Source organism: Arthrobacter sp. 'calajunan' (assembly GCF_046940185.1).
Lineage (GTDB): Bacteria > Actinomycetota > Actinomycetes > Actinomycetales > Micrococcaceae > Glutamicibacter > Glutamicibacter soli.
The window spans coordinates 1-113,415 of sequence record NZ_JBKZDY010000010.1 but is presented as its reverse complement, the minus strand read 5'-3'; the positions used below and the strand labels follow the sequence as shown (position 1 = coordinate 113,415).

Annotated in this window: 102 protein-coding genes, 5 pseudogenes and 1 riboswitch; of the genes and pseudogenes, 55 read left to right on the top strand and 52 right to left on the bottom strand. The window is 63.6% G+C overall.

From position 1 onward, the window contains the following. The 7 genes from glyA to RF641_RS14945 form a co-directional block, all read left to right on the top strand. A partial coding sequence (gene glyA / locus RF641_RS14975; RefSeq protein ID WP_424573524.1) for a serine hydroxymethyltransferase occupies positions 1–989 on the top strand: 989 nt, incomplete at its 5' end. 2 nt (positions 990–991) lie between these two features. Further along, positions 992–2,209, top strand: a complete 1,218-nt coding sequence (locus RF641_RS14970; protein ID WP_047120392.1) for a sarcosine oxidase subunit beta family protein — start codon at positions 992–994, stop codon at positions 2,207–2,209. Positions 2,210–2,220: 11 nt separating this feature from the next. After that, positions 2,221–2,517, top strand: a complete 297-nt coding sequence (locus tag RF641_RS14965; RefSeq protein WP_047120391.1) for a sarcosine oxidase subunit delta — start codon at positions 2,221–2,223, stop codon at positions 2,515–2,517. Further along, on the top strand, positions 2,514–5,417 hold the full coding sequence (locus tag RF641_RS14960) for a sarcosine oxidase subunit alpha (protein WP_424573523.1): 2,904 nt from the start codon (positions 2,514–2,516) through the stop codon (positions 5,415–5,417). Before RF641_RS14965 ends, RF641_RS14960 begins: the two co-directional genes overlap by 4 nt. Continuing rightward, a complete protein-coding gene (locus RF641_RS14955; RefSeq protein ID WP_047120389.1) occupies positions 5,410–6,021 on the top strand; it encodes a sarcosine oxidase subunit gamma in 612 nt (203 codons plus the stop codon). Before RF641_RS14960 ends, RF641_RS14955 begins: the two co-directional genes overlap by 8 nt. A 339-nt stretch (positions 6,022–6,360) precedes the next feature. Beyond that, on the top strand, positions 6,361–7,221 hold the full coding sequence (gene purU, locus RF641_RS14950; RefSeq protein WP_047120388.1) for a formyltetrahydrofolate deformylase: 861 nt from the start codon (positions 6,361–6,363) through the stop codon (positions 7,219–7,221). A gap of 73 nt (positions 7,222–7,294) precedes the next feature. Beyond that, entirely contained in the window at positions 7,295–8,404 is a 1,110-nt protein-coding gene (locus RF641_RS14945) for a hypothetical protein (RefSeq protein ID WP_424573522.1), read from the top strand. Here RF641_RS14945 and RF641_RS14940 read toward each other — a convergent pair. After that, entirely contained in the window at positions 8,401–8,817 is a 417-nt protein-coding gene (locus tag RF641_RS14940) for a DUF1801 domain-containing protein (RefSeq protein WP_113608117.1), read from the bottom strand. The two genes, RF641_RS14945 and RF641_RS14940, sit on opposite strands and share 4 nt — an antisense overlap. Before the next feature lie 15 nt (positions 8,818–8,832). Further along, positions 8,833–10,221, bottom strand: a complete 1,389-nt coding sequence (locus RF641_RS14935; RefSeq protein WP_424573521.1) for an MFS transporter — start codon at positions 10,219–10,221, stop codon at positions 8,833–8,835. 294 nt (positions 10,222–10,515) lie between these two features. Between RF641_RS14935 and RF641_RS14930 the strand changes: the two genes are divergently transcribed. The 4 genes from RF641_RS14930 (at position 10,516) to RF641_RS14915 (ending at position 14,403) form a co-directional block, all read left to right on the top strand. Beyond that, on the top strand, positions 10,516–10,857 hold the full coding sequence (locus RF641_RS14930; RefSeq protein ID WP_231735877.1) for a DUF1801 domain-containing protein: 342 nt from the start codon (positions 10,516–10,518) through the stop codon (positions 10,855–10,857). Positions 10,858–11,008: 151 nt separating this feature from the next. Then, a complete protein-coding gene (locus RF641_RS14925; protein WP_424573520.1) occupies positions 11,009–12,625 on the top strand; it encodes an AMP-binding protein in 1,617 nt (538 codons plus the stop codon). Between the two features lie 147 nt (positions 12,626–12,772). Beyond that, positions 12,773–14,179, top strand: a complete 1,407-nt coding sequence (locus tag RF641_RS14920; RefSeq protein ID WP_424573519.1) for a glycosyltransferase family 2 protein — start codon at positions 12,773–12,775, stop codon at positions 14,177–14,179. A 2-nt stretch (positions 14,180–14,181) separates the two neighbouring features. After that, positions 14,182–14,403, top strand: coding sequence for a hypothetical protein (locus RF641_RS14915; RefSeq protein WP_231735878.1), 222 nt, complete (start codon positions 14,182–14,184; stop codon positions 14,401–14,403). Here RF641_RS14915 and RF641_RS14910 read toward each other — a convergent pair. Further along, the gene (locus RF641_RS14910; RefSeq protein WP_047120382.1) at positions 14,365–15,060 is read right to left on the bottom strand and encodes an EAL domain-containing protein; all 696 of its coding nucleotides are present in this window, start codon (positions 15,058–15,060) and stop codon (positions 14,365–14,367) included. The two genes, RF641_RS14915 and RF641_RS14910, sit on opposite strands and share 39 nt — an antisense overlap. A 239-nt stretch (positions 15,061–15,299) precedes the next feature. Here RF641_RS14910 and RF641_RS14905 point away from each other — a divergent pair, with 239 nt between their 5' ends. Then, positions 15,300–16,223: a GGDEF domain-containing protein gene (locus RF641_RS14905; RefSeq protein WP_424573518.1), complete on the top strand. Its 924-nt coding sequence runs from the start codon at positions 15,300–15,302 to the stop codon at positions 16,221–16,223. Here the strand turns inward: RF641_RS14905 and RF641_RS14900 are convergent. Next, positions 16,220–17,704, bottom strand: a complete 1,485-nt coding sequence (locus RF641_RS14900; protein ID WP_053799046.1) for a SulP family inorganic anion transporter — start codon at positions 17,702–17,704, stop codon at positions 16,220–16,222. The genes RF641_RS14905 and RF641_RS14900 overlap by 4 nt on opposite strands. Positions 17,705–17,798: 94 nt before the next feature. Between RF641_RS14900 and RF641_RS14895 the strand changes: the two genes are divergently transcribed. The 9 genes from RF641_RS14895 (at position 17,799) to RF641_RS14855 (ending at position 27,551) form a co-directional block, all read left to right on the top strand. Beyond that, a complete protein-coding gene (locus RF641_RS14895; RefSeq protein WP_047120380.1) occupies positions 17,799–17,987 on the top strand; it encodes a hypothetical protein in 189 nt (62 codons plus the stop codon). 640 nt (positions 17,988–18,627) lie between these two features. Beyond that, a complete protein-coding gene (locus RF641_RS14890; protein ID WP_424573517.1) occupies positions 18,628–19,704 on the top strand; it encodes a sugar diacid recognition domain-containing protein in 1,077 nt (358 codons plus the stop codon). A 9-nt stretch (positions 19,705–19,713) separates the two neighbouring features. Next, a complete protein-coding gene (locus tag RF641_RS14885) occupies positions 19,714–20,880 on the top strand; it encodes a glycerate kinase (protein WP_047120378.1) in 1,167 nt (388 codons plus the stop codon). A 108-nt stretch (positions 20,881–20,988) separates the two neighbouring features. Then, positions 20,989–21,822 (top strand): alpha/beta fold hydrolase, encoded by an 834-nt coding sequence (locus tag RF641_RS14880; RefSeq protein ID WP_047120377.1) that lies wholly within the window; start codon positions 20,989–20,991, stop codon positions 21,820–21,822. 192 nt (positions 21,823–22,014) lie between these two features. Next, positions 22,015–22,105: riboswitch (SAM riboswitch) on the top strand. Positions 22,106–22,156: 51 nt separating this feature from the next. Beyond that, entirely contained in the window at positions 22,157–23,362 is a 1,206-nt protein-coding gene (locus tag RF641_RS14875) for an acyl-CoA dehydrogenase family protein (protein ID WP_424573516.1), read from the top strand. A gap of 49 nt (positions 23,363–23,411) precedes the next feature. Next, positions 23,412–24,629: an acyl-CoA dehydrogenase family protein gene (locus tag RF641_RS14870; RefSeq protein ID WP_424573515.1), complete on the top strand. Its 1,218-nt coding sequence runs from the start codon at positions 23,412–23,414 to the stop codon at positions 24,627–24,629. Between the two features lie 57 nt (positions 24,630–24,686). After that, positions 24,687–26,417, top strand: a complete 1,731-nt coding sequence (locus RF641_RS14865) for an HNH endonuclease (RefSeq protein WP_424573514.1) — start codon at positions 24,687–24,689, stop codon at positions 26,415–26,417. Positions 26,418–26,534: 117 nt separating this feature from the next. Then, positions 26,535–26,963: a DUF6069 family protein gene (locus tag RF641_RS14860; RefSeq protein ID WP_047120374.1), complete on the top strand. Its 429-nt coding sequence runs from the start codon at positions 26,535–26,537 to the stop codon at positions 26,961–26,963. Between the two features lie 150 nt (positions 26,964–27,113). Then, positions 27,114–27,551, top strand: coding sequence for a DUF6069 family protein (locus RF641_RS14855; RefSeq protein ID WP_113608108.1), 438 nt, complete (start codon positions 27,114–27,116; stop codon positions 27,549–27,551). A gap of 63 nt (positions 27,552–27,614) precedes the next feature. Here RF641_RS14855 and RF641_RS14850 read toward each other — a convergent pair whose 3' ends face one another. From RF641_RS14850 to RF641_RS14825, 6 genes are all read right to left on the bottom strand, one after another. Beyond that, entirely contained in the window at positions 27,615–27,770 is a 156-nt protein-coding gene (locus RF641_RS14850) for a hypothetical protein (RefSeq protein WP_424573513.1), read from the bottom strand. 249 nt (positions 27,771–28,019) lie between these two features. Next, complete coding sequence (locus tag RF641_RS14845) at positions 28,020–28,817, bottom strand: HpcH/HpaI aldolase/citrate lyase family protein (protein WP_113608107.1); 798 nt, start codon at positions 28,815–28,817, stop codon at positions 28,020–28,022. Then, positions 28,814–29,314, bottom strand: coding sequence for a MaoC family dehydratase (locus tag RF641_RS14840; RefSeq protein ID WP_424573512.1), 501 nt, complete (start codon positions 29,312–29,314; stop codon positions 28,814–28,816). The genes RF641_RS14845 and RF641_RS14840 overlap by 4 nt, the downstream gene beginning before the upstream one ends. Next, on the bottom strand, positions 29,307–31,280 hold the full coding sequence (locus tag RF641_RS14835; protein WP_424573511.1) for an ATP-binding protein: 1,974 nt from the start codon (positions 31,278–31,280) through the stop codon (positions 29,307–29,309). The genes RF641_RS14840 and RF641_RS14835 overlap by 8 nt, the downstream gene beginning before the upstream one ends. A 2-nt stretch (positions 31,281–31,282) precedes the next feature. Further along, positions 31,283–32,878, bottom strand: coding sequence for a carboxyl transferase domain-containing protein (locus RF641_RS14830; protein ID WP_424573510.1), 1,596 nt, complete (start codon positions 32,876–32,878; stop codon positions 31,283–31,285). Beyond that, positions 32,875–33,507, bottom strand: coding sequence for a TetR/AcrR family transcriptional regulator (locus RF641_RS14825; protein ID WP_113608103.1), 633 nt, complete (start codon positions 33,505–33,507; stop codon positions 32,875–32,877). Before RF641_RS14825 ends, RF641_RS14830 begins: the two co-directional genes overlap by 4 nt. A gap of 272 nt (positions 33,508–33,779) precedes the next feature. Here RF641_RS14825 and RF641_RS14820 point away from each other — a divergent pair, with 272 nt between their 5' ends. Beyond that, positions 33,780–34,229: a hypothetical protein gene (locus RF641_RS14820; RefSeq protein WP_424573509.1), complete on the top strand. Its 450-nt coding sequence runs from the start codon at positions 33,780–33,782 to the stop codon at positions 34,227–34,229. A 47-nt stretch (positions 34,230–34,276) separates the two neighbouring features. Here RF641_RS14820 and RF641_RS14815 read toward each other — a convergent pair whose 3' ends face one another. Genes RF641_RS14815 through RF641_RS14800 form a run of 4 tightly spaced genes read right to left on the bottom strand, consistent with a single transcriptional unit; the run spans position 34,277 to position 38,986 of the window. Continuing rightward, positions 34,277–35,923: an alpha-amylase family glycosyl hydrolase gene (locus tag RF641_RS14815; protein WP_424573508.1), complete on the bottom strand. Its 1,647-nt coding sequence runs from the start codon at positions 35,921–35,923 to the stop codon at positions 34,277–34,279. A gap of 10 nt (positions 35,924–35,933) precedes the next feature. Beyond that, a complete protein-coding gene (locus RF641_RS14810; protein ID WP_237562396.1) occupies positions 35,934–36,794 on the bottom strand; it encodes a carbohydrate ABC transporter permease in 861 nt (286 codons plus the stop codon). A gap of 5 nt (positions 36,795–36,799) precedes the next feature. Continuing rightward, positions 36,800–37,714 carry a carbohydrate ABC transporter permease gene (locus RF641_RS14805; RefSeq protein ID WP_417374046.1) on the bottom strand — a complete coding sequence of 305 codons (915 nt, stop codon included), beginning with the start codon at positions 37,712–37,714 and terminating at the stop codon, positions 36,800–36,802. A 9-nt stretch (positions 37,715–37,723) separates the two neighbouring features. Then, positions 37,724–38,986, bottom strand: coding sequence for an ABC transporter substrate-binding protein (locus tag RF641_RS14800; RefSeq protein WP_047120361.1), 1,263 nt, complete (start codon positions 38,984–38,986; stop codon positions 37,724–37,726). 87 nt (positions 38,987–39,073) lie between these two features. Between RF641_RS14800 and RF641_RS14795 the strand changes: the two genes are divergently transcribed. The 3 genes from RF641_RS14795 (at position 39,074) to RF641_RS14785 (ending at position 42,909) form a co-directional block, all read left to right on the top strand. Next, positions 39,074–40,252: an ROK family transcriptional regulator gene (locus tag RF641_RS14795; protein WP_113608099.1), complete on the top strand. Its 1,179-nt coding sequence runs from the start codon at positions 39,074–39,076 to the stop codon at positions 40,250–40,252. After that, positions 40,249–41,451 (top strand): MFS transporter, encoded by a 1,203-nt coding sequence (locus RF641_RS14790; RefSeq protein WP_244910937.1) that lies wholly within the window; start codon positions 40,249–40,251, stop codon positions 41,449–41,451. The genes RF641_RS14795 and RF641_RS14790 overlap by 4 nt, the downstream gene beginning before the upstream one ends. 273 nt (positions 41,452–41,724) lie before the next feature. Continuing rightward, positions 41,725–42,909 carry an ATP-binding protein gene (locus tag RF641_RS14785; protein ID WP_231735879.1) on the top strand — a complete coding sequence of 395 codons (1,185 nt, stop codon included), beginning with the start codon at positions 41,725–41,727 and terminating at the stop codon, positions 42,907–42,909. A 3-nt stretch (positions 42,910–42,912) separates the two neighbouring features. On the opposite strand, the gene RF641_RS14780 is transcribed toward RF641_RS14785, so the two are convergent. The 4 genes from RF641_RS14780 to RF641_RS14765 all read right to left on the bottom strand — a co-directional run bounded on the left by RF641_RS14780 (position 42,913) and on the right by RF641_RS14765 (position 46,758). Beyond that, on the bottom strand, positions 42,913–43,668 hold the full coding sequence (locus RF641_RS14780; protein WP_113608098.1) for an iron ABC transporter ATP-binding protein: 756 nt from the start codon (positions 43,666–43,668) through the stop codon (positions 42,913–42,915). Beyond that, complete coding sequence (locus tag RF641_RS14775; protein ID WP_152666941.1) at positions 43,665–44,648, bottom strand: iron chelate uptake ABC transporter family permease subunit; 984 nt, start codon at positions 44,646–44,648, stop codon at positions 43,665–43,667. Before RF641_RS14775 ends, RF641_RS14780 begins: the two co-directional genes overlap by 4 nt. A 55-nt stretch (positions 44,649–44,703) precedes the next feature. Beyond that, the gene (locus tag RF641_RS14770; protein ID WP_424573507.1) at positions 44,704–45,684 is read right to left on the bottom strand and encodes an ABC transporter permease; all 981 of its coding nucleotides are present in this window, start codon (positions 45,682–45,684) and stop codon (positions 44,704–44,706) included. An 87-nt stretch (positions 45,685–45,771) separates the two neighbouring features. Beyond that, positions 45,772–46,758, bottom strand: coding sequence for a siderophore ABC transporter substrate-binding protein (locus RF641_RS14765; protein WP_424573506.1), 987 nt, complete (start codon positions 46,756–46,758; stop codon positions 45,772–45,774). Between the two features lie 301 nt (positions 46,759–47,059). Between RF641_RS14765 and RF641_RS14760 the strand changes: the two genes are divergently transcribed. Next, positions 47,060–47,656 (top strand): GNAT family N-acetyltransferase, encoded by a 597-nt coding sequence (locus tag RF641_RS14760; protein WP_424573505.1) that lies wholly within the window; start codon positions 47,060–47,062, stop codon positions 47,654–47,656. Here the strand turns inward: RF641_RS14760 and RF641_RS14755 are convergent. Further along, a complete protein-coding gene (locus RF641_RS14755) occupies positions 47,646–48,176 on the bottom strand; it encodes a DUF488 domain-containing protein (RefSeq protein ID WP_053799028.1) in 531 nt (176 codons plus the stop codon). The genes RF641_RS14760 and RF641_RS14755 overlap by 11 nt on opposite strands. Before the next feature lie 3 nt (positions 48,177–48,179). Further along, complete coding sequence (locus tag RF641_RS14750) at positions 48,180–48,395, bottom strand: DUF2945 domain-containing protein (protein WP_047120975.1); 216 nt, start codon at positions 48,393–48,395, stop codon at positions 48,180–48,182. Positions 48,396–48,591: 196 nt separating this feature from the next. Between RF641_RS14750 and RF641_RS14745 the strand changes: the two genes are divergently transcribed. After that, complete coding sequence (locus RF641_RS14745; RefSeq protein WP_424573504.1) at positions 48,592–49,272, top strand: NAD(P)H-binding protein; 681 nt, start codon at positions 48,592–48,594, stop codon at positions 49,270–49,272. 232 nt (positions 49,273–49,504) lie between these two features. Here RF641_RS14745 and RF641_RS14740 read toward each other — a convergent pair whose 3' ends face one another. The 3 genes from RF641_RS14740 to RF641_RS14730 all read right to left on the bottom strand — a co-directional run bounded on the left by RF641_RS14740 (position 49,505) and on the right by RF641_RS14730 (position 52,051). Beyond that, positions 49,505–50,254, bottom strand: a complete 750-nt coding sequence (locus RF641_RS14740) for an aspartate/glutamate racemase family protein (protein ID WP_424573503.1) — start codon at positions 50,252–50,254, stop codon at positions 49,505–49,507. Between the two features lie 10 nt (positions 50,255–50,264). After that, complete coding sequence (locus RF641_RS14735) at positions 50,265–51,794, bottom strand: NCS1 family nucleobase:cation symporter-1 (RefSeq protein WP_424573502.1); 1,530 nt, start codon at positions 51,792–51,794, stop codon at positions 50,265–50,267. A gap of 131 nt (positions 51,795–51,925) precedes the next feature. Beyond that, positions 51,926–52,051 carry a hypothetical protein gene (locus tag RF641_RS14730; protein WP_272926293.1) on the bottom strand — a complete coding sequence of 42 codons (126 nt, stop codon included), beginning with the start codon at positions 52,049–52,051 and terminating at the stop codon, positions 51,926–51,928. A gap of 480 nt (positions 52,052–52,531) precedes the next feature. On the opposite strand from RF641_RS14730, the gene RF641_RS14725 reads away from it, so the two are divergent. The 9 genes and pseudogenes from RF641_RS14725 (at position 52,532) to RF641_RS14685 (ending at position 62,615) form a co-directional block, all read left to right on the top strand. Further along, positions 52,532–53,329: a hydroxypyruvate isomerase family protein gene (locus tag RF641_RS14725; protein ID WP_424573501.1), complete on the top strand. Its 798-nt coding sequence runs from the start codon at positions 52,532–52,534 to the stop codon at positions 53,327–53,329. 39 nt (positions 53,330–53,368) lie between these two features. Then, the gene (locus RF641_RS14720; RefSeq protein WP_424573500.1) at positions 53,369–54,268 is read left to right on the top strand and encodes a 2-hydroxy-3-oxopropionate reductase; all 900 of its coding nucleotides are present in this window, start codon (positions 53,369–53,371) and stop codon (positions 54,266–54,268) included. Between the two features lie 325 nt (positions 54,269–54,593). Then, positions 54,594–56,387, top strand: coding sequence for a glyoxylate carboligase (gcl, locus tag RF641_RS14715; RefSeq protein WP_424573499.1), 1,794 nt, complete (start codon positions 54,594–54,596; stop codon positions 56,385–56,387). 143 nt (positions 56,388–56,530) lie between these two features. Continuing rightward, complete coding sequence (gene allB, locus RF641_RS14710; protein ID WP_424573498.1) at positions 56,531–57,913, top strand: allantoinase AllB; 1,383 nt, start codon at positions 56,531–56,533, stop codon at positions 57,911–57,913. 149 nt (positions 57,914–58,062) lie between these two features. Next, positions 58,063–59,004: a zeta toxin family protein gene (locus tag RF641_RS14705; RefSeq protein ID WP_424573497.1), complete on the top strand. Its 942-nt coding sequence runs from the start codon at positions 58,063–58,065 to the stop codon at positions 59,002–59,004. Positions 59,005–59,169: 165 nt separating this feature from the next. Then, positions 59,170–60,294, top strand: coding sequence for a YihY/virulence factor BrkB family protein (locus RF641_RS14700; protein WP_244910864.1), 1,125 nt, complete (start codon positions 59,170–59,172; stop codon positions 60,292–60,294). Positions 60,295–60,300: 6 nt separating this feature from the next. Continuing rightward, positions 60,301–60,762: pseudogene (locus RF641_RS14695) on the top strand (DUF2243 domain-containing protein). Beyond that, positions 60,759–61,559 carry a cytochrome c oxidase assembly protein gene (locus RF641_RS14690; protein ID WP_424573496.1) on the top strand — a complete coding sequence of 267 codons (801 nt, stop codon included), beginning with the start codon at positions 60,759–60,761 and terminating at the stop codon, positions 61,557–61,559. The pseudogene RF641_RS14695 and the gene RF641_RS14690 overlap by 4 nt, the downstream one beginning before the upstream one ends. A 363-nt stretch (positions 61,560–61,922) precedes the next feature. After that, entirely contained in the window at positions 61,923–62,615 is a 693-nt protein-coding gene (locus tag RF641_RS14685) for an ASCH domain-containing protein (protein ID WP_424573495.1), read from the top strand. Positions 62,616–62,625: 10 nt separating this feature from the next. Here the strand turns inward: RF641_RS14685 and RF641_RS14680 are convergent, their stop codons facing one another. The 6 genes from RF641_RS14680 to RF641_RS14655 form a co-directional block, all read right to left on the bottom strand. Beyond that, positions 62,626–63,615 (bottom strand): YeiH family protein, encoded by a 990-nt coding sequence (locus RF641_RS14680; protein ID WP_424573494.1) that lies wholly within the window; start codon positions 63,613–63,615, stop codon positions 62,626–62,628. 287 nt (positions 63,616–63,902) lie between these two features. After that, positions 63,903–64,115: a hypothetical protein gene (locus RF641_RS14675; RefSeq protein ID WP_424573493.1), complete on the bottom strand. Its 213-nt coding sequence runs from the start codon at positions 64,113–64,115 to the stop codon at positions 63,903–63,905. 188 nt (positions 64,116–64,303) lie between these two features. Beyond that, the gene (locus tag RF641_RS14670) at positions 64,304–64,957 is read right to left on the bottom strand and encodes a hypothetical protein (protein WP_424573492.1); all 654 of its coding nucleotides are present in this window, start codon (positions 64,955–64,957) and stop codon (positions 64,304–64,306) included. A 302-nt stretch (positions 64,958–65,259) separates the two neighbouring features. After that, positions 65,260–66,528, bottom strand: coding sequence for a sensor histidine kinase (locus tag RF641_RS14665; protein ID WP_047120341.1), 1,269 nt, complete (start codon positions 66,526–66,528; stop codon positions 65,260–65,262). Then, a complete protein-coding gene (locus RF641_RS14660) occupies positions 66,525–67,235 on the bottom strand; it encodes a response regulator transcription factor (RefSeq protein WP_424573491.1) in 711 nt (236 codons plus the stop codon). Before RF641_RS14660 ends, RF641_RS14665 begins: the two co-directional genes overlap by 4 nt. Further along, positions 67,232–67,855, bottom strand: coding sequence for a hypothetical protein (locus tag RF641_RS14655; RefSeq protein ID WP_424573490.1), 624 nt, complete (start codon positions 67,853–67,855; stop codon positions 67,232–67,234). Before RF641_RS14655 ends, RF641_RS14660 begins: the two co-directional genes overlap by 4 nt. A 188-nt stretch (positions 67,856–68,043) precedes the next feature. Here RF641_RS14655 and RF641_RS14650 point away from each other — a divergent pair, with 188 nt between their 5' ends. From RF641_RS14650 to RF641_RS14625, 6 genes are all read left to right on the top strand, one after another. Further along, positions 68,044–69,945, top strand: a complete 1,902-nt coding sequence (locus tag RF641_RS14650; RefSeq protein WP_424573489.1) for an acyltransferase family protein — start codon at positions 68,044–68,046, stop codon at positions 69,943–69,945. Between the two features lie 117 nt (positions 69,946–70,062). Continuing rightward, a complete protein-coding gene (locus RF641_RS14645) occupies positions 70,063–70,359 on the top strand; it encodes an antibiotic biosynthesis monooxygenase family protein (protein ID WP_053799012.1) in 297 nt (98 codons plus the stop codon). A gap of 202 nt (positions 70,360–70,561) precedes the next feature. Next, positions 70,562–71,743, top strand: a complete 1,182-nt coding sequence (locus tag RF641_RS14640) for an NAD(P)/FAD-dependent oxidoreductase (protein ID WP_424573488.1) — start codon at positions 70,562–70,564, stop codon at positions 71,741–71,743. A 290-nt stretch (positions 71,744–72,033) separates the two neighbouring features. Next, positions 72,034–73,380 carry a hemolysin family protein gene (locus tag RF641_RS14635; protein WP_053799010.1) on the top strand — a complete coding sequence of 449 codons (1,347 nt, stop codon included), beginning with the start codon at positions 72,034–72,036 and terminating at the stop codon, positions 73,378–73,380. Beyond that, positions 73,377–74,426, top strand: coding sequence for a hemolysin family protein (locus tag RF641_RS14630; RefSeq protein ID WP_053799009.1), 1,050 nt, complete (start codon positions 73,377–73,379; stop codon positions 74,424–74,426). The genes RF641_RS14635 and RF641_RS14630 overlap by 4 nt, the downstream gene beginning before the upstream one ends. Before the next feature lie 390 nt (positions 74,427–74,816). Then, a complete protein-coding gene (locus tag RF641_RS14625; RefSeq protein WP_047120335.1) occupies positions 74,817–75,212 on the top strand; it encodes a hypothetical protein in 396 nt (131 codons plus the stop codon). 104 nt (positions 75,213–75,316) lie between these two features. On the opposite strand, the gene RF641_RS14620 is transcribed toward RF641_RS14625, so the two are convergent. The 12 genes from RF641_RS14620 to RF641_RS14565 form a co-directional block, all read right to left on the bottom strand. Further along, positions 75,317–75,859 carry an HNH endonuclease family protein gene (locus tag RF641_RS14620; RefSeq protein ID WP_424573487.1) on the bottom strand — a complete coding sequence of 181 codons (543 nt, stop codon included), beginning with the start codon at positions 75,857–75,859 and terminating at the stop codon, positions 75,317–75,319. 269 nt (positions 75,860–76,128) lie between these two features. Beyond that, positions 76,129–76,995: an excalibur calcium-binding domain-containing protein gene (locus tag RF641_RS14615; protein ID WP_424573486.1), complete on the bottom strand. Its 867-nt coding sequence runs from the start codon at positions 76,993–76,995 to the stop codon at positions 76,129–76,131. 250 nt (positions 76,996–77,245) lie between these two features. Further along, positions 77,246–78,478: a glutaminase gene (locus tag RF641_RS14610; protein WP_424573485.1), complete on the bottom strand. Its 1,233-nt coding sequence runs from the start codon at positions 78,476–78,478 to the stop codon at positions 77,246–77,248. 175 nt (positions 78,479–78,653) lie between these two features. Continuing rightward, positions 78,654–80,156 carry an aldehyde dehydrogenase family protein gene (locus RF641_RS14605; RefSeq protein ID WP_424573484.1) on the bottom strand — a complete coding sequence of 501 codons (1,503 nt, stop codon included), beginning with the start codon at positions 80,154–80,156 and terminating at the stop codon, positions 78,654–78,656. Continuing rightward, the gene (locus RF641_RS14600; RefSeq protein ID WP_424573483.1) at positions 80,153–80,821 is read right to left on the bottom strand and encodes an HD domain-containing protein; all 669 of its coding nucleotides are present in this window, start codon (positions 80,819–80,821) and stop codon (positions 80,153–80,155) included. Before RF641_RS14600 ends, RF641_RS14605 begins: the two co-directional genes overlap by 4 nt. A 55-nt stretch (positions 80,822–80,876) precedes the next feature. Continuing rightward, positions 80,877–82,169, bottom strand: coding sequence for an NAD(P)/FAD-dependent oxidoreductase (locus RF641_RS14595; RefSeq protein WP_424573482.1), 1,293 nt, complete (start codon positions 82,167–82,169; stop codon positions 80,877–80,879). A gap of 2 nt (positions 82,170–82,171) precedes the next feature. Beyond that, complete coding sequence (locus tag RF641_RS14590) at positions 82,172–82,492, bottom strand: 2Fe-2S iron-sulfur cluster-binding protein (RefSeq protein ID WP_424573481.1); 321 nt, start codon at positions 82,490–82,492, stop codon at positions 82,172–82,174. 36 nt (positions 82,493–82,528) lie between these two features. Continuing rightward, the gene (locus tag RF641_RS14585) at positions 82,529–83,275 is read right to left on the bottom strand and encodes an SDR family NAD(P)-dependent oxidoreductase (protein ID WP_424573480.1); all 747 of its coding nucleotides are present in this window, start codon (positions 83,273–83,275) and stop codon (positions 82,529–82,531) included. Between the two features lie 137 nt (positions 83,276–83,412). After that, positions 83,413–85,278, bottom strand: coding sequence for a PEP-utilizing enzyme (locus tag RF641_RS14580; RefSeq protein ID WP_424573479.1), 1,866 nt, complete (start codon positions 85,276–85,278; stop codon positions 83,413–83,415). Positions 85,279–85,364: 86 nt separating this feature from the next. Then, on the bottom strand, positions 85,365–86,453 hold the full coding sequence (locus RF641_RS14575) for a PEP/pyruvate-binding domain-containing protein (RefSeq protein WP_424573478.1): 1,089 nt from the start codon (positions 86,451–86,453) through the stop codon (positions 85,365–85,367). A gap of 2 nt (positions 86,454–86,455) precedes the next feature. Then, positions 86,456–87,757 carry a cytochrome P450 gene (locus RF641_RS14570; protein WP_424573477.1) on the bottom strand — a complete coding sequence of 434 codons (1,302 nt, stop codon included), beginning with the start codon at positions 87,755–87,757 and terminating at the stop codon, positions 86,456–86,458. A gap of 136 nt (positions 87,758–87,893) precedes the next feature. After that, positions 87,894–88,709 (bottom strand): IclR family transcriptional regulator, encoded by an 816-nt coding sequence (locus tag RF641_RS14565; RefSeq protein ID WP_424573476.1) that lies wholly within the window; start codon positions 88,707–88,709, stop codon positions 87,894–87,896. A 606-nt stretch (positions 88,710–89,315) separates the two neighbouring features. Between RF641_RS14565 and RF641_RS14560 the strand changes: the two genes are divergently transcribed. After that, on the top strand, positions 89,316–89,897 hold the full coding sequence (locus tag RF641_RS14560; RefSeq protein ID WP_424573475.1) for an HdeD family acid-resistance protein: 582 nt from the start codon (positions 89,316–89,318) through the stop codon (positions 89,895–89,897). Positions 89,898–90,087: 190 nt separating this feature from the next. Beyond that, a complete protein-coding gene (locus RF641_RS14555; protein ID WP_424573474.1) occupies positions 90,088–90,555 on the top strand; it encodes a hypothetical protein in 468 nt (155 codons plus the stop codon). 10 nt (positions 90,556–90,565) lie between these two features. On the opposite strand, the gene RF641_RS14550 is transcribed toward RF641_RS14555, so the two are convergent. Together RF641_RS14550 and RF641_RS14545 are read right to left on the bottom strand one after the other, a co-directional pair. After that, positions 90,566–91,246, bottom strand: coding sequence for an HD domain-containing protein (locus tag RF641_RS14550; RefSeq protein ID WP_350536352.1), 681 nt, complete (start codon positions 91,244–91,246; stop codon positions 90,566–90,568). 179 nt (positions 91,247–91,425) lie between these two features. Beyond that, complete coding sequence (locus tag RF641_RS14545) at positions 91,426–92,343, bottom strand: LLM class flavin-dependent oxidoreductase (protein ID WP_424573473.1); 918 nt, start codon at positions 92,341–92,343, stop codon at positions 91,426–91,428. 268 nt (positions 92,344–92,611) lie between these two features. On the opposite strand from RF641_RS14545, the gene RF641_RS14540 reads away from it, so the two are divergent. Further along, positions 92,612–94,297 carry a formate--tetrahydrofolate ligase gene (locus RF641_RS14540; protein WP_424573472.1) on the top strand — a complete coding sequence of 562 codons (1,686 nt, stop codon included), beginning with the start codon at positions 92,612–92,614 and terminating at the stop codon, positions 94,295–94,297. A 604-nt stretch (positions 94,298–94,901) separates the two neighbouring features. On the opposite strand, the gene RF641_RS14535 is transcribed toward RF641_RS14540, so the two are convergent. Beyond that, positions 94,902–95,765 (bottom strand): FHA domain-containing protein, encoded by an 864-nt coding sequence (locus RF641_RS14535; RefSeq protein ID WP_424573471.1) that lies wholly within the window; start codon positions 95,763–95,765, stop codon positions 94,902–94,904. Positions 95,766–95,777: 12 nt separating this feature from the next. After that, entirely contained in the window at positions 95,778–96,035 is a 258-nt protein-coding gene (locus RF641_RS14530; protein ID WP_047120321.1) for a hypothetical protein, read from the bottom strand. A 1,011-nt stretch (positions 96,036–97,046) separates the two neighbouring features. Here RF641_RS14530 and RF641_RS14525 point away from each other — a divergent pair. The 4 genes from RF641_RS14525 (at position 97,047) to RF641_RS14510 (ending at position 101,202) form a co-directional block, all read left to right on the top strand. Beyond that, positions 97,047–98,105, top strand: a complete 1,059-nt coding sequence (locus RF641_RS14525) for a nucleoside hydrolase (protein ID WP_424573470.1) — start codon at positions 97,047–97,049, stop codon at positions 98,103–98,105. Between the two features lie 133 nt (positions 98,106–98,238). Beyond that, on the top strand, positions 98,239–99,051 hold the full coding sequence (locus RF641_RS14520; protein ID WP_424573469.1) for an ECF transporter S component: 813 nt from the start codon (positions 98,239–98,241) through the stop codon (positions 99,049–99,051). Between the two features lie 4 nt (positions 99,052–99,055). Next, complete coding sequence (locus RF641_RS14515) at positions 99,056–99,787, top strand: energy-coupling factor transporter transmembrane component T family protein (protein ID WP_424573468.1); 732 nt, start codon at positions 99,056–99,058, stop codon at positions 99,785–99,787. Further along, positions 99,784–101,202: an ABC transporter ATP-binding protein gene (locus RF641_RS14510; protein ID WP_424573467.1), complete on the top strand. Its 1,419-nt coding sequence runs from the start codon at positions 99,784–99,786 to the stop codon at positions 101,200–101,202. Before RF641_RS14515 ends, RF641_RS14510 begins: the two co-directional genes overlap by 4 nt. Positions 101,203–101,307: 105 nt before the next feature. On the opposite strand, the gene RF641_RS14505 is transcribed toward RF641_RS14510, so the two are convergent. Then, positions 101,308–102,540, bottom strand: a complete 1,233-nt coding sequence (locus RF641_RS14505) for a CynX/NimT family MFS transporter (RefSeq protein ID WP_424573466.1) — start codon at positions 102,538–102,540, stop codon at positions 101,308–101,310. A gap of 411 nt (positions 102,541–102,951) precedes the next feature. On the opposite strand from RF641_RS14505, the gene RF641_RS14500 reads away from it, so the two are divergent. Next, complete coding sequence (locus RF641_RS14500; RefSeq protein WP_424573465.1) at positions 102,952–103,872, top strand: restriction endonuclease; 921 nt, start codon at positions 102,952–102,954, stop codon at positions 103,870–103,872. Positions 103,873–104,018: 146 nt separating this feature from the next. After that, the gene (locus RF641_RS14495) at positions 104,019–105,770 is read left to right on the top strand and encodes a DUF6119 family protein (RefSeq protein WP_424573463.1); all 1,752 of its coding nucleotides are present in this window, start codon (positions 104,019–104,021) and stop codon (positions 105,768–105,770) included. A 47-nt stretch (positions 105,771–105,817) separates the two neighbouring features. Here RF641_RS14495 and RF641_RS17650 read toward each other — a convergent pair. Further along, positions 105,818–106,024, bottom strand: a pseudogene (locus RF641_RS17650) (IS3 family transposase); the annotation flags it as partial. 319 nt (positions 106,025–106,343) lie between these two features. On the opposite strand from RF641_RS17650, the gene RF641_RS14485 reads away from it, so the two are divergent. Further along, positions 106,344–107,345 carry an IS1595 family transposase gene (locus RF641_RS14485; protein WP_424573462.1) on the top strand — a complete coding sequence of 334 codons (1,002 nt, stop codon included), beginning with the start codon at positions 106,344–106,346 and terminating at the stop codon, positions 107,343–107,345. 115 nt (positions 107,346–107,460) lie between these two features. Here the strand turns inward: RF641_RS14485 and RF641_RS14480 are convergent. The 4 genes and pseudogenes from RF641_RS14480 to RF641_RS14465 all read right to left on the bottom strand — a co-directional run. Further along, a pseudogene (locus tag RF641_RS14480) lies at positions 107,461–107,688 on the bottom strand (IS481-like element ISAar28 family transposase); the annotation flags it as partial. A 30-nt stretch (positions 107,689–107,718) separates the two neighbouring features. After that, positions 107,719–108,657 (bottom strand): IS3 family transposase, encoded by a 939-nt coding sequence (locus tag RF641_RS14475; protein ID WP_424573461.1) that lies wholly within the window; start codon positions 108,655–108,657, stop codon positions 107,719–107,721. Positions 108,658–108,661: 4 nt separating this feature from the next. Further along, positions 108,662–108,952, bottom strand: coding sequence for a transposase (locus tag RF641_RS14470; RefSeq protein WP_424573460.1), 291 nt, complete (start codon positions 108,950–108,952; stop codon positions 108,662–108,664). Between the two features lie 108 nt (positions 108,953–109,060). Next, a pseudogene (locus RF641_RS14465) lies at positions 109,061–109,321 on the bottom strand (transposase); the annotation flags it as partial. A gap of 317 nt (positions 109,322–109,638) precedes the next feature. Here RF641_RS14465 and RF641_RS14460 point away from each other — a divergent pair. The 3 genes and pseudogenes from RF641_RS14460 (at position 109,639) to RF641_RS14450 (ending at position 112,619) form a co-directional block, all read left to right on the top strand. Then, positions 109,639–110,683, top strand: a pseudogene (locus tag RF641_RS14460) (IS110 family transposase). A 133-nt stretch (positions 110,684–110,816) separates the two neighbouring features. Next, positions 110,817–111,248 carry a tyrosine-type recombinase/integrase gene (locus RF641_RS14455; protein WP_424573459.1) on the top strand — a complete coding sequence of 144 codons (432 nt, stop codon included), beginning with the start codon at positions 110,817–110,819 and terminating at the stop codon, positions 111,246–111,248. A gap of 111 nt (positions 111,249–111,359) precedes the next feature. Next, entirely contained in the window at positions 111,360–112,619 is a 1,260-nt protein-coding gene (locus RF641_RS14450; protein WP_424573458.1) for a restriction endonuclease subunit S, read from the top strand. A gap of 570 nt (positions 112,620–113,189) precedes the next feature. Here RF641_RS14450 and RF641_RS14445 read toward each other — a convergent pair. Further along, positions 113,190–113,415: hypothetical protein (locus RF641_RS14445; RefSeq protein WP_424573457.1), on the bottom strand; the 226-nt coding region annotated here is incomplete at its 5' end.

Genomic DNA, 113,415 nt, shown 5'->3' with positions numbered 1-113,415 from the left:
ACGCGTCGGTTTACCACGCGCTGGTGCGTCCGGGCGATACCGTGCTGGGCTTGAACCTGGCCCACGGCGGGCATTTGACCCACGGCATGAAGATCAACTTCTCCGGCCGCCTGTTCAACATCGTCCCATACGGCGTGGACGAGGAGACGAACCTGGTGGACATGGACGAGGTCGAGCGCCTGGCCATCGAGCACCAGCCGAAGATGATCGTGGCCGGCTGGTCGGCCTACCCTCGCCAGCTGGACTTCGTCCGCTTCCGCGAAATCGCGGACAAGGTCGGTGCGTACCTGTTCGTGGACATGGCGCACTTCGCCGGCCTGGTCGCGACCGGGCTGCACCCGTCGCCGGTGCCGCATGCGCATGTGGTCACCTCGACCACGCACAAGACCCTGGCAGGCCCTCGCGGCGGCATCATCCTGTCGAACGATGCGGAGATCGCCAAGAAGCTGAACTCGGCGGTGTTCCCTGGCCAGCAGGGCGGCCCGCTGGAGCATGTGATCGCGGGCAAGGCGGTGGCGTTCAAGATCGCCGCGTCGCCGGAGTTCAAGGAGCGCCAGCAGCGCACCCTGGCCGGTTCGCGGATTTTGGCGCAGCGGTTGACCCAGGCCGATGTGGCCGCCAAGGGCATCAGCGTGTTGACCGGCGGCACGGATGTGCACCTGGTGCTGGTGGACCTGCGCCACAGCGAGCTGGATGGGCAGCAGGCCGAGGATCTGCTGGCGCAGGTGGAGATCACGGTGAACCGCAATGCGGTGCCGTTTGACCCGCGTCCGCCGATGACTACCAGCGGGTTGCGGATCGGCACCCCGGCGTTGGCGACCCGCGGGTTCTCCGAGGAGGCGTTTGCCGAGGTCGCGGAGATCATCGCGCAGACCCTGATTGCCGGGGCCGAAGGCAACACCGGGGTGTTGCCGGAGTTGAAGGCCCGGGTTCTGGAGCTGGCCGCAGCCCACCCACTGTACCCAAACCTGAAAAAGATCGGAGAATAGCCATGGCTGATTTGCTGCCTGAGCACCCGGAATTCCTCTGGGCCAACCCGGAGCCGAAGAAGTCCTATGATGTCGTCATCGTTGGCGGCGGCGGCCACGGCCTGGCCACCGCCTACTACCTGGCCAAGAACCACGGCATCACCAACGTCGCCGTCCTGGAAAAGGGCTGGCTGGCCGGCGGGAACATGGCCCGCAATACCACCATCATCCGCTCGAACTACCTTTGGGACGAATCGGCGGGCATCTACGAGAAGTCGCTGAAGCTGTGGGAGCAGCTGCCCGAGGAGCTGGACTACGACTTCCTGTTCTCCCAGCGCGGCGTGCTGAACCTCGCCCACACCCTGGGCGACGTGCGCGAATCGGTGCGACGCGTGGAAGCCAACAAGTTCAACGGAGTCGACGCCGAATGGCTCACCCCGGAGCAGGTCAAGGAAGTCTGCCCGATCATCAACATCGGTGACGACATCCGCTACCCGGTCATGGGCGCCACCTACCAGCCGCGCGCCGGCATCGCCAAGCACGACCACGTGGCCTGGGCCTTCGCCCGCAAGGCCAACGAAATGGGCGTGGACATCATCCAGAACTGCGAAGTCACCGGCTTCCTGAAGGACGGCGAGAAGGTCACCGGCGTGAAGACCACGCGCGGCACCATCCACGCCGGCAAGGTCGCCCTGGCCGGTGCCGGGCACTCCTCGGTGCTGGCGGAACTGGCGGGCTTCGAACTGCCCATCCAGTCCCACCCGCTGCAGGCCCTGGTCTCCGAGCTGTTCGAACCGGTCCACCCGACGGTGGTCATGTCCAACCACATCCACGTCTACGTCTCCCAGGCCCACAAGGGCGAACTGGTCATGGGCGCGGGCATCGACAGCTACAACGGCTACGGCCAGCGCGGCGCGTTCCACGTGATCGAGGAACAGATGGCCGCCGCGGTGGAGCTGTTCCCGATCTTCGCCCGGGCGCACGTGCTGCGCACCTGGGGCGGCATCGTGGACACCACCATGGACGCCTCGCCAATCATTTCCAAGACGCCGATCCAGAACCTCTACGTCAACTGCGGCTGGGGTACCGGCGGCTTCAAGGGAACCCCGGGCGCCGGTTTCACCCTGGCGCACACCATTGCCAACGACGAGGCCCACGCGTTGAACGCACCGTTCAGCCTGGAACGTTTTGAAACCGGCCACCTGATCGACGAACACGGCGCAGCAGCCGTGGCCCACTAGGAGCAGCCACCATGATGCTGATTGAATGCCCGAACTGCGGGCCGCGCAACGAAACCGAATTCTCCTACGGCGGCCAGGCCCATGTGGCCTACCCCGAGGACCCGAACGCCCTGAGCGACAAGGAATGGTCCCGCTACCTGTTCTACCGCGAGAACTCCAAGGGGATCTTCGCCGAACGCTGGGTCCACTCCGGCGGGTGCCGCAAGTGGTTCAACGCCCTGCGAGATACCGCAACCTATGAATTCAAGGCCGTCTACCGGGCCGGGGAACCGCGTCCGGAACTGAACACCCAGGGAGGATCCCGATGAGCCAGAACACGTCCTACCGGCTGCCGGCCGAGCAGTCCCCGGCCGCCCGGATCGACCGCGGAGAAGCCCTGGTCCTGACGGTCGACGGAAAGCAGCTGGAAGCCTTCCGTGGCGACACCGTAGCCAGCGCCATGCTCGCCAACGGCCAGCGCGCCTGCGGCAACTCGATGTACCTGGACCGCCCGCGCGGTATCTTCTCCGCCGGCGTCGAGGAGCCCAACGCCCTGGTGACCGTGGAGGCCCGCCACGAGCAGGACATCAACGAGTCGATGCTCGCCGCCACCACCGTTCCGGTGACCGCCAACCTGAGCGCCACGCTGCTGCGCGGCCTGGGCGTGCTGGACCCGAGCACCGATCCGGCCTACTACGACCACGTGCACGTGCACACCGATGTGCTGGTGGTAGGCGCCGGCCCTGCCGGCCTGGCCGCCGCCCGCGAGGCGTCCCGCTCCGGGGCCCGTGTGCTGCTGCTGGATGAGCGCGCCGAAGCCGGAGGCTCGCTGCGCGATGCCGCCGGCGAGCAGATCGACGGCCAGGATGCCGCAGCGTGGATCGATGCGACCGTCGCCGAGCTGGCAGCGGCCGAGGAAACCACCCACCTGCAGCGCACCACAGTGCTCGGCTCCTACGACGCGAACTACGTGGTCGCCGTGCAGCGTCGCACCGTGCACCTGGATAGGCCTTCCGGCGCCGGCGTCTCGCGTGAACGCATCTGGCACATCCGCGCCAACCAGGTGGTGCTGGCCACCGGCGCCCACGAGCGCCCGATCGTGTTCGAGAACAACGACCGCCCGGGCATCATGCTCGCCGGCGCCGTGCGCAGCTACCTGAACCGCTACGGCGTGCGCGCCGGGGCGCAGATCGTCGTGGCTACCACCAACGACTCCGCCTACCCGCTGGTTGCGGACCTCGCCGCCAGCGGTGGAGTAGTCGCCGTCATCGATGCCCGTACCACGGTGTCCGCCGCGGCGGCGGAAGCAGTGGGCGCCGGGGTTCGTGTCATCACTGGCTCCGTCGTCGTGGACACCGAAGCCAACGAGTCAGGCGAACTGTCGGCAGTGATCGTCGCCGAGCTGGGCGAGGACCGCGACCTGGGCGAGCCGCAGCGCTTCGAGGCCGACGTGCTGGCAGTGGCCGGCGGCTTCAACCCGGTGGTGCACCTGCACTCACAGCGCCAGGGCAAGCTGGTGTGGGACACCTCGATCCACGCCTTCGTCCCTGACGCGGCAGTGGCCAACCAGCACCTGGCCGGCGCGCTGACCGGCCTGTTCGACACCGCCAGCGCGCTGTCCACCGGCGCCGCGGTGGGGGCCGCGGCGGCCACCGCCGCGGGCTTCGAGCGCATCGCCCAGGTGCCGCAGGCGCTGCCGGTGCCGGCCGGGGAAACCCGCCCGGTTTGGCTGGTGCCCTCGCTGAACGGCGACCAGGCAACGAACTACACCACCCACTTCGTCGACCTGCAGCGCGACCAGACCGTCTCCGACGTGCTGCGTGCCACCGGCGCAGGCCTGGAATCGGTGGAGCATATCAAGCGGTACACCTCGATCTCCACCGCCAATGACCAAGGCAAGACCTCTGGCGTCGCGGCCATCGGCGTGATCGCCGCGGTGCTGGGCATCGAGAACCCGGCCGAGATCGGCACCACCACCTTCCGCGCCCCGTACACCCCGGTCGCCTTCGCCGCCCTGGCCGGCCGGACCCGCGGTGAGCTGCTGGACCCGGCGCGCATCACCCCGATGCACTCCTGGCACCTGGCGCAGGGCGCGAAGTTCGAGGACGTGGGCCAGTGGAAGCGCGCCTGGTACTTCCCGCAGGACGGGGAAGACATGGACGCGGCGGTCTACCGCGAATGCGCAGCGGTGCGCGAGTCGGTGGGCATGCTCGACGCCACCACTCTGGGCAAGATCGAGATCCGCGGCGCGGATGCAGCCGAGTTCCTGAACCGCATCTACACCAACGGCTACACCAAGCTGAAGGTCGGCATGGCCCGCTACGGCGTGATGTGCAAGGCCGACGGCATGGTCTTCGACGACGGCGTGACCCTGCGCCTGGCCGAGGACCGCTTCCTGATGCACACCACCACCGGCGGCGCCGCCGGCGTGCTGGACTGGCTGGAGGAATGGCTGCAGACCGAATGGCCGGAGCTGGATGTCACCTGCACCTCGGTGACCGAGCAGCTGGCCACCGTGGCGGTGGTCGGTCCGCGGTCGCGCGATGTGGTGGCCAAGCTGGTGACCGGGCTGGACGTCTCCAACGACGCGTTCAAGTTCATGTCCTTCCAGGACGTGACCCTGGATTCGGGCATCGAGGCGCGCATCAGCCGCATCTCCTTCTCCGGCGAACTGGCCTACGAGATCGCGATCCCGTCCTGGCACGGCCTGCGCGTCTGGGAAGACGTGTACGCCGCCGGGCAGGAATTCAACATCACGCCGTACGGCACCGAAACCATGCACGTGCTGCGCGCCGAAAAGGGATTCATCATCGTCGGCCAGGACACCGACGGCACGGTGACCCCGCAGGACGCCGGCATGGAATGGGTGGTCTCCAAGTTCAAGGACTTCGTGGGCAAGCGCTCCTTCTCGCGGGAAGACAATCTGCGCGAGGATCGCAAGCACCTGGTCTCCGTGCTGCCGGTGGACACCGCGCTGCGGCTGGCCGAGGGCGCCGCTCTGGTCGCCGACGGCGCGGTGGAAACCGAGGGCTGCACCCCGATGGAAGGCTGGGTCACCAGCTCCTACAACTCGCCGGCGCTGGGCCGCACCTTCGGCCTGGCACTGATTAAGAACGGGCGCAGCCGCATCGGCGAAGTGCTCAAGACCCCGGTCAACGGCCAGCTGGTCGATGTCCTCGTCTCCGATCTCGTACTTTTCGACCCGGAAGGGAGCCGCCGCGATGGCTAGCAACACCCTGATTGAATCAACCTCCGTGCGCCGTTCCCCGGCCGAGCACCTGGCCGAAGCCATGGCCCAGGGCTCCACCGCCGGCACGGTCCAGCTGCGGGAAATCGCCTTCGCCACCCAGGTCGGCGTGCGCGCGGTGCCTGGCAGCGGCGGATTCGCCGCGCTGGCAGAAGCCGTCGGCACCGGGCTGCCTCAGCAGGTCGGGGAGGTCGCAGGCTCCGTGGAGGGCACCGCGGTGCTCTGGCTCGGACCGGACGAGTTCCTGGCCATCGCGCCGGAAGGCGCGGAACTTGCCGCAGAGCTGGTTGCGGCGCTGGGGGACGAGCCCGGCCAGGTGGTCGACCTGTCGGCCAACCGCAGTGTGCTTGAACTGTCCGGACCGGCCGCGCCGCTGGTGCTGCGCAAGAGCTGCCCGGCGGACCTGCACCCGCGCGCCTTCGGCGTCAACCGCGCCATCACCACCACGCTGGCGAACATCCCGGTGCTGCTGTGGCGCACCGGCGAGCAGTCCTGGTACATCCTGCCGCGCGCCTCGTTCACCGAGCACACCGTGCACTGGCTGATCGACGCGATGAGCGAATTCGCCTCGGAGCCGGTCGCCTAGCGCGGCGTAGTCCTCCATTCCGGGCGCTGGCTGGTTTGCGGCCCGACCGGTTCCCGCCACGTCCAGTGCCGGGAACCGGTCGGTGGCGACCGGCGCCGGCGTTGCTCAGCCGGGATGGGCTGCGCCTCGCCGCCGCATTGGGAGGTCCGGCGGCGGAGCGTTGAGCGGTCCCTGCCCGGCGGGTTGATGGTTCCCGCCGGGCACCGGGGCTTCACCGGTTCAGCCCGCCGAGGGGGAGTAGCCTGGGAGCACCCCGGGCGAAGAAACCAGACACAAACTTTTTCGCGGAGCACGCCCCGAGTGCGTGTTCCGCCCCAGACACCTGAATGGAAGTGGATCATGAGCGAACAGGTTCGGCACGTCTTGACCCTTCAGTGCCCTGAAGGCATCGGCATCGTGCACGCGGTGACCGGTTTCCTGGTCCGGCACCAGCGCACCATCGTGGAGCTCAAGCAGTACGACGACATGAGCGCCGGACGCCTGTTCCTGCGCGTGGATTTCGCCGGCGACTCCGCCCCGGATCTGTTGGACGCCCTGCGCAGCGAGTTCTCCGAGGTCGCCGCGAAATTCGACATGGACTGGCAGCTGCGCGAGCGCGGCCAGAAGACCAAGGTGCTGATCATGGTCTCCAAGTTCGAGCACTGCCTGCAGGACCTGCTTTTCCGCATGCACTCGGGGGACCTGCCCATCGAGGTGGTCGGGGTTGCTTCCAACCACCCGGACCACCGCTCGCTGGTGGAATGGTACGGAATCGGCTTCCACCACATCCCGATCAGCAAGGACACCAAGCCGCGGGCCGAGGCCGCGCTGCTTGAACTGATCGATCAGACCGGCGCCGAGCTGGTGGTGCTGGCCCGCTACATGCAGGTGCTCTCCGACCACTTGGCCAGCGAGCTGACCGGAAAGACCATCAACATCCACCATTCGTTCCTGCCATCCTTCAAGGGCGCCAAGCCTTACCACCAGGCGTGGGAACGCGGCGTGAAAACGGTGGGCGCCACCGCGCACTACGTGAATTCGGAACTCGACGAGGGCCCGATCATCGCCCAGCAGGTGGTGGAGGTGGACCACACCTACGGCCCGCAGGACCTGGTGGCCGCCGGCCGCGACTCGGAATGCAAGGCGCTGTCCAACGCGGTGCGCTGGCACTGCGAAGGGCGCGTGTTCCTCTACGGCAACCGCACCGTGGTGCTGCGCTAGCATCCGGGTCGCAGGAGGCCAGCCGTTGCCCGTAGGCTTAATGGCAAACCTCCACATAAGCGAAGGACGGCTCATGGCCAGCAAGAAGCGTCAAGGCAAAAAGAACTCCGGCGCAGGAAACCCTGCCAAGGCGGCCCAGCGCGGCCGCAGCGTGCACAAGATCCAGGCCGAGCTGTCGGTTGACGCGCTGCGCGGCCAGTACGTCGCCTGGGTCGCCGCCCAGGTTCCTGCCTTCTCCCCGGCGGACGCAGCCCAGGCCGCGGAGATCCAGTTGGACGTCATCCGCACCATCGGCGGGGAGTACGCCGAAACCGCGCGCAGCTCCAACCTGTTCGACCTGGACCCGGAGCTCTTCGGCCAGGCCCTGGCCGACTTCCTGGTCAACCTGCCGGACAACGTGGCGCCCGAGCCGATCTTCTCCACCTGGCTGGACTTCTTCAGCTTCGCCGAGGACACCAGCCTGTGGCAGGGCGGCGCGGAGAATCTCGAGGAAGTGCGCGAGATGCTGGAAGACGCCCTGGACGGCTTCGCTGAAGGCGATGCGGAAATCTGCGCCCTGCTGCGCGCCACCCCGCTCTTCGACGCCGTGAAGAACTTCGCGGTGGCCATCGGCGACGGCATCGCGACCAACGACTTCACCGATTCCGCCAGCTCCTCGCGGGCCCAGGTCTTCGAGGCCATGGGCATCGACGCGCAGTCCGTGGAAGCCGACGCCCCGGCCCCGCTGCGCTTCAACTACATCTGGAACGCGGCGATGATGTCCGTGGTGACCACCACCGAAACCAGCATCGTGCGCGACGAGGAAGCCTTCGCCGAATTCCTGGACGGCGAGCAGGCCGACAGCGCCCAGCTGCTCTTCGAGATGGCCGTCGCCTGCGTGCAGGCGCACCTGAACCCGACCATGGACACCAGCCTGCGCGACGAAGCCCACTACCTGGTGGTGCGCAACCTGCTGGTCACCGCGTCCACCGGACGCGACGGGGACCTGGAAGGCCTGCGCCGCAATGTCGGCGCGAAGATCTACGACTCGGTGCTGCCAGAGGCCACCGAGGCAATGGCCTCGCTGGCAGGTTTCGGCCTGCTGCAGCGCGACGGGGAAACCTACAGCATCGACGAACGCCTGGTCCCGGTGGTCTCCGCCGGCATCAGCGAGGTGGAAGCCTTCTTCGAGGAAGCCGTCTAGTCATCCCCGCGTGAAAACGCAATCGCGATGAGCCTGCGCAGCACCGACTCGTCGACGTCATCCAGCTTCTTCACGTAGACGCAGCCTGCTCCCTCGGTATACGTGCCGAGTTCCGGGAGCAGCGCTGCGCCTGCGGGCAGGTCCTTGAGCCCGTAGATGGACAGCGCCGTTTTGCGCGGCGAGAATCCGGTTTTGGGCCAGATGCCGGTGGTGCGCGCATTGGCGGGGGAGACATACCGGTACTGGCCGTAGCCCACGATCGACGGCCCCCACATCACCGGGTCGGCCCCGGTGGTTTCGGCGAAGATCCGGGCCAGCTGCTCGCCGTCGGTCCGGCGTTTGGCCGGGGTGGCGGCGGCGAGGAACTCCTCGACGCTGGCATCGGTGGGCTGGGTCTTGGGTGCACTGGCCATGGCGGGCTCCTGGTTCTAGCTGGCTTCGGCGGCCGGCGTCGGCTCGTCCGAAAGGAAGATGGCGGACAGCTTGCGGTACTGCCCGGTGGTCATGGCCAGCAGCGCGGCCAGGATCATGACCAGGCCGCCGACCAGGAAGATCAGCGCGATCCCGCGCGCCTGCCCCTGCCCGACCAGCCAGCCGAAGGCGGCGTCGCCCTCGGCGCTTTTCATGAACGGGATGATCAGGTACTGGGCCAGCGGGGCGACCAGGAATGCGGTGATCGGGGCCGCGGAAGCCTCCATCATCTGGGCGAAGCCGAACACGCGGCCCTGCCGCCGGAACGGCACGACCTTCTGGATCACTGTCTGCTCGGCCGCCTCGCAGGCAGGAATCAGGCACATGTACAGCCAGATGCCCGCGATATACAGCCATACCCATTCGCGCACCGTGAAGACCGCGCCCAGGAAGCCCATGCAGGCGACCAGGATCAGCAGCGTGCGGATCGGATTCCTGCCCAAGCCGAACTTCGCCACCAGCGCGCCGCCGACGATGAAGCCGGTCGAGGCCAGACCGAAGGTGATGCCCCAGGCCTCCACCGACATCACGGTCAGCCCGTAGGGATCCATCAGCGCCATGTAGATGCCGCCGATCAGGTTGTTGAACATCGAGAAGATGATCAGCGCCAGTAGCCCCGGGATCGCCATCACCGTGGTGAAGCCCAGCCGCAGGTGCGCGGTCTTCCCGCCCGAAACCTCGGGGTCGGCCTGCGGCTTGTCCTCAGGGATGGAGATGGTGACCAGATGCAGCATCGTCAGCACCACCAGCGCGATGGAGATGACCAGCGTCCAGCCCATGCCCAGCAGGCCGATCGACAGCCCGGAGAACACGCTGGTGACGATGAACGCCAGCCCCTGCACGGTGCCGACCAGGCCGTTGGCGTTCGCGTGCCGTTCCACCGGGATCAGCAGCGTCACCGTGGTGGACAACGCGATGCCCCGCATCTGCTCCACGATGGCGCCGAGCAGGATCACGATGCAGAACAGCCAGAATTCCCAGCCGCCGATGTCCAGGATTCGCTCGGTGGGCAGCCACAGGTAGAGCAGCCCCGCCAGCGTGAACATCACCGCGGTCACGGCGGCGGAAAAGACGAATACGATTTTCTTGCGGTGCTGGTCCACGATGGTGCCGAAAACCATGGAGAACAGCGCAATCAGCAGCATGAAGGCGCCGCCGATGATGCCGGTGGCCATGACGTTCTCGGTTTCCAGGTACACCCAGAAGGTCAGCGCGAACCACAGGTAGCTCGTGGTCAGGTTGGCCACGGCGGTATTGATCAGGATATGCAGGAATGAGCGCATTCCATGCTCCGGAACCTGCGGGTTCGAATCATGAACATCGCTTCCCTGCGGGATCTCGCTCATGTCGATTCCTCGGGTCGGTGCAGCGTATATCGGTAGTGAAAAGGATACGGACACCCACCCACAGAGTCAGCAGGCGCTGCGCGAATCCCTGCCTGCTCCAACGGTTGCCGCAACCTGTCTGATCCTGTGCTGACCTGTACGGCAGGAAGCGGCAGTTGGCCGCTGTCGGCGAATTCAGACGCGAAAAAAATTCTTCTGCATGCCGCCGGAGGCAGGACCTAGAATTGCAGGCGGGGCGTGGCGCATCTAAGCCTGCCCCGTGGACATCCACCGGCCACCTGAAGGAGCCAGCCAATGATTTTCGGTAAAAAGGGCGACGACGCGGTCCTCGCCAAGCTCGCCTCGGCACCGGAACCCTACCGCGGGATCGCCGAACGCCTTCACGCCATCATCCGCGAGACCGCGCCCGGCCTGGAGCCCGTCGTCCGCTGGGGCCTGCCGTTCTATGTCAAGGACGGCAAGGACGTCTGCTACATCAAGCCGGACAAGGACTACCTGGTCTTCGGCTTCGGCGAGGTAGCGAACCCCGCCTTCGAACAGGGCGCACACATGCACCCAGTAGCCTGGACGCTCACCTCGCTGGACGATGCCACGGAGCAGCGCATCCGGGAGTTGGTGGCCAAGGCGGCCGGCTAGCTCCGACCCCGATGGCGGGAAGCGTCGGTGGACAGGCACAGGGTCCGCCGCTGCTTGGCTGGACACGGGCCGCGCGTTAGGGTGTGGAATGTGACGCCGGACACCACGGCGCCGCTGCCGCCCATCCGCTGAAGACCCAGGGAGTACACGCATGAAGGCCTATGCCAAGGGCGAGAACGAACCAGCGCTGCTCGATAAGAGCATCGGCGCGACGCTTCAGGACACCGCTTCCCGCATCGGGGCGCGCGAGGCGCTTGTCGACGCCGCCGCCGGCCGGCGCTGGACCTGGGCGGAACTGGACGCCGACGTCAACCGCCTGGCCAAGGGGCTGCTCGCCGCCGGGCTGCACGCGGGGGACCGGCTGGGCATCTGGGCGCCGAACTGCGCCGAATGGGTGCTCACCCAGTTCGCCACCGCCAAGCTCGGCGTCATCCTGGTCAACGTCAACCCGGCCTACCGCACCCACGAATACGCCTATGCCGTGAACCACAGCCGGATGCGCATGCTCATCACGCTCACTCAGTTCAAGACCAGCGACTACCGGGGCATGGTGCAGGCCACCGCGGCCGACACCCCGAGCCTCGAGCGCGTGGTCTACCTGGACACCGGGGACTGGGACGAGCTGCTGGCGCAGGGAGAATCCGTAACGGACCAGGCGCTCGCCGAGCGGCTGGCAGCCACCTCACCGGGGGACGCCATCAACATCCAGTACACCTCCGGCACCACCGGCTACCCCAAGGGTGCGGTGCTCAGCCACCACAACATCCTGAACAACGGCTACCAGGTCACGGGCATGATCGACCTGACCGAAGAAGACCGGCTGTGCATTCCGGTGCCCTTCTACCACTGCTTCGGCATGGTCATGGGAAACCTGGGCTGCGTGGCCCGAGGCACCGCCATGGTCATTCCGGCGCCCGGCTTCGACCCGGAAGCCACCTTGAGGGTGGTCGCCGAGGAGCAGTGCACGGGCCTGTACGGGGTACCCACCATGTTCATCGCCATGCAGAACCATCCGAACTTCGCCGACTACGACCTCTCGCTGCTGCGCACCGGCATCATGGCCGGATCCATCTGCCCGGTTCAGGTCATGCGCCGTTGCGTGGAAGACATGGGCATGAGCGCGGTGTCCATCGCCTACGGCATGACCGAGACCAGCCCCGTCTCCTGCCAGACGCGCAGCGACGACGACTTCGAGCACCGCACCAGCACCATCGGCCGCGTCCATCCGCACGTGGAAATCAAGGTCATCGATCCGGTGAGCGGCGAGACTCTGGAACGCGGCGAAACCGGGGAATACTGCACCCGCGGCTACTCCGTGATGCTCGGCTACTGGGACGACGATGAGAAAACCCGCGCCGCCATCGACGCCGAGGGCTGGATGCACACCGGGGACCTGGCGGTCATGCGCGAGGATGGCTACTGCACCATCGTCGGGCGCATCAAGGACATGGTCATCCGCGGCGGGGAGAACATCTACCCGGCGGAGATCGAGGAATTTCTCTACAAGCACCCGGACATCGAGGACGTCTCGGTCATCGGAGTGCCGGACCCGAAATTCGGCGAGGCCATCTGCGCCTGCATCCGGATGAAAACCGGGCGCGAACCGTTGGATGTCGAGCAGCTTCGCGCCTACTGCGAAGGGCATCTGGCGCACTACAAGATCCCCGCCTACGTGCGCATCCTGGAGGAATTCCCGACCACCGTGACCGGCAAGATCCGCAAGAACCAGTTGCGCGAGGACGCCGCGCAGCAGCTTCGTCTTTCCTAGGCGCGCAAAGCTGCGGATTCCCGGTGCACCGCACGGCGAGTCCTGTACGAACTCGTAGGTGATGGGATAGGTTTTAGCTGGGGTCCCACAGCTGAATATTTTGCCTATTTCCGAAAGATAGTTATGCACAAGCATTTCGGTCGCCTCGTGGGTATCGCAGTCATCGTCATCGTCGTGCTGGCAGCGCTGCTGCTCTGGTGGGTGCTGAGCGCCAGCGGGACGACTCCGCAGATGTGGCACCCGGTCAAGGTGCAGCTCGGCGGCATCTGGTCCACGTTCTACAGCACCCAGTTGCCCGACCTGTCGATCCTCATTGGCGCGGTGCTCATCGCCCTGGTCCTCATCCTGTTCGTCGTGGGCGGCGAACGCGTGGTCACCCTGCGCTACCGCCGCACCCCGATCCAGAAGTCCTCCCGGCCGCTGGCGCCCAAGCGCATCATGGACCGCACCCGCGGCGTGTACGCCGGGCCGGTTACCGTCACCGTGCTGATTCCCGCGCACAATGAGGAAGCCTCGCTGGGGCACACCATCAACGCGCTGAAGCAGCAGAGCTTCCTGCCCGCCCGGATCCTGGTGGTCGCGGACAACTGCACCGACGGCACCGTGGACGTCGCCCGAGCGCACGGCGTCGACGTGTTCGAATCCGTGGACAACAAGCACAAGAAAGGTGGCGCGCTGAACCAGGCGCTGGCGCAGATCCTGCCCGGCATGGGCGACAACGACTGCGTCATGGTCATGGATGCCGACAGCCAGATCGGCACCGACTTCCTGGCCACCGCCCGCGACCGCTTCACCGCCGACCGCGCGCTGATGTCCGTGGGCGGGCTGTTCCACGGCGAAGAGGGCCACGGGGTGCTGGGCCAGTTCCAGCGCAACGAATACGCCCGCTACCAGCGCGAGATCGCCCGCCGCGACGGCCGCGTTTTCGTGCTCACCGGGACCGCCTCGGTCTTCCGCGCCACCGCGCTGCGCGAGGTGGCCGCCGCCCGCGGCACCACGATCCCGGGCAAGCATGGCGAGGTCTACGACACCGCGGCGCTGACCGAGGACAACGAGCTGACCATCGCGCTGAAGTCCCTGGGCGCGCTGATCACCTCCCCGAACGAGTGCACCGTGGTCACCGAGCTGATGCCCAACTGGAAGATGCTCTGGGCGCAGCGCCTGCGCTGGCAGCGCGGGGCGCTGGAGAACCTGGGCGCCTACGGAGTCACCCCGCAGACCGTGCGCTACTGGTCGCAGCAGATCGGCATCGGCTACGGGGTCATCGCCCTGTTCAGCTACTTCTTCCTGATGGTGCTGATGCTTGTTTCCATGGACACCTGGGTGTGGTTCCCGTTCTGGATGCTGCTCGGCCTGGTCTTCGCGGTTGAACGCGTGGTCACCGCCTGGAGCGGCGGCTGGAAGGCCCGGCTCCTGGCGGCGCTGGTGCTGCCGGAGCTGGTCTACGACGCCTTCCTGGATCTGGCGTTCCTCAAGGGCGTTTGGGACATCGCATTTGCCAAGAGCGCCGACTGGAAGCACGTCGAGCACGCACCGGCCCGAAAGGAAGCCTAGTCATGATGGAATTAGCGATGTATGTCCCGCGAGGCATACTGCTTCCCGAGTCGGTGCTCTACGCGCAGTGGTTCAGTGTGCTGGCGTCGTTCGTCGCGATCAACACGGTGATCTACCTGATCCTGGGCATCACCAAGATCCTGCCGCCGATCCGCTTCGGCGGCTCCAGGGGGCGCGAGCGGCGCTCAGAAACCCGGAGTATCGATCCCGACGCGCCGGTTTAAATCGCGCATGGCATCTGCAAGCTCCGCGGCGGGCAGGCCCCGGCTGTAGTAGAACCCCTGGGCGTAGCTGAAGCCCAGCCGGTCGACCAGCTCGATGTGCTCCGGGGTCTCGATGCCCTCGGCCAGGGTCCGGGCCCCGGTCTCCCGGGCGGCCTCCAGCAGGTTGGCGACCATGCCGCGTACCTCGGCGGAGGACTCGTAGTTGATGATCATGCTGCGATCCAGCTTCACGATGTCGGGATGCAGGCATTCGATGCGCTCGCGGTTCGCGTAGGCGACGCCCGCGTCGTCGATCAGCAGCAGGCACCCGAGGGTATCGGCGTACTGCCGGGCGCGGCCGGAGCTGCAGGGCTCGGATTCCTCATTCAGCTCCAGCCCCCAAACCAACCGCCCATCAAGCTTCATCGCGGAAGCGGCGAAGGCCTCGATGGTCGGGCCCGAGGCATTGAGCGTGACCAGGTACTCGTCTGGCAGCTGGCGGCTGGCGTCGAGGATTCCCTGGATGGCCTCCAGCTCCAGCTCGACGATCCGGCCCTCGGCGCGGGCTTCGCTGAAATGCTCTTGAGGGCCGCGGCCGTCGTCGAATCGGGTCAGTGCCTCGAAACCCAGTAGAGTTTTGTTTCGAAGATCAATGAGGGGCTGGAAAACGAACTTCACTATTTGCCTAACGGGTGAGGGACCGTACGTTGCGTCTGGCCAAGGTCAGCCGGAGCTTACGCCCGAAGCAGATTTTACACATCCGGCCGATCCGATGCGGTCCGTTTTTGAACAATTTGTAGACAATGGGGTGGCGGGGCTTGGAAAAACAGGTAGAGAGCCGAAGTCAGGCGGGTATTTCATGGCGCTCCAGGCTGCTTCCTGCGCGAGTCCGCGCCATCACCAGTATGGAGATCGCGGTGACCGGCATCGTCGCCTGCTTCCTGTCCGTCTTCTACGGCCTGAACCTGTTCAGGACCTTCCCGTCGGAAGCGCTGCAGCTGGTGGCCGTAGGGCGGTTTGCCGGGGCCCTGGGTGTCGTGACGCTGGTGGTGATCCTGCGCGACGCGTTCCCGCTGTGGCTCGCCTACCTCGGCGCCTTGGCGGAACTGACGGCCTTCGTCTACTTTGTGGGCTTCACCGTCGACCACGAGCAGTTCGTCTTCCGGCTCCAGGAATTCCCGCTGATCGCGCTGTACATGGCGTGGCTCTTCCCTTCGGCGATCTCCCGGATGACCATTTATCCCATCCTCGTCTTCACCCTCACCTATTCGCTGCTGTTCGGCCCGGCGGTGGGCACCGAGCACCAGAACGGCCTGCTTAACGTCCTGAGCCTGGTGTTCTTCACCGTGGTCGGCATGTTTGTCGGCAGCTTCGTGAAACGCAAATTCAAGCAGCAGACGGAAATCGACGTGCTCACCGGCGCCTACAACCGCCGGGCGCTGGGCCGGATGGGCGATGCCGCCCTGGCCCAGGGGCGCCGGCAGAACCAGCCGGTCAGCGTCGCGTTGGTGGACATGGACGGCTTCAAGCAGATCAACGACCAGTTCGGCCACGCGGCCGGCGACGAGGTGCTGCGCGGGCTGGTCCGGCACTTGAAGCGCGCGACCCGCAAGAACGATGTGATCACCCGGCTGGGCGGCGACGAATTCGTGCTCCTGCTGCCCCAGACCGGATACGACCAGGCCCAGCAGCTCATGGAACGCGTCCACGAATCCTCCGAGCACAGCTGGAGTTTTGGGGTGGCCACCGCGGAACCGGACGATAACCTGAGCATGGTCATCCTGCGTGCGGACCGCGCCATGTATATCTCCAAGCGCGAGCGGGCGGAGCAGCGCGACTAATCCAGGTTGCCGCTGAGCCGGTCGCGGAACCTGGCGCTGGGCTCGTTCAGCCCGCGGACCTCGACGCTCTTGCCGTAGCCGGCGTACTTGGCGGCTACGGAATCCAGCGCGGCCACGGTCGAGGCGTCCCACACGTGCGAGGCGCTTAGGTCGATCACTACCTGCTGCGGATCCTGCGCGTAGTCGAACTGCGTGTACAGGTCGTTGGACGAGGCGAAAAACAGTTCGCCGGTCACCGTATAGATTGCGGTGTCCCCGTCCACCCTGCGGTCGACCGTCACGAAATGCGCCACTCGGTTGGCAAACAGCACCATCGCCGTGAGGATGCCGGCGCCTACCCCGATGGCCAGGTTGCTGGTCGCCACGGTCAGCACCACGGTGACGAGCATGACGAAGGTTTCGCTCTTGGGCATCATCCGCAGCGTGGAAGGCCGTATGCTGTGCCAGTTGAAAGTCGCGGCGGAGACCACTACCATCACCGCGACGAGCGCGGCCATGGGGATCTGCGCCACCACGTCGCCGAACGCCACGGCCAGCACCAGCATGAACACGCCCGCGAACAGCGTGGAAATGCGCGTGCGCCCGCCGGAAACCTTCACCCCGATCATGGTCTGGCCGATCATCGCACAGCCGCAGATCCCGCCGAAGAAGCCGGTCACCACGTTGGCGGCCCCCTGCGCCCAGGACTCGCGCGTCTTGTTCGACGGCGTGTCGGTGATGTCGTCGACAAGCTTCGCCGTCAGCAGCGACTCCAGCAGGCCGACGAACGCCACCGCCACCGCGAACGGCGCGATGATCCGCAGGGTTTCCATGTCGATCGGGACAGTGGGCAGCGTGAAGACCGGCAGCGACTCGGGCAGTTCGCCCTGGTCGCCCACCGTGGGCACCGTGATCTTCGCGAACACTGTCACCGCCGTGAGCACCGCAATGGCGATCAGCGGCGCCGGAACCGCGTTGGTCAGCTTCGGGAACAGGTACACGATCGCGATCCCGACTGCCACCAGTGGATACACGGCCCACGGCACATCGACCAGCTCGGGCATCTGTGCCAGGAAGATCGAGATGGCCAGGCCGTTCACGAAGCCGATCATCACCTGCCGCGGTATGAACCGCAGCAGCTTGGCCACGCCCAGCGCGGCCAGCAGGATCTGGATGATTCCGGCCAGGATCACGGCCGGGAACAGGTACTCCACGCCGTGGGTCCGCACCAATGGAGCGACCACCAAGGCCACCGCTCCAGCCGCCGCGGTAATCATTGCCGGCCGTCCGCCGGTGAAGGCGATGACAACTGACATGGTGAACGAGGCGAAAATGCCGACCCGCGGATCCACCCCGGCGATCACGGTGAACGCGATGACCTCCGGAATCAGCGCCAGCGAGACCACCAGCCCGGCGAGCAGCTCGGTTTTCAGCAATCGGGGAGACTTGAGGGTTCGCCACACCGACTGCCGTTCTAAGGGGGTCAATGCCGCCGTTGCCATGGTGGACCTGTTCTTTGGCTCGCCGAATTCCGTACCTATGTATTCTAGTTGCCCGGCAGGTTCCAGCACTGCGCTTGGCTGTTAGATTACTGCCATGGCCATATTGAAGGATCCCACCAAACGCACCATCAATATCTGTGAAGCCGCGGGGAAGCAGCGGTACCGCACTAACGCGATCGCGCTCAAGGCCGCGCTGAGGCATTCCACGGTAGCTGGCAAGCAGCTGGGCACCTACGCATGCGAACAGTGCAAAGGCTGGCATATCGAAGGCCAGGGCGGTTAAAGAAAAGTTCCCGTTGGGAGGAAATCCAACGGGAACTTCACGATCATCACTCGCACCTTTATGAGGTACTTCAATTCTAGGAATGCACCCTGTGCCGGAGCTTTGGAATTCCGAGCCGCTAGCTAAGCATTTCTGCGGTGTCCACGCAGCTGGCCGGACGTTAAACTCAAAACCCCCACCGAAATCATTTCGTTGGAGGGTTCTCGATCATCACTCGCACCTTTTGAGTTACCTTCACTGCACTTCCGGTTCCTATGCCGGGCCTGGACACCATCTGGAGAATGCCGGCGCATCGGTGATGCGGCGCTCGAAGGTTTCTTAAAAATACTGGCTCCGTTGCCGTGCGCAACGGAGCCAGACTTACATCATCACTCGCACCTTTGAGGAAGGTAACTTCCATTTTAGGGAGCAAGGCTATGCCTCGGCTTTGCCCGAGCCCGGCGCAGGCAAAGAGTCTGCATCAGCCATGGGACGCAGGAAAGTGAAAACTCCCGCCGGCTGAAGCCGGCGGGAGTTTACGATCATCACTCGCACCTCAAGGAGGTGTCTACGACATTACTGCCCGACTCTGTGCAGAAGCTTGGCTCAGCCTCCACGTTGTCAAAAGACGCGTGGTCAGATGGTGGGTAGACTACCAAGCATGGCGCAGAAGGCAACAGGAAAACTCACCCACACGGTGGCGCTGCGTGTTGTCCAAACCATCGCCCCGCGCGTCGACTACCCGCTGAACATCATGGACGAGCGCGGGATCATCATCGCTTCGTCCGACCCTAAACGGTTGGGGAACCCGCATCCGGACGCGCTCAGGGCCCTGTCGGAGAACCGCACAATTGTCACCGCCCAGGCCGACCCGGTGTCCGGGCAGCTGCCGGGCGTCAACGTGCCACTTTATGCGGACGGCGTCGTGCAGGGTGTCGTGGGGGTGACAGGGGCACCGCAGGAGGTTGCGTCGCTGGCCCAGCTGATTTCGCTGACCGTGCAGCTGCTGCTTACCCAGCACGAGGAGCATGTCCGAAGCACGGTGCGCGCCACCCAGATTAGTGACATGCTCTCCGGACTTGTGTCGGGATCCGCGAGCGACGAAGCCTTGGCTGAGCAGCTCGAGCAGCTGGGCTTGAGCGCGCCATGGTCGCTGAGCCTGCTGCTCGACGAGGACGGGCCTGAGCAGTACGAAGCAGCATTGACGATTAACAATGCCCGATGGGTGCTGTCCTCCGGTCCAATCGAGGATCCTGCTTCTGCCCGCGCGATCCTCGGGCCCCCTCGGACACAGCCCAGCGACCTTCTGGTCGACGCCGAGAACCTGCGGACCCTGGGCGCGGTGCCCGCGCTGGTTCCGGCTGCCGGACTTCGCGAGCTCTGGAACGAGGACATGGCGCTGTCGGCGGCCAGAGCACCGGAAGCGTACTGCCGTTCGCTGGCCCGGCGCACGGCCCAGATCAGTGAGGAGCATGCGTTCACGCTGCTGGCGCTGGCCGCCAGTTCGACGCAGTCCGAAGCCATCGCAAGGCTCACGGTCCACCGCAATACGCTGATCCAACGAATGGACCGGATCAAGCAGGTCACCGGCAGCGACCCGCGGGTTCCCGGCGAGCTGATGGCCTTGCTCAACTCCATCTACGCCCGGGTCCGGCTGGGCGAAATGCACATATTCCAGTATTCGAAGCAGCTGAAGTATGGGCTTCGGCCTATAGGACTTGTGGAGGAATCTCCATAGGGTTAATGCATGACCTCAACACCGAACTCTTCGCCGGCCACTGGGTTGCAAATCGCCGTGGTGCCGGATTCCTTCAAAGGCAGCGCTCGCGCCAGCGAGGTCGCCGAAGCCATCAGGACCGGATTCCTCGCAGGTGCCGGCAGCCTGGGCCGTGAAATCTCCGTGACCGCGGTGCCCTTCGCCGACGGAGGCGAGGGAACCCTGGAAGCGCTGATCGACGCGTGGGGCACCGAACCGGTTCCGGTGCAAACCGCTGATGCCTTAGGCAGACCGGTGCAATCACGGCTGGGGCTGTCTGCCGACGGGAAGATCGCGGTGGTCGAAGCAGCCGAAGCAGCCGGCCTGCCGCAGGTCGCCGATGCGCCGCGCCAGCCGCTGTCGGCCACCACCTACGGGCTCGGCGCGCTGGTATCCAAGGCGCTGGACCTCGGGGCCGAGCAAATCATCCTCTGCCTGGGCGGCTCCGCGACCACCGACGGCGGCACCGGTTTGCTTTCCGCTCTGGGCGCCAAGTTCCTCGACGCCGACGGCAACCAGCTGCAATCGGGAGGCGGCCCGTTGAACGAGCTGCACAGCATCGATGTCAGCGGGCTGGATCCGCGCGCCGCCGGGGTAGTGTGGCAGATCGCTTGCGATGTCACCAACCCGCTATTGGGCGAGAACGGCGCCGCAGCGATCTTCGGGCCGCAAAAGGGTGCTTCCCTGAAGGATGTCGCAACCCTCGACGCCGGGCTGGGCCGGCTGGCCGATGTGCTGGAAACCGCCACCGGCCGGGTGCTGCGCGACCGAGAAGGCATGGGCGCCGCCGGAGGCCTGGCCTTCAGCCTGGGCAGCTACTTCGCGGTCGACCTGGTCCCCGGGTGGGAGCTGGTCGCCCGGGTGCTGGACGCCCACCGCATCATGGGCGGCGCGGATCTGGTCATCACCGGCGAGGGCCGGCTGGACTCGCAGTCCCTGCAGGGCAAGGTGGTATCCGGGGTACTGCAGGCCGCCGGGGGAGACGTTATCGTGATCGCCGGATCGGTCAGCCTGGAAGACCAGGTTTTGGCCGACGCCGGAATCCTCGCGGCCTACTCGATCGCTCCGGGCCCGGCGAGTTTGGCCGAGCTGTCCGCCGACGCGCTGAAGCTGCTGGAGCGCACCGCGTTCAGCGTCGCACGGACCTACCTGCGCTGAAGCGCTCGCTGTCGCTTTGCGCAAAACCCTTGCCACCGTCGAGGACCGATGCCTAGCGTGGGAGGCAGCGCGGCAACCGCCGCGCCCTTCGTCGGAGAAAGGGCCAGCATGGCAACCGTGAAAGTCGGAGAAGAGAACACCACCGATATCGAGCTGTACTACGAGGACCACGGCTCCGGGCAGCCGGTGGTGCTGATCCACGGCTACCCGCTGGACGGATCCTCCTGGGAGCTGCAGACCGCGACGCTGCTCGGCGCCGGCTACCGCGTCATCACCTACGACCGCCGCGGCTTCGGCAAGAGCTCCAAGGCGGCCGTCGGCTACGACTACGACACCTTCGCCGCCGACCTGCACACGCTGCTGGAAACGCTTGACGTGAAGGACGCAGTGCTGGTGGGCTTCTCCATGGGCACCGGCGAGGTAGCCCGCTACCTTTCCACCTACGGCTCGGCCCGCGTCGCGAAGGCCGCCTTCCTCGGCTCGCTGGAACCGTTCATCCTGCAGACCGATGACAACCCCGAGGGTGTGCCGCAGGATGCGCTGGACCCGATGGCCGAGGCCGCCAAAACCGACCGCTACGCGTTCTTCAGCAGCTTCTTCGAGAACTTCTTCAACACCGAGACCTTCCTGGGCAACCGGCTGAGCGAAGAGGCGCTGGCCGCGAACAAGGCCTTGGCCTATGCCGCCTCGCCCTACGCCTCGGTCGCGGCCCAGTACACCTGGACCACCGACTTCCGCGCCGACATCCCGAAGATCGACGTGCCCGCGCTGATCGTGCACGGCACCGCCGACCGGATCCTGCCCGTGGACGTCACCGGCCGGCGCTTCGCCGAGGCGCTGCCCGCCGCCGAGTACCACGAGGTGGATGGCGCCCCGCACGGGCTGTTGTGGACCCACGCCAAGGAGGTCAACGACCTGCTGCTCGGCTTCCTCTCCCGCTAGCAGCAAGGCCCGCCGGGCCCGGGCACTGCGTGCGCCAATATGACGTCGTGCGACGGCTGGATGCTGCCGCGCACCGTCGCGATCTGGGCCCGGCGCGGGTTCCAAACTCCCAATATGACGCAGTTTTGCGGTGCGTTCCGCCGCGTGACGGGGCGGTTCCCTCAAGCTTCGGCGGCGTGCTTGAATCGGTGCACACCATCCAGAGCGGCTGAGAGACCTGGCTCCGCGACGCCGCAGCAAGCCTGCAATCCGCAGGGAGTGCTAACGCCAGGTTCGATGGAGCCCGGGCCGCGTCCCGGTATCCCTCGGAAGTCCAATTCCAAGGAGCCCGATCATGACCGTCACCGCATTGCCCCGCGTCCCGTACACCGGCACCGCCAGCCAGGCCGAACTGGAGCACTGGCGCGCCGTCGCCCGCCAGGTTGCCGGCACCCTGGCCGCCGACGCGCTGGCCCGCGACCGCGCCAACAAGCAGCCCTTCGCCGAGGTGAAGCTGCTGCGCGAGGCAGGGCTGCTGGAGCTGCTGGTCCCGGCCGAGTTCGGCGGCGCCGGCGGGCACTTCGAGACTGCCTTCGAGGTCATCCGCATCCTGGCCGCCGCCGACGGGTCGATCTCCCAGCTGCTGGCCTACCACTACATCAACCAGTCCTCCATCGCGTTCTACGCCCCGGCCGAGGCGCAGGCCGACTGGTGGCGGCGCACCGTGGCGGGAAGCTGGCTGTGGGGCGACTCGGTCAACCCGGTGGACCCGAACCTGGTGCTGACCCGCGAGGGCGATGGCTACCGGCTGAACGGGGCCAAGCGCTTCTCCACCGGCTCCGGGGTGGGCGAGGTCATCGTCGTCAACGCGGAGGTCGAAGGCAGCGGCGAGCTGCTGGCCTTCGTGGTCCCGCGCGAGGCCGAAGGACTGCGCATCGTCGACGACTGGGACTATCTGGGCCAGCGGCTGAGCGCCTCGAACTCGCTGGTGTACCGCAACGTGCGCATCGAGCCGTCCGACGTGCTGGGCCCGGTCACCGACGAGCCGGTGGCCACCCTGCTCACCCCGGGCGTCCAGCTGGCCTTCGCGAACTTCTACCTGGGCATCGCGGAGGGCGCGCTGGCGCGGGGCCGGCAGATCCTGCTGGGGCGCACCAACGCCTGGTTCCTCTCGCAGGCCGAAACCTATTCGCAGGACGTCGTCTTCCAGCGCACCGTGGGGGAGCTGAAGGCCCGCACTGCCGCGGTGGCCGCGCTGGCGGAGAAGCTGGGCCGCCGCTTCGATCAGGTGCTGGGCGGGGCAGTCAGCCAGCCGCAGCGCGCCGAGTTGGCGGTGGCGATCGCGGAGCTGAAGGTCGTGGCCAGCGAGGCCGGCGTGGACGTCGCCAACCGCATCTTCGAGGTCACCGGATCCTCCTCCACCAAGAGCGACGTCGGGCTTGACCTGTTCTGGCGCAACGTGCGCACGCACTCGCTGCACGACCCGGTGGACTACAAGAAGATCGAGGTCGGCGCCTACTTCCTGCGCGGCGAATCGCAGCCGCTCTCGCTGTACACCTAGACACTGGACGCCTACGCCACCCTGCCTGCAACACCGATTGGAACACCAGATGATCGCCCTGTCCACATCCCGCCTGGCGGGGCTGCGCGAACGCTTCGCCCCGCACTTCCAGGCCATCGCCGACGGCGCCGCCGACCGCGACCGCACCGGCGAACTGCCCTACCGCGAGGTCGCCGACCTCGCCGCCGCCGGTTTCGGCGCGATCCGCGTCCCGGAATCCCACGGCGGCGCCGGCGCCACCCTGCCCGAGCTGTTCGAACTGCTCACCGACCTGGCCGCCGCCGACTCCAACATCGCCCAGGCGCTGCGCGCGCACTTCGCGTTCGTGGAGGACCGGCTGGTCGCCGCCCCGGGCCCGGGGCGCGATACCTGGCTGGCCCGCTTTGCCGCCGGCCAGCTGGTCGGCAACTCCTGGACGGAGGTCGGAGCGGTGACAGTGGGCGAGGTGGCCACCAAGGTCAGCCCTGACGGTTCCGGCGGCTTCACGATCACCGGCGCCAAGTACTACTCCACCGGATCGATCTTCGCCGACTGGCTTGACACCTACGCGCAGCGCACCGACACCGGAACCCGCGTCATCGCCGCGGTCTCCCGACACCAGCCGGGCGTGGCCCTGGCCGACGACTGGGACGGCTTCGGCCAGCGCACCACCGGCACCGGCACCTCCACCTTCACCGGCGCGGGGGTGGAGGAGCTGATCGAGTTCGACACCCGCTTCAAGTACCAGACCGCGTTCTACCAGCAGGTGCTGCTGGCGGTGCTCGCCGGCTCCGCCAAGGCCGCCGAACGCGAGTTCGCCGCGCAGCTGGCGGCCCGCAAGCGCACCTTCAGCCACGCCGCGGCCAACATCGCCGGGCAGGATCCGCAGCTGCTGCAGGTCATCGGCGAGGTCTCCGCGGCCGCCTTCGCCGCGGCGGCCACCGTGGAACGCGTCTCCCACGCCCTGCAGGGCGCCTACGAGTCGGCGATCGCGCTGCACTCCGGCGGCTCGATCCAGGAGGACGAGGCCGCCAACGACGCGGCCGAGCTCGCCTCCGCCCAGGGTCAGGTGGTGCTGACCCCGCTGGTGCTCACCGCGCTCACCCACGCCTTCGACGCGCTGGCCGCCTCCGCCACCAGCGTGTCCAAGAACCTCGACCGCCACTGGCGCAACGCCCGCACCGCCGGCAACCACAATCCGTGGGTGTTCAAGGCGCGGCTGATCGGCGACCTCGCGACCAACGGCACGCAGCTGCCGCGCGTCTGGGCGATCGGCGCCTCGAAGTAATCCACAATCCGCAGCTGCGGCGGCCGGCCCTCCCGGCGCCCGCCGCACGCTGGGGACATGCAGACCTCCACAAGCACCGAAGCGGTCGGGAAACTGGCCGAGGCCCGCAGCCTCATCGCAGCGGCCTGGGCGGACGTGGCCGACGCGGACCTCCCCGCCGGCCACGCCGCCTACTTCGCGCTGCTTGTCGAACAGCTGGGCCAGGAGTTCGCCCGCGCCCAGCTCTTCGCCGCCGACCTGCTGCGCCGCACCGGCGCCCACCAGCTGGACGCCGACTCCTTCCAGGCCATCGCCGACGCCGGCGAGCACCCCTCCGCCGAGGACCTCGCCCGCGCTGCCGGGCGCACCACCATGGGCCGCACCCCCTACAAGAACACCGCCGGGCTGCTGCACAACTGGCTGGGCATCCCGCTGGGCACCGCCCGCGACCGCCTGGCCCAGACCGACTGCCTCATCGCCCAGGTCACCACCGCCGGGCACCGCGCCGCGCCGCTGCTGCCCCAGTTGGCCGCCGAATTCACCGCCCCGCGCTCCGACCCGCGTCTGGTGCTTTCCGCCTCCCGGCTGATCCACGGCGCCCAGAAGGACTTCGGCCCCGGCCCCGCCGGGCAGAAAGCGCGCGCCAACATCCAGGCGGAGGCCGTCGCGCTGATCCGCGAACAGCCCGCAACCGCCCGCAAGCACGTCGCCGACCTGATCCACCAGCTCAAGTCCGGCAAGCGGCCGCTGGGCGCGCTGCTCTCCGAGATCGGCTTGTTCAAGCTCGGCCGTCGCAAGGGGCTGGAACACTACCTGCTGCGGGTGCTGCCCTCGCAGGCCGAAGTGGTCGACGCGCACTTGCGCAAGGTGGACAACCCCAAAACCGAGACCGGCAACCGCGAAGAACTCCACCGCCAGGCCGCCGAGGACCTGGCCGCTGAAAACGGCGACCCCGCCCCGCCGGACTGGGACGATTCCGAGACCATGCCGGATTGGGCGCAGGACCCCAAGGAAGCCGACGACGCGGCCGCTGAAGAGCCGGACCACGAAGATCTGGATACAGGCCGCACTGATCATGAAGGCTTCGACGTCGACAGAGAAACCGCCGAGGACACACCGCCGGCAGACCCTGAAGCCGCCGAGCTGCTGGTTCCCTTCGAGGACATGCGGCCCGAACTGCGCCACCTGATGGGCCTGCTTGCGACGCTAAGATCCGCCGGAACCGGCAAACGCCGAGGCTCTGCCACCGAGGTCGGCATCATCATCGACTACGACAAGATGGTCGAAACGGGGCAGGACTTCGCGGTGACCATCACGGGCAAGCCGATTTCCGCAGGCGAAGCCAGGGCCGCGGTCTGCAATGCCGGCATCTACCCGGTGGTGCTGAACGGGCGCGACCGGATCCTCAACCTCGGTCGCTCGCAGCGGCTGTTTTCCAAGAGCCAGGCCAAGGCCCTGCGCACCGCACGACGCGGCTGCGCCTTCCCGGGGTGCACCATGCCCGCCGAACGCTGCGAACTCGACCATTTGGACGCATGGGAAAAGGGAGGCCGGACGGACATCGACCGCGGCGACCTCTACTGCACGGTGCACCACATCGGGCGCCACTGCGGCTTGTTCCATGCAGTCAAGGTCGAAGGCAGCAGGCCCATGGTGCTGCTGCCCAAGAGCGTGGACCCCGAGCAGCGGCTTCACATCAACACGCACTTCCTCACGCCTGCCGAGTCGAAACGCGCCTTGGCCTGGGCCGCCGAAGCGACCCAGCTCTGGAAATCCGGAAAGCTGAAAGTGACCATCGCCGAGGCCTGAGCGCATCTCGGGCGATCGAAACTGCGAGCCGTAAAATCGTCGGGTTCAAAGGTTGTTTTCGGGCGTACAGTGAAAGAACGGGTATTCGGTTTTTCACATCAAAGGAGATGTCCAGCCATGCAAGCTGACGTCAAATTCAAAATGCCGTTTAACTTCGTCCAGGTGTTGATCGCCGCCTTTGGCGCCATGGCCCTGAGCGTGCTCACGTTCTTCATCGCGGAGGCCGCCGGGGCATCCATGAAATTCTCCGACGGGATGTTCCGAAACCTCGATTTCATCCACGTCATCCGGTTCACCGTGCCTCCGATCGTGGTGCTCGGCTTCTTGACCTTCCTCATCGCACGCGGCCGTCCGGGCTTCTGCCGCGTCGCCCAGGTGATCGGGCTTGCCCTGCTGCTCCTCTCGGCCGTGACGCAACTGTTCTTCGCCGAAGATGCAGGAAGCGCGGTTGCGGTCGCCGTCATGCACGTGATCGTCGGCGCCAGCTGGTACATCGCGGTGAACAACTCCAACAGGAGGGCCAACGAGCGAGCCATGGCAGGGTGATTGGGCTTGGCACGTTCTGGGGGCGTGTCAATTTGCGGATATTTCTGTGCGGGACGGGTGTTGTAGAAGTCACCCGGCCCAAGGGTTTTGGCTGGATGTGTTCGACTATAGAATCGTTGAGAACTGTCAACGATATCTTAGGGAACGTCAATGGCCCCGCAGGGAACCCCAAATAGCCCATTCAACTTCATCCAGGTAGCGATCGCCGCGCTCGGCGCTGGGTACCTCAACGTCATCATCTTTTTCATCGGCGGCTCGGCCGGAGCCTCCATGCAGATCGGTGAAACTTCGCACGATGTCGTGCACTTCGCCCAGGTTCTGGGTTACACCTGGGCTTCGGTGATTGTCCTTGGCTTCGTGGTGTTCCTGCTCGGCCGCGCCAAGAAGGGCATCACCAAGGTGGCCCAGTGGATCGGCCTGATCATCGCCGTGGCGTCGATCGCCTTCCCGATCATGAATTCCGCCGACGCCGCCACCGCCATCACCCTGAGCCTCATCCACATCATGACCGGTGTGGCGTGGTTCTTCGCCGTGCACTACGGAAACAAGAAGCTGCATACCGAAGCGCAGGCACTCGCCATCGCCTAGCGACAGGTTGAAACTATCGGCATCGGAGGTCTTCTCCGGTGCCGATTTTGCATCCCGGGGCGACTACGGCTGGCGGTGGACCAGATGGATCAGCATCGCGATGATCTTGTGCAGGACCACGATGGAGAAGATTCCGGCCAGTAGGAAAAGGCCGAGGGCCGACATGGAGGCCACCGTCAGCCCCCATGAGTTGATGGTGATTGCACCGTTCAGCGTCAAGTAGGCGTTGGTACTGTTGGATGCAATGCCCAGAGCCCAGAGGATGATGGCGCACCAGAAAAAGACCAGGGTGTCGTAGCCGGGTTTGCGACTGGAAGAGGCGAACTACCTTTGAGCGTTCGAAGCGCATGGCCTGTCCAGGCGGCACATTATCAACGCTAGGCGCAGGCGCCATGGGCCGCCAAACGCTCAGCGGTCGGTGTCGGAGGCCAGCACGGTGCCCGCTTGCCCGGTGTGCTTAACAGGCCGTCACTTTTCACCTTCCACGATGGCCCGGGCCTGGCGCAGCAACGGCTCGTCGACCATCTGCCCTTCAAACGTGAAGGCGCCGGCGTTCCCTTCGGCGGCGGCCAGCAGCCGCCTCGCCCGATCCAGCTGTTCCGCGGAGGGAGCGAAGGCCTCGCGGATGACCTGCATCTGGCTGGGGTGGATGCTGGCCTTGGCGGTGAAGCCGCTGGCAGCGGCGTCGGCGGCCTCGACCCGCAGCCCGTCCAGGTCCGCGATGTCCAGGTAGACCGAGTCGATGGATCCCTTGCCGTGCGCTGCGGCCTGCAGCAGCACCTGCGCGCGGGCGAAGCGGGAGACGTCCCGGTAGCTGCCGTCGGGGTGGCGCGATGAGGTGCCGCCCAGCGAGGCGGTCAGGTCCTCGGCGCCCCACATGAGCGCGGAGACGTTGGCGGCCGCCGCAATCTGCGCGGCGGCGTTGATGCCGCGGGCGGTTTCGCACAGCGCGATGACCTCGAAGGGATCCAGCTTCAGCACCTGCTCGGCGGATTCGCACTTGGGCAGCATGATCCGGGTGTACCCGGCCTGCTTGACCGCGCGCAGATCGGCGACGATGTAGTTGGTGTCGAACGGGTTCACGCGCACGATGGTGCGTTCGGGGTCCAGCGAGCTCTCAAGCACCGCCTGCCGGGCGGACTCCTTGTGCTCCGGGGCGACGGCGTCCTCCAGGTCCAGGATGACGGTGTCGGCGCGGTCGGCGGCCTTGGCGTAGCGGTCGGGCCGGTCGGCCGGGCAGAACAGGATCGCAGGTCCGAGTTTCATTGCTCCTCCTTGCTCAGTGCCGCCTCGTGGGCGGCCTTGGTCCACATCAGGCAGGTGCGGGTGGCGGTCGCGACGACCACCCCGTCCTGGTTGCGCCCGGTGTGCCGCATGGTGGCGATGCCCTGGCCGGGGCGGGATTTCGAGGGGCGGACCTCGACGATTTCGGTTTCGGTGTACAGGGTGTCCCCGTGGAACACCGGGTGGGGGAAGCTGACCGCGTCCAGCCCCAGCTGGCCGATGATGGTGCCCTCGGTCAGCTGCGGCACCGACTGGCCGATCATGGTGCCCAGCGTGAACAGCGAGTTGACCAGCGGCTTGCCGAAGGGCTGCGTGGCAGCCCAGGCGGCATCCAGATGCAGCCCCTGGTTGTTCATGGTCAGCGTCGTGAACAGCACGTTGTCCGACTCGGTGATCGTGCGTCCGGGCCGGTGCTCGTAGAGCTCGCCCACGCTCAGTTCGTCCAGGTACAGTCCGCGCTGCACGATGCGGTTAGCCATTTTCGTCCTTTCGCGTATGCTCATCATCGGCGCTCGGCTCGATGGTGGCAAGGGTCTGCTTGGTGGTGACCAGATCGCCGGGCTTCAGCGCCGGCATGCGCACGATCCCGTCGGCCGGCGAGGCCAGCTGGTGCTCCATCTTCATCGCCTCAACGATCAGCAGCACCTGCCCGGCGGCGACCGCGTCGCCGTCGGCGGCCTTCACCGCGATCACGGTGCCCGGCATGGGGGAGGTGACATGCGGGCAGACGGTCGCGTCGGCTTGGGCCTGGCGGATCTGCTCGCGCCGGCCCAGGCGGCGCACCGCTGTGCTCCAGCCCTCGGAACCCAGCCAGAGGGTGTCGCCCGCGCGCGCCCAGGAGGTGTCGGCCAGCTGCCCGTCCAGCTGCACGCCGTTGGGGGTGTCGAGCAGCTCGTGGGCCTCGCCGTCCACCACCGCCGTGCCGTCGGACAGCGACACCTCGTGCACCTGGCCCCCGGCCTCCAGCTGCATCCGCCGCGGTGCCGGGGCGCCGGGCCGCCAGCCGTCGGCCGCCCAGGGGCCGGTGCCGGGCGCCGGGCTGAGCAGGTGCGCGGCGAGCGCGAGCTGCGCCGGGCCGGGCTGGCGGAACTCGAAGCTGCGGCGCTCGATCAGCGTGGTGTCCAGCTTGCCGGCGACGACGTCGGGATCGGCCAGCAGCAGGCGCAGGTACTCGATGTTGGTTTTCACGCCCAGCACCACAGTGTGCGCCAGCGCCCGGTCCAGGGCGCGCAGCGCGGCGGCGCGGTCGGGCCCGTCGGCGATCACCTTGGCGAGCATCGGGTCGTAGTGCGGGCTGATCTGCTGGCCCTCGCGCAGCGCGGCGTCCACGCGCACGGCGCCGGGCAGCCGCAGCTTTTCCACGGTGCCGACGGAGGGCAGGAACCCGGCGGCCGGGTCCTCCGCGTAGAGCCGCGCCTCGATCGCGTGCCCCTGCAGGCCGACCTCCTCCTGGCTGAAGTCCAGCCGCTGGCCCGCGGCGATGCGCACCTGCCAGGCGACCAGGTCCAGCTTCGCCCCGCGCACGCGCACCACCTGCTCGGTGACCGGGTGCTCGACCTGCAGCCGGGTGTTCATCTCCATGAAGTAGAACTCGTCCGGGTTCGCGTCGCTGAGCAGGAACTCGACGGTGCCGGCCCCGACGTAGCCCACCGAGGCGGCGGCCGCGACCGCCGCGGCGCCCAGCTTCTGCCGCAGCCCGGGGCCAACCAGCGGGGAGGGCGCCTCCTCGATGACCTTCTGGTGCCGGCGCTGCAGCGAGCATTCGCGTTCGCCCAGGTGCAGGACGGTGCCGTGGGCGTCGGCCAGGACCTGCACCTCGATGTGCCGGGGGCTGGGGACCAGGCGCTCCAGGAACAGGGTGTCGTCGCCGAACGCCGAGGCAGCGGTGCGCCGGGCGCTGGCCAGCGCCTCGGGCAGGGCCTCGGGGGAGTGGACCGCCACCATGCCCTTGCCGCCGCCGCCGGCCGAGGGCTTGATCAGCAGCGGGTAGCCGACGCCCGCCGCGGCGGCGGACAGCGCGGCGTCGTCGAGCCCGGGTTCGGCGATGCCCGGGGTGGTCGGCACCCGGTGGGCGGCGACGTGGTTCTTCGCGCGGATCTTGTCGCCCATCAGGTTGATGGCGTGAACCGGCGGGCCGATGAAGGTGATGCCGGCGGCCTCAAGGGCGCGGGCGAAGTCCACGTTCTCTGAGAGGAAGCCGTAGCCCGGGTGCACCGCCTGCGCGCCCACGGCCCGGCAGGCGGACAGGATCGCGTCGATGTCGAGGTAGCTCTGGGCGGCCGGGGCGGGGCCCAAGCGCACCGCCACGTCGGCGGCCGCCACGTGCGGGGAGCCGGCATCGGCGTCGGAGTAGACGGCGGCCGAGCGGATGCCCAGCGCGCGCAGGGTGCGGATCACGCGCACGGCGATCTCCCCGCGGTTGGCGACAAGTACTGTGTTGAACATGCTCACATCCTGAACAGGCCGAAGGTGGTGTCCGGCAGCTGCCCGGCGCAGGCGTCCAGCGCCAGGCCGAGCACGCGGCGGGTGTCGGCCGGGGCGATGACCCCGTCGTCCCACAGCCGGGCGGTGGAGTACCAGGGGCTGCCCTGGGTTTCGTACTGCTCGCGGATCGGCGCCTTGAAGGCCTCCTCGTCCTGTGCGGGCCAGTCCTGCCCGGCGGCTTCCAGCCCGTCGCGCTTGACGGTTGCCAGCACGCTGGAGGCCTGCGCCCCGCCCATCACGGAGATGCGCGCGGCAGGCCACATCCACAGGAAGCGCGGGGAGTAGGCCCGCCCGCACATGGAGTAGTTGCCAGCCCCGAAGGAGCCGCCGATGACCACGGTGAACTTGGGCACCCGGGCGGTGGCCACCGCGGTGACCATCTTCGCCCCGTGCTTGGCGATGCCGTCCGCCTCGTAGTCGCGGCCCACCATGAACCCTGCGAGGTTCTGCAGGAACACCAGCGGGATGCCGCGCTGGTCGCACAGCTGGATGAAGTGCGCGCCCTTGAGCGCCGACTCGGAGAACAGCACCCCGTTGTTCGCGATGATGCCCACGCGGTGCCCGTACAGGGTCGCGAACCCGGTGACCAGGGTGGTGCCGTACTCGGCCTTGAACTCGTGGAACCCGCTGCCGTCCACCAGCCGGGCGATCACCTCGCGCACCTCGTAGGGGGTGTTGACGTCCACCGGGACGATGCCCGCCAGCTCGGCCGCGTCGTAGAGCGGCTCGGCGTACACGGCGCTCCGGGGCTTCGGCTCGGGCAGGGTGCAGATGATGTCGCGCAGGATCTGCAGCGCGTGCTCGTCGTTGTCCGCCAGATGGTCCACCACCCCGGAGGTCTTGGCGTGCAGCTCGCCGCCGCCGAGCTCCTGTGCGGTGACCACCTCGCCGATCGCCGCCTTCACCAGCGGCGGGCCGCCCAGGAAGATGGTGCCCTGGTTGCGCACGATCACCGTCTCGTCGCTCATCGCCGGCACGTAGGCGCCGCCGGCGGTGCAGGAGCCGAGCACCGCCGCCAGCTGCGGGATCTTGGCCGCGGAGAGGTTCGCCTGGTTGTAGAAGATGCGCCCGAAGTGCTCGCGGTCCGGGAACACCTCGTCCTGCATCGGCAGGAAGGCGCCGCCCGAATCCACCAGGTACACGCAGGGCAGCTTGTTCTCCAGCGCGATCTCCTGCGCGCGCAGGTGCTTCTTCACGGTCATCGGGAAGTAGGTGCCGCCCTTGACGGTGGGGTCGTTCGCCACCACCATCACGTGCCGGCCGTGCACCAGCCCGATGCCGGCGATCATTCCCGCGCCCGGGCTGGCCCCGTCGTACATGTCCTCCGCGGCCAGCGGCGCGACCTCCAGGAAGGGCGAGCCGTCATCCAGCAGCCGGTCCACCCGGTCGCGGGGCAGCAGCTTGCCGCGCTGAACGTGACGCGCCCGGGACTTTTCCGAGCCGCCGCGCGCGGCCCGTGCCAGGCGCTCATGGAGCTCGTCGACCAGCGGCTTGTACTCGCCGCGGCGGCGGGCGAAATCCTCGGAATCCGCGTCAACGTGCGTGGGCAGGGTCTTCATCGTGCTCCTTCGGGGTCGTGCGGTTCGCTGTCCAGCCGGGCGGGAACCGGCAGCTCTTCAGGGACGGCCGGGTCGGCCGCCAGGATGCGCAGGGCCATCTGGATGAAGTTCAGCTGCACCTGGGCCAGGGCCAGCCGCCCGCCGGGGCGGTACCAGTGCGCCACGCCGGTGCCCATCTCCATGATGGCCAGCCGGGCCATGCCCGCATCCGGGGCGTGGAACAGGCCCGCGCGCTCGCCGTCGGCCAGCGCGTCGGTGAACAGCTGCTCGTATTCGTCGCGCAGGGCCTGCATGGCCGCGCGGTGCTCGCCGGACAGCGAGCGCATCTCGTATTCGGCCACGCGCGCGGTCTGCGGGTTGGTGGCGGTGAAGCCGACGTGGAAGGCGACCAGCGCGGCCAGCCGTTGCGCGGGGTCGGCGTCCTCGATGGCGTCCTGCGCGCCGTCGATCATCGCGTCCAGGCAGTTGCGGATCACGCCCAGCAGCAGCTCCTGCTTGCCGCCGACGTAGTGGTAGAGGGTCGCCGAATTCAGCCCGACCGCGGCGCCCAGCTCCCGGATCCCGGTGGCCGCGAACCCCTGCCGCGCAAAGCAGGACACCGCCGCCTTGTGGATCTGTCCCAGTTGCATGCCGCTCCCAATCGATCGATTGACCCCCAGTACACCGCATGCCGCCACGTGATGTCAATCACTTGATTGGGTTTTGCTGTTGAAGCGACGATTCTTGACAGCGAATATGCTGGAGCCCATGGAACAACGTTGGCGGTGGCCGTACCGCGGCTGGCTTCGGGAGGGCGAATGAACCGGATCGACGTGCGGTGGAACGTGCGCGAACAATGCGCAGAACTCGTGGTCGACGGGCGCAGCCTGGAGGAGATCGTCGACCCGGAGCGCGCCTGGGGGTGTCGCCCTTTGCCCGGAGATTTCTGCGCAGGCCGCTGAAGGAGACGCTTGCGACCTACCGCGCGGACTTCAGTCGTCGTGATGACCGGATGAGCGGGAGCGAAATCGAACTCCACGTCTGCTGCGCCTGCGGCGATCTGGGATGCGGTAATCTGGCGGTCGATCTGGACCTCGGCCCGGAGCAAGTGACATGGTCGCGGCCGCACTGGGCGGCTGATGACGACGAGCCCGAGGAACCAGAGGAGTCTGTGCCCGGGGATCCGCTGGAACTCATGCCGCAGGAGCTGGTCTTCGCGCGCGCCGAGTACGATCGGGCACTGGCGAAGATCGAGGCCTATCTGTCACGGCCCGGGTGGCGCCAGGTACCCAAGGCCGACCCGGAAAACATCGTGCTGCGCCGAATTTTTGCCTGGGTTTCCGGCCGCGAAGGGCGTCGCTGGCAGGAATAGCGCGAAGGGCGCCGGAACCCTCGAGGTCCCGGCGCCCTGTCAGTCGCTTAGCCGCGCAGCCACGCGGTGGTGGCAGCCGGCAGCCTGCCGTCCACCAGCTCCCCGCTAGCCAGCAAGGGCGCGGAGGGCAGTTCCTGCGGCTCGGCGCTGAAGTTGGTGATGCAGGTCCAGCCGTTCGGGCGGCTGAATGCCAGCACCCCCGGTGCGGAGGGCAGCCAGGCCAGCGATTCGCCGCTTTGCAGCTCGCGGCGCAGCGCCAGTGCGGAACGGTAGAGCTCCAGGGTGCTGCCGGGCACCCCGTCTTGGGCGGCGACCGACAGGTCTGCGAACACGGCCGGTTGCGGCAGGTGCGTCCCGCCGCCGCCAAAGCCCAGCGAGCTTCCGGTAGTTGCCCATGGCAGCGGTACGCGGCAGCCGTCGCGCCCCAGATCCACGTCGCGGTTGCGGAAGAAGGTGGGATCCTGGCGCTGCTCGTCGGCGATCTCGTGCACCTCCGGCAGGCCGAGCTCCTCGCCCTGGTAGAGGTAGGCGCTGCCGGGCAAAGCCAGCTGCAGCAAGGTGGCGGCGCGGGCGCGGCGCAGGCCCAGCGCGGTGTCCGCCACCGAGGCATCGGCGCCCCGGAACAGCCACTTGCGGGCGGCCTCCGGATCGCCGGCGGGTTCCAGTGCGTAGCGGGTGGCATGGCGGACCACGTCGTGGTTCGAATAAACCCAGGTGGTGGAGGACCCTGCAGCCGCGGCCTGGTCGAGGTTGAAGGTGATGATGTTCTTGAAGGCCTCGGGGAGGAAATCGGCCTGCAGCAGGTCGAAGTTGAACGCCTGGCCCAGTGAGGTGGAGCGGGCATAGGCCGGGCGGCGTTCCGCGTCGGTCCAGGCCTCGGCCACGGCGATGCGCGGTGGGGTGTACTCGTTGAACAGCGCGCGCCATTCGGCGTAGATCTCGTGCACCTCGTCGCGATCCCAGATCGGGTGGCTTCCGTCCCACGGCATGGCGTCCAGTTGCGCCTTGGTGGGCAGGTCGCGCTCGGCGATGTCCTTGGTCAGCGCGTGGGCGACGTCCACGCGGAAGCCGTCCACCCCGCGGTCCGACCAGAAGCGCAGCGTGGTGAGGAAGTCCTCCCGGACCTCAGGGTTCGCCCAGTTGAAGTCCGGCTGTTCGGGGGCGAACAGGTGCAGGTACCACTGACCGTCGCCCACCGGTGCCCACGACGGGCCGCCGAAGACCGATTCCCAGTCCGCTGGCGGCAGTTCCCCGTTGGCCCCTAGCCCGTCGCGGAAGATGTAGCGTTCGCGTTCCGGCGAGCCCTTTGGGGAGGCCAGCGCGGCCTGGAACCACTTGTGGCGGTTGGAGGAGTGGTTCGGCACGATGTCCACGATCACCTTGATGCCGGCTTGGTGCAGGGCGGCGGCCATCGCGTCGAAGTCCTCCAAGGTGCCCAGCCGCGGGTCGACGTTGCGGTAGTCGTCCACGTCGTAGCCGCCGTCGGCCAGTGCCGAGGGGTAGAAGGGGGAGAGCCAGACCGCGTCGATGCCCAGCTCCTTGAGGTAGGGCACGCGCGAGGTGATGCCAGGCAGATCGCCCAGGGAATCGGCGTTGGAGTCCGCGAAGCTGCGCGGGTAGATCTGGTAGACGGCGGCCTGGCGCCACCAACTGGCGTCGATGGCGGAGTGCTTTTCGGTTTCCTGCATGGTCATGGGTTTTCCTTTACTTGATGGCGCCCTGGGTCAGGCCTGACATGACCCAGCGCTGGGTGAAGAGGTAGGCGATGATGCTCGGAGCCATCGCCAGCAGGTAGGAAGCGAACGAGACGTGGTAGTTGTTGGAGAACTGGGTCTGGAATAGCTGCTGGACCACCGGCAGGGTCTGGTTGGCCTGTTCCGCGATGATCAGCGAGGGCATCATGAAGTCGTTCCAGGAGCCTAGGAAGGCGAAGATCGCGACGGTCGCGCTCATCGGGGCGATCAGCGGGAAGATGATGCGCCAGAACGCGGTCCAGGTGCTGGCCCCGTCCATGCGGGCGCTTTCCTCCAGCTCGGCGGGCAGCCCGCGCATGAATGCGGTGAACAGCAGCACGTTGAAGGACAGCCCGAACATCACGTGCAGGATCGCCACGCCGAAGGGGTTGTCCAGCCCGGCCAGGCCGGTGAGCTTGACCTGGGACAGAGCCAACACCGGGAAGGGCAGGAACATTGCGCCGAGCAGGTAGTAGAAGCTGTAGCGGTAGAACTTGCGGTTCCAGTTGCGGTGGATCGCGTAGGAGGCCATGGAGGCCACCAGCACCCCGCCGCAGACGGAGATCAGCGTGATGAACAAGGAAATGGTGAATGCCCGCGGGAAGTTCACCAGCTCCCAGGCCGCGGTGAAGCCCTCCACGGAGAACGGGTCGGGCCAGGAGAAGGCCTTGCCGTCCACTGCCTGCCCGGCGGACTTGAACGCCATGGAGACGGTGACGAACAGCGGCAGCAACACACTGAAGGCGCAGGCGGCCAGTATGGCGGTGGCTGGCCAGTTGGTCTTCTCGCGGCCGATGCGGGCGCGGGAGGGACGGGTCAACCGCTGTTGCAGGGTACTCACTTGGACTCCTTGGAGGTCAGGCGCAGCTGGATGAGCGCGATCAGCAGCGAGATGAGGAAGAAGACAGTGGCGTTGGCCATTTGGTAGGCGTAGTCGCCGCGTTCGAACCCGGTGAAGATCGTCATCGCGATGGAGCGGGTGGCAACACCCGGGCCGCCATTGGTCAGGCCGACGATGATGTCATACGCGGCGAGGAAGTTCTTGAACCCCAGGATCATGTTGATGCCGATATACCCGGCCATTAACGGCAAGGTGACGTGGCGCAGCTGGCCCACGGCACCGGCGCCGTCCAGCGCGGAGGCCTCGTAGAGGTCGTAGGGGATCGCCATGAGCCCGGCGATGTATATCAGCATGGCCGAGGGGATCGCCTGCCAAGCGGTGACGATGACGATCGAGATCCATGCCAGATCCGGGTTGGCCAGGATCGAGCTGCCCAGCGTTTCCAGTCCCATCGCCTGGCCGGCGGCGGGCAGCGTGTTGGAGAACAGGAAGTTGAACACGTAGGCGATTACGATGCCGGAGATCACCATGGGCATGACGAACACGGTGCGCAGCACCACTCGGGCGCGGATCTGCGCGGTCAGCCCTAGTGCCAGTAGGAAGGCCAGGGCGTTGGTCAACAGCACCGTGATCAGCGAGAAGCCGATGGTGAAGGCGTAAGCGCCGAGCACAGCGGGATCCGTGACCAGAGCCGCGTAGTTGCGCAGCCCCACCATCTCGAACTCGCCGAAGCCCACCGAATCGGTGAAGCTGAAGAAGATGCCCATGATCGCCGGCACGGTAATCGCCAGCGTGAAGCAGGCCAGAGCGGGCAGCAGGAACAGCAGGTGCATGCTGGGCCGGCGTCGCGGACGGGCCGGGCGGGGCGCTGCGGCCGGAGGCGCGCTGACCGGGGATTCAATTAGTGCCATGGTGCGTTCCTAACTGCGTCGGGCCAGCCGGGCCCAGTCGGCGTCGAGGGTGGCCAGGGTCTGGTGCACGTTGCCGCCGGTGGCCACCGACTGCATGTAGTTCTCGAAGGGGATGGTGCGCGGGATGGCGGTGGACACGCCCTGGTAGATGCGGCCGGCATCAATGTACGGTTGCATCTGCGCCAGGCGCTCGTCGGTAGCCGGCGGGGAGTCGCTGCGCACCCCGAAGCCCAGGGCAAGCTCGTTGTAGGCGTTCTGGATTTCGGGCTGGCACAGGAACTCCAACAGGGCCCGGGCCTCCTGCTGGTGCTCGGACTGCTCCGGGATCCATAGGGCCAAATCGATGTTGGCGCGGACCTTCAGGTCCGCCGGGTCCTCGGTCATCGGCAGCGGGAACGTGCCGATGGACGCGTCCGGGTTGCTCTTGGCGATTTCCGGCAGCGCCCAGGGGCCCTGTAGGTACATCGCTGCCTTGCCCTGGGCGAAGGCGAGGTTGCCATCGCCGTAACCGCGGCTGGTCGCATCCTCGTTGGAGTATCGGGCCAACTGCTGCATCCGGGTGAGCGGTTCGGCGAAGAAGGCGGAAAAGGAGAGCTCTGAGCCCGGGGTGAAATCCGCCCCGGCCTCGCGCAACGCGGCGAACAACGCACCGATGTCCACCGCGCCACCCAGCGAATAGTCGGCCAAGCCCTGGCTGGCGGTCCACGCGTCCTTAAAGGTGGAATAGATCGGGGTGATGCCCAGGTCCTTGAGCTGCTCGCACAGCTCGACGAGCTCCGAGTACCGTTGTGGGATCGGCAGATTGTGCTGCGCGAAGATCTCCTTGTTGTAGAGCACCGCGGCGCCCATCATCGAATACGGCAGCACCGAGGTGCGACCCGGGTAGTCCGGGTACAGGGCCAGCAACTCCGCGATGAACGGCGCGTTCATCTTCACCTGCGGCAGGTCAGACAGGTCGCTGAGCGCGCCGCGCTCCTGGAAGCGGGCCATCTCGAAGTTGTAGTTCAGACAGCCCAGATCCGGCGGATCCTGGCGGGCGAACGCCGCCGAGAGCCCCGCGGTGACTTCGTGGACCGCGGTGATCGAGTCCTGAGAGGTGTTGAACTGCTCCAGCAGCGTGCGGAAGTGCGTGACGACCTCCGGCTTGGACTGGTTGAAGCGGATGGTGGAGCGCGCTTGGGCCGGACTGCACCCGGGTAATCCGGCCAGCGCCACGGTGCTGGCCAGCGCGCCGAGGAAGGTGCGGCGGCCGAAATGCCTTGGTATGCTCATGGGCTCCTCCGGGTGGGGTGATGTGGTTCACATGCTGATCGGATATAAATTTAGCATCTAAATAAAGTCGAGTCTATACTCGAGATTGTGAATTCCAGCGATGCACCAATAGCCCAGCAACCCGGCGCCCACCAGCTGCGCCGGAGCAACTCGCGAAAGATCCTGCATGCCGCTTGGGACCAGGGTCCGGTAACCGCCAGCGAGCTGATTGAAGCCACCGGGCTCACCCGCGCCACCGTGCTGAACCAGGCCAAGGAGCTCGTCGCCGCCGGATGGCTGCGCGAAGCCGCCGACACCCGCAGTGCTGGCGAGTACTCCAAGGGACGCCCTGCCCTGCGCTATGAACTGGACGACAGTTCTGGGCTGATCGCCGGCCTGGACGCCGGCCAGCATCGCATCACCCTGGCCCTGGCCGACCTCACCGGCGCTGAACTGCTGCGCGAGGAGGTCCGCACCGATCCGGAGGCCGGCGCCGAACAACGCATCACAGCGGTCATCGGGTTGCTGCAGCGCACCCTGGGCAGTCTGGGAGTGCAGCGCTTCGCCGCCCTGGTCATCGCCGTGCCCGCCCCCGTGGACTCCGCTGGGCGCTCGCCGGAACACCCTGAAGGCTTCTGGCAGCGGATGAACCCGAATTGGATTACAGCGCTGGAGCCCTACGCCCAGCTGCTGGCGGTGGACAACGACGCGAACCTGGCCGCGGTCGCGGAAATGCGCGCCGGCGCCAGTGGCTCCTTCGCTGCGCTGATGGTCGGAGAACGCTTGGGCGCGGGCATTGTCGTGGACGGCGCCCTGCTGCGCGGAGGCCAGGGTTTTGCCGGGGAAATGCGCGCGCTGTCCTACGTCAGTGGGGTCGGCAACGCGCTGGGCCTGGGATACCTGGCCCGCAAGGAAGCACGGGAGGCACTGGAAAATGGGCGCGTGAGCACCCTGCGCCGCGAGGGCCTGGACGCGCGGCAGGTTTTCCGCGTGGCCGCTGCAGGGGACTTGCTGGCCGGGGAAATCCTGGAGTCACTGGGCGAACGGCTGGCCCGGATCGCTGCGGTGACCGCCGGATTCCTGGGGCTGGAAAGGATCGTTTTGTGCGGGGCCATGGCCGAATACCTGGACCCGGTGCTGTGCATCGCGCACCGCGAGCTGGCCAAGGATCCCGAGCTGGCCGCTGTGCAGCTGGCGGCCTCCAGTCTGGGCGCGGATGTCGCCCTCAAGGGCGCGCTGGCCAACGCCCTGGACCTGGTGCGTCGCGCCGCCCCCTTTGCCAAGTGAACGCACCGGCCGCGCCCACCCGTGAGAACCGCCGTGCCCGCGGGGCCGTCGCCGCGCTGTTTTTGACCAACGGGGCATTGTTCGCCAACATGGCGCCGCGGCTGCCCGAGTTCAAGGCGCAGCTGGGGCTGGACGCCGGGGCCTACGGACTGCTGGTCGCCGCCTGGCCGACCGGGGCGATCATCGCCGGGCTGGCCGCCGGGTCGCTGATCCGGAGGTTCGGATCGGCCGCGGTCGCGGTGTTCGGCACGCTGGCCACCGGGCTGGCGGTGCTGGGCGCAGGCTCGGCAGGAAGCCTGGTCCTGGTGGCGGCGGCCTTCGTCGTCGGCGGGGCCATGGACGCGATCACCGACGTCGCGCAGAACGCGCACGGCCTGCAGGTACAGCGGCGCTACGGCCGACCGATCCTGAACTCCTTCCACGCGCTGTGGTCCGTCGGCGCGGTGCTCGGCGGCCTGATGGCGGCCGGAGCCATGGCGCTGGGCCTGCCGCTGGCCGCGCACTTCACGATTTCCGCGCTGCTTTTCGCCGCCGTGGCGCTGACCGCGTTCAAGTTCTGCCTGCCGGCGCGCGGGCCCGTCGAACCGGTCGGGGAGCAGGCCGCCGACGCCGGGCCGGTGCGGGTCTTCACCCGCGCCCGCATCGTGGTGGCGATCGCGGCGCTGGTGCTGATCGCCTCGGCCGGGATCATGGTGGAGGACGCGGGCAACTCGTGGGCCACGCTGTACCTAGGGTCCCTGGGCGCGCCGTCCGCGCTGGCCGCCGCGGGCTATATCGCGCTGGTCGGGGCCCAATTCATCGGCCGCATCCTGGGTGATGGTCTGGTGCACCGCTTCGGCCAGCGGCTCGTCGCGCAGCTCGGTGCGGTGCTGGTGGCCGGCGGCATGGGCCTGGCGCTGGCCTTCCCGAGTATCCCCGGAAGCCTCCTGGGTTTCGCTGCCGCCGGATTCGGGGTGGCCATGCTGGTGCCGGCGGCCATGGAACAGGCCGACAAGATCCCGGGCCTGGCCCCGGGCACGGGCCTGAGCGTGGTCTCCTGGCTGATGCGTCTGGGTTTCCTGCTCTCCCCGCCGCTGGTGGGCTTCATCGCGCAGGCCTTCTCGCTGCGCGCTGGCCTGCTGGTGGTGCCGGCTGCCGGGGTGATCGTGCTCTTGTGCTCGCCGGTGCTGAATGCGCGCCGATCGAAGGGCCGACGGTAGTGGCAGATACCGTTGGCTGTTGTGGCAACATGACTTGAAGTATGTGACCTGGACTCACGGACGAAGCGACTCGAGGCGTTGGGTAAATCGGTAAGGGTCTCGTCATGGTGTAAGCCCTCGATGCTTTGATACTGGTCCATGCTCAGTTCACGCACCTGTGCAAGGAACCCGACAAGGTGACGTCGTGTATCTTCGATGCTCGGGTATAGGGAAATATAGTGAAGTATAGTGAAAAGTTATACATGTATATATTTTCTTATACTAGGGATGTGAATGATGGAAGCGGAGCTCAATCCTTATCATCCGGGCGCGGGGATGGTGCCTAGGGTTTTGGCTGGTCGCAGCGGTGACATCGATGCTTTTGACGCTCTCATCGCACGAGCAAAACGTTTCTCACCCGTACGTCCCATTATTTTCAGTGGGTTGCGCGGCGTTGGCAAGACGGTCCTGCTTAATCGAGTTCGAAGTCTCGCTGAGCATCACCGTTTTCATGTTGTTCAATTCGAGGCTAGGCCTGGCGATGCAGGTGGCAAGGCTGCACGCAGGGAATTGACCGCAGGCTTTGTGAAAATCTCCGCACGCTTTCGCTCTCAGATATCGAAAGACTTGGTCAAACGCATGCTTGGAACCGTTTCTTCGTTTTCCGTGAGCCTTGGCATTGAAGGGGTCTCTCTGGGAATTGAACGCGACGTAACGCGTGCGTCAAGCGGATTAATCGATCTTGACCTCCAGGACACCATCGAAGACATTTCGCGTTTGCTTCGAAACGAGCGAAGCGCATTGATGATCTTCATTGATGAGATGCAAGAGTTGGACAGTGAGCTCTTGGAATCGCTACTCACCGCCCAGCATTTTGCCTTGCAAAGAGAGCTTCCGTTCTATGTCATAGGCGCTGGACTTCCTAACCTGCCAACAAAGCTGACTGATTCAAGAAGCTATGCCGAAAGGCTCTTCGAATATCGGGGGATTGGAAAGCTCGATGACGCAGCAGCACGAGAATCCTTAGCAGGACCAGCTCGCCAGATGGGGCAAACTTATACCGATGAGGCGCTCGACATATTGGTAGCCGAAGCAGGGAACTACCCTTATTTCTTGCAAGAATTCGGTAGTGCAATGTGGACGGTGGCAACGGCATCGCCGTTCACATCGCAGAACGCCGAAGCTGCTACTGCTCTAGGTCGGGCGAAACTTGATTCTGGTTTCTTTCCTGCTCGTTGGGAACGGGCAACCCCGGCGGAACGAGACTATATGAAGGCAATGGCCTTGGATGGTGACGCAGGTTCACGGAGCTCCGACGTTGCCAGCCGGCTCTCGAAAACCCCGCAAGCGCTGGCGCCAGTCAGGGCTTCGCTAATAACCAAGGGTATTATCTATTCGCCGCAACGAAGCTTCATCGCCTACACCGTTCCGGGGATGGCTAACTTTATTGAACGCTATCGCAGACTCCTCGAGGATTGATCGTCAGTAGTACACCGCCAGCGGTCCCTCCGGCCCGGCGATCACGCGCACCGGGGTCTCGAATACGTTGGTGAGGATCTCGTCATCCATGATGCGCTCCGGGGTGCCGAACTCGACGACCTTGCCCTGCTTCATAGCGCAGATGTAGTCAGCGTAGTGCCCGGCGAAGTTGATGTCGTGCAGCACGATCACGATGGTGCGGTTCAGCTCCGCGGCGGCGCGCTTGAGGTGGCGCATCATGATGACCGAGTGCTTCATGTCCAGGTTGTTCAGCGGCTCGTCCAGCAGCACGGTGTCGGTGTCCTGTGCCAGCACCATCGCCACGTAGGCGCGCTGGCGCTGCCCGCCGGAAAGCTCGTCCAGGTAGCGGCCTTCCAGCTCGGAGAGGTCCAGGAAGTCGATCGAGCGGGAGATGATCTCCTCGTCCGCCATGGTCAGCCGGCCCTTGGAATGCGGGTAGCGGCCGAAGCCCACCAGCTGGCGCACGGTCAGGCGGGTGACGAAGTGGTTCTCCTGGCGCAGGATCGAGACGATCTTAGCCAGGTCCTTGGAGTTGGTCTTGGAGACGTCGTAGCCGGCGACCTCGATGGACCCCGAGTCGATGCCCAGCAGGCGTCCGACCATGGTCAGCATGGTGGACTTGCCGGCGCCGTTCGGGCCGACCAGTGCGGTGATGCCGCCCGTGGGGATCTGCAAGGTGACCGGGCCGATCGAGACCTCGGATGAGTACTTCTTCTGGACGTCGTTGAGGGTAATCACAGCCGGCCCTTTCGCAGGATGAAGATGAGGAATGTAATGCCGCCGACGGCTTCGATGATGATGCCGACCACGCCCTGGGCGTAGAAGACGTTTTTCATGATGAAGTAGGACCCGGCCAGCACCACGAAGCCGGCCAGGAATGCCATCGGGTAGATGAAGCGGTGATCGTAGGTGTCGGCCAGCTGGTAGGCCAGGGTCGCGACCAGGAAGCCCAGGAAGGTCAGCGGGCCGACCAGGGCGGTGCTCACAGCCATCAGGATGGAGACGAAGAACAGGGTGACCATGACTTCGCGGCGGTGGTTGATGCCCAGGTTGATGGTGGTTTCCTTGCCCAGGGCCAGGATGTTCAGCTTCTTGGAGCTTGCCACCAGGTAGCCGCCGGCGACGATGAGCAGCGGGATGGCCAGCGGCATGTAGCTCATGTCGGCATTGGTCATGGAGCCGAACAGGCGTGCGGTGAGCACGTCGAACTCGCTCGGGGTGAGCATGCGCTGCATGAATGTCGCCACCGAGCCGAGCCCGGTGCCGATGATGATGCCCACCAGCAGCATGATCTGGATATTGCCCAGCTTCCCGGACAGCAGCCAGCCGTACAGCGCCACGGACAGGGCCACCATGATCGCCACCTGCAGCGCGAACTGGCCGACGCCGGTGAAGAAGGTGATGCCGGCGACGCCGAGGAAGAACACCGCGCCGGTCTGCACCACGCGGTACAGCGCCTCGAAGCCCATGATGGACGGGGTGAGCAGGCGGTTGTTGGTGACGGTCTGGAAGGAGACGGTGGCGATCGCCTGGCAGGCGGCGACCACTGCCATGGTCAGGATGCTTCCGGCGCGCATCTTCGCGATGATCCAGAAACCCTCGGAGCCCACCGGCATGGGGTTGTCCCAGGCCAGCAGCCCCGCGCCGAAGACCAGCGCGAGGGCGATCATGATCCCCAGGGTGATCCAGTAGCGCTTGCGCACCTTGGAGGTGGGCATCGCGCCGGAGGCCCGGGAGGAGTTGTGGCCGGCAAGTTCCGGCAGTGAAATCAGATTAGCCACGTTTGCGCTGCCTTAGAAGCATGATGATGAAGACGACGGCGCCGACCACACCCAGGATCAGCGACACCGGGATCTCGAACGGCATGATGATGGTGCGGCCCACGAGGTCGCACACGGTGGTGATCGCGATGCCCAGCAGGCACACCCACGGCAGGTTGCTGCGCAGGTCGTCGCCGCGCACCATGGACACGAGGTTCGGCACGATCAGCCCCAGGAACGGCAGGTTGCCGATCACCACGGTCACCACGCCGGTGGTCACCGCGATCAGCGCGGTGCCCAGCAGCATGACGTTGCGGTAGTTCAGCCCCACGTTGGTTGCGATCTCCTCGCCCAGGCCGGCGACGGTGAAGCGGTCAGCGACGATGAAGATCGCCACGGCCACGGCGGCCACGATCCACAGCACCTCGTACTGCCCGCGGATCACCGAGGTGAACGAGCCTGCCAGCCAGATGCCCAGGGACTGCAGCTTGTCGGTGGTCAGCGCCAAGAACGTGGAAAACGCCCCGACCACCGAGCCAAGCATGATGCCCACGATGGGCACGGTCAGCGAGGCCTTCAGTGAGACGCGGCGCAGGAAGAGGAAAAAGAGCATGGTGCCGGCGAAGGCGAAGACGATCGCCACTGCCATCTTGGAGAGGATGGAGGCCTGCGGGAAGAGCACCAGCATCACCAGCAGGCCCATGCCCGCCCATTCGGTGGTGCCGGTGGTGGTCGGCTCGACGAACCGGTTCTGCGTCAGCAGCTGCATGACCAGCCCGCTCATCGCCATCGCCGCGCCGGCCAGCACCAGGGCGATGGTGCGCGGGATGCGGGTGATGGCGAACATCTCGGCGCCGTCCTGCGCGCCGAAGACGTCGTACACGCCGGTGAACAGGGAGAACGCCAGCAGGATGAGCACACCGATGATGCCCAGGAGCAGCTGCCAGCTCAAGAGCCTGCCCTTGGTGCGAGGTGTGGACAACGTGGTAGTCATGAGGCCGCCGATGAAAGTGTGGTGGTGGTGCAAAGTGGCGGGACCGTCGCCGGGCCCGCCACTTCTACGCTGTGATGCGCGGTTGGATTACTTCGCCGCTTCCAGGGCGTCGGCGAATTCGTTGAGGAATTCGGTGTAGGTCTGGATGCCTTCGTTGGTGTAGGTGTCCGCCGGCATGACGACGACGTTGCCTTCCTTGGCGGCGGTGACGTTCTTCAGCGCCTCGGAGTTCTCCAGCAGTTCCTTGGCCGGCTTGTAGCCCTCGGCGTCGGCCTCAACGGCTGCGTCGCGGTCCATCAGGATGATCCAGTCCGGGTTGGACTTCGCGATGGCCTCGACCGAGACGTCATCGCCTTCGTGGTCGGTGGAAGCTTCGTCCAGCTTCAGCGCCGGGGTCAGGCCCAGCACGTCGAACAGCGGGCCGACGGTGCGGCCGGTGCCCGGCGCGGAGTAGCCGAACTCGCCACCGGAGGTGATCAGGCCCATGACGGTGTCTTCAGGGTTGTAGGCGTCGGTGACGCGCTTCTCGGCGGCCTGGAGGTCCGCGACCAGCTTGGCCGCTTCATCCTGCTTGCCGAAGATCTCACCCAGCACGGTGGTCTGGCGCTCCAGCTCGGCGTCCAGCGGCTCGCCGTCGCGTGGGTCGAGGTTCACCAAGGTGGCCTTCGGGGCCAGTTCCCTGAGCTTGTCGGCGTGCTGGGTGAAGCGCTGGCCGTTGATGATCAGGTCGGGCTGGACCTCGACGACTGCTTCCAGGTTCGGCTCGCGGTGGCTGCCCAGGTCGACGATCTTCTCGTCCTTGGTGTAGGCGATGGTGTCCGGCATCAGCGCGACGGCGCCGGCCTTCAGCTCCACGCCCCAGTCGGACAGGGTCTCGAAGGTGCGGTTGTCGGTGGCGACGACGGAGGCCGGCGGGGTGGCGATGTTCTTCTCGCCCTCGTTGTCCGTGATGGTCACGGTCTTGGCTGCGGCGTCGGTGTCGCCGGAAGCGGCCGAGGTGGTCGAACCGCAGGCGGTCAGGGACAGGGCTGCGATGCTCAGCAAGGCTGCTGCGCGAAGCTTCATGGAGGCCATGGTTTCCTTCGTGTCGAAGCAACCGTAAAGGTTGCTGGAACAAGTGATCTAAGTATTAGCTTAGCCTTAGCTGCAGGAAATACGTTAAGCCGTTGTCCTGTTGTGTGGGACACATAAAATAGGCCTGCATTGGCTAACTTCGGGCGAAAACCCCGGTTTTCCGGGCATTAATAGACGCACCTAAGATCCATGGTTGATAATTGCAACCGAAAAAAGTTAGCTATTTGTGACTTGCCGTGGCGACCAATGGGCCGAATTCTGGCTCAAGCCGGCTGAAACGCCATGGAATAAGCTTCTTGGTATGGAAGATTCTCTGAATAAAGTCGCCTGGCCCGTAGCCACCGAACGCCTGACCCTGCGCAGGCTCGAATCCGAGGATCTGGAGGCCACCTGGCGGTATCGCCAGCTTCCGGAGGTGACCCGGTGGATCACCTCCGCTCCCGGAACCCTCGAGGAGTACCGCGTGTATTTCCACGAGGAAGGCCGGGTCGAGCGCGATGTGGCAGTCGAGGTCATCGAGGCCGACGGCAGCAAGGTGCTGATCGGCACGGTCATGCTCAAGGTGCATGATGCCTGGGGACAGAGCGAAATCCTTGACCAGACCCGCCACGTCGAAGCGGAGATCGGCTGGAGCTTCGACCCTGCCTACGGAGGCAAGGGCTACGCCACCGAGGCGGTCCGGGCGGTGCTGGAGCTGAGCTTCGGCGCGTTGGGCCTGCGCCGCGTTGTCGCGGAGAGCTTCGCGGCCAACGCCCCGTCCTGGAAACTCATGGAACGGGTCGGCATGCGCCGCGAGTCCTACAACCGCCGCAACGGGCTGCACCGCAGCGGCGAATGGATGGACGGCGTGGTCTACGCGATGCTGGCCGACGAGTGGGGAGAACTGGTCACCGCCTAGGGTAGGTCACCTGGCATTCCGGGCCGATCACCGCACCCGGGCTGAGTTCGGCTTCCGTAGCCGACTCGACGATATGCAGCACCCTGGCACCGCGGGCCATCAGGTGGTCGGCGATGATGCGCCGGTGGCAGCGCCACCATACGGCCTCGGAGCACATCAGCGCCATGCGCTCGGAGCCTGCCTGCGCCACCAGATCCCGCGCGGCGGCGTCGAATTCCCGTCCCAGCGCATGATCCGCGTAGTTGTGGAAGCTGCGGTTCTCCCACCAGGCATTGGTCTCGAACGGCACCGTTGTGCTCACCGGGCGCCGTCCCTCCAAGGCCGGATCGGCGCGCAGCCCGATGCCGTATTCCGCCAGCGAGGCGCCCAGGGCGTCGGCGTTGAACTGCGGGTATCTGTTCGAACCGCGAAGCTTGCGCACGTCGATTACGGTCTGCACCTCGTTGGCGCGCAGCAGTTCGATGAACTGCTCGATGCTGCGTGTCGAATGGCCGATGGTCAGGATCGTTGGTTCGGCCATGATCTAGTCGTCGAGCAGCCGAAGCGCCTGGCCCTTGTGCGCCGCGATGTGATCGGTCTTGTCGCTCTTGATCTCGTATTGCGGATCCTCCGAGGACGCCCGGTGGGTGTGCCCCTTGTAGTCGAAGTCCCGGTGGTGGACCTTGACGATGCGGCCCGAGACGCGTCCTGCCTCGGAATTCCACGAAACGTGGTCGCCGACCTTGAATGTGCGTGCCATGGGAACCTCCTTGGTGGTTACGGCCATTGAACCAGCCGGGCACGGAGGCAGCAACCGTTCATGAGGATTGCCCAGATGCAGTCCGTACAGGAGCCGGGAGTTCGGCCCGAGGTGCGCCGCGCACCACCAGGTCCATGGAATAGTGGGCCGAATCGCGAGGTTATGCGAAGTGGATACCAAGCAGGAAGGAAGTTTTATGACCGAATCACCACGAGTAGTCATCATTGGCGGCCACGGCAAGATCGCATTGCTGGCCGCCCCCAAATTGAAGGCCAAGGGGTTCGCGGTGGACGCGCTGATCCGGAACCCGGAACATGCCTCGGATGTCGAGGCCGCATCGGCCAACCCCGTGGTGCTCGACATCGAACGTGCGGGGATGGATGAGCTGGCCGAGGTGTTCAACGGTGCGCAGGCCATCGTCTTTTCGGCAGGCGCTGGCGGAGGCGATCCCCGCCGTACCAACGCGGTGGACTTCGAGGCAGCATCGCGGGCGATCCGCGCGGCCCGGCAAAGCGGCGTAAAGCGATTCGTGATGGTGTCCTACTCGCGCGCCCTGGTCGATGTCGACAACCTCGACCCTACGCATTCCTTCTACCCCTACGCCCGCGCCAAGCACGATGCGGACCAAGTGTTGCGCGACTCGGATTTGGACTACACGATTCTCGGCCCCGGAACGCTGACCTTGGGTCCGGCGACGGGCATGGTCGATGTCGCCGACGCGTCGGGCAAGATCGATGGCAGCGACCCGGCCTCGGCCGATACCTCGCGCGAGAACGTCGCCGAGGCGATTGCGCTGGTGATCGGCAAGGGCCTGCTCATTCGCCAGACGGCGAACTTCTTCGACGGGCAGACGCCGATGGAGGAAGCCTGGAGCTAGTGCTTCCATTGCATGAAGGACATGAAGCCCCCGTGAACTTCACGGGGCTTCGTCTTGCCTGCGGCCTGAACCAGGTCCGGTGCCAGAGCCGGCTTTCGACGGATTGGGCTTAAACGGAAATCCCCGCTGCATCAGCAGCGGGGATTTCCCTGTCATCACTCGCACCTTCATGAGGTACTTACGAGTCTAGGACGGGTTTCTGTGCAGCAACTAGGCTGGGACTCCCTGTTTGCTAGGCGCGCGTCCCGGCATCGGCTGGCTGGCGGGTGATGGGCCAACCGGTGATCTGCTTGGGACGCGGCGGCGCGTAGGTGCGCACCTTGGAGGTGCTCAGCCCCATGCGGACCAGGGATTCGGCGATGGTGACCGCAGCGCGGACCCCGTCGACGATCGGCACGCCCGTGGCTGCGGCGACCTGCTCCTCCAGCTCGGCCATGCCGCCGCAGCCCAGGCAGATGACCTCGGCCTTGTCCTGCTCCACGGCGGCGCGGGATTGCTCGACGATGGCTTCCACCGCGCGCTGCGGGTCGGATTCCAGCTCCAGCACCCCCAGCCCGCTGGCGCGCACCGAGGCCAGCCGGTCGGTGAGCCCGGCCAGCTTCAGCCGGTCCTCGATCAGCGGCACCGCGCGGTCCAGGGTGGTGACCACAGAGTACTTGTGGCCCAGGAAATGGGCGGTGGACGCGGCGGCCTCGGTGATGTCCACCACCGGAACGTCCAGCAGCTCCTGCAGGCCCTCGCGCCCGTGCTCGCCGTAGCCGGCCTGGATGACCGCGTCGAAGGGCTCGGGGTAGTTCGCGACCTTGTCCATGACGGCCAGCGCGGCCAGGTAGCTTTCGAAGTTGCCCTCGCAGCTGTCGGCGCCGAAGTCAGGGGTCAGCTCCACGATCTCGGTGCCGGGGGAGGCGACCTGGCGGGCGGAGTCGCCGATGGCGCGGGTCATGGATGCGGTGGTGTTCACGTTCAGTACAAGAATGCGCATGGTCGGCTTCCTAGTGCTTCGGGGTGACGGCGATGGCTTCGCCGTCCAGGTCGACGAGGTTCTGGTGGCGTTTGGCCAAGGCCAGGTAGGTCAGCGCGCCGGCGCCCGATCCCAGGAACCAGGCGAAGGCGCCGAGAACGTGCAGAGCAGGGACGAACGCCAGCAGCAGCGCGATCACGGAGCTGATGGCCAGGGCGGCAATCGCGCGGAAGTTGAAGCCGCGGGTGAAGTAGTAGGTGCCGTCCGGCTCGGAGCGGTACAGGTCCATGACGTTGATGCGCGCACGGCGCACCAGCCAGTAGTCCGCCATGATGATGCCGAACAGCGGGCCGAGCAGCGCACCCAGGCCGCCCAGGAAGTAGTTGATGATCTCGGGCGAGTTGTACAGGTTCCACGGCAGGATGGCCAGGCCGATCACGCCGGAGATCAGCGCCGCCTTGCGGAAGTCCAGGTGCTTGGGGAACAGGTTGGTCAGCGCGTAGGTCGGGGCGACGAAGTTCGCCATCAGGTTCACCGCGATGGTCAGCACCAGCAGCGCGCCGGATGCTAGCAGCAGCAGGAAGGTGTTCGGGATCGCCTCGACCACGTCGGACGGCGAGCTGATGATGTCCCCATTGATGGAGAACTGCGTGCCGGTCAGCACCACGACGATGGCGCCGAAGAACAGCATGTTCAGCGGGATGCCGAAGAAGTTGCCGCGCACGATTGCCTTCTTGGAGACCGCGCCGCGGGTGAAGTCGCAGAAGTTCAGCACGAAGGTGCCGTAGATGGAGACCCACAGGGCGGCGGCGCCGAACATGCCGACCCACATGTCCAGTCCGGACTTAGGGGTGCTGGTGTGCATGGCGACATTGAACCCGGACTCGAAGAGCATCCAGATCGCCAGCGCCAGGAAGGTGACAAGGATGATCGGGCCGGCGAAGGCCTCGTACTTGCGGATCATCTCCATGCCGTAGCTGACGATGACCAGCTGGATGCCCCACAGGGCCACGAAGCAGATCCAGCCCAGCGTGTTCAGGCCGAGGAAGCTGGTCTCGGTCAGGCCGGCGGCGCCGGGCGCCAGGGCGATGACCATGACGGACAGCACCTGGGAGGCCAGGAAGGTCTGGATGCCGAACCAGGCGATGGCCACGGCCCCGCGCAGCAGCGCCGGGATCTGGGCGCCGTTGATGCCGAAGGCGATGCGGCTCATGACCGGGAACGGGACGCCGGTCTTCTCGCCCATGAACCCCGAGAGGGTTAGCAGCGCGAAGAGCAGGACCGCGCCGATGCCCAGCGCGCCCAGGATCTGCCAGCCGCTCATGCCCAGGGCGAAGAGCCCGATGGCGAAGGCGTAGTTGCCCAACGAGTGCACGTCGTTGGCCCACAGTGTGAAGATGCTGTAGGCGCTCCAGGTGCGTCCGGACCGGGTGGTCGGGGCGAGATCCTGATTGTAGAGCGAGGGGCTGAGCTCATAGGGGTTGGCGGGGTCGATTCCCGACCGGTTGTGCCCGGTTTCTGCCGCAAGGGCAGGCGAAGCTTGAGGCGTATTCTGCGCCATGATGGACATCCTTTAACAGGGGCCGCGGCCGGAAGGCGGAAAGTGCCTGGATGACGGCGGGGCGGCGGGATCTACTGGTAGGCGTGCGCGGCGGGTCTGAACGCGTGGGTTCGACGGCGGCGGGAGGGGCTCTACGGGTAGATCGGCATGCCGAAGTTCGAATAGAACTCTGCCGGCGTGCCGGAGAACGGCAGGACCGGAAGCGAAGTTTCGCCGACCGGGTTCATGCTGTGCTCCGTGCTGAAGTGATTCTGCATGGCTGCTCCTGAGTTTTGAATCTGACTCCGAGATATGTGCCAATCGTGCTTGGTGAATTAACTGTATGTGATGGGTCACATTACCGCAATAGAAAATACAGATTCCGCAATGCGAGATATATGGACGCGGCGGAAATGATTCACCTCGCACTAGTGGGGTGCGAGTGGGCGCGGTGCCCTGATGCAAGAAATTAATCAGGTCGGGCTGGGGGTGTCATCGGGTGCCGCATGCTGCGGGCTGAATTTGGAAAAATCTCGGAGGGATTTGTTCGCCTCGTGGAAAAATGCCAGCTTTTCGCGCGGCGGCCCGGGCGCTTCGGAGGTGCGCGGAGGCTTATTTAGCGCCGGCTGCCCGCGATGTTTCGCGGGGTTCCGGGTAGCGCTTGACAGTGACGCGGATCTCGCCCTACAGTTTTCATAAAGCAAAACCCAAATTCCATAAAGCGGAATCTTGGGGCACGGTCTCGAAGGGAAAAACCAGTGTCGTACACTTTGAACTGCTCGATCCTGCTCACCGAACTCCCAGTCCTGGAGCGCGCCGACGCAGCCAAGGCTGCCGGCTTCGACAGCGTCGAGTTCTGGTGGCCCTTCGCAGAGGCCGTGCCGACCGATAAGCAGGTCGACGAATTCGTTGCTTCCATCAAGAACGCCGGCGTGCAGCTGGACGGACTGAACTTCTTCGCCGGCGACATGCCTGCCGGCGACCGCGGCCTGGTCTCCTGGAAGGGACGCTGCGGCGAGTTCAAGGACAACGTGGAAGTGGTCGCCGCCATCGGCGAAGCCACCGGCTGCACCTCCTTCAACGCCCTGTACGGCAACCGCCTGGAAGGCTTCACGGCGGCGGTGCAGGACGAGCTGGCAGTGAAGAACCTGCTCGCCGCCACCTCGGGAGTCGCCAAGATCGGCGGCACCGTGCTGATCGAGCCGGTCTCCGGCACCGAGGCCTACCCGCTGAAGACCGCCGCCGACGCACTCGCTGTGGTGGACGCGGTCAAGGCGGCAGGCGGCCAGAACATCGCCCTGCTGGCCGACTTCTACCACCTGGCGGTCAACGGCGACGACGTGGCAGCCGTCATCGAGGCACACGCCAAGGACTTCGGCCACATCCAGATCGCCGACGCCCCGGGCCGCGGAGCTCCGGGCACCGGCAACCTGCCGCTGCTGGACTGGATCAGCCGCTCCCGCGAGCTGGGCTACGCGGGCAAGGTCTCCCTGGAATACAAGCAGGACGCCGCCACCGCCTTCGACTGGCTGAAGACCGCTTCCGCCAGCGCCTAAGCACCCATCGCACCACCGCAAATTTTTTGGAGTAGAAACATGTCGCAGAACGTAGCATTCATCGGCCTGGGAATCATGGGCCTTCCAATGGCGAAGAACCTGGTCAACGCCGGCTTCACCGTCACCGGCTTCAACCGCAGCCAGGGGGCCATCGACGCCCTGGTCGCCGCCGGCGGCAAGGGCGCCGGATCCGTCGCCGAGGCCGTGAAGGACGCCGACGTGGTGATCACCATGGTGCCTGACTCCCCGGACGTGGAAGCCGTTGTCTCCGGTAAGGACGGCGTCTTCGCCAACGCGAAGGCCGGCGCACTGTGGATCGACACCTCCTCGATCCGCCCTGACGTCTCGGCCAGCCTGGCCGCAGACGCCCGCGCCGCGGGCCTGCGTCCGCTGGATGCCCCGGTCTCCGGCGGCGAAGCCGGCGCGATCGGCGGCGTGCTGTCCATCATGGTCGGCGGCGAGCAGGCTGACTTCGATGCCGCCGCGGCGGTGCTGGACGCAGTGGGCAAGACCATCGTGCTGGTCGGCCCGTCGGGCTCCGGCCAGACCGTGAAGGCAGCCAACCAGCTGATCGTCGCCGCCAACATCCAGGCGCTGAGCGAGGCAGTGGTCTTCCTCGAGGCCTACGGCGTGGACGCCGACGCGGCCATCAAGGTCCTCGGCGGCGGCCTGGCCGGCTCGGCCGTGCTCGACCAGAAGGCCCAGAAGATCCTGGACCGCGAATTCGCCCCGGGTTTCCGCCTGGCCCTGCACAACAAGGACATGGGCATCGTCACCTCCGCCGCCCGCGAGGCCGGCGTGGTGCTTCCGCTCGGCGCACTCGTCGCCCAGCTGGTGACCTCCACCGTGGCCAGCGGCGACGGCGCGCTGGACCACTCGGGCCTCTTCCGCGGCGTACAGCGCCTGTCGGGCAAGGTCGAGGAAACCGTCGGCGCCTAGCCGACCGAAAAACTTCCTGCGGCGGACTCGCCGGGCACCTTCAATCCCTCGGATATCCGGCCGCGCGCCGATCCCACAGATGCTGCTGACTTGCTGCCGGTGATGACACGGCACCGCACGAGAAAACATCAGCGGCGCGCACTGAGCTCTGTTCCAGTTCAGTGCCGGATTCCGATGCTCAAGGGCGCGAAGTCATGGTGACTCATGCGCCCGGGTGTCCGCCGCAGGACACTACCTCTCCCTCTCTCCAAGACCCGCCGCCGCCGGCGTTCCAGCTCAGTTCCGCCGGCACCGGGCACCCGAAAACTCCTAGGAAGTGAAACCCATGGCAAAAATGCGCGCTGTAGACGCCATTGTGCTGATTCTGAAAAAGGAAGGCGCCACCGAGGCCTTTGGCCTGCCAGGCGCCGCGATCAACCCGCTGTACTCGGCGATGAAAACGCATGGCGGCATCCGCCACACCCTGCACCGCCACGTCGAGGGCGCCAGCCACGCGGCTGACGGCTACTCGCGGGCCACCGGCAAGATCGGTTTGTGCCTGGGCACCTCCGGACCGGCCGGCACCGACATGATCACCGGCCTGTACGCCGCGATCGCCGACTCCATCCCGATGCTGTGCATCACCGGACAGGCGCCGACCAGCGTGCTGCACAAGGAAGACTTCCAAGCTGTGGATATCGAGTCCATTGCCAAGCCGGTCACCAAGTACGCCTCCACCATCCTGGAGCCCGGACTGGTCCCGGGGACCTTCGCCAAGGCCTTCCAGGTCATGCGCTCCTCGCGCCCCGGCCCGGTACTGCTGGATTTGCCGATCAACGTGCAGCTGGCGGAGATCGACTTCGACATCGACGCCTACGAGCCGCTGCCGGTTGAGAAGCCCAAGGCCACGCGCGGCCAGGCGGAGAAGATTGTCGACCTGCTGACCAGCGGCACCAAGCCGATCATCATCGCCGGCGGCGGCGTGATCAACGCCAATGCGTCCGGGAAGCTGGTCGAGCTGGCCGAAGAGCTGAATATCCCGGTGTCCCCGACCCTGATGGGCTGGGGCGCCATCCCGGATGACCACCGCCTGCAGTCGGGCATGGTCGGCATCCAGACCCACACCAAGTACGGCAACGCCACCTTCCTGGAGTCCGACGTGGTGCTGGGCCTGGGCAACCGCTGGGCCAACCGGCACACCGGCGCGCTGGACACCTACCGCGCGGGACGCAAGTTCATCCATGTGGACATCGAGTCCACCCAGATCGGACGCGTGTTCTCCCCAGATCTGGGCATCACCTCGGACGCCGGCGCGGCGATCGACGCGATCCTGGAGGTCGTGCGCGAGCGCAAGGCCGCCGGATCGATCCCGGACTACTCGCAGTGGGCCGATGCGGCGACCGCGCGCAAGGGCACCGGCCACCGCAAGACCAACTTCGAGAACATCCCGATCAAGCCGCAGCGCGTGTACCAGGAGATGAACGCGGCCTTCGGCCAGGACACCACCTATGTGTCCACCATCGGCCTGAGCCAGATCGCCGGCGCGCAGATGCTGCACGTCTATGGTCCGCGCAAGTGGATCAACGCCGGACAGGCCGGCCCGCTGGGCTGGACCGGACCGGCCGCCCTGGGCGTCGTGCGCGGCAAGCCGGGCGAGCGCGTGGTCGCCCTTTCCGGAGACTACGACTTCCAGTTCATGATCGAGGAGCTGGCCGTGGGCGCGCAGTTCAAGCTGCCGTACGTCCACGTGGTCGTGAACAACTCGTACCTGGGCCTGATCCGCCAGTCGCAGCGACCGTTCGAGATGGACTACCACGTCTCGCTGGGCTTCGACAACATCAATTCCCCCGAGACCAACGGCTACGGCGTGGACCACGTCAAGGTCGCCGAGGGCCTGGGCTGCAAGGCAGTGCGCGTTCAGGACCCTGCCAAGCTGGCCGAGGGCTTCGCCCAGGCCAAGGCCCTGGCCGACGAGCACCAGGTGCCGGTGGTGGTGGAAGTGATCCTGGAAAAGGTCACCAACATCGCGATGGGCGCACAGCTGGATGCCGTCAATGAATTCGAGGACCTGGCATTGGAGCCTGGCGATGCGCCAACCGCGTTGGTGCCGCTGGGTGACAATGTCACCGTGGATGCCTAGAGGCCAGTCGTCACTGCCTAGTCACCACTAAGTTTGGCGCGGGACACCGGTTCACCAAAAGGGTGTGTCCCGCGCCACAACCAATTAGACTCATTTAGAGCCTGAATCACGAAGTACAGATTTCAAACGAGTAGGAACGCCTCATGAGCATCAACGAAGCTGTTGAACACGACGCACGTTCATCCGCACAGGCCCAGTACGATCTGGTGCTGCGCGGAGAACGCATCTTGACCACCGCGGGGATTTCCCCGCGGGAAATCGGCGTGCGCGACGGCAAGATCGTCGCGATCGAACCCCTGGGCAACAACCTGCAGGGCGAACGCGTGATCGACGTTGGAGCCGATGAGGTGCTGCTCCCGGGCCTGGTCGATACCCACGTGCACGTGAACGAGCCGGGCCGCACCGAGTGGGAGGGCTTCGAGTCCGCCACCAAGGCCGCCGCCGCGGGCGGTGTCACCACCATCATCGACATGCCGCTGAACACCATCCCGCCGACGGTGAATCTGGAAGCGCTGGAGATCAAGAAGGCCGCGGCGCAGCCGAAGGCCTACGTGAACATCGGCTTCTGGGGCGGGGCGATCCCCGGCAACAAGGAGAACCTCCGCGAGCTGCACGACGCCGGCGTCTTCGGCTTCAAGTGCTTCCTGCTGCACTCGGGCGTCGACGAGTTTCCGTCGCTGACCGTGGACGAGATGGAAGAGGACATGGAGGTCCTGAAGTCTTTCGACTCGCTGATGATCGTGCACGCCGAGGACTCCAGCGCCATCGACCACGCCCCGGAAGCCCAGGGCGACCAGTACGACCGTTTCCTGAAGTCGCGTCCGCGCGGCGCGGAGAACGTGGCGATCGCCCAGGTGATCGAGCGCGCCCGCTGGACCGGGGTACGCGCCCACGTGCTGCACCTGTCCAGCTCGGATGCGCTGGCGATGATCAAGACCGCGAAGTCGGACGGCGTGAAGATCACTGTGGAAACCTGCCCGCACTACCTGACGCTGCTGGCCGAGGAGATCCCGAACGGCGCCACCGCCTACAAGTGCTGCCCGCCGATCCGCGAGGCCTCCAATCGTGAGCTGCTCTGGCGCGGCCTGGAAGAAGGCATCATCGACTGCATCGTCTCGGACCATTCGCCCTCGACCATCGACCTGAAGGACGTGGAGAACGGCGACTTCGGCGTGGCCTGGGGCGGCGTCGCCTCGCTGCAGCTGGGCCTGCCGCTCATCTGGACCGAAGCGCAGAAGCGTGGCATCGCCCTGGAACAGGTTGTGCAGTGGATGGCGGTGAAGCCTGCCGAGCTGGCGGGCCTGAAGCACAAGGGCTCCATCGCCCTGGGCAATGATGCGGACTTCGCGCTGTTCGCCCCGGAGGACGCCTTCGTGGTGGACGTGGAGAAGCTGCACCACAAGAACCCGATCTCGCCGTACCACGGCAAGACCCTGGCCGGCGTGGTGCGCCGCTCGATCATCGCCGGCAACGACGTGGACTTCGCGACCCCCCGCGGGAAGCTGATCCGCCGCGGCGAAGCCTAGAACCGCAGAGAGTCGCAACACCCCAGGATGCCGCCGGTGGCCGGCGGCATCCTGGGGTGTTTTTGCTGGAAACCGGCTGGAATTCCGGGCCGCGTTCTCGCACCCGGAAATCCGCCCCGCTACGGTGGAGGAAAAGGAAGGAACGGCACATGGCGGCAAAAGAGGAGATTGAACACCACCGACGCACCGTGGATCGCATGTCGCGGCCGGGCGAGGCGCTGGCGCAGGACTCGCAGAACATCACGGTGTCTAATCCCGAGTGGTTCTACCAGGACGGGGGCGAATCCATGAAGCCCAAGCCGGAGCGCCGCAAGCTGCACGAACGGCTGAAATCCGACTATCGCCGGAAATGGCCCCGGGCCAAGCAGGAGCGGCGTGCTGTCATCCTGGCCGGCGCTCCGGGGGCCGGAAAGAGCACCTTGCTCAAGGAGCTGCTCGGCGAGCATCTGGAGGATTATCTGGTGCTGGACGCCGATGAATTCAAGGAGCTTCTGCTGCGCCAAGCGCAGGCTGACGGTAGCTACGAGAGCACGATCAAGCCCGAAGAGGTCCAGCTACGCGAAGCCGCCGGGGAAGAGTTCTTCCCGTTGGAGCTGGCGACGTTGGTGCATGAGGAATCCTCCCAGCTCTCCACCCAGTTGCGCAGCCAGTGCATTGCCGAGGGAGTGAATATCGTGGTGGACAAGGTGCTGCACTCGGCGGATGGAGCGAAGCAGCTGATGGCCGAGCTGGACGAGGCAGGCTACCGTGTCGAGATCGTGGAGGTGCGCGTGCCGTTCGAGGTCTCGCAGCAACGCATCACTCAGCGCTGGGAGGAAGCCTACGAGGCCTCGCTGCACGGCGAGGATGACTTGGGCGCCCGCTGGGTTCCCTACCAGTTTGCGCGCAAGGTTTTCGACGCCCCGGGGGACAAGTCCAAGCCCGAGATCATTGCCGAGAAACTGGCCTTCCAGTCGCCTGCGGTGCTGCGCTACCGCGCGTACCGCACTGCCGACAGCGACACGGCAGATGCTGATGACTTCGGCTCACTGGAAGTGGACATGTCCAGATCCGGTTACGGAGCGGAACTGGCAGCCACGCCGCAACCCTAGCCGCGCGCCACTCTTCCTGAGTATTTCGGCAATGCCATTGATGCGCTTCACCGGATCCTGCTTCAATGTCGGCAAAAGGACAAGAGCAGTCGAAGATCTCGCGGAGGTTTGGAAATGGTCAAGTCAACCGGGGCATCTGGTCACCCGTTTGAAGGTCGCCCGGACGTGGATGAAGGAACGGCCACGGATACGCGGCGCAAGTACAAGAATGCCCCTGAACCGGAGGACGACTCGAAACCGGATTCGCCGGTCCAGCTTCACGGCAATTCATGGAAGTACATTTTCAAGCGTTCGCTGAGCGAGTTCTCCCGCAACAAGTGCACGGACCTGGCCGCCTCACTGACCTACTTCGCGATGCTCTCCATCTTCCCCGGCCTGCTGGCTTTGGTCTCGCTGCTGGGATTGGTGGGTCAAGCCGAAACCACCACCAAGACCATGATCGATATTCTCGATCGGTTTGCCAGCGATCAAGTGGTTGAGACGCTCCGGCAACCGATTGAGCAGCTGTCCGCGGCGCCGTCGGCCGGACTGGCTTTTGCTGTCGGTTTGATCGGTGCGCTGTGGAGCGCCTCGGGCTATGTGGGGGCATTTGGCCGTTCCATCAACCAGATCTACGACGTGCAGGAAGGCCGCCCGGCGTACAAGCTGAAGCCGATCATGCTGCTGGTGACCTTGGTCTTGCTCCTGTGCGCGGCGTTGCTGATCATCTTGCTCGTCGTCTCGGGACCAGTGGCCCAGACCATCGGAGATGTCGTCGGGCTCGGGGAAACCACGATCATGGTCTGGAATATCGCCAAATGGCCGGTGATTGTGCTGGCGGCGGTGCTCATGATCGCCTTGCTCTACTACGGGACGCCGAACGTGCGGCAACCAAAATTCCGCTGGATCAGCCTCGGATCGGCTATTGCACTGCTGATCCTGGCCATTGCCACCCTTGGATTCTTCTTCTACGTCGCCAACTTCTCAAACTACAACAAAACCTACGGCGCTATTGGCGGCGTAATCGTGCTCCTGCTGTGGATCTGGATCGGCAACCTGTCTTTGCTCTTCGGCGTCGTGTTCGATTCAGAAGTGGAGCGCGCCCGGCAGCTTCAGTCCGGGATTGCCGCAGAGAGCTCAATCCAGCTTCCTCCGCGGGACATCAAAGCCAGCGAGAAGCAGCTGTCCAAGGAGGAGAAGGACATCCGCGAGGGCAAGCAGCTGCGGATCGCTGCAGAGCTGGAACGCGAGGAAGACCTGGACGAGACCTCCGGTGGCTCGAAGCCGGATACCGGCACCCCCCGGGAGTGAGCGCCGATGGATCTTCCCATCACAGCGCGTGGCCGAAACCTGTCCACCGGAGTGTTCCTGGGGCTCGGAAGCATAGCGTTCCTGGACGAAGTGGTGTTCCACCAGCTGTTGCACTGGCACCACTTCTACGACAAGTCCAGCAGTTCCATGGGTCTGGTATCCGACGGGCTATTCCATGCGTTCAGTTAGTTTGCTACCGTCGCGGGCTTGCTGATAGTGGTGGGGCTGGTCCGCGATGCCAAGTTCGCCAAGCTGACATTTGCCGCCGGCATGCTCACCGGAGCGGGATTCTTCCAGCTGTATGACGGCTTGGGCCAGCATAAGCTGCTGGGCCTGCACCAAATCAGGTATGGAGTTCCGCTGCTTCCCTATGATGTGGTGTGGAACGTGGTCGCCGCCGTGATGCTCGCAGCCGGGATTGCCCTCTGGGTCATGACGAGTCGAATGCAGCGCAGGCACGAATCGTGACTAAGGCCGTGGATCAAACGTGGGCCACGGATCCCGCGCAGCTCATCTGGGCGGCGGCAATTATGTCGGCCATGGTGCTCTACGGGCTGGCGCATAAAAAGCTTCGGGAACAGGGGAGCACTTGGCCAGCGCACCGTACGGTATCCTGGTTTGCTGGTTGCCTGCTGGTGTTGGTTTCCGTGTATGGTCCTCTGGCCGAGCTTGCGCACCATGATTTCCCCGTGCACATGGTCGTCCACGTGTTACTGGGAATGCTGGCCCCCTTGCTGCTGGTGCTCGCAGCGCCGGTCACGCTGGCCCTGCGGGCGTTGCCGCATGCCACCGCCCGACGGCTTGGACGGCTTCTTTCCGGCAAAGCGGCTGGTTTCGTGACGAACCCCTTCGTGGCGGCGATCTTGAATGTCGGCGGACTCAGGTTGATCTATAGATCGCCGCTGTTCGAACTGATGCACCACAACCTGCTGGTGGGTGCCTTCATCCAGTTGCACCTGCTATTGGCGGGTTATCTGTTCGCTTATGCAATTCTCGGCGGGCCGGATCCCGCGCCACACCGGCGAAGCCCCGGAGAACGCGCGGCTGTGATGGTCATGGCCATTGCTGCACACAACATCTTGGCCAAAAGCCTCTACGCGATGCCTCCTGCAGGCCTGCAAGTAGCCGACGCCCAGACGGGCGCGCAGATCATGTACTACGCCGGCATGCCCGTCGAAATCGCCCTTCTCATAGGCCTCTGCCTCCCGTGGGTTCTGGGGAACCGGGCGAAGTCACATCGCAGGAAGACCGCTGGCCAGCTCTGAGATAGGCATTCATGCCCCCTGAAGCATCAAAAGGAAAACCCTCCTGCATTCAACAGGCTACGGAAACTCGCGCCGGACAGCTTGTCGTCCAGAGAGGTCGCGACGATGGATGTCCCGACGTATTTCGTCAAGCAGCCTTCAGTGCATGCACCCGGAACCACATCCGGCTCCGATACCTCCGGACGAGTCAGACGAGGACTTGTATGCGCAGCCGGTGCAGATCTTGATGCAGCGGGCCGAGGGACTTGCGGGCCAGCCCATGACTTCGTGAGCATTCCCGGGGAGCCGGCGCAGAAATACGACGTGAAGCTGCGATTCACGCCTGCGGAGGTCATCTGGCCGGACCCGACGAAGGATTGCCGGATGACGAAATACAGCCTCAGCGGAATGTCGATTTTCTGTGTCGGCGAAGCCGTCCTGCGGGTGAACATGCTCCATGTGCACGGCGGCCAGGCGAGCCGGTTCCTGATGCCGTCCAACCCCGACTTCTACAGGGAGTTCGAGCTGGACGACCAGTACGATGGCCACATGAGCGAACTGCCCGAGCTGAACCTGGAAGCCGCAGAGAAAATGTGGCTCGCGTACCTGTCCGCCCGCTCCATCGCGCCCGAGGACGCGCCGGGCTATGTGGTCGAATGCTACGGCGACAGCGCCGAGCTGGCCGACGAGCTGCTGCATGAGGTCATGTACGGAACCAAGCGTGCCACCTCGTCGCTGGCCAAGGAATATAAGCAGCATGGCGAACCCGAACCCAAGGCGGGGGACCGCTGGATAGTGTGCGACGGTTCGGGCGAACCGCGGATCATCCAGCGCGTGGTTTCTGTGCAGCGCTCCAGCTTCTTCGACGTGCCCGCCGAGTTCGCCGCCGCCGAAGGCGAAGGGGATCTCTCGCTTGAATATTGGCGCCGGGTGCACAATGAGTTCTGGACGCGCACCCAGGCGGAGCTCGGCTGCGAATGGTCGCCGGAACAGACCACTCAGCCGGGCGAAGAGCTGCTGCTAGAGCGTGATGAGATCTGCTGGCCGCCGGAATTCGCGGATTCGTCCTCGTCGTGAGGCAGCTGGCCTACTGGATCGGGCTGTAGAGCAGCGCGCCGACCACGGCGATGACCAGGATGACCAGGGTTGACAGCAGTGCCAGCACCAGCGCGCGTCCGCCGGACTTCACGATCGACTTCAGGTGCACTCCCAGGCCCAGGGCGAACATCGCAGCCGCCAGCAGGACCGTCTGCGCGGTGGAAGCCAGCGACAGGAACGACTCGGGCAGGATGCCGCTGGTGCGGATCAGCATGGCGACCAGGAACAGCGCCACGAACAGCGGGACCAGCGACGGCTTCTTGCCGCCCTCGATGTTGTGCTTGCGGCTCATGTAGAGGGACAGTCCGGCCATGATCGGGGCGAGCATGACCACGCGGGCCAGCTTCACCGTGACTGCCACGCTCAGTGCGGTGGCGCTCACGGCGCCGCCGGCGGCGACCACCTGGGCCACCTCGTGGGTGGAGGCGCCGATGAGCACGCCGATGTTCGTCTCGCTCAGGCTCAGCAGCACGCCCAGCGCAGGGGTCAGCGGGATCATCAGGGTGCCGAAGAGCACCACCAGACCGATGGCGGTGGCCACCTGGTCCTGCTTGGCCCGGGTGGCGCCCTCGGCGCCGGCCACGGCGGCCGCGCCGCAGATGGAGAATCCGGCGGCGATCAGCAGGCGCTGGGGCAGCTCAATGCCCATGCGTCCGCCGATCCATACGGTAGCCAGGAAGGTGACGCCCACGCAGAGGACCACGATGACCAGCACGCCCGGGCCGAGGGCCAGGATGGCGCCCAGCGAGAGCTGGAAGCCCAGCAGCACGATGCCGGTACGCAGCAGCTTTTTCCCGGAGAGAGTGACCCCGGGTCCGAAGACCGCCGGCACGGGCGCCAGGTTGCGCCACAGCGCGCCGAGCAGGATCGCGATCAGCAGCGCGCTCATGCCTGGCACCAGCCGGGCCGCGGCCAGCGATACGCCGCCCATTGCCAGACACAGAATGATACCGGGAAGGAAGCTGCTGACCCGTGTCATGACGGAAGGTTTCGGCTGCGCATCATCGCCTGCCGGGGCGGGGGCGGGATCCGCCGACATATTTGTTCGTTTGGGTTCATCAAGTGCCATGTAATTGACTTTGCCATGATTCGGCTCCTGCCGGTGATGCCTATATCGCTATCACGGTCATATCGCACTCATATGGGATGTTAATTGCAGGCGGCGGGCACCGAGGAATAGTCTCGATTCCCGCCGGTCCCGCAAGCGCTGGACGGTTTAGACGCGGATCGCGTCCACGATCCGCACGCGTGCCGGCATCACACCTGTCAGCGCCCTACCGCAACGGAACCCCCCCCCCATGCCCAGCAGGGGGCATTGACCAGGAAGCCCGGCATTTCGTCCAGGCCGGTGGCCAGCACCGAATTGATCAGCTTCGGGTTGCTGACGATTGCCATGGAGATCAGCACCTCGAGCCCGCAGGCCACCGCGGTGGCCGGCACTGTCAGCACGTTTTCGGCCGATTCGGCAGCGATGTCCATGCACATGGACAGACCTTCGAAGACCACCCCATCCTCGGGGACGTCGCAGGAGATTTCGCTGCCCGACCCACCGTCGGGCTGCCCTCCGTCGTCCAAGGAGCCCATGCCCGGCTCGATGCCCTGGATCGTGGAGTCGGATTCCAGCTCGGAGCCCGGCGCCGCCTCAAGGGTTTCCTAGGCGGAGTCCGCTACGGACAGGTTCTTGCAATCGAATGGTTCGGTACCTCCCTCGATGGAGATCTCGGCGCTCTGGGTGCGTTCCGTGAGCCGGTAGAGGTCCAACGGGTTGATGGTGCCGGCTGCCTAGAAGTTCTCCGGCTGCATCTTGCCCAGGGCTGTGCCCTTGGTGACCTGTCCTCGAGCGCGATGGCGAGTTTGCCGACCTTGCCCGTGGCTGTGGCGCGCACGTCGTGGTACGTCACCACGGCTTTGGCCGGCGTCTGGGGTTGTTCGTCCGCGGACTTCGAACCGTTGTCAGCGGACCTGGCGGTGTCCGTGGCCTCGGGCTGGATTTCGGCGCGGATCTGGAAGATCCGGGCGCCCTTGCTCACGTTGTCGCCGGGCTTGACGAAGGCCCAGTTCACGACGCCGTCCACCGGGGCGTTGAGCGTTTGGGCTTCATCGAGCTTGATGGTCCCGGTAATGGCCAGGGTGTTCTTCACCGTGGCCTTGCCGACCGTGACGGTTTCCGCCGGCACTTCACCAGTGGGATCCAGCTGATCGTCGTTGGCCGAACTGCTGCCGGTGAAGGCGAGGCTGACAAGACTGACGGCGATCACCGAACCGGTCAGCAGCCAGGAAATGGGCAGGACAAAGCGCCAGAAGACGCGGCGTTGGCTCATTAGACACTAATTTCCATTCTTCGATGAATAGCGCAACTGCCAAGCGATACCAACGAACGAAATGCCCAACTTCAATCTTATAAGTTGGATTATTACCGTTCTGGTCAAAGGTAAATAGAGAACTCGCCCTCAGCGAATGTTCGGAATGTGCGTCGGGTGCGTTGCCGTGACGTCGAGTACCCGGTTCCCGGTGGCCTGCTCAGCTGCGCCAGACAGACCCCACGACATATTCGCGCGGGAGTGATCGCCTGCTACCGCAGCCTGCCTGCCCTGCCGGGGCATGCACGATAGCCGCCAAGCGCTCAGGCACTGGGAGATCTGGGAGCTGCCGCTGTTGCCGTGCGCGCCTGAAGCGTGAGCTCCACCCGGGCGCCGCCGTGGTTGGACAGTTTCATCGTGGCGCCCAGGGCCTGCGCCTGTCCGCTGGCGATGGTCAGCCCCAACCCGATGCCGCCACCCTTGGAGACGAAGCGTTCAGGACCGGTGTCGAGGATGCTGCGCGGAAAACCCGGCCCGTGGTCCAGCACGCTGACGCTCGTGCCCCGGGTGCCGACCAGGATTGCCCCGGAGCCATGGGTCGAGGCGTTGCTGACGAGGTTTTCCAGGATGCGCTCAAGACGCTTGGGTTCCACCAGCACCGTGCTGCCGCCGGATTGCAGCTGAAGCTCGAGATGTGCGCACTGCTCGGGCCGCCGTTCGCAGATGCGCCCGATGATGTCGGCAACGCAGGAATCAAGGTCCAGCTCTGAGAGCTGGGCGGTTTCAACGCCTGACTCCAGCCGCGAGACCTGGAGCAGGTCCTCGACGAGGTTGCGCAGCTTGGCGACCCGGTCCTGGACAAGCTGCGTGGGACGCGATTCGGGAAGCAGGCTGGCGGCGGTGACCAGCCCGGTCAACGGGGTGCGCAGCTCATGGGCGAGATCAGCGGAGAAACGCTGCTCGGCCGCGAGCTTCGCGTTCAGCTTCTGGGCCATGGCGTCCACTGCCTCGGCGAACTGGTCGACTTCGTCCTTGCCTCCGAAGGGTTTGCCGATCGCGTCTTCCACCAGCACCCGGCGCTCGCCGGAGGCGATGGCGCGCGCCGCCTGGGAGCCCTTGGACAGCCTTTGGACGAGGCGGGAAACGATGAGCGTGCCCAATGCCGAGACCAGAACCAGCGTCGCGACACCTGCCCAGAGCAGGGCGGTGTCAACGCTGTGCCGCATCTGCTGGCTGTTGGCCCAGGACACCGACAGGGACAGGACTGCCGGCTGCGTGCCCAGGCTGACCGGGGCTGCCGCGTAGATGATGTCCTGGCCGTCGAGCCTCGCACGGTAGGTGATGTACTGGCCTGCCTTGGCGGCATCCCGGGCCTCGGCCGGCAGCTGCGGATCGTTGACCTTGGCTCCCAGGATGCTGATTCCCGTCTCATCCAGGATCCGCACCGCCTGCTTCAGCGAGCCGGTGGCCTCGTCGCGCAGCCGCTGTTCCTCGGAAATCGTGATCATCTGGCGCACCAGCAGCGCCGAGATCACCAAGGTCAGCAGGACCGACAGGATGGTCATCCCGGTAATTTTCCACCGCAGGCTCATGGCGCTTGATCCTGCAGCCGGTAGCCGAAGCCGCGGACTGTCTCGATGCGCGATGCTCCGATCTTCCGGCGCAGCCGCTGGACATGGACATCGATGACGCGGTGGTCGGCATCCCAGGTGTAGCCCCAGACCTCGGAGAGGATATCGCTGCGCGAGACGACCACCCCCGGATCCTCGCTGAGCATCAGCAGGATCTTCAGCTCGGTGGGAGTCAGGTGGATCTCCCGCGCATCCAGCGTCACCACCAACCGGTGCGGGTCGATGTCCAGCCCCTTCGCGTCCGGCACCGGTTCTCCATGGGCAACGGTGTTGGCCTGCGGCATCGCGGTGCGCCGCAGCACCGCCCGCAACCGGGCGTCGAGCACCTGCAGGTCGAACGGCTTGGCCAGATAGTCGTCCGCCCCGGCGTCCAGCCCGGTGACCATGTCCAGGCCTTCGCCGCGGGCCGAGAGCATGATCACCGGTATGTTGCTGAAGCCGCGCATCTGGCGGCAGACCTGGGTTCCGTTCATGGTCGGCAGCATGACATCCAGCAGTACCGCGTCCACCGGGTCTTCTTTCTGCAGGCGTCGGAAGAGCTCAAGGCCTTCCAAGCCGTCCTCGGCCCCGAGGACGTGATAGCCCAGGCGCTCAAGTCCGATGCTCGTTGCCTCCCGGATGACCGCGTCGTCCTCGATCATCAGCACTCGGACGCCATCGGCCTTCACTGCTCCGTCCCCTGGTCCTGGGCCGGATCGACCGGGCTGGCGAAGGAATCGCCTTGGATGAACTGCCCATCCTGGTAGCGGAACATGCGTACCGACCAGCCCGAGGGGCAGCACATGGGGTCATCGGGTTTGTAGACAGCTTCCTGTGCGACAAGGCTGCCTTCCTTGCCCGCGCTCAGGTACACGTCCGAGCCTCCGACGGCGAGCGCGACCTCCGGTGTGCCCTTGGCATCACGGATGGCGAAGGAAGCGAAGCTGTAGGCGTCCCCGGCGGTGCTCACGGAGTAGATCTGGAACTTTTCGCCTGCAGTTTCGTAGGCGGGCAGCGCGACCAGGCATTTGTCGCATTCGGTCAGGTACTCGCGGATGTCCGCTTCGGAGTTCTCCCGGGTGCTCACGGCATCCAGGTCGGTGGCCAGCAGGACCTGCCTGACCTGCGCGGGAGAGAAAGGCCGTTCCCAGGCCCTTTCATCGTTGATTGATGGTGCGGAGGACTGCGCGGCAGGCGTGGTCGGGAGCGCCGGAGATTCGATCCGCAGCGGATCGTTGGAGCTGCAGGCACTGGTTCCACAACATAGCAGCAGTGCGCAGAGCATGCCGAGTGCACGCCGTAAAGCCACGGGATCCCTTTCGATTGTCTGCCGGAAGTGTGCGGAGCGCTGACCGGCACTGCCAATTATGCCCGCGGCAGTCCGTGAAAACGCCTGAAACTGCCGTCGAGCAATCTGTCGATTGTGTAACAAAACCGATGGATTGCCGATAGGTGGTCGGGAGCTGGCAGTCGGTGCGTGTTGGAAGCATCTTAACCGTGAATCATCAAGTCTCCCTCGCAGCTCCACCACCGGGTGCGGCCACGCCCATCCGCGAAACACCGACCCGCAATTTCGCCCTGGACGGACTGCGCGGCATCGCGGTGCTTGCCGTGCTCGTTTACCATTTCTGGCCTGCGGCCTTGCCCGGAGGTTTCCTTGGAGTGGACCTGTTTTTCGTCCTGAGCGGGTACCTCATTACCGGCGGCCTGCTTCGGAGCACGGAAGCCGGACGATTCCCCGACCTGCGCGCCTTCTGGAGCCGACGAGCCAGGCGCCTGCTGCCGGCCATGGTTCTGGTGCTGGTGGTTTCAACGGCGCTGGCACTGCTGGCTGCGGGGCAGCTTCCAGCCGGGCTGCGCTGGCAGTGGGCCGGCGCGTTGACCTACACCAGCAACTGGATGCAGATTGCCCACGGCAACAGCTATTTCGCGTCGATGGAACCGGCGTATTTCCAGCACTTCTGGTCACTTGCAGTTGAGGAGCAGTTCTACCTGCTGTGGCCGCTGGTGTTGGCCGCGCTGGCGTGGCTGCTGCGAAGCCGCCGGGCCTTGATGTGCGGAATCCTGGTCCTGGCCATTGCCTCCGCGGCGAGTATGGCCTGGGGCTTCGACCCGTCCAAGGATTCAAGCGTGCTGTATTTCGGAACCTGGACGCACGGTTTCGGCCTGTTGCTCGGATCCGCGGGCGCCGCAGCCAGTGCGAGCAGAAAACCTGCGGACGCGACGGTGCCGCGCCGGAAGCTGATGTTCATCCAGCTGTCCCAGGTCCTGATGCTGCTGGCGATGCTGGGCGGATTCTTTTTCCTTCCGGACGCTTCTGCCGCGGCTTATCAGGGCGGCATGGCGCTGTTCAGCCTGCTCGGAACGCTGCTGATCCTCACGCTGATGATATCCGGGACCTTGACACGGGCGATGCTGAGCATAAAAGGCCTGTGCTGGTTGGGCAACCGGAGCTACGGGGTGTACCTGTGGCACTGGCCCCTGCTGCTGCTGGCCCAAACGGTATTCCCGCCCCAGGCGGCCACGGCAGCGGTGCTGTGCACTATCCCGCTGGTGATTCTGGCCGCCGAACTGTCCTGGCGGTTCGTCGAGGAGCCGATTCTGCGTTACGGTTTCAAAACCGCCGTGGCTGGCTGGTCCGGGCGCATCGCCGAGCGGGTCAAACGGGTGTGGAACGGAACGACGGGAAGCTTCGCCTCGGTGCTGCCGCTGCTGGCCTTGGTGCTGGTCCCGGCATGCGCTGTGTCCGTGCTCCTTGCGTCTCCGGAGCAAAGCCAGCTGGAACAGGAGCTGGCCCAAGCCCAAGATGTTTTGGCGGAACAGCAAGAATCCGCCCGGGTTCCGGAATCAAACGACGCGACGCCTCCTGGCGCAATTGCCCATGAATCGACGAATGATTCGCGAAAACCTGCGCGCAGCCCACGGAACTTCACTGGAAGCGATGTCACGGCGTTGGGGGATTCGGTGATGCTCGCCTCCTCACAGCAACTGTTGAAGAGGCTGCCGGGGATTTCTATTGATGCCTCGGTCGGAGCGCAGATCTGGGACGCGCCTGCACAATTGCGGGAGTTGAAAAGCGCTGGTAAGTTGCGCCAAGTGGTGGTGCTTGGCCTTGGGACCAATGGGGACCTGCCGGCGGGAACCCTGGACGAAGTCCGGCGGATCCTCGGACCGAAGCGCGAACTGCTGCTGGTCACGGCGTACGCTCCGCGGCAGTGGATCGGCAGCGTCAACGGCAAACTCCACGCGGCCGCCGAAGCCGATTCCAGAACCCATCTGGTCGACTGGGCCGGAACCGCGGAGGGTATTGACGACATTGCCCGGGACAAGATCCATCCCGGACCGCATGGCAGCGCCGCCTACGGAAAACTGCTCGCTCAGGCGGTAGCGAGGCTCTGAGACCGCAGTGCGCTGGCCTGTTGCGGCGTCATACGCCGCCCGGATCAGGGTGCTCGCGCGTAGGCTGGGAAATGTAGCATTCATACCCGGAATCTGCCGGGTCACGAAAGGTGAGACATGTCGATTGTTGTCATTAATGCCCTGTCGATTCCCGGCGAAGCAGGACCGGAGCTGGAAAAGCGCTTCGCAGCCCGCAAGCACTCGGTTGACCAGGAGCCTGGCTTCGAAGGCTTCCAGTTGCTGCGTCCGGTGAATGGCGAGGACCGCTACTTCGTCTACACCCAGTGGGCCACCCGCGATGACTTCGAGAACTGGCGCAACAAGCGTTCCGAAGCTGCCCACGCGCCCAACGACGGCAAGAAGCCGGTAGCCAGCGGCGCGGACCTGATGGAGTTCGAGGTCGTGGAACTGTAGGCACGGCATCCCCTGACTGCGCCCCGGCACCTGATGGTGCTGGGGCGTTTGCCGTCTCAAGTACGGGATCCTTGGCGCGGGCTGGGTTGGTTTGCATGGGAGGTGACGTGGGAACGGCCCGTGGATACGCTTGGAGCAACCGCGGGGCCGTTGCTGCTCCGCGCAGGGTGGCAGTACGGGTCGTTTGGCAAGGGAGATGCGCGTGAAGCTGATAGTTGTCGGGGCGGGGCTCGCCGGATTGCAGGCAGCCCGCGTGGCGCTCGAGCAGGGGCACGACGTCACCGTGCTTGAAGCGGCTGAGACGGTCGGTGGCCGGGTGGCCACCGACATCATTGACGGGTTCCGCTGCGACCGCGGTTTCCAGCTGCTCAACCCTAGCTATCCGGAAGCCAGACGCACTGCGTCCCTGCGAAGTTTGGATTTGCATCCTTTCGGCAAAGGGGTAGCGGTCCGCGGCGAATCCTCGCTGGAGGTTCTGGCCGATCCCTTGCACCACCCCGTACGCGCCGCGCATCTGTTCGGCGGATCCGTGGGGGCACCGGATCTGGCGGCTGCCTGGCGCTGGGTCCGCCTGGCCGGCAACTCTTCGCTGACGCTGCGCGAATCCATTGAGCGGTCAGGGTTCTCCGCCCAGTTCCGGAAGGTCGTCGAGAAATTCTTCTCCGGGGTCGTTGCCGATTCCCAGTTGCAGGTGCCAGCCGCGCTGGCCCGCACGCTCTCGTGGTACTTCGCCATTGGGCGTCCTGCGCTCCCGGCCCAGGGTATGGCGGCTCTTGCCCAGCAGCTTGCCGAACCCCTGCGCGAGCACATCCAGCTGTCTGCACCCGTGGATTCCGTTGCCGTGGATGCGGCCGGCCAGGTGCAGGTGCGCTGCGAGTCGGGTCGCGACCTCGTGGCGGACCACGTGATCATTGCCGCCGGCCCACGCCACAGCGCCAGGCTCTCTGGGCAACCGGAACCACCCACGAATTCGCTGAGCACCTGGTGGTTTGCCACGCCGCACCGTCCCTCGGAACTTCCGTTCCTGCACGTAGACGTCCGGGAGGGCGCGGCACTCGCGCATGCCGCGGTGATCTCCAATGTTGCGCCCTCCTACGCCCCGGCAGGTTGGCACCTGGTGGAGGCGACGGCCGTGGGGGACCACGGGCTGGATGACGAGGCGGCGCTGGACCAGGCCGCCGACCTGCTCGGCGAGACCCGCAGGGACTGGCGGTTGCTGGTCCGCCACGACATTCCCGACGCACTGCCGTCCCTGGCCCCGGGACAGGAACCGCTGGATACCAAGCTTCCCGGGATCACCTTGGCCGGGGACTTTGCCCAGCCCTCGATCCAGGGCGCCCTGGCCAGCGGCAGGCTTGCGGCAGGGATAGCGGTTCGCCGCTAGACCCGGAGCACAGCCTTCACTGCGCCCCGTTGGCGCGTTCCAGCTCCCCGGCAGGGAACGAAGTTTTGAGATTCCTGTGAGCGGGCAGGGGATCTGGCAAACTCTTCGGAATTCGGTCTTTTCGGGGCCCACAGACCCCGCATAATTAATATTCACATGATGTGGATCGGAGGAAGATACTCCGATCGGAAGGGAACGATGGACGCTTCAGGCGACAGTAGATGTCACAGGCCTAACCCTCTGCCCGGTAGGAATGCCGTTCAGACGCATTGCGGCAGGGGGTGTAAATAATGGAGTGGATATCGTTGCTGCTGGCCATCGTCCTGATCGCGGGATGCGGCCTGTTCGTGGCCGCAGAATTCTCCCTGATCACGGTTAACCGCAATCAGGTCAAGCAGGCCGCGGAATCCGGTGACCGCCGCGCGTCCGGCGTGCTGAAGGGCATGAGCACCCTGTCCACACAGCTGTCCGGAGCCCAGCTTGGAATCACCCTGACCAACCTGGGTATCGGCTTTCTGGCCGAGCCGGCCATCGCCGCCCTGGTGGTGGGGCCGCTGCAGGACGCCGGGCTGGATCCGACGCTTGCGCGTTCGGTCTCCGTGGCCATCGCCCTGGTGCTGGCCACCATCCTGACCATGGTCTTCGGCGAGCTGGTTCCCAAGAACCTCGCCATCGCCAAGCCTTTCGCTACCGCCAAGGCAGTGGTGGGCTTCCAGCGCGGATTCAGCGCCGTGACCAAGCCGCTACTGGTGTTCTTCAACGGCAACGCCAACTGGATCGTGCGCCGCTTCGGTATCGAACCGCAGGAAGAGCTGGCCTCGACGCGCTCCTCCGAGGAACTGGTGGCGCTCGTGGGCCACTCGGCCCGCGAAGGCGTGCTGCCCTCGCAGACCGCGGAACTGATGCGCCGCACCGTGGCCTTCGGCAACCGCCGCGGCCACGACGCCATGACCCCGCGCTCGCGCATGGTCAGCATCGCCGCCGAGCAGAGCGTGCAGGAAGTGCTTGCGCTGGCCGCCGACACCGGCCACTCGCGATTCCCGATTCTCAGCGACGACGGCCGCCAGGTCGACGGCCTGGTGCGCATCCGCACCCTGCTGGCCGTGCCCTATGAGCGGCGGGAGACCACCGCGGTGGGCACCCTGGCCGAGGAAGCCACGCTGGTTCCCGACACCGTGGAGCTGGACGAGCTGATGGACCAGCTGCGCCGCGAGGACCTGCAGATGGCAGTGCTGATCGACGAAACCGGAGACGTCGCCGGGCTGCTGACCCTTGAGGACCTGGTGGAGGAAATCGTCGGCGAAGTGCGCGACGAGCACGACCCGGAAGACGGCACCGTGCAGGTGCTGGGCGAGAACTCGTGGATCCTCGATGCGGCATTGCGGCCGGACGAAGCCAATGAACTGGTCGGCTGCCAGATCCCGCGCGACGCTGACTACGAAACCCTGGCAGGCCTGGTGACCCTGCAGCTGGGCAAGCTCGGTGAAGTCGGAGACCAGGCGACGCTGGTGGTCCCTGGCCTCCCGGGGCAGCCCGAGAAGGAACTGCGCTTTACGGTCATTGAAATGGACGGTTCGCGGATCGCCACGGTGGAACTGACCGCGGTGGAACTGGATGAACAGGAGCAGAACCGATGAGCGACTTAACCGGAATCATCCTGACAGTCCTGCTGCTGGCTGCGAACTTCTACTTTGTCGGCGCGGAGTTCGCGCTGATCTCCGCCCGCCGCAGCATCATCGAGCCCAAGGCTCAGGCGGGCAGCCGCAGTGCCAAGATGACGCTGTGGGCCATCGAGAATGTCTCCCTGGTGATGGCCGGCGCGCAACTGGGCATCACCGTCTGCTCCCTGGCGCTGGGCTACGTGACCAAGCCCCTGGTGAAGTACGCGGTGGCCGGGCCGTTCGAGGCCATGGGCATCCCGGTGTCGTGGATCGATCCGCTGTCCTATGCCATCGCCCTGATCCTGGTGACCTACCTGCACGTGGTGCTGGCTGAAATGGTGCCGAAGAACATGGCGCTGGCCGGACCGGAGCGCATGGCGCTGATCCTCGGCCCGAGCATGGTCGTGCTGGTGAAGATCCTGCGCCCGGTGCTGTGGACCATGAACGCGCTGGGCAACCTGTTCCTGCGCTTGATGGGTGTGACCCCGAAAAACGAGGTGGCCAGCGCGTTCACCCGCAACGAGGTGGCGGACATGGTGGCCGAGTCGCGCTCCGGTGGACTGCTTGACCACCATGACGAGCAGCTGCTGATGGGTGCGCTGAACTTCGACGCGCACAGCATCGAGTCGGTGGCCATCGACTTCGGCAAGGTCCGCACCCTGCCGCGCAGCAGCACGGTGGCCGAAGTGGAGCAGGCCGCCTCGCAGGGCTTCTCCCGCTTCCCGCTGATCGAGGACGGCAAGCCGGTGGGCTACGTGCACATCAAGGACGTGCTGGGACGCGGGGCCGCCGAGCGCTCCCAGACGCTGGAGCAGGCTGCGGTGCGCGCCTTGCCCGAGTTCACCGCGCAGCAGCCGGTGCGCACCGCCCTGCAGCAGATGCAGAGCAGCGGCGCCCACCTGGCGCTGGTGAAGGACGCCGCCACCGGCAAGGTCACCGGCATCGTGACACTTGAGGACATGCTCGCCGAGCTGGTCGGCCAGATCCGCGACCAGACCACGGTGGCGAGCTGGGAAGCCTAGCGATATGGCCCAGCGTATTCCCATCCGGCGGACTTCCGGTAGTGCGAACTGTTGATGAAGCAGGTGCCTGCGCTTCGGCCACTGTTGCCGCGCATAACCGGCGCGTCTCCAGCCTGAGCGCACTTGGCCGAGCGCTGGGAAACCATCAAAGTAACTCTTGAACGAGAAATGCCGGGCGTCTGGGAAATACGGCCGCGGGGGAGTGCGCCGGTTGTGATGGGGCTGATTTTGCGGTGTTTGACCCCATTTCGGGCAATGGTGACGAAGGTCATTCTGAAATGGGCTGATTTCCGTGAACTGTAAAAGCGGTGACCTACACATCCCTAGTAGACGAAAATCCTTCCGGTCATCCATGGCCACCACAGGCCACCCCTAGGGAAAGGGCAGATCGTGTTCGCACTCTGCAGCAACTGCAACAGCAAGATCCAGCACGACACCACCGCATTCAACCTCTACGTCCGCACCGGCACCGGGCTCGACAACTGCCGCACAGCCGGCTCTGCACCCGCAATCCTCGGGATTGTCATCAGCGAAACCGACGGAGGCACTATCCGCGCCATCGGAGCCAACTCGACCGAAGAAGCACTGGAAGCATTCGACCGGTACAGGCTCCACGTGTACGGAGACCGCCTCCCCAGCTTTGGGGTCGAGGCCTACACGCTCCGCAAGGACTTCGTGCAGACCAGCCCGGAGGAAACCGCCGAGCAGGTCAAGCTCGTCATTGTTCCGGACGCGATTGACCTCGATGGCTACACGCCGGTAGTCACCTTCGGCGAAATCAACTAGCTCTAGGAACTGCAAGGCCCGGGCGAGGAATCGTAAATTCCTCGCCCGGGCCTTGCTCGTGGATCGCGACGTCGCATAGTCGGCCAGTTTCAATCTTGGCTAGCCTAGACGCAGCGCTCTTCTAAAACGGTGCGGCTGGACTCAGCCTCAGCCTTCGTCATCCAAAGATCGTATTTGTGCTTGACTTCGATCTGACGCGTCACATAGTCGCACCAGAAGCCCTTGTTAGGGGGAAGCCATGTAGCCGCGTCTCCATCTCCCTTGGACCCGTTGGTGGGGCCGTCAACCGCCAGCAAATTGAGGGGGTCGTTCGCGAACTCGAGACGCTGCTCAGCAGAAAGCTTCTGAGCTCCCTTTTGCCATGCATCTGAGAGCGCCACAACATGGTCAATCTGCACATCGTTGCTCGTGCCTTGGCCTCGCTGGAATTCGATGGTCTCCCCGGTGTAAGGATCATCCAGGGAACCAGTCAGCACGACGCAATCCCGGGTGCCGGCCTTGTGCGATGTCACCGTCAAGTCCCGGTTCAGGATGTCATTTCGAGTGTCGCAACCATTGTGGTCGGTGTCGCCCCAACCGCTGCCGAACATGCTGCGCTCGTACCCTGTTTTCGGGGCGCGCCCCTTGATGGGGATTTCTTCGAGCATCGTACTGGCCGTTGTCCCGCCTGTTGAAGGGCTTTTGGATTCTGCGCTTGGTGTCGAAGAAGGTTGTTCGGTTGCCGCTGGCATGGTGGCCGTAGCCGTCGGCGACTCGGTCGTGATAGTGATCGGCGGAGCTTCCGACCGGATCACGATGGGAGGCGCCGACGGCATCGCTGTCGCCGTAGGCTCTGCAGCCTGGGTAGTTGCCGGCGTGGCACCGCATCCAGAAAGCAGCAGTGCCAGGGCAGCTAGCCCGGCTACCGCGGCGTTGTTTAGTTTTCGCACGCTACGCCGTCCCCATCACGGTCGAGCTTGCGCGAATAACCTGGGTCACCACTGTAAATCGGTGCGGCCCCGGCTGCCTTAACGGCGCTGCAGTTGGCGTAGTATGTGCTGCTTGGAGCCTTGGCCGGTGGGGGAGTGTAGGCCTCACGTTCTGCTTTTTCCTGCGCGGCTTTCTTGTCGGCAGCCTTTTTCTCAGCTGCTGCCTTTTTCTCGGCTTCGGCTTTTTCTGCTGCTTTCTTCTCCGCAGCGGCCTTGGCATCGGCTTCTTTTTTCTCAGCCGCGGCTTTCGCCTCGGCAACCTTCTTTTCTTCGGCCTTCTTGGCGGCAAGGATCGCCTTGTCGTGATCGTCCTGAGTAGTCCAAACGAAGACCTTCGACGCGTTTCCGTCGCAGTAGAGCTTGTCGGCTCCCTGTTCCATGACGAGCTCGTCGCCGTCGCATTCCTCACCAACGAAGTCTGCAATGGCCGTGGGTGAAGGGGACTCTGACTGGGAAGGGGTGGGCGACTCGCTGCTTGTCACAATTGGCGAGGGTGGCTGTGACGCGACCGTGGGCGCGGTCTCTGCCGGGCCCATGATTGCGCCCGTGATGGCCATCAGGACTACCATCGCGGCAGTGAGCCCGCCGGCCTTGCCTTTTCCTTGCATGCCGAGCCAAGGGACGCGTCCCTTTACGAGTCCGATAATTCCTAGAATCAGGCCTACGAAGGCAATGATTGCGAACAGCTCAGGGATTAGGAAAAGCAGTGCGACGAGTACTGCAAAAACCCCTAGAATGATCCACCATACTTTGCGGCCCGGCTTTTTCGGCGGCTCAGAATTGCCGGGTGAAAAGGGTGACCCAAGTTCAGACATACTAAATTCCTCAAACGTGCGAATGAATACCGAAGATAATTCTGTGGTTCCGCACCGATAAAGGCAATTCGCGTCCTTCGTAAGGATGTAACGACTTGAAATTGATACTCAAAAACATGCGATGAGACTATGATCAGTGCCGGGCTAACCGCTCCCCAGGTTTGCATCAGTCCAGAGCGATTGGATGGCTAATTTTCGAACCGGTTCGCGGCTGGATGAACGCCGGAACAAGGCCGCGCGTTTTGCCTGTTCAGGGGGTTTCCGGGTAGGTCCCGTCGCCGAGGTCCGGATTGGCCAGAACCTGCAGCGGGTCGTTGAGGAACACCCTGCGTCCATCCAGGCGCAGCCGGCGCAGTCCTTCCAAGGCCATCCGGCGGGCCACCGTGGTGAAGGAATAGACCCGGGAGATATCCACCAGCACCGCGGTGCGCGAGGTGGAGGCCGCCATCAAATCCAGCAGTTCGGAGGCGGCGGTGAACTGCACGTTGCCCTGCAGGACAAAGATCTCGCGGGCGGCTTCCTGATGGACGTCCACCACGTCCAGCTGGCCGCTGCTGGGTGCGAACAGGTGCAGGCCCATGTCGGTGGACAGCCGCTCGAAGGCCCGGCCCGCGCGCTGGCTGTTGCCGTGGGCGTCGAGCCGTGGCGAGAACGCTCCGATGCCCACCTGGTCCGGAAGCACCCCGACCAGTCCTCCGGCCACGCCGCTCTTGGCGGGGATTCCCACCCGGGTGAGCCAATCGCCGGCCCCGTCGTACATGCCGGCCACCGCCATGACCGACATGACCTGCTGGGCGATGCCCTCGCTCAGCACCCTTTCGCGGGTGCGTGGCTGCACGCCGCCGTTGGCCAGTGTTGCCGACATGAGCGACAGGTCCTCTACGGTGACCAAGATGGAGCACTGGCGGGTGTATCCCGAGACCACCTCATGCGCGTCGGTGCCGAGAATCCCGTAGCTGCGCAGCATATGGGCCGTGGCGAGGTTGCGGTCAGCCGTCTCCATTTCCGAGGCGTACACGCTCTCGTCGATGCGCAGTTCGCGTCCGGCCATCTGGGAGAACAGTTCCAGCACGCGGGCCACGCGGGCCTCGGTGCTGGCATCCTCTGCGACCAGCAGACCGTGGGTCATGATGGCCCCGGCATTGATCATCGGGTTCTTCGGCCGGTGGGTCCCTTCTTCCAGTGACAGTTCGTTGAAGGCCTCGCCCGAGGCTTCGACCCCGACGGACCGCAGCACCCTGTCCAGGCCCCGGTCCATGATGGCCGCCGCGTAGGCGAACGGCTTGGAGATGGATTGAATGGTGAATTCTTCGAGGTGGTCCCCGGCGGAATAGGTGCTTCCGGTAGCCGTGGTGACAGAGAGGGCGAAGAGATCCGGGTTGGCCTGCGCCAGTTCGGGAATGTACTGGGCGGTGTTTCCGCTGGTGTCGTTCCGGAGGCTGTCGAGCACCTCGTCGAGGTAGTCAGGAATCGGGGTTTTCATGGATTGTTCCTCGTCGCTGTTGTTCCACGTCACTGGTGCGTTGGCGCCCTGCCGGACGATTATTGGCTCGCACTTCCAACCTAGGCGTTCGCGCGCAGGTCTGTACAGCGGGACATGACGAAGGCGTCCATCCGGCCACAACTCCGGATGGACGCCTTCAGGCATGTTGCTTCGCCTACCCCGCCTGGCGGTGGATCGATTTATAGCTCAAGTACGCAGCCAGGCCTTCCGGCCCGTACTCGGTGCCGAGCCCCGAATCATGGCGTCCGCCGAAGGGGGCTGCATGGTTGGAGGCGAAGAAGTTCACCCCGACGCTGCCGGTGTCCATGCGTTCGGCCACCGACAGGGCACGCTCCTCGTCCGCGCCGAAGACCAGGCCACCCAAGCCGAATTCGGTGTTGTTGGCCAGTGACACCGCCTCGTCCTCGGAGGAGTACTTCAGCACTGTGATGACCGGGCCGAAGATTTCCTCGCGCGAAATGGTCATGTCCGGGGTGACGTCAGCGAAGACCGTGGGCTGGATGAAGAACCCGTCAGCCAGGTCCCCGTCCAGCTGCGCCGTGGCGCCGCCGGTGACCGCGCGGGCACCTTCGGCGTGACCTGCCTCCAAGTAGCCGAGCACCGTCTGGTACTGGCTGCGGTTGGCCGAAGGACCGAAGACCGTGGCGGGATCCAACGGGTCGCCCTGCGGCGCGGAAGCGATGGTCGCGGCCACCACGTCCACCACCTCGTCGTAGCGTTCAGCCGGGGCCAGGATGCGGGTGGAGATGTAGCAGGTCTGTCCGGTGTTGCGCATGCAGGAACGGATCAGCCTCGAACCCAACAGGTCTAGGTCCGCATCCGGCAGCACCAGCGCGCTGGACTTGCCGCCCAGTTCCAGGGTGACCGGGCGCAGCAGCTCGCCGCAGGCCGCGGCGATTTTGCGGCCCACCGGGGTGGACCCGGTGAACGCCACCTTGGAGACCAGCGGGTGGCGCACCAGCTCATCGCCCAGCCGCCCCGGACCGGTGACCAGGTTGGCCACGCCTGCAGGTACCCCGGCGGCATCCAGCGCATCCATGATGATGCGGAAGGACAGCGGGGTGGGGGAGGCAGGCTTCATGACCACGGTGCAGCCCGCCAGCAATGCCGGGGCCAGCTTGATGACCATCAGGTTGATCGGGAAATTCCACGGGGCAATCAGCGCGCAGACACCCACCGGGTCGCGGCGGACCAGCGTTTCGCCGGCGCCGTTGGGGAACGGGCGCAGGTCCTCCTGCTCCAGCAGCGGTGCCAGGGATGCGAAGTAGCGGAAGATGCCGGCGGCGTTGGCGGCGGCCCCGCCGGTCTCGGAGACCGGCGAGCCGTTCTCCAGCGTATTGGTCAACGACAGTTCACCGGCCCGGTTTTCGATCTGATGCGCGATGCGCAGCAGCAATGCCGCCCGCTCGGAGGGTGTGGTGTTCTTCCACGGGGATGAATGCAGCGCGTGGTGGGCCGCGCGGACCGCGCTGTCCACGTCCTGGCTGGTGCCGGCCGGGACCGAACCCCAGACGGCGCCGGTGGCCGGGTCGGTGACCTCGATGCGGCGGGTGCCCTGCGAGGCGGTCCACCCGCCGTCGATGAAGTGCGTGTCCACGTGGCGGTAGGGCAATAGGAGTTCCTGGCGCCGGGCCGCGGCGCCTGCCCGCGTGCTCATCGCAGCACCGCCGTGCGCAGCAGAGCGCGGGAACGGGCCAGATCCGCGGTGGCCATGTCCACGGCGGCCTGCGTGATCAGCTCCGGGATGATCTCGGTTTCCAGCCGGTCGGTGTAGGCGGCCGGGTCCTGCCCGAACCAGCCCGAGGCCAGTGCGATGCCCGCGTGGTCGAAGCGCCAGAGCCTGTCGGCATCGCGCATCAGCGCGTCCTCCAGAGTGTAGGCGTGGGGGCGGGTGTCGTGCCCGTCGATGATCTTGCAGACCTCGTCGATGAATTGCGCAGCGTAGCCCAGCGGGGGCAGCACGCGGCGGGCCACCAAGCAGCCCTCGCGCTCGTGCTCGTAGCGGATGTCCGCCTTGCGCCAGTCCCCGCGGAAGCCGTCGGAGATGATCTTCTCCTGGTCCACGTGAGCCCAGCCGGTGTCGTGCAGCAGCGTGGAGACCAGCACCAAGGTGCGGTCGGCCTCCGGGTAGGCGTCGCACAGCCGGCGGGCGAAGGACAGCGAGATGGGCAGGTGGATGTCGTTGCCGCGGGCGCGGGTCTCCGGGACCACCGCCGCCCACAGGGCCTCCAGCTCGCCGTCCGCGTGTACTTCCAGGGAGATGGGGCTGGTGTTGATGGTGCCGGTGGCCGGCAGCGGCCGGGCGTCGTTCAGGGTTGTCATGGTGTCCTCAGGCCTATCAAGTCGTGGGAAATCGGCGTTGTGGGGAAAACAAGTGTCAGGCAATCAGCGTCTTGAGCATGGTGCCGGGGTCGGCGGCCGCGGCCGGGTCGATGTTCTTCCCGGCGGCCAGGGCCTGCTTCACTGCCATGAAGTCCAGCGGCGCGTTCACGCAGTCCGCGGCGATGACCTGCCCGCCGCGGTAGTACAGCACGGTGAACTTGCCCTTCTCCGGGACCTCGCGCTTGACCGTTGAATCGAAGCCCATGGACAGGCCGGCGATCTGCAGCTTCATGTCAGCCTGGTTGGACCAGAACCACGGGATGCCGGCATAGGCTTCGCGCTGGCCCATCAGGGCGTAGGCGGCGACCTTGGCGTGCTCCACCGCGTTGTTCACGGATTCCAGCCGGATGCGCTCGCCGTCCGGGGCGCCGGGGACCGGGTTGGGCATGTTCGCCACGTCCCCGACCACCAGGGTGTGCCCGTCGGAGGCGATGGCCGCCTCGTCGACCACGATGCCGTTGTCGACCTCGAGTCCCAGCTGCTCGCCCAGCTGCGTGTTGGGGATGACCCCGATGCCCACCAGCACGATCTGCGCTGGGATGATTTCCCCGGATTCCAGGTGGACCGCGCGGACCGCGCCGTCTCCTGCGATGCGCACGACCCTGGCATTCAGGTGGATGTCCAGACCGCGGGCGCGGTGCTGTTCAAGGAAGTAGGCGCTGGTGTCCTCGCCGACCGCGCGGCCCACCAGGCGCGGGCCGTATTCGATGACGGTGACCTTCTTGCCCATGGCCTGCAGCGAGCTGGCCGCCTCGAGGCCGATGAACCCGCCGCCGATCACCACCACGTCGGTGGCTTCCGGGGCCAGCTCCTTGAGCTTCAGCGCATCGTCGGCGTTGCGCAGGTAGACCACGCCGTCCAGTTCGCTGCCCGGGACCTCGAAGCGGCGCGGCCGGGCACCGACGGTCAGCGCCAGCCGGGTGTAGGGGTACCGCGCCCCGCTGCGGCCGGTGGCCACACCGGAGCCGTCCGGGTTGGAGTCGATGTCTTCGATGCGTTCGCCCTTGACCAGGGTGATATTGTGCTCCACCCAGTAGTCGTTGGAGCGGAAGATCAGCGATTCGCTGCCCACCTTGTCTTGCAGGAATTCCTTGGACAGCGCCGGGCGCTGGTAGGGGCGGTGGTCCTCGTCCCCGAGCAGCGTGATGTGCCCGGTGTAGCCCAGGGCGCGCAGCGAGATGGCCAGCTGGACCCCGGACTGCGAGGCGCCGATGATCAGCAGCCCGGTGGCGGTGCCCGCCGCGGGGGCCGGGGCGCCGCCGGTGGAGGGGAGTGTTGCGGTGTTCATGGCTAGATCTGGGTTTCCGGGGTGGCGACGTTGAGGTTCTGGCCCTCGCACATCTTGATTTGGCAGGAAAGGCGGGAATTCTCCTCGCGGTCCACGGCGGTGCCGTAGAGCATCTCGTCTTCCATCTCGCCCATCGGATCCAGCGACTCGAAGTCTTCCGGGGCCACGAACACGTGGCAGGTGGCGCAGGACAGGGAGCCGCCGCATTCGCCCACGATCCCGGCCACGCCGTTGCGGACCGCCGTTTCCATGACGGAGTCGCCGGCGGCGGCGTCCACGGTGCGGGTCTGGCCTTCGAAGTCGGTGAAGTTGATAGTCGCCATGATGGTTCCTCCTGAACGGTTAGGCGTAAAGCTGGGTTAGATGAACTGGCGTCCGCCGTCGACGACGAGCGTCTGACCGGTGATGAACGAGGAGTCCTCGCCGGCCAGGAACAGCGCGGCGCCCACGATGTCCTCCGGCTGGCTGGCGCGCTTGAGCGCCCCGCGGTCCACCCCGTAGCTGGAGGCGTTCTCCATGAGCCCCAGGCTGGCCTCGGTCAGCGTGAAGCCCGGGGCGATGGTGTTCACGGTGATTTCCCGGCGTCCCAGCTCCTTGGCCATGACGCGGGTCAGCGCAATGACCCCGCCCTTGGAGGCCACGTAGTGGGCCCACTGCTCGGAGCCGGAGTAGACGGTGGCGCTGGCCAGGTTGATGACCCGGGAGCCCGCTCCAAGAAAGGGGGAGACGGCGCGGGAAACCATCCACGGGCCCTTGAGGTTCACATTCATGACCTTGTCCCACTCGTCCGGGTTGATCTCCTCGAACGGGGTGCGGGTGACGGTGGCGTAGATGGCGGCGTTGTTGATCAGCACCGCGATGCCGCCGCCGGCGAACTCCGCCGCGTCCTTGGCCAGCGCGTCGGTGGATGCGGTGTCGGTGACATCCACCGTGAAGGCCGCCGCCTCGGCTCCGGCCTGGCGCACCAGGCGGACCGTTTCCTGTGTGCCGGCCGCGTCGATGTCAGCGGCGGCGATGGCGTAGCCGCGGGCCGCGAAGCCCAGGGCGAAGGCCCGTCCCAGGCCGCCGGCGGCGCCGGTGATGAGCACCGTAGGAGAGCTGTTCATGGAATGTGCCTTTCAAATGGTGGAGAACTGTGGTGTTGCGGGTGCCGGCCGGGGATCGGGGGAAAGGAACCGGCCGGCACCCTTGCGGTTCCGGAAGCTTGGGGGAACCTCCGGAACCGGTCTGCGGCGCCCGGGGATCAGGCGTGCGAGTGGCTGTGGGCTCCCGGCCCAGTCAGGGCCGGCTCGGCGCCCAGGATTTCCACGGTGCCCTTGGTGCCGTCAACCCGCAGCAGGTCTCCGGTCTTGATGGTGGTGGAGGCGCTGCCGGTGCCGGTGACCGCCGGCAGGTCGTATTCGCGGCAGACGATGGCCGCGTGGGACATCATGCCGCCGATATCCGTGACGGTGGCCTTGATCTTGCCGAAGATCGGGCCCCAGCTCGGCGCGGTGACCGGAGCCACCAGGATTTCGCCGGGTTGCACCTGCGTGAGCTCGTCCGCGTGCATGATGACGCGGGCCGGGCCCTCGACCTGGCCGGGGGAGGCCGCCATGCCCTTGAGCGTGCTGCCGTCCTGGGTCTCGTCCGCGCCCAGCCACTGCTGCACCTGTTCGGTGGTGATGCCCCAGAGCATACGGGTGAACGGTTCGGTGATCGACTGCGGCGGGGTGTTCAGCGCCGGGGCCGGTCGGGCGGTTTTCAGCGCGTCCACGATGCCCTTGCGGTGGGCGATCTTCTCCGGGAGCACCACCGCGCCGATCGGGGTGCCGGAGCCGACGCCCCAGCTGGTGACCAGGTCGAAGAGCACGTCGCGGACCTCGTTGCGGTTCAGGTAGAGCATGTCCTCGGCCTCGGCGAAGAGCCCGGCGTCGCTGAGCATGCGCCCGAGCTCGCGGACCTTGCGCCAGAAGACGCCCATGGTCCAGTGCTCGATGTAGAAGTTGTGGTTCTCCACGTACGGGTAGGCGGTGGCCGCCAGCGTGCGCTTGGCGTCGAAGACCGCGGCGACCTCCGGATCCAGCAGCTCGCGGTACTCCTCCACGATGCGTTCCTTCTCCGCGATGAGCTTCTGCGTGGGGCGCAGGATCTGCGCCCCGCTGCGGGCCCGGCGGATGTAGTCCGCGATGAAGCCCAGCGGAATCTCCTGGTGCACGTTCCAGTACTTGTCGTGCGCGTAGAAGCCGTTGCCGATGGTGAAGTTGAACCACGGGTCCTGGGCCTGCTCCCACTGGGCCATCCAGCGCTCGCCGCCGGCGGCCGCGGTGATGGATGCCAAGGTGGCGGCCGGGTCGTCGGTGTTGGCGAAGTGCTCGTCCAGATCCAGCTCGATGGCCAGCAGCGCCAGCGCCTTGAGCTCGTCGTCCGGGCGGAAGAGCTCCATGTCCACGCCCTGCACCATGGTGGCGATGGACTGGTCCGGGATGTTCGGGAAAACTTCCTTGCAGAAGTTGAAGAAATCCAGGTAGGCGATGTAGCCCAGGTTCAGGAACTCGAAGTGGTACTGCCAGTTCTGGTAGGCCAGCTGGATCAGCCGGTCGTAGTTCTCCAGCAGGACTTCCGAGCCGTCCTTGCCCACGCCGTTCTCGATGTCCTCGAAGGGGACCTTCTCGGGCAGCGGTGCGAAGGACAGCGTCTCCATCTCCGCAATGGTGCCCTTGACCTTCACATGCCAGTTGGCCAGCTTGGTCTCCCAGTTGGCGAAGTAGTGGCCGATGCGCGCCTCGAAGTCCGGCACGCGGGCGGCGATCTGCTCTTCCGGGACCGGGATGGGCGACATGTACAGGTAGCCCAGGTGGATGCGGAAGTCGATGCCGTTGGCGTTGGGGATCATCAGGTGCCGGGCGTTGTACTGGCCCAGGCACTTCACGGCGAATTCGCCGCCGATGGTTTCGAAGGGCTTGAAGACGGTGGGCCAGTGCTGCGAATCGCAGAACCAGAACTTGGCGTCTTCCTGCTCCTTCAGTGCGTCCTGGAACACCAGGTAGTAGGGATAGATCTCTTCCCATCCTTCGGCGCCGGCGGGCACCGGCAGGTCGGATGGCTTGGGGAAGGACTTCATTGTCATGGTCGTGCACCCTTTCTCAGAAGGTTCGGCACTTTGCGAGTGGCCGAGGTGTGGGGTGGAGCGTGGAAACAGCGTGGATACGTGGGTCAGCTGACGATCTTCGACAGGGAGGCGGTGATCGAGGAGACGCCGCCGAATCCCAGCGAGGAGGCGTAGCCTCCGGCGGAGGCCTTGGGCGCCGCGGGCTTGGAGGAGTGCACGGTTTCCGGGCGGGCCTGGAGCAGCAGCAGGTTCTCCCCGTCGGGCAGGTCGGCGTCGATGGCCCACTCGATGTCCTGCGGAGACTTGTAATGCTTCTCCGCCCGCTTGGCCAGCTGGGCCACGGCGGACAGCTCATCGTTGCTCAGGCAGCGCACCGTGCGGCGCTCTTCCGGGACATCCCTTTCCACCAGGGTGTTGGTGGCCGGGTCGGGGATCATTTCGGCATGCTTGTCGCCGATGTGCTCGGTGATTACCGCCAGGGTGACCTTGTCCAGCTGGATGTTGTCCGGCGTGACGGTTCCGGAGACCACCATCTCGCCCACGCCCCAGGAGGCGTCCACGGTGATCTTGGAGCGGTCGCCATTGGTGGGATCCAGGGTCATGGCCACGCCGGCGGTCTTGGCGTTGACCATCTTCTGCACCACCACGGCCATGCACAGCCCGTCATCCGGGATGTTGTTCTTCATCCGGTAGAGGATGGCGCGGCTGGTGTACAGCGAGGCCCAGCAGGCGCGGATGTGCTCGCCGACCGAATCGAACCCGGACAGCCACAGGTAGGTGTCCTGCTGTCCGGCGAAGGAAGCATCGGGCAGGTCCTCGGCGGTGGCGGAGGAGCGCACGGCCAGCGGGGCCTCGGACTCGAAGCGGGCCTGCAAGGCGTCGTACGCCGCCTGGGTGACCTCGCGCAGGTCGGCGGGAACCGGGCGGGAAGTGATCAGCTCGCGGATGGCGGCGCTGGCGGCGTCCACCGCGGCGATGTCCTCCGGGTCCAGGCCGTCCAGCTGGGCTTTGATGCTGTCTTCCAGCCCAGTGCCCATGAAGGCGCGGAAGGCGGCGGTGTTCACCACGAATCCGGGAGGGACCGGCATGCCGGCGGCGGTCATGGTGACCAGCGAGGCGCCCTTGCCGCCCAGGCTGTCCAAGGTGGGTTCCTTGCCGCCGTCGAAGAATTCAATGAAGTCGTTGTTGCTCATCGTTAAGCCTCAGATCGGGAAGTGGAGTCGGCATTCAGCTCGACGTTGACGAAGTCGGGAACGCGGAAGGACAGGTTCTTCCGGAAGGTGATGGCACCGCCGTCGACCAGTTCAAGGTTCGGCAGCGCGGCGGCCAGTTCCTCCAGCGCGATTTTGGCTTGGAGCTTGGCCAGCATGTTGCCCAGGCAGTAGTGGATGCCGAAGCCGAAGGACAGGTGGTCGCGGGCGTTGGGCCGGGTGATGTCGAAGTCCTCGCCGTTCTCGAAGCGGGATTCGTCGCGGTTGGCCGAGCCCATGAGCAGCAGCAGTTCCGCACCCTGCGGGATCTGCACGCCGCCCACCTCCGTGTCCGCCAGCGCCTTGCGGCGCCATCCCACGATGGAGCCCGAGTAGCGTAGCACCTCGTCGATGGCCTTGGGGATCTGCTTGGGATCCGCCACGACGGCTTCCCATGCTTCGCGGTGCTCCAGTAGCACGCGCACGCAGTTGGAGATCAGCGTGGTGGTGGTTTCATGGCCTGCGAAGAGCAGCGAGTAGAGCAGCGAGGCGATCTCGTGGTCGGTGATGTCAGCGCCGTCCTTCTGGGCCTGGACCAGGTCCGCGGTGAGGCTGTCGCCGCCGGCGGCGTGGGCCTGGGCCACCTGGGCCTGGCAGCGGTTCCAGTACTCGACCAGGTTGTGCGCGTGGGGGATCTGCTCCTCGTCACTGAGGTCTCCCCAGGTCATGGCAGCGCGGGAGTCGCTCCAGCGCTTATAGGTGTCGACCATTGTCACGTCTTCGCCGATCAGGGTGAGGATGGTGATGGTCGGCAGTGAGTAGGCCAGCTCGGCCATGATATCCGCGTGTCTGGTGCCCTTGGTGGTCATGGCGGAAATGGAGTCCTTGACGTTCTGCCGGATCATCGGTTCCAGGGCCTTGAAACGGCGCGGGGTGAAAGCCTTCTGCGCCACGGCGCGGATGCGGGTGTGCTCCGGCGGACGGCGGGCGGACAGGCCCGAATAGGTGGTGAATCCGCCCTCGGTCATGATGGCGGTGGCCTGCGGTCCGCGCTTGCGCACCGGGGCCTGGGCGTTCTCGGAGGAGAAGGTCTCCCAATCTTCGAAAACCGACTTCACGTCGTCATAGCGGGTGATGACATACAGCCCGGTGCGTTCGTCAAACATCACCGGCTGTTCGCTGCGCATCTTGGCGTACGCAGGGAAGGGGTTCTTCATTGCGAACGGCTCGTACCCGTGGTGGTCTGCCGGGGCTTCTGCTCCGAAACCCATTGGGCATCCGCCGGAGACGGCTGGGGTGCTGGTCATGGAATCTGCTCCTTGGGGAAGTCGACGAGTCACGGTGTGACCCGTGCAACATTGATCGACACCCAGTGTTGTCCATGGCACAGTCGGAAGGGAAGCAATCCCTTCCACTCAGTGGAAGCCTAGTTTTTCGAGATGTTCAGCCCTCACTTCCGGGCACGTTCATGTCAGGCCCGGAAATGATTCCCAGAAGGGTCTCCAGTGGAATATGCGAGGTGGCGGCCTCAATTCGTTTGGAGATTCCATAGAGCACGGGCAGGTGGCGTTCCATGTTCGCGGCGTGCGAGGTGGGAATGACCAACCCGATGGAGCAGCCCAACCGGCCGGTGTGGTAGACCGGAACGGCGATTGAACAGGTTCCCAGCCGCACCTCTTCGCGGGTGATCGCGTAGCCGTTGTGGCGTGCCCGGCTCAGCTCATTGCGCAGCTGCACGGGGTTGCTCCGGGTGTGCGCGGTCATGGGTTCCAGCGGCTGGGCGAGGTAGGCGTCCATGACCCAGTCCTCGGAAAACGCCAGGATGGCCTTGCCCACCGCGGTGGCGTGCAGCGGCAGACGCCCGCCGACCCGGGAGACCCGGGCAACCCTCTTGCTGCCGTAGACGCGGTCGATGTACAGCGCCATGTTTCCGTCCCGGATGGCCAGCTGGCTGGTTTCCCCGGTCAGGGAGAACAGGTCCTGGACGAAAGGGCGCGCGGTATCGCGCAGTTGCCGGCCGGTGTTCTGGGCGATGGCCCACAGCCGCAGGCCCAGCTGGACGCCGCCGTTGCCGGTGCGGCTGAGGATTCCGGCGTCGACCAGCTCGCCGACCAGGCGGTGCGTGGTGGACAGCGGAAGATCTGCCGACTTGGAGATTTCGGTCAGGTTCAAGGACCTGCGAGTGGTTTCGAAGGCGGAGAGAATCGCCAAGATCTTGGACGTGACGCTGCGTCCCGGTTGTGAGCTTCCTCCGGCCATGGATCCTCCGAGGCAATGGTAGTGAATCGGGGTCGGGCCAACCCGACGGCGACAACTCAGAATACCTGTCCTGTCGCGGACGCGACATCCCGGAATTCGGTCTGCGCAGCATGCAGCAGGATTGCTGGGCAGGCCATGGCACCTTGGTTACCTGCGGATCAAATGAATGTGGCGCGGAGCGCTGCGGGATCACTGGCGGCGCGGCGGCCAAGTGCCAGCCATGAATTCCAGACCTGCAGGTGGGAAGGGCCTGAGCCGCGAACTGGGGAAATGAAACACGAATCCACAAAGCACGTGTGAGGAAGCATTTTCCTGGCCGCTTAACAAATCCGCTAAATTCGAACGCGGGCTGAGGAGAAAATTCTGGTCATGTAATGTTTTTCATGGTCATCGAAAAGGTTGAACCTGATTTCGGGAAAGCCGATTGAATTCCATGTCCGATTTTTTCTTGGATTCAGGTGGTTGATTGTTCGGGAATCATGGCCATTCCAAACATCAGCCGATGCCATCGCCGCTGACCGGTCCATAACTATCGGACATCGTCTGAATTCATAGCCGGTCGCAAGACCGTAGAGTAGCCAAACGCCAAGCATTGGAGCATTCGGCATGAACAAGCAGAAGATCACTACGCAGGTAAATTCCTTCAGCAACGGAGTGAGGGTCGCCTTCGGAATCAGCGGCATTGTCGCCTTGGTTTTGGGCCTCCTGATCCTGATTGCGCCCATGAAAACCGCATCGATTATCACCGCTATTGTTGCGCTCTACGCACTGGTCTCAGGCGTAATCTACTTGGGGATCGGAATTTTTTCGCGGACCCAGAGCACCCCGAAACGCATTCTGAACTGTGTATTGGGTGCCATGTTCCTGGCCGCGGGCATCCTGGCCTTCACCGATTTGGACAACAGCACCGTGGTGCTGGCAAGTTTTGTCGCCATCATGATCGGCATCGTCTGGGTGGCCGAAGGGGTCGTGGCGCTGACAACCTTGAGCCGATCGCCAAACCGGCTGGTCAGCGGCGGCTATGCAGTGCTTTGCGTGATTGCCGGTGTGTTGGTGCTCTTCGGACCGTTTACCTTTGCTTCCATCCTGTGGCTCATCCTCGGCATTTCGCTCATGGTGCTGGGAGCGATCCAGGCCCTTCGAGCCTTCAGCTTCAAGGGCAACGTGGTCATTATCGGCCAGAACTAGATTCTGCAATGGCCGGGTCTGCCGGCGGGAATGGCCGTGCACCGCGCACCGAGGCCTACGACTCAGGGTGGAGATGGAGCAGTCCGGATCTACCCCGTTCGGGCGAACCAAAGAACGCCGGCGATCAGTAGGCTGGAAACGCCCGCACCGCATCGACCGCACTGACATCACTGCCCGAGGAGCACGAAGAATGCCTGTACCATCAACCGCCATCCGTGGATCTTTCGCCAAGAAACTGGCTCTGGGCGGCGCCGCAATGGCGCTGGCCCTGGGAACCGCCGGGTGCGGCGCCGTTGAGGATTTCGACAAGGCGACCTCGGACTCCTGGGCGGTGACCTATGAAATTACGGTCTCCGGAGGAGACGCCAGCAAGATCACCGATATCAAGTACCTTGAATCGGAAAAACGCGGCGAAGCCGGTACGGAACTGACCTTGCCCTCCGGGGAAACGACGCTTAATGCCAAGGAGAACGCAGTCTGGAGCCTTGAAAGCATTGTGACTGCGCAGAAGGACGCGGCCATTTCCGCCATGCCGGGAAAAGAGGCCACGGCCACCTGCCGCATCCTGCTTGACGGCGTCAAGGAGATCGCTGCTGAAACCTCGGCTCCCGGCGAACGTGTGGAATGCGCGGCCACAACCCCGGCCTTCTCCAAATAGCTGCCGAAGGTCAGTCGGAAAGCGCCAGTCTCTGCTCAAAGAGATTGGCGCTTTCCACTGCCACGAAGGCGCTGGCCATGAATCGCGCGGCATCCGTGAAGAGATGATCGCTCACCCGGGACTCGACCAGCTGGAAAGCTTCGGAACGGGTGAGGCCGAACCAGTCCATCACGGTGTCCACACCGTGCGGGGTCAGCCTCCAGAGCTTGTCGGCATCCTTCACCAAGGAATCCTCCAGGCTGGTTGATTCTTTGCGCGAGTCATGCCCGTCGATAATGAACACGATGCGCTCGCTGCGTTCGGCATCGAATCCTTCGCCGTGCAGCAGTCCTGCGGCAAGTTCCGCGCCGGACTTTTCATGCTGCAGCACCAGTTCCTTGTTGCCGGATCCCGGGGCGATGGCGGACAAGACCAGCTGCGGATCCACCTGCGACCAGCCAATGTCGTGGAGCAGGATTGCCGGCAGCACCACCAGCGGATCCGCCTGCGGATGATGCTTGAGCAGCGACTGGGCGAGTGACAGCGAATAAAGGGTGTGGGCGTCATTGCTGCGCACCGAAAGATAGGTTTTGGCTTTCTCCCACAACCGGGCCAGCAGGGGAAACTGTTCAAAGACGTCGGTTTCCTTGGGCGGAATGAAATTACCGACGTCGTGGCCATAGTGGTTGGCCAAAGGCTGCAGCTTGGTCATGGGGCTCATGTTGCCACCAGGACCCCGTTACGGGAAGCCATGTCTTCCATTCAGTGGATGCCCGCTTTCCGGGAACCGGGAAAGACGGGGACGGCTCGGGCGGTCGAAGCGCCGTTGCAGCGCCGAATCCACCCCGTGCCTCGTACGCACCGCCATGGGAAGTGACGCCCTGGTGTCGGTCAGTCGATGAGACAGTCCGCAACCAGCTGGTAGGCATTCAAGCGGTCTTCGGGATCGTTGACCAGCGTATTGAGCATCAGCTCATCGGCCCCGTGGGACTCGGCCAAGGCCAGGAGCTGAGCGCGCACCGTGGCAGGGGTTCCGACAATCAGTGCCTGGCTGCGTTCTTGGGCACGGGCCCGTTCCTGGGCGCTCCACTGGTAGCTCGCGGCAGCTGCCGTTGAGGGGATCGGGCCGTCGTGCCCGAAATCCTTGCGTACGCGCCAGAGCAGCAGGGCCTCGGCCAGTTCATGGGCTCGCTCCTCGGTGCCGGCAGTGACGAAGCGGACCGCCAAGACGGTGTGCGGCGTATGCCCGGACTGCGCTGCCGCTTCCCGGTAGGCGCTGGTCGCCGCTTCCCCACCGACAGGACGCAGGAAGTGGCCATGGACGTACCCGGCGCCCAGTGTTCCCGGCAGCGGCGCGGAGGAACCTCCGGCGCCCAGCACCCAGATTCCACCCACCGGTTCGCCCTCTGGCTGCGGGTGTTTTATGCCGAATTCCTGCACCAGGGATGCGATTTTCGCGGCGTAGTTCGGATCGTTCAGCGCGGCGCGTCCCAGACCGGTGTCCACCCGGCCCGGATGAACTTCAGAAAGAAGTCCCATCGTTTCGGAGACCTTCTGCGCCGGGTAGTACGGCAGGAGGATTGCTCCGGTACCGACCCTGATCCTGCTGGTGCGTTCAAGCGCCAGTGCGGTCATCATTTCCGGCGCGGCACTGGCAAACGATTGGGAGTTGTGGTGTTCGGCAAACCAGATGCGGTGGTATCCCAGCCTGTCTGCATCGTGAGCCAAGGCCAGGCCGCTGGATAGCGCGGCAGAGCGGGTGGGCGCATGCTCGGTGAGTGGAACTTGGTCGAGGATAGACAGTTTCATGCGGCGCGATGTCCTGCCTTTTTCCTTGTGGTGTTCGACAGCCGCATGATGGTGTCCTTTCATTGTTGAACGATTCGTGGATGAGCTTACCCGCGATGCCCAGAGGCCACCGCATCCGCCGCATGGAGGCGCCAATCGGAAACCCGCCATCACGCCGTGACAGCACCTACTGCCGTAGGGATGATAGCTTGAAGAATAATCGAGGAAACCCGGCAGGATTGGCTTTCCCCGGCTGCCGGAATATTGGATGACAGACAGGCTGGACACGATGTCAGGGACGACAGAAATCGATATGAGCGATCTCGCGATTGCCTCACGCGCGGTGCTCAAGCCAATTTCGCAGATCGCCGAAGCCGCGGGGATCCCGGAAGAAGCAGTCGAGTCCTATGGCAGGTACAAGGCCAAGATCGACCCGTCGCATCTTCCTGCAGGCAACACCGAACTCGGCAAGGTGGTGCTGGTCAGCGGAATTTCCCCGACTCCCGCCGGCGAGGGGAAATCCACCGTCGTGGTGGGCTTGGGTGATGCGTTGTCCGCCGCCGGAGCCAAGACGCTCATTGCCCTGCGCGAACCTTCCCTGGGTCCGATCTTCGGCATGAAGGGCGGGGCCACCGGCGGCGGGTATTCGCAGGTGCTGCCGATGGACGAGATCAACATGCACTTCACCGGCGACTTCCATGCGATCACCAGCGCCAACAACCTGCTGATGGCACTGATCGACAACCACCTGCACCGCGGCAATGCCCTGGGGATCGACCCGCGGCGGATCACCTTCAAGCGCGTCATCGACATGAACGACCGCGCCCTGCGCAATATCGTCATCGGCCTGGGCGGCCCGACCGAGGGCGTTCCGCGCGAGGCAGGATTCGAGATCACCGTGGCCTCGGAAGTCATGGCGGTGTTCTGCCTGGCCACCGGGCTGGAAGACCTGCGCACCCGGCTGGGACGCATGACCATCGGGTACACCTATGACAAGAAGCCGGTGACCGTGGACGACCTGGGCGCGGCCGGCGCCATGACCATGCTGCTCAAGGACGCCATCAAGCCGAACCTGGTGCAGACCATCGGCGGAACCCCGGCGTTCATCCACGGCGGGCCGTTCGCCAATATCGCCCACGGCTGCAACTCGGCCATCGCCACCAACACCGCGCGCTCGCTGGCGGACGTCGTGGTCACCGAAGCAGGGTTCGGCGCGGACCTGGGCGCGGAGAAGTTCATGGACATCAAGGCCCGCTATGCCGGGTGCGAGCCATCCGCCGTGGTGATCGTGGCGACCATCCGCGCCTTGAAAATGCACGGGGGAGTAGCCAAGGACCAGCTCAAGGGCGAGAACGTGCAGGCGGTGCGCGACGGCATGGTGAACCTGGCCCGGCACGCCTCCAACGTCAGGAAGTTCGGGATCCATCCGGTCATCGCCGTCAACAAGTTCACGGACGACACCGTGGACGAGCTGGCCGTGGTCACCGAGTGGGCCGCGGAAAACAACATTGAATGTGCCGTGGCGGATGTCTGGGGCCAAGGCGGCGCCGGAGCCGGGGACCTGGCCGCGGCGGTGCTGCGCGCCATCGAAGCGCCGAGCGACTTCGCCCCGCTGTATGAGCTGGAGAAGCCGGTGGAGGAGAAGATCTTCACCGTGGTGAAGGAAATCTACGGAGGGGCGGAAGTGGACTACACTCCCGCTGCGAAGCGGGTGCTGGAACAGATCCATGCCAACGGCTGGGACAACCTGCCGGTGTGCATGGCCAAGACCCAGTACTCCTTCTCGGATGACCCAACGCTGCTGGGCGCGCCCGAGGGCTTCACGCTGCTGGTGCGCGACCTCATTCCGAAGACCGGAGCCGGGTTCATCGTGGCGATCACCGGCGCGATCATGACCATGCCCGGCTTGCCCAAGGTACCTGCCGCGATGCACATGGACGTGGACGAGAACGGAAACGCGGTCGGCCTGTCCTAAGCCGATGCTGGCAAAGCCCACCCTGCGTAGGGTGGGCTGCCATCCTGCACCAGCTGGCTGTATCGGTACAGGACCTTAGCGCCTGTTGATCGAAGCGCGGAGCTTGAATGCCGAGGGTGAGCCGATGACTGTGTGCTGTGCCCATCAGGGTGCATTGCAGGCTTGATCGAGTGCTGGGGGCTAGGGGACTTCGTGGGGACACCAAGTCTCCGCTAGGCGTGCCAGACATCAACTCGTTGACTACCTGAAGGTTTGCCTCCCGACTTAGCCTTCCGAAACTTCCACTCCAGCACCTTGGTATCTGTGGCGATCCGTCCATTGAAGACACCTTGACCAGTGGTTCGGTTGCCGCCGATAGCTAGCTAACGCGTAGAGAGCCGAACGCCATTCACGCCGTTCCCGTTTGCGGATTCCGGGCCCGGCGTGCAGGCATACAACGCTTCATGGGTGGATCACTTCTCTGAAGTACCGCGGCGGCGCGCCTGTGCAGGCCGCCGCGGTTTCCATTCGCGCATTCAAAATCCAGCGGGTTGGCCGAGGACTGACTTCCGGGGCCCTTCGGATTCCCGCACACCACACAGAATCTGCGGCAGCCTGCGACGGACTAATCGGTGGAATCGCGCTCGATAATGCCGGTACGCGGATTCACCTGAGGCCTCTGGTAGGCCAGTTCTCCGCCATTGCGCCCGCCAAAAGGACGTCCGTGATCGGCATACTCTTCCCGGTAGAAAACCAGCCGCCAGCCTCCAAGCTCGATTCTCGCCCCGCTTCGCAGGACGTACTCTTGTCCAGCATTCAACCCTGCGCTTCCCCCGACCCTATGGACTGCTTGTAGGACGTATTCGTCGAGGTCGTCCCTGACGATTCGTGCATGGACAGGTTCCAGACCTTCTAATATCAGTCCGCTATCCTGGGCACTGCCAATAACCAAGACGTCGTCAACGAGGTTAAGCACTTTCGGCGCCTTCCCATCCCACGACTCGCTGTCCTTGACGAAGATGAGCCTCGGCCTGCCGCCACGATCGGCATAATGCGTGGTGGTAGGCCGCATGCGCTGGTTCCTCTGGAAGGTGGGGAACAACGGAAACAGGGTGCTCGGAATGCCCAGACTTTCATTCCTTCGATCCTTCTGCAGCAGCCCTTTGACGTTTTTCAACGAACCAATCCGTACGGCGTTCGATTTCATCGCGAAGCGACCGGTCAAATTGGGCTTGACGTCACCGAGCGTGACGATATTCCCCTTCGGCCCATCAATCACAATCTGGATTCCAGAGCTCTTGAGGCGATGCGCAAGCTGGTTTAGTGCAGGGCGGCTGGCACCTCTAGAGACTCGGAATATTGAGTCTGAATCGGCTTTGATATGGATGATCCGGCCTTCGGCCGTGACAGTTCCATGTACTTGTTCCGAGTCATCAGTGCCCTCGAGTGGCTGGTCGACCGTGAAATTCAGGTCAATATCGAAGCGCATCAGGCTACCCGTTCACTCGCGGTACTGATCTGAACCCAGTGAGTGGTCATCGCTCGTAGTGACCCGCAGGGTGCCGTTGAACTTCCATGTAGCCCGGGGTGCATCTGGACCGATGTCCCTCGGTACTTCAACCATCATGTCCACAAGTGTGTAGTTCACAGCTGCACCACGCCCGGTCAGGTAGGACCACAATTGTTGGCCGAGATCCGACCAATCGGCAATCTGCAAATCCTCCACTGGCAAATCTTTATTCGTATTAAAATTGTCCACTCTACCCACATTCCTCTGCTATCGAGAATGATCATAAAAACTGGATGAAGCTGCGGGATGCAGGCTCAGTGTGACATAGATTACCCTCTACTTGCGTCCGGGTAAATGATTAATTCTAAATTCAAGGCTGCCAGTCTCGCTGGCGCTTTTGTCGGGCGCCCTACAGGGTGAGGTGGGTTGCGTCTTGGTGCATATTCGCAAGTCAAATTAGGAATTAGTGAGTTATCGGGATGTTGTCACGTGGGTTAGGTTGGGGTTGGCAGCCGCATAATGGAGTAGGAAATCGATATTTCTCGAAAATTATCTTGAAAAGCGAGATTCATGAATTAAGGTGTTTCTGGTAGCTGAATTCACGATAAGTGAGATATTAGGAAAAAAGTTATTTGATTGCGAGTTTTGGCGCTTAAAGATGGTCGGGTCGCTTCCTGCGAGGACATGTTTTGAATCTTTGAAAGTCGAACTATCCTCCATCCCGGACAACTTGCCTTTCAGCCGGGCATCCCAGCCAATGAACCATTGGGGAAACTCTCGCGGAAGAGAAGTGCCGTTTGTAGTTACGGCGAACCTGAACCGCTGGGTATCGACGAAAACCTAAACAACGTGATGCCCGGAGTGCATGCACTGGCCATTGAAGCCCGAGTACACAAACTGCTGATATCAAGTATCAAGTCTCGGACCAACGCGGCAGCGCTGGAGTTACTTAGCGGATATATTCGCCGGTAGCTTCGCCGTAGGAAACGAGCTTGGTCCGCTTGATATTCGTGCGTAGGTGGACTTGTTCCACCGCGGCAGGCATCTGCGCGCCCTTTCTTGGCTCGCGTCCACCTTCTGGCCTAAAGATGAAGAAACCAAAGGGGATTGCTCCACGGTATGGAAATGACCACCCAACTTTTCATTGACGAGAAGTATCTATCGAGTCGCAGAACGCTAGCATTTCGTTAACGGGATGATCTGTGATTGCCGCTGCATCAATGGTGCATTACACAGTGGACCTGGGGTAGGCCAACAAACATGAGGAGCGACGCTTTGGAAAAGATCCGCCTGTTAATCGACAATGACACAGGAATCGATGATGCGTTGGCGCTGGCGTACCTTTGCGCCTGTGACCACGTGGACATTGTTGCGGTCACCAGCACCCCGGGCAATGTGAACGCTGACCAAGTAGCTGCCAACAACCGCGCACTGCTGACCCTCTGTGGCAAACCGGAAGTGCCGGTGCTGATCGGAGCGAGGAAGCCTTTGGAAATTCCGCTAGTCACCACGGAGGAGACCCATGGGCTCCAAGGCGTCGGTTATGCGACGTTGCCAGACGGCGGAGCGAGGGAAGGCGAAGACCGAGACGCTGTGGACTTCTGGATCAAGGCTGCCCGGGCGAACCCTGGCGAACTCACGGTGCTGTTGTGCGCACCATTGACCAATTTCGCCTTGGCGCTGCGTCGAGAACCTCGCTTGCCATGGTTGCTACGCAAGGTCGTGATCATGGGTGGGGCGTTCTACTACCAAGGAAATACAACCCCAACCGCCGAATGGAATATGCATGTGGACCCGCATGCCGCGAAGGAAGTCTTTGCAGCCTACACCGCAGCCGCGGAGGCGGGGCTTCCCGAAGAACAGCTGCCGATTGTGTGTGCATTGGAAACAACCGAGCGATTTGAGATGCGACCGGGATTCGTCAACGACTTGGCCATGAGCGCCGAGCTTGACGAAGAACATGTTCGGGAAACAGATCCAGAGGGTACCCGGAGTAAAGCGGAAAACCCGTTGCTCCGGTATGTCTCCGATGCTTTGCGATTCTATTTTGAGTTCCATAGAAACTACGACCAAGGCTACATCGCCCACGTTCACGATTACTTCGCAGCAGGTGTTGCCGCAGGCACGTTGGAGTATCAAACCAAGCTTGCGACGGTGGATGTGGAAACCGAGTCCACGTTACTTTTTGGAACAACGGTCGCTGACTTCCGCGGACTGTGGGGAAAACCTGCAAACGCGAAGGTGATCACGGAAAATAATCCGGCACGGGGGTTCGACGAGTTGCGCGAGAAGCTGGCTGCATTGGCCGGCCGAATGTAAAGAGAATCCTCGAGAAGACACTTCGTGAGCTAAACTCATGAACCGGGCCAAGGTGACATAGGTCCGGTAATCGGGCGTCCAGCAGTATCTGCGGGACGCGATCCATGCACTGCATCTGAGGATTCTCTTCACCATGTCACCCAATTTGCTCCTTGCCGACGAATCGACCGGCAGCAAGCTCCGTCGTAACCTCTTGGCTATTGCAGGCACACTCCTGCTCGTTACGACCTACACAGTCCTCGTGATTACCCAACCGACAGATCTCACCGGTGGGCTGGGCCAGGGCGTAGCCCTGGCGACGTTCGCCGCGTACCTGCTTTCTGCCTTACTGCTCCTGGCGGCTGTCCTACGGGACTTGCCTGTATCGACATTGACTTTGATTCCTGTGGCGCTCACCTTGAATATCCTCTTGGGGCAGTTTGTCGGCTCGGTGATGGTGCCCCTGTATCTGGACTCGATCGGCACGGTGCTGGTCGGATTCCTGGCCGGGCGTCGCGCCGGTGCGGCAACTGGAGTCCTGGGAACCTTGATCTGGTCTCTGTTTGCCCCGACGGTACTTCCGTTCGCGGCAGGAGCGGCGCTCATTGGCTTCCTTGCAGGCACGGCGGCTCGTTTCGGTGCTGTTCGACGTGTATATCTGGCTCCTATTGCGGGTCTTGTCTCCGGTGTTCTCGTAGGGGCGATCTCTGCGCCTGTGGCGGCATTTGTCTTCGGCGGAACCTCGGGTGTGGGCACCGGTGCTGTTGTGACGGTATTCCGTTCCATGGGCGACTCATTGTTGTCAGCGGTCACCAAGCAAGCATTGCTCTCCGACCCAGGGGACAAGGCGATCGTTTTCCTCATTGCTGCGTTGCTCGTTTATGCCCTTCCCGACAGGATGTCCCAGAGCTATGAGTTCGTGCGTCGCTACCGGGTACTTGGACGGCGGGGCGGAGAACGAGATTAAGGGCATGAACTGGTTCCAACGGCTTCATCCGTTCACAGTTCTGGCGGTGGCTGCTGCCGTGGTGACCACTACGACAGCTGCTGGGCTCTGGTGGCTCAGCTGCACGGTGATTGCCGGCGCGTTGGTTGTGGCCTGGAGCGTTGGCAAGAGCAAAAAACTTATTGGCCTATCGAGCGCGATCGTGCTGCCAACTTTTGCCTCGCAGCTGATGATCCACGGGCTCGCCTCCAACGGGAGCTTCGGGCTGACACAAGCTGGCTTGCAGACAGCCGCAGAGCTGGGTCTGCGAACGGCTGTGCTGGTCGTGGTCGGGCTGCTGTGCTCCTTGGTCATTGACCGCCATCAATTGGTAGCGGCAATTGACCTATCGAAAGCACCTGCGCAACTTGGATATCTGGTGGCAGCGACACTCTTTCTGCTTCCCCAACTTGCTGAGCGGCAGCGAGTCATCAACGAAGCACAGATGCTGCGACAGGTGAAGTTTCGTCGTGGGCTACGAGGTTGGTTCCAAAAGGTCCGTCTGCAGGCCGTTCCCCTGGTGCTTTCGTCTTTGGAGGAAACGGCCAATCGGGCACCGCATTTGGCCGCCCGTGGCTTCCCTGCAACCCAGAGGATGACTCGTTTGCGGGAAGTCCCAGACTCCAATGGGCAACGTTGGATCCGCCATGTTTCAGTGCTTTGCGTGTTGCTATTGCCAGCTCTGCTGCTTGTTCCAAGCTGGATGGATTTCGCATGACCAGTGAATTGAGCATTGGAAACTTGAAAACGGGGTTAGGCCTCGACATTGATCTTAAGTACTTCAGGTATGCGCATGCTGAGGTCGACGTTCTCCAAGACATCAAGCTGAACATTAGTCCTGGGACCGTCACAGTTATTAGCGGTGGTTCAGGGTCAGGAAAATCTACGGTAGGTGCAATCCTGGCCGGAATATTGCCTAGAACTGGTTTGGACCAGTTTGAAGGCGCAATAACCGTTGGTGGCAGACGCATTGAATTCTCAGAGGACAAAAGGCCTCGAATCGATCCTTCTGGCTGGGCTCAGCACATTTCGTTCCTGCCGCAGGATGTCAATGACTATCTATCAGGAACCAGGGCAACTGTTGCTGAAGAGATGGCGTTCGCGCTGGAGAATCGCGGAGTGCCACGAGAGGACATGCTGACTCGTATACTTGCAATCGCTGACATGCTGGACATCAACCATCTGCTCGCGCAGGACGTTGGCAAACTATCTGGTGGACAAGCACGAATCGTTGCTTTAGGCGCACTTCTGGTCGATAACCCGCAAGTACTAGTCCTGGACGAGCCATTTTCAGGATTGGATAAGAATGCCCGAAAAATGGTGATATCCGCCATCCAGAAGTTGAAATTGCTGGGCAAAGCGATTGTCATCTTGGCCCGGAACTATGTACATGGCGCGGATCATGCCGACAAAGCCCTTAGGTTGGAACGCGGGGAACTATCATCGTTCGAGCGGAAATCTCTTCCATCGAATCAAGAACCAAATCTAGACAAGAAGCCACCTCAACCCACTGGGAGAGAATGTTCATCGGTGATTCTGGAGCTTGCCGGAATAAACCTCGGCTACGGATCATCAACACCACCGACCATTAGTGGATTCAACCTCAAGCTTCACGCGGGCGAATGCTTGGGACTATTGGGACCCAACGGAGTAGGCAAGACGACCATCCTCAAAGCTGCGGTCGGATTGCTCAAACCAACAGCCGGAACAGTGCGCACGAGCGCAAAGCCGGGACTCCTGCTGCAGAACCCGAATGACCAACTTTTCGAACGAACCGTGTTCAAAGAAGTCGGCTACGGGCTTCGATCTGGCGCTAAATCTCAACAGCAGGTGGCAGCGGTGCTTGAACGGTTGGATCTGTGGGACAAAGCGGAAACGCACCCATACGAACTGTCCATGTCGGAACGCAAGCTAGTGGCTCTTGCTAGTGTTCTTGTGCATGAACCGGAGATCTTGCTGCTGGATGAACCAACAGAGGGGTTGGACGACAACGGAATAAAGGTACTTCTAGAAATACTCGAAGCCTGCACGTCAAAGGGCCATGGCATCTTGTTCACGAGCCACGACGATTCGTTCGTCGCTCAGGCAGCTAACCGAACAGTGCAACTGAACGCCGGTGAAAATGCGAGATAGATCAGTACACCCCTCTCCGCCCCATTCAATATGAAGTCCAGAATCCTGCAGGAAATCTTCTTGGACGGTCTGGCGAGATCTCTTGAAGATGCAGGTGAGCTCTGCTCAGCCTTGATGGGAGTTCATCGCCGCGAACGGCGAGTTCCAACGCGAAAGGCCGATGGTCAGGAGGATGCCGACCAGGGCGAAACCGCAGGTGATCCACCATGTCGAGTTCCATCCACCGGTGAGCGTTGCAATTCCGGCTAGCAACATGGGGCCGGTGAAGTTGCCGATGTTGAAGATCTGCTGGATCAGGCCCATGGAGGCCGGGGCGGATCCGCCGGCCGGGGCCAGATCGACAGCTACGCGGGTCATGGTGGTTGGAATGGTTGCCCCGCTGATCGAGAACAAACCGACGGCGATCATCTGGATCCACAAAAGATGCGTCGGGTAGTCGAAGACGAATGTCAGCGTTGACGTCACGGCCATCAGGATGAAGCCCACCAAGATCATGGTTCTGCCGTTGGCACCCCTGTGTAGCAGCGAGCCGCTGATAATGGCGCCCACGGCGTTCAGCCCGCCGACCACTGCTGTGACCAGACCACCGGTGACGGGGGAGAGACCGAAGCCATCATAGATGGTGGGAAGGAACCCAACGACAGCCATCCACTGAACGGTGTAGCAACCGAAGATCAGGCCGCTGACCCAGACGCGTCCGGATTTGGCGGTGATGCCGATGCGCCGCGCGGCTTCGCGCATTCCGGAGGCACCCGCTGGGGCATCGGGAGCCACGAACTTCAACACCAGTGGAATCGGCAGCAGTGTTATTCCGGCCAGGATCAACCACCAGGTACTCCATGTCATGTGCTGCAGGATCAGAGCCGTGCTGAAGACCCCGAGGAACGTCGCCATACCCATGTAGGCTGCCCACCAGCCGACAGCCATGTTCAGGTTCTTCAAGGGCGCGTGCAAGCGAACCAGCCCCGGGCCCATCACGGTCGTCATGATGACACCGGCGCCTTCGATGATGCGGGTTGCCAGAAGAACGTAGGCGTCTTGGGAAGCTCCTCCGAGGGCTGAGCCGAAGAAGAGCAATAACAGCCCAAGCAGCAACGTCCTGCGCTGGGAAATGACTTCTGAAAGCAGCGATACCGCCAAGCCACCGAGCATGCCAGCCACCTGTACTACACCGAGAAGGGTTCCAGCGAAAAGCAGGGAGAAGCCCAGCTGCTCTTGGATTACGGGCAGAGCCGGTGCCAGCTTCCAGATATGGAGACCGGCAACCACACCCGAAGCCACGATGATGATCCAGGCGATATTCGTACGCTTTTGAACTGGTTGCGGCGCTGTGGACAACGATGGGACTCCTTGCTTTGTTTGGGTCGTCATCAGAATTCATGGTACGAGGACCCCATGGGATTGTTCCACGCAAAGGCTGTGGAACCCACTTAGACGTCATTGAACGAGAATTAATTCCTCAGCCCGAGTATAAGAACTTCATTCCGTTTATGCCCTCATGACCTGTGTCGTGCCTAATGCCTTAGTATCCTGTGAGTCTTGAAGTGGCTGGTCTAGGATCAGCTGGCAAAGCAGGAGCCGGTCCTGCCCGCCCCACTGTCCGTCAGGGTTGAGTGAGGCCACCGATTCATAGCAAACCACTCTCCACAGACGGGGGATCGGGAAGATGGGGATCGGACAAGATATTCTTTGGATGACTGTGAAATCGAATGACGATGTTGATCGTCTGTCTAGTGTTGGACAGGAAGTATGAAACCACTGCCTACCGAAGCATACGACGCACTGACCGATGCGCTGGCCAAAATCGTCTGGCGCAAAGACGCATTTCGTAGGTACGTTGAAATCAGCTTCAGAGATCATTCTGAGCTTGTGGCTGGCCTTCCCTTCGACTCGGCATCTAAGTTTGAGGTTGCAGTTCAGCTCGTCGATCGACTTGTCAAAAAGGAGCTGAAATATCGCGATTTTGCACTGTCGTTGATGATCGAAATTAGCAAGATCGAAACTTTTCCGAACATCGTTCAGTTTGCTTCTGACCGACCAGACGCACTTCCCTTTGCCAAGAACTCGGTAGCCCGGCTTGCGAAAATTATTGAACCTCTGGTGAAGGATGAATCTGCAGCCCAAGCTTTTGCCGAAGAACGTGCCCGTCAAGAATCGTTAGCAATTCTCCGCCGTCAGCAGGAGGCGAAACTTCAGGAGCTCAAAACTGATTTCCTTGCTCTTTCCCAGGCAGACGACAAACAGCGCCGTGGGCTTCAGTTCGAACGACTGCTCGACGGGTTGTTTCAGTTTTACGACCTCTCACCACGGCTCGCCTATAACGTTGCCGCTGATCAGATCGACGGAGCTATCAGCTATGAGGGTGATGACTTCATTGTTGAGGCGAAATGGACGCAAAAGCCGGTCGAGCGCGAAGCAGCCGATGTTTTCGGCAGTAAGGTTTCGCGAGTCGGTAAAAACGGCCTTGGGCTATTTGTGAGTGCGAACGGCTTCACGACTGGTTTCATAGAAACTTATGGTCGGAGCACACCGTTCATCACGATGGACGGCACGGACTTGTTTACGGTGCTCGATGGTCGTGTTCGCCTAGACGATCTGCTTCGAGCGAAGAAACGTCATGCGAACGAGACCGGCAGTTGTTATTTCCCGGTTAACATGGCGTCCTCGTAGCGCAGCCCGACCGGGCAGTACGTACTTCTGCTACAAATCGATTGCCGGAAAATTTGTGAAGTGACTCTCAAACAAACTTTTTTGTAGAGAATAGACTAACGACACAAGAGACCGTTTTTCGGCGATTAATTAATAGAGAGATTTCCATGGCCAGACAAGAGAGCACTGAAGCTCGCATGACACTGTACCGACTAACGGGACTGCCATCCATTCGGGACGCCATACGCGAAAGGTACCTTGAACTCGACACGTTCGAAGAAGAGCCTTTGACACTGGATGATCGAGAAGCTCTGCTAGTCATGGGCAGAACAGAGCCAAAAACAGTCGGGTGGGCCTCTCTACTATCTGGTCTGAGTGGCGAAACGGTAACGTTGGAAAGCTCGGCGGCCGCCGCTGTACTCCTCATTGCTGATACCAAGAGCATTGAATCGGACGGCCCTTATCAAGACGAGGATGACTCAACAGGTACTGACGATGCTGATGAGCCAGAGCTCATTACTGTGTGGGCTGTGACGTTTGGAATGGGTTTTCAGCTCCTGAATCAAGATCGAATGGACAATGGGTTTGGTCAGCGGATTGCCATACGCAGCGCCTACCCGCTTGGTCTCAATTCCATTAGCAAAACAACACTTGATGAACGTCCACGCATTGAGCGGTCAACTATTGCCAACGGCGCACCGTTGAGAAGCTTCGGATTCGAGGACCTCGGCGACTTGGCAACTCGCCTTGTTACCGAGGGCAAAATTGATGGAGTCGGTGCAAGTGGAAAAGTCGTGAAGATTCGCGGTTCTGATTCCCTCAGTCTCCCGTTGTCCAAGAACATCCGTTCACTGTTGAGCGACCTCGAATCAATCAAGAAGGTTCTAGCGAAAAAACCCGCTTCTGAAGAACTAGCGGCCTTGGAACAGCTTGCTTTGGTTAAGGATAAGAACAGGATCAATGAGCTTGACGGTAAGCTCATCGAGGCTATCGTCGAGGACGACAGTGCGTTACTGGCTCTGGCATTTCCACATGAGATGGCCGATGAATACGGGAACGTAGATGCCTACAAGCTTTTAGGAACACGGGATCGAGAACCAAGGGACTACCTTCCGACCCTTAACGACATTCTGAGTCCGATTCGAGAAGTAAGTGCGGGGCGCCGCCTTAAGAAGCTGGACACGTTGGCCATAGCGCTGTTTGAGAATACTGACGATGATTCGCCAAGTAGTTCCCGTATCCCTGTCAAGAAATGGCTCGCTTTTCAAACCGAAATCGATGGTCGCAGGTATTTTCTGCATAATGGCAGGTGGTATCTCATGGATAGGAACTATGCTGAGATCGTCAAACGCCGAACGCACGCCATATTCGACCGGGGACCTTACTTTGATGACCTTCCGCCATGGAGTCTCGTCAAGGTTCCAGATGATGAGGCCCAGCAGAAAAGAAAGAACGCCGAACTTGCATACAACAAGATTTTGGCAGAGCATGTAGACGGTCTTTGCCTTGACCAAAAGCTGATAAAGAGTGAGACGCACAAGCACGGCATTGAAGCGTGCGACGTATTGCTTAAAGACGGAGTCTTCGTTCATGTCAAGCATGTTGATGCTTCGTCTCCAGCAAGCCACTTACTAGCTCAGGCACTCGTCTCTGCGGAGGTGCTTTCGTATGACAAGACCGCGCAAGAGAATCTGGCCGAGCGAATCACAGAAGCTGGGGCCAACCCAGATGACTACAGGTTAGAGCCATCTAAAATCGTCATCGTCATGGCACGCGAAAAATCACTGTTGAGCGCAGATAGTCTATTTACCTTCACACAGGTCAATTTATCGCGGCAAGTGGCGCAACTAAACAAACAGCAGATCGATGTATACGTGGCTCCGATCCTCCGTGAATGGGACGAGATCGAGACGGATTGAGCCGGTCAAGTTTTTGGGACACGAACTTTGATCTTGTCTATATATCCTCAAGCCGCTAAAGCTAGAAAATTCCTTTCCCGATACGCGTCCAGAACCGCCTGAGGACTAACCCCGCCATTAGCCATATGCGGGCGCTTCCGGATGTACCAAACCTCGATGTACTCCATCACCGCGGTATGCGCAGCCACCCTGCTGGTGAAGGTCCAGTGATGATACATTTCGTTCTTGATCGTCGAGAAGGCTGACTTGGCGACATCACGTACCTGCGCACCGGTTTCATGTGGTGTGCTCGCAAGGCTTTGGCTTCGCTCAGCTCCTCGCAAGGGTTTAGCCACCGGTAGTAGCTGGCCCTGGTCACCTACAGTTTTTGGCACATCCAGTTCACTGAATACTGGCCTGTGTGGATTTGATGAAGTCGAAGACCGGCGCTTATTTCTTGCTGTTCGAGGCGAAATAGGCGCTGACATATTTTAAAAATGGCTATCCACTTAACTGCCGTAATCTCAGCGAAGTGCGCGTATCGTTTGACCTACGGGGTCTTCACCAACGGCTGGAAAAGACTATCCAACGTCATTGGCGCAATTCCGTTCGTGGTTTCCCACTGACGCCGATTGTGCCGACTATCTGGACTGGTTGCGTTGGCCGGATGGCTTTGTCTGCCCCTGTTGCTCCAGTATCGGCGATTGGTCAGATCTAGTAGGAATACATCGTTGCACTGGCTGTGGGCGCCGCTTCAGTGCCACGTCAGGAACCATATTTCACCGAACTCGAACGCCGCTGACCGTGTGGTTCGAAGCGGCATGGCTGATGACCGTCTCGAAACAAGGAATCTCGGCGCTGAATTTGCAAAGGACCACCGGCCTCGGCAGTTACCAAAGCGCTTGGACGATGCTCCAAAAGTTCCGGACGGTTATGAGCCCTAGTCATCATGTGCTGTTGACTGGAAGAATCGAAATGGATGAATCCTATCTCGGCGGCAAAGGAAAACCAGGTGTAACTGGACGAGGTGCCGCGGGTAAGTTCGTGGTTGCTGGTGCGATCGAACGGTCCGGACGAAGCTTCGGTCGAGCAAGGTTGCAGATACTGCCTGATGCAACAAGTGCGAGCCTTGAAAGGTTCATCCGCCAGCGAATCCAACCCGGTTCGATCGTGGTTACTGATGGCTGGTGTGGGTACTTGAAGGCTACTAAGGGTGCTGGCGTTCAGCATGAAATACATAATGTCTCGGACAGTGGTATGCCAGCGCATATTCCCTTGCCTGGGGTTCATCGATTGTTCTCGCTTGTCAGGCGAGTATTGGACGGAACATATCAAGGTAGTGTGCAGCCTGAGCAATTGCAAGGGTATCTAGATGAGTTTACTTTTCGGTTCAATCGCCGTCATGCGCAGAGCCGGGGGCTAGTTTTCTTCCGGTTGTTGGAAGCGTCAGTGGGCGCTGGTCCTAGCTCATATCAGAATGTCGCTCGCGTCCACCGCCGAACTGGCACAGTTACTTCGACGGGTCCGGTAGCTGAGTATTATGCTCCGAGGTCACTGGAGAATCTGTCGATTGCTAGGCCTTGGAGATCCGCATGATCACGGCAGTTAAGTGGATAGCCATTCTTTTAAAAAATGTGATGTCTCGACACATGGGTAACAATTCTGTATCACCACATCGGTAACACTTAATGTATCGAGACATCGGTAACAGTCACTCCACGTCAGGCATGTTCTGGAACTTCGCCTTCGCGTGCTGCAGGCTCAAATACGTCACCCCTTCGGGGAAGGGGAAACCGTATTTCGCGATCAGCTCACCATCCATCGAAACCACCATCAACTCCGCCTGGTTCCAGAGGACCTCCACCTTCGTTGAGCGCAGCAGCTTGCCCAGATAGAGCTCTACGCCTCCCACCCGCAAGCACCGGTTTGTCAAGCCCCGGGTTTTGTAGAGACTCTTTAACTTGTTTTTCTAAGCAGCCGCAACGTCCGTCTGCGTCCGTTCGGTCCACTGTTGATGCACGTGAGCCGGCGACCTGTATCCGAGTGCCGAATGCAGCCGCTGGGAGTTGTACCAGCCAACCCATCGCGAGGTCTCGGCCATGACCTCAACCTGTCCAGACCATTGCTTCCGGTCGATCAGCTCCGCCTTGTAGACCGAATTGAGCGCCTCGGCCATGGCATTGTCGAACGAATCGCCCTTGGAACCCACCGAAGCGATGACGTTGGACTCGGCCAACGCCTGCCCGTATCTGATGGACCGGAATTGCACCCCACGATCTGAGTGGTGCACGAGGCCGGTCACGTCCTCATCATCCCGATACTTCCTTGCCAAGGCCATCATCAAAGCGTCCCTGGCCAAGGATTCCCGCATGTGGTTGGTCACTTGCCAGCCCACGATTTCACGGCTGAACACATCAAGAATGAACATCGCATAAACCCACCCCGCGTGGGTCGGAACATAGGTGATGTCAGCGACCCAGAGCCGATTGGGGGCTGCTGCGGTGAACTGGCGATCCACCAGATCCACCGGACATGATTCCGGGTCCGCTGAACGGGTCTTAGGCTTCTTCCGTTTGCGCCGCACCCCATCGATCCCGGTGATCTTCATGAGCCGCTCCACGGTGCACCGGGCAATCGTCCCGAACTGATCGCCATGCTGGTTGTTCATGGCATGCCACATTTTCCGTACCCCGTAGCAGGAATAGTTCTCCTCATAAACGTCAAGGAGTTTAGGCAGTAGTTGTTCGTCGCGAACGCTGCGGGCCGAAGGCGGTCGTTGCTTCGCAGCATAATACGAGCTCACGGCGATCTGCGTGCGGGTTCCTTGCAACGCTCGGATGATCGGCTCGACCCCGAGCTCGTCTTTGTGCTGATCGATAAAATCAATAATTACTTTGAAGGGCACCACGAGCTCACCCCGCGAAGAAAGTCGCTGCCTTCTTCAGGATCTCGTTGGCCCGCTTGGTCTCGGCCAGCTCGGCGCGCAGGCGCTTATTCTCGGCTTCCAGGTCAATGGACTGGGCCGGCGTCATCGCGCCGCTGTTCTTGTAGTTGCGCACCCAAGTGCGCAGCGTTTCACTACTGACCCCTAGCTCCTTGGCCACGCATCGGATGGCGCCATTCGCTGTGCTTGGATCGGCCTGCGCATGGATCACGAGGTCCACGGCGCGGGTCTTGAGTTCGTCGGTGTATTTGATCGGCAAGGCAGAAGTGTTCTTTTTCCAATTTCCTTGCCTCTATTAAACCCGGTGCGATTCAAAGTGTCACCGATGTCCTGATACAGAACTGTCACCGAAGTCCCGATAGAAAACACATTCTTTTAAAAAATCGTTCTCCCGCTTCGTCTCCAACAGTTCCTTACGTAGGTTCTCGTACCGCGCCCATTCCTCCGGGCCGCGTTCCTCGGTTTCTGCTGCGGGATGCTCGGCGCGGTAGACGCGGACCCAGTTGCCCAGAGTTCCTTCATTGATGCCCAAAGATGCTGCGACTTCAATCAGGCTCTTCTGGGATGAGAACGCCAGTTCGACTGCTTCGGCACGGAATTCCGGGGAGAACTTCTGACGTTTGGACATGCACTCATTCTCCTACGAACGCGTGTCTCACAACATCTCTAATGGTTCTTGGCAGGTCTGGGACCCGCTGGCAAGATAGATGCCACCCACCACGATGTGACTCATCACAACATAGTCTCCCCGGATTCGTGGATGACTTGGACATGACCTGTCCGTCATAGTGGGTGGCACCAATCCGGCCACTTGATATGGCTTCATAGAAGGTCGTCCACACCCTAACTGGGCGTGTGACTCATTAGAGATCCGCCTGCCAAGTACTTCTCCCGGACCGGTGCCAACCGTAACGGCCACCCACCGGAGAAGGAGGCGAAACCGTCATGACCATCGTTGCAGAAAAATACGATTACGTCATCGGAATCGACACCCACGCACGAACCCACACCTACGCCATCATTAATACCCGCACCGGCAGCAGGGAAGCTTGCCAAACCTTCCCCGTCAGTACCCCGGGGATGAACAGGGCCATCGCCTGGATCCAGCGCAAGACCCAAGGGCGGTGCATCGCCGCAGTCGAAGGAACCCGATCCTATTGTGCGACGATCACCCATGCCCTGACAGATCACCAGGTAGAAGTCGTCGAGGCGAAACCGCCACGGAGAAAAGACCAGGCCGGCCGAGGAAAATCCGACGCTATCGACGCGACCGCGGCGGCCATGAGCCTGTTACCGAAAGACATTACCAAGCTGCTGCAGCCCCGTGATGAAGGCGCTAGAGCGGCGTTGAGCATCCTCTCGGCCAGTCGCGCACGGCTTGATGCCCACCGAACTGCGAACCCCAACGCGCTCTCAGCGCTGCTGCGTACCTACGATCTGGGAATGGATGCCCGTAAGCCTTTGAGCGTTCGCCAGATCAAGCAGGTCAGCAGGTGGAGAGAGCATGAAGCTGACACGATCGATCAAAAGTTCGCCCGGGACGAAGCGAAGTTCTTGGCGACAAGCATCCTGGCTGCTGATCAGATGCTGAAGGAGAACAGCCGAGCGATGTCTGAGCTCGATGAGCAACTGGCTCCGGAACTGCAGCAAGTCTTCGGCTTGGGGCCTGTGACCACAGCATGGATTCTCAAGGCCTATTCCCATCATGGGCGTATTCATTCTGAAGCTGCATTTGCTGCGCTGGCTGGCGTTGCTCCGTTACAAGCTTCCTCCGGAAACCACGAACGTCACCGGCTGAACCGTCATGGAGACCGGCAGCTGAACAAGGCGTTGGATGGTCGCACGGACGAGGATGGGACATCATGAGGCGACGAAACGCTATGTTGAGAAACGTACGGCTGAAGGCTTGAGCCCGAAAGAAATCGAACGGATCCTCAAGCGCTATATCGCTCGGAGCATCTATCGTCAGTTGCAGGTGATTATGGCTTGACAAAGGTCATAGAAGGGTCATGGCAGCTCACAGAGTATTCTCTCCAGCTGCGTCGCAAGGCTTGAGGTCGAAGTCCATGTTGTCAGCAGCCCAGTGCGTTGTATCCACAAAGTCGAGGCCGTCAGCCAAGTGAATGAGATCTGCATGGAGGAAGAATTGGAAACGATGCGCGAACGGAGCCACACGGTGCGGCCTTTCGATGATCGATATGCAGGTATCAACGAACATGAGAGTGACTAAGCGGGCCAAACCGAACCGGGCAGACATCGACTTCATAGGACAAGAATGCGTGGTACGGTACAAAAGCAACAACTATCGAGTCGCCTATTTCGAAGCCCGAACTCCGAATAAACCGGGTGTATACCTTGGAGGGAATGACGATGATTACTCCGCATTGTTCGTAGACCTCCATGCGCCACACCGAGGGCTTAGCATTGGCGCAATCATGGCGAGGCTGAGACAATTAGTGGAGGCGTTGAACATCCAGAAGATTCATCCGCACAAGTTCCGCAGGACGCTCGCTACGAAGACAATGGACAAGGGCAAGCCAGTGATTCAGCTGTAGCATCTTCATGGAATCAGCGCATCGACACCAAGCTGCAATACGCGATGGTTAAGTCAGACGAACGTGAAGAACGCTTACAGGCGATATATCGGGTAATGCGGAAGGGACGCAGTGCGGACAAAGACACTGGCTGAAATTGGGACCGTGGTCACTGGCAAAACCCCCAGCACGTCTCGTCGTGACTACTACGGCGGAAATATACCTTTCATTACCCCCAACGAACTCCATGAAGGTCGTACGGTAACTCAGAGCTCGAAGACACTTTCAGAATCAGGACTTCAGTCGATTAAAGGAAGTATTCTGGAAGGCACCAGCATTCTGGTTGGCTGCATCGGCTGGGACATGGGGAACGTCGCGATGACGAGTGACCGATGTGCGAGCAATCAGCAGATCAACGCAGTAACGTCTATTAGTTCAGAGGTGAACCCCGCCTATCTCTACTACTGGCTCTCGACGCAGAAAGAGTATTTGTTCTCCATCGCTTCGGTGACCAGGACTCCCATTTTAAGTAAGAGCACGTTTGAGCAAGTGAAAGTACCCGTGCCAGACCGTGACGTCCAAGATGATGTCGCCCGCATACTCACCGGTATCGATGACCAGATCGCTACGAATGTTCTGGTAAATGAAAATTTACAGGCCATGCTGCAGATGCTCTACGGATACTGGTTCTTGCAATTTGACTTTCCAGACGAGAATGGCAGACCGTACCGCTCATCCGGTGGCCAAATGGTCTGGAACGATCAGCTTAAACGCGAGATCCCTAAGGGTTGGGGTGTCGCGTCTCTTGTATCGAATTCGTTGTCCGAACCGCTCAAGCCAGGTGTCTCACTATTTGCGGAGAAGTCGTATTTGGCAACCGCTGACGTCGTGGGTACAACTATCAAGAGCGGGAGCAGGATCCAATATGAGACGCGGGAGGGGCGGGCAAACATGGAGCCCGTCCTCAACTCTGTCTGGTTTGCCAAGATGAAAGGAAGTGTCAAACACCTGTTTTTGAACGATGCTTGCGCGTCTTTCATTGAAGAGACAATCCTCTCTACCGGCTTCGTTGGCCTGAAGTGCAAGTCGGAGGCTTTTGAATACATCGCATCGTTCATAGCCAGCGAACAGTTTGAACCGCTCAAAGATCTGCATGCACATGGCGCAACACAGCAGGCAGTCAACAACTCAGACCTTGAGAACATACTGATGCCCGTGCCTGACGGTGGATCTCTGAAGAAGTTCAGCCAATTGACATCGTCAATTTACAGCCGTTTCAACGCCAGCATCATTGAGAACAAGCGATTGCATGAGCTGCGCGATTGGCTGCTGCCGATGCTGATGAATGGTCAGGCAACGATGGCCAACACAAGTAAATTATTATTTACCTGATAGTTAACAGCAATTTCCTTGTCAGGGAGATGAAGGGCCCGACTCTAGATCGTGGTTGAACCTGAAGTAACTTTAGGGAAAAGCTTGAATTTGCGGAATTGCACGGAGCCGAGCGTTACCTCCCCACCGGTGTCTCACCAAACTGGTGTGGTCCGCAGCTTCTGCAAGTACCTGGTGATCGGCGCCAGCACTGGCGCTGCACTGTAGTTGACATTGTCAGTAGCTCGAAAGCTTTCGCTACCCCTGCCATGCCCACGGTGTTTCGGGTCCGAGTCCCCAGATGCGCGGGCAGCCCTGGAAAGAATAGGCAAGGTTCTGATCGGTCAGTGTCCGGTTGCTGGCCTGCCTGGCAGGGGCCGGTAAGCGATAGGCATTCGTGAACGGATCCTGCCTGCTGGGCCGTACTTCGCCGGCGTAGCTCAAAGATATCAGATCGGTGCACAGGTTTCAGGTCGGGTGAACGGCGATCATGCAGCGGAACTCTTGAGCTCAGGGGGCGATCTAATGTGTAGCGGTGGATCGTGTCAACGCTGTGTAATCTCATGACTTCTAATACGGAAATGAGGTGAGTCAGGCACCCTCCCGTGCAATCAACTCAACGTCGAAGCCCAGCTCCTGCAACCGCCTGACCGCGTTGCGCCGGACCCGATCCGGATCCTTTGTCGACGGAAGTTGAAAACTGGTCATGAACGGAACTCGAAAAGTGAACACTCTCAGAATAAGGAGTGTGAACCGTCCCGGGTTTGATGCCGCTATCTTTCTCTCGAAAGACAGCGGCTGTCTCTTATACACATAT

Coding starts and splice junctions, on each gene's coding strand:
- RF641_RS14970 (WP_047120392.1), top strand. CDS start 992: ATGGCTGATTTGCTGCCTGAGCACCCGGAATTCCTCTGGGCCAACCCG.
- RF641_RS14965 (WP_047120391.1), top strand. CDS start 2,221: ATGATGCTGATTGAATGCCCGAACTGCGGGCCGCGCAACGAAACCGAA.
- RF641_RS14960 (WP_424573523.1), top strand. CDS start 2,514: ATGAGCCAGAACACGTCCTACCGGCTGCCGGCCGAGCAGTCCCCGGCC.
- RF641_RS14955 (WP_047120389.1), top strand. CDS start 5,410: ATGGCTAGCAACACCCTGATTGAATCAACCTCCGTGCGCCGTTCCCCG.
- purU (WP_047120388.1), top strand. CDS start 6,361: ATGAGCGAACAGGTTCGGCACGTCTTGACCCTTCAGTGCCCTGAAGGC.
- RF641_RS14945 (WP_424573522.1), top strand. CDS start 7,295: ATGGCCAGCAAGAAGCGTCAAGGCAAAAAGAACTCCGGCGCAGGAAAC.
- RF641_RS14940 (WP_113608117.1), bottom strand. CDS start 8,817: ATGGCCAGTGCACCCAAGACCCAGCCCACCGATGCCAGCGTCGAGGAG.
- RF641_RS14935 (WP_424573521.1), bottom strand. CDS start 10,221: ATGAGCGAGATCCCGCAGGGAAGCGATGTTCATGATTCGAACCCGCAG.
- RF641_RS14930 (WP_231735877.1), top strand. CDS start 10,516: ATGATTTTCGGTAAAAAGGGCGACGACGCGGTCCTCGCCAAGCTCGCC.
- RF641_RS14925 (WP_424573520.1), top strand. CDS start 11,009: ATGAAGGCCTATGCCAAGGGCGAGAACGAACCAGCGCTGCTCGATAAG.
- RF641_RS14915 (WP_231735878.1), top strand. CDS start 14,182: ATGATGGAATTAGCGATGTATGTCCCGCGAGGCATACTGCTTCCCGAG.
- RF641_RS14900 (WP_053799046.1), bottom strand. CDS start 17,704: ATGGCAACGGCGGCATTGACCCCCTTAGAACGGCAGTCGGTGTGGCGA.
- RF641_RS14895 (WP_047120380.1), top strand. CDS start 17,799: ATGGCCATATTGAAGGATCCCACCAAACGCACCATCAATATCTGTGAA.
- RF641_RS14890 (WP_424573517.1), top strand. CDS start 18,628: ATGGCGCAGAAGGCAACAGGAAAACTCACCCACACGGTGGCGCTGCGT.
- RF641_RS14885 (WP_047120378.1), top strand. CDS start 19,714: ATGACCTCAACACCGAACTCTTCGCCGGCCACTGGGTTGCAAATCGCC.
- RF641_RS14880 (WP_047120377.1), top strand. CDS start 20,989: ATGGCAACCGTGAAAGTCGGAGAAGAGAACACCACCGATATCGAGCTG.
- RF641_RS14875 (WP_424573516.1), top strand. CDS start 22,157: ATGACCGTCACCGCATTGCCCCGCGTCCCGTACACCGGCACCGCCAGC.
- RF641_RS14870 (WP_424573515.1), top strand. CDS start 23,412: ATGATCGCCCTGTCCACATCCCGCCTGGCGGGGCTGCGCGAACGCTTC.
- RF641_RS14865 (WP_424573514.1), top strand. CDS start 24,687: ATGCAGACCTCCACAAGCACCGAAGCGGTCGGGAAACTGGCCGAGGCC.
- RF641_RS14860 (WP_047120374.1), top strand. CDS start 26,535: ATGCAAGCTGACGTCAAATTCAAAATGCCGTTTAACTTCGTCCAGGTG.
- RF641_RS14855 (WP_113608108.1), top strand. CDS start 27,114: ATGGCCCCGCAGGGAACCCCAAATAGCCCATTCAACTTCATCCAGGTA.
- RF641_RS14845 (WP_113608107.1), bottom strand. CDS start 28,817: ATGAAACTCGGACCTGCGATCCTGTTCTGCCCGGCCGACCGGCCCGAC.
- RF641_RS14840 (WP_424573512.1), bottom strand. CDS start 29,314: ATGGCTAACCGCATCGTGCAGCGCGGACTGTACCTGGACGAACTGAGC.
- RF641_RS14835 (WP_424573511.1), bottom strand. CDS start 31,280: ATGTTCAACACAGTACTTGTCGCCAACCGCGGGGAGATCGCCGTGCGC.
- RF641_RS14830 (WP_424573510.1), bottom strand. CDS start 32,878: ATGAAGACCCTGCCCACGCACGTTGACGCGGATTCCGAGGATTTCGCC.
- RF641_RS14825 (WP_113608103.1), bottom strand. CDS start 33,507: ATGCAACTGGGACAGATCCACAAGGCGGCGGTGTCCTGCTTTGCGCGG.
- RF641_RS14815 (WP_424573508.1), bottom strand. CDS start 35,923: ATGACCATGCAGGAAACCGAAAAGCACTCCGCCATCGACGCCAGTTGG.
- RF641_RS14805 (WP_417374046.1), bottom strand. CDS start 37,714: ATGGCACTAATTGAATCCCCGGTCAGCGCGCCTCCGGCCGCAGCGCCC.
- RF641_RS14800 (WP_047120361.1), bottom strand. CDS start 38,986: ATGAGCATACCAAGGCATTTCGGCCGCCGCACCTTCCTCGGCGCGCTG.
- RF641_RS14785 (WP_231735879.1), top strand. CDS start 41,725: ATGATGGAAGCGGAGCTCAATCCTTATCATCCGGGCGCGGGGATGGTG.
- RF641_RS14775 (WP_152666941.1), bottom strand. CDS start 44,648: ATGCCCACCTCCAAGGTGCGCAAGCGCTACTGGATCACCCTGGGGATC.
- RF641_RS14770 (WP_424573507.1), bottom strand. CDS start 45,684: ATGACTACCACGTTGTCCACACCTCGCACCAAGGGCAGGCTCTTGAGC.
- RF641_RS14765 (WP_424573506.1), bottom strand. CDS start 46,758: ATGGCCTCCATGAAGCTTCGCGCAGCAGCCTTGCTGAGCATCGCAGCC.
- RF641_RS14760 (WP_424573505.1), top strand. CDS start 47,060: ATGGAAGATTCTCTGAATAAAGTCGCCTGGCCCGTAGCCACCGAACGC.
- RF641_RS14755 (WP_053799028.1), bottom strand. CDS start 48,176: ATGGCCGAACCAACGATCCTGACCATCGGCCATTCGACACGCAGCATC.
- RF641_RS14750 (WP_047120975.1), bottom strand. CDS start 48,395: ATGGCACGCACATTCAAGGTCGGCGACCACGTTTCGTGGAATTCCGAG.
- RF641_RS14745 (WP_424573504.1), top strand. CDS start 48,592: ATGACCGAATCACCACGAGTAGTCATCATTGGCGGCCACGGCAAGATC.
- RF641_RS14740 (WP_424573503.1), bottom strand. CDS start 50,254: ATGCGCATTCTTGTACTGAACGTGAACACCACCGCATCCATGACCCGC.
- RF641_RS14735 (WP_424573502.1), bottom strand. CDS start 51,794: ATGGCGCAGAATACGCCTCAAGCTTCGCCTGCCCTTGCGGCAGAAACC.
- RF641_RS14730 (WP_272926293.1), bottom strand. CDS start 52,051: ATGCAGAATCACTTCAGCACGGAGCACAGCATGAACCCGGTCGGCGAA.
- RF641_RS14720 (WP_424573500.1), top strand. CDS start 53,369: ATGTCGCAGAACGTAGCATTCATCGGCCTGGGAATCATGGGCCTTCCA.
- gcl (WP_424573499.1), top strand. CDS start 54,594: ATGGCAAAAATGCGCGCTGTAGACGCCATTGTGCTGATTCTGAAAAAG.
- allB (WP_424573498.1), top strand. CDS start 56,531: ATGAGCATCAACGAAGCTGTTGAACACGACGCACGTTCATCCGCACAG.
- RF641_RS14705 (WP_424573497.1), top strand. CDS start 58,063: ATGGCGGCAAAAGAGGAGATTGAACACCACCGACGCACCGTGGATCGC.
- RF641_RS14685 (WP_424573495.1), top strand. CDS start 61,923: ATGACGAAATACAGCCTCAGCGGAATGTCGATTTTCTGTGTCGGCGAA.
- RF641_RS14680 (WP_424573494.1), bottom strand. CDS start 63,615: ATGACACGGGTCAGCAGCTTCCTTCCCGGTATCATTCTGTGTCTGGCA.
- RF641_RS14675 (WP_424573493.1), bottom strand. CDS start 64,115: ATGGACATCGCTGCCGAATCGGCCGAAAACGTGCTGACAGTGCCGGCC.
- RF641_RS14670 (WP_424573492.1), bottom strand. CDS start 64,957: ATGAGCCAACGCCGCGTCTTCTGGCGCTTTGTCCTGCCCATTTCCTGG.
- RF641_RS14665 (WP_047120341.1), bottom strand. CDS start 66,528: ATGAGCCTGCGGTGGAAAATTACCGGGATGACCATCCTGTCGGTCCTG.
- RF641_RS14645 (WP_053799012.1), top strand. CDS start 70,063: ATGTCGATTGTTGTCATTAATGCCCTGTCGATTCCCGGCGAAGCAGGA.
- RF641_RS14635 (WP_053799010.1), top strand. CDS start 72,034: ATGGAGTGGATATCGTTGCTGCTGGCCATCGTCCTGATCGCGGGATGC.
- RF641_RS14630 (WP_053799009.1), top strand. CDS start 73,377: ATGAGCGACTTAACCGGAATCATCCTGACAGTCCTGCTGCTGGCTGCG.
- RF641_RS14620 (WP_424573487.1), bottom strand. CDS start 75,859: ATGCTCGAAGAAATCCCCATCAAGGGGCGCGCCCCGAAAACAGGGTAC.
- RF641_RS14615 (WP_424573486.1), bottom strand. CDS start 76,995: ATGTCTGAACTTGGGTCACCCTTTTCACCCGGCAATTCTGAGCCGCCG.
- RF641_RS14610 (WP_424573485.1), bottom strand. CDS start 78,478: ATGAAAACCCCGATTCCTGACTACCTCGACGAGGTGCTCGACAGCCTC.
- RF641_RS14605 (WP_424573484.1), bottom strand. CDS start 80,156: ATGAGCACGCGGGCAGGCGCCGCGGCCCGGCGCCAGGAACTCCTATTG.
- RF641_RS14600 (WP_424573483.1), bottom strand. CDS start 80,821: ATGACAACCCTGAACGACGCCCGGCCGCTGCCGGCCACCGGCACCATC.
- RF641_RS14595 (WP_424573482.1), bottom strand. CDS start 82,169: ATGAACACCGCAACACTCCCCTCCACCGGCGGCGCCCCGGCCCCCGCG.
- RF641_RS14590 (WP_424573481.1), bottom strand. CDS start 82,492: ATGGCGACTATCAACTTCACCGACTTCGAAGGCCAGACCCGCACCGTG.
- RF641_RS14585 (WP_424573480.1), bottom strand. CDS start 83,275: ATGAACAGCTCTCCTACGGTGCTCATCACCGGCGCCGCCGGCGGCCTG.
- RF641_RS14580 (WP_424573479.1), bottom strand. CDS start 85,278: ATGACAATGAAGTCCTTCCCCAAGCCATCCGACCTGCCGGTGCCCGCC.
- RF641_RS14575 (WP_424573478.1), bottom strand. CDS start 86,453: ATGAGCAACAACGACTTCATTGAATTCTTCGACGGCGGCAAGGAACCC.
- RF641_RS14570 (WP_424573477.1), bottom strand. CDS start 87,757: ATGACCAGCACCCCAGCCGTCTCCGGCGGATGCCCAATGGGTTTCGGA.
- RF641_RS14565 (WP_424573476.1), bottom strand. CDS start 88,709: ATGGCCGGAGGAAGCTCACAACCGGGACGCAGCGTCACGTCCAAGATC.
- RF641_RS14560 (WP_424573475.1), top strand. CDS start 89,316: ATGAACAAGCAGAAGATCACTACGCAGGTAAATTCCTTCAGCAACGGA.
- RF641_RS14555 (WP_424573474.1), top strand. CDS start 90,088: ATGCCTGTACCATCAACCGCCATCCGTGGATCTTTCGCCAAGAAACTG.
- RF641_RS14550 (WP_350536352.1), bottom strand. CDS start 91,246: ATGACCAAGCTGCAGCCTTTGGCCAACCACTATGGCCACGACGTCGGT.
- RF641_RS14545 (WP_424573473.1), bottom strand. CDS start 92,343: ATGAAACTGTCTATCCTCGACCAAGTTCCACTCACCGAGCATGCGCCC.
- RF641_RS14540 (WP_424573472.1), top strand. CDS start 92,612: ATGTCAGGGACGACAGAAATCGATATGAGCGATCTCGCGATTGCCTCA.
- RF641_RS14535 (WP_424573471.1), bottom strand. CDS start 95,765: ATGCGCTTCGATATTGACCTGAATTTCACGGTCGACCAGCCACTCGAG.
- RF641_RS14525 (WP_424573470.1), top strand. CDS start 97,047: ATGAGGAGCGACGCTTTGGAAAAGATCCGCCTGTTAATCGACAATGAC.
- RF641_RS14520 (WP_424573469.1), top strand. CDS start 98,239: ATGTCACCCAATTTGCTCCTTGCCGACGAATCGACCGGCAGCAAGCTC.
- RF641_RS14515 (WP_424573468.1), top strand. CDS start 99,056: ATGAACTGGTTCCAACGGCTTCATCCGTTCACAGTTCTGGCGGTGGCT.
- RF641_RS14510 (WP_424573467.1), top strand. CDS start 99,784: ATGACCAGTGAATTGAGCATTGGAAACTTGAAAACGGGGTTAGGCCTC.
- RF641_RS14500 (WP_424573465.1), top strand. CDS start 102,952: ATGAAACCACTGCCTACCGAAGCATACGACGCACTGACCGATGCGCTG.
- RF641_RS14495 (WP_424573463.1), top strand. CDS start 104,019: ATGGCCAGACAAGAGAGCACTGAAGCTCGCATGACACTGTACCGACTA.
- RF641_RS14455 (WP_424573459.1), top strand. CDS start 110,817: ATGAGATCTGCATGGAGGAAGAATTGGAAACGATGCGCGAACGGAGCC.